98 protein-coding genes and 1 other RNA gene (1 of these 99 only partly in view) are annotated in these 115,343 nt (G+C 50.0%); 91 read left to right on the top strand and 8 right to left on the bottom strand.

What is annotated here, in order from left to right; translation table 11 throughout:
* From ACFVU8_RS12400 to ACFVU8_RS12375, 6 genes are all read left to right on the top strand, one after another.
* On the top strand, positions 1-315 hold the final stretch of the coding sequence (locus ACFVU8_RS12400; protein WP_387427608.1) for a Gfo/Idh/MocA family protein. 678 nt of this gene lie to the left of the window's left edge; 315 of the gene's 993 nt are visible here — the last part of the coding sequence; its start codon lies beyond the left edge, outside the window; its stop codon occupies positions 313-315.
* A gap of 38 nt (positions 316-353) precedes the next feature.
* Positions 354-761 carry a DoxX family protein gene (locus tag ACFVU8_RS12395; protein ID WP_387427606.1) on the top strand — a complete coding sequence of 136 codons (408 nt, stop codon included), beginning with the start codon at positions 354-356 and terminating at the stop codon, positions 759-761.
* Positions 762-1,019: 258 nt separating this feature from the next.
* Positions 1,020-2,171 (top strand): serine hydrolase domain-containing protein, encoded by a 1,152-nt coding sequence (locus tag ACFVU8_RS12390; protein ID WP_387427604.1) that lies wholly within the window; start codon positions 1,020-1,022, stop codon positions 2,169-2,171.
* A gap of 409 nt (positions 2,172-2,580) precedes the next feature.
* Positions 2,581-3,129: an RNA polymerase sigma factor gene (locus ACFVU8_RS12385; protein WP_387427603.1), complete on the top strand. Its 549-nt coding sequence runs from the start codon at positions 2,581-2,583 to the stop codon at positions 3,127-3,129.
* Entirely contained in the window at positions 3,126-4,187 is a 1,062-nt protein-coding gene (locus tag ACFVU8_RS12380; protein WP_387427601.1) for a hypothetical protein, read from the top strand. The genes ACFVU8_RS12385 and ACFVU8_RS12380 overlap by 4 nt, the downstream gene beginning before the upstream one ends.
* Positions 4,188-4,268: 81 nt before the next feature.
* Positions 4,269-5,282 carry a LacI family DNA-binding transcriptional regulator gene (locus ACFVU8_RS12375; RefSeq protein ID WP_387427599.1) on the top strand — a complete coding sequence of 338 codons (1,014 nt, stop codon included), beginning with the start codon at positions 4,269-4,271 and terminating at the stop codon, positions 5,280-5,282.
* 99 nt (positions 5,283-5,381) lie between these two features.
* Here ACFVU8_RS12375 and ACFVU8_RS12370 read toward each other — a convergent pair whose 3' ends face one another.
* Positions 5,382-6,332 (bottom strand): sugar kinase, encoded by a 951-nt coding sequence (locus ACFVU8_RS12370; RefSeq protein WP_387427597.1) that lies wholly within the window; start codon positions 6,330-6,332, stop codon positions 5,382-5,384.
* A 372-nt stretch (positions 6,333-6,704) separates the two neighbouring features.
* Here ACFVU8_RS12370 and ACFVU8_RS12365 point away from each other — a divergent pair, with 372 nt between their 5' ends.
* The 4 genes from ACFVU8_RS12365 (at position 6,705) to holA (ending at position 10,818) form a co-directional block, all read left to right on the top strand.
* A complete protein-coding gene (locus ACFVU8_RS12365; RefSeq protein ID WP_387427594.1) occupies positions 6,705-7,346 on the top strand; it encodes a bifunctional 2-keto-4-hydroxyglutarate aldolase/2-keto-3-deoxy-6-phosphogluconate aldolase in 642 nt (213 codons plus the stop codon).
* A 350-nt stretch (positions 7,347-7,696) separates the two neighbouring features.
* A complete protein-coding gene (locus tag ACFVU8_RS12360; RefSeq protein WP_379465849.1) occupies positions 7,697-8,245 on the top strand; it encodes an RNA polymerase sigma factor in 549 nt (182 codons plus the stop codon).
* Positions 8,242-9,489 (top strand): zf-HC2 domain-containing protein, encoded by a 1,248-nt coding sequence (locus ACFVU8_RS12355; protein WP_387427592.1) that lies wholly within the window; start codon positions 8,242-8,244, stop codon positions 9,487-9,489. The genes ACFVU8_RS12360 and ACFVU8_RS12355 overlap by 4 nt, the downstream gene beginning before the upstream one ends.
* A gap of 309 nt (positions 9,490-9,798) precedes the next feature.
* Positions 9,799-10,818, top strand: a complete 1,020-nt coding sequence (holA, locus tag ACFVU8_RS12350; protein WP_387427590.1) for a DNA polymerase III subunit delta — start codon at positions 9,799-9,801, stop codon at positions 10,816-10,818.
* A 163-nt stretch (positions 10,819-10,981) separates the two neighbouring features.
* Here the strand turns inward: holA and rpsT are convergent, their stop codons facing one another.
* Positions 10,982-11,254: a 30S ribosomal protein S20 gene (gene rpsT, locus ACFVU8_RS12345; RefSeq protein WP_066364350.1), complete on the bottom strand. Its 273-nt coding sequence runs from the start codon at positions 11,252-11,254 to the stop codon at positions 10,982-10,984.
* A 179-nt stretch (positions 11,255-11,433) separates the two neighbouring features.
* Between rpsT and gpr the strand changes: the two genes are divergently transcribed.
* The 23 genes from gpr to ACFVU8_RS12230 all read left to right on the top strand — a co-directional run bounded on the left by gpr (position 11,434) and on the right by ACFVU8_RS12230 (position 36,151).
* Complete coding sequence (gene gpr / locus ACFVU8_RS12340; protein ID WP_387427588.1) at positions 11,434-12,432, top strand: GPR endopeptidase; 999 nt, start codon at positions 11,434-11,436, stop codon at positions 12,430-12,432.
* A gap of 208 nt (positions 12,433-12,640) precedes the next feature.
* Complete coding sequence (locus tag ACFVU8_RS12335; RefSeq protein WP_387427586.1) at positions 12,641-14,029, top strand: stage II sporulation protein P; 1,389 nt, start codon at positions 12,641-12,643, stop codon at positions 14,027-14,029.
* Between the two features lie 28 nt (positions 14,030-14,057).
* The gene (locus tag ACFVU8_RS12330; RefSeq protein WP_387427584.1) at positions 14,058-14,549 is read left to right on the top strand and encodes a hypothetical protein; all 492 of its coding nucleotides are present in this window, start codon (positions 14,058-14,060) and stop codon (positions 14,547-14,549) included.
* 219 nt (positions 14,550-14,768) lie between these two features.
* The gene (gene lepA, locus ACFVU8_RS12325; RefSeq protein WP_175372816.1) at positions 14,769-16,583 is read left to right on the top strand and encodes a translation elongation factor 4; all 1,815 of its coding nucleotides are present in this window, start codon (positions 14,769-14,771) and stop codon (positions 16,581-16,583) included.
* 214 nt (positions 16,584-16,797) lie between these two features.
* On the top strand, positions 16,798-17,970 hold the full coding sequence (gene hemW / locus ACFVU8_RS12320) for a radical SAM family heme chaperone HemW (RefSeq protein ID WP_387427582.1): 1,173 nt from the start codon (positions 16,798-16,800) through the stop codon (positions 17,968-17,970).
* 95 nt (positions 17,971-18,065) lie between these two features.
* Complete coding sequence (locus ACFVU8_RS12315) at positions 18,066-18,554, top strand: N-acetyltransferase (protein WP_175372934.1); 489 nt, start codon at positions 18,066-18,068, stop codon at positions 18,552-18,554.
* A 222-nt stretch (positions 18,555-18,776) separates the two neighbouring features.
* Positions 18,777-19,808, top strand: coding sequence for a heat-inducible transcriptional repressor HrcA (gene hrcA / locus ACFVU8_RS12310; RefSeq protein ID WP_175372818.1), 1,032 nt, complete (start codon positions 18,777-18,779; stop codon positions 19,806-19,808).
* Between the two features lie 48 nt (positions 19,809-19,856).
* Positions 19,857-20,402 carry a nucleotide exchange factor GrpE gene (grpE, locus tag ACFVU8_RS12305; RefSeq protein ID WP_379465843.1) on the top strand — a complete coding sequence of 182 codons (546 nt, stop codon included), beginning with the start codon at positions 19,857-19,859 and terminating at the stop codon, positions 20,400-20,402.
* A gap of 155 nt (positions 20,403-20,557) precedes the next feature.
* A complete protein-coding gene (gene dnaK, locus ACFVU8_RS12300) occupies positions 20,558-22,402 on the top strand; it encodes a molecular chaperone DnaK (protein ID WP_175372820.1) in 1,845 nt (614 codons plus the stop codon).
* 162 nt (positions 22,403-22,564) lie between these two features.
* Complete coding sequence (gene dnaJ, locus ACFVU8_RS12295; RefSeq protein WP_175372821.1) at positions 22,565-23,689, top strand: molecular chaperone DnaJ; 1,125 nt, start codon at positions 22,565-22,567, stop codon at positions 23,687-23,689.
* A gap of 153 nt (positions 23,690-23,842) precedes the next feature.
* Complete coding sequence (locus ACFVU8_RS12290) at positions 23,843-24,202, top strand: hypothetical protein (protein ID WP_379465948.1); 360 nt, start codon at positions 23,843-23,845, stop codon at positions 24,200-24,202.
* Positions 24,203-24,247: 45 nt separating this feature from the next.
* Positions 24,248-24,427: a YfhD family protein gene (locus ACFVU8_RS12285; RefSeq protein ID WP_175372822.1), complete on the top strand. Its 180-nt coding sequence runs from the start codon at positions 24,248-24,250 to the stop codon at positions 24,425-24,427.
* A 103-nt stretch (positions 24,428-24,530) separates the two neighbouring features.
* The gene (locus ACFVU8_RS12280) at positions 24,531-25,220 is read left to right on the top strand and encodes a 4'-phosphopantetheinyl transferase family protein (RefSeq protein WP_387427581.1); all 690 of its coding nucleotides are present in this window, start codon (positions 24,531-24,533) and stop codon (positions 25,218-25,220) included.
* Positions 25,221-25,278: 58 nt separating this feature from the next.
* Entirely contained in the window at positions 25,279-26,061 is a 783-nt protein-coding gene (locus ACFVU8_RS12275; protein WP_387427580.1) for an N-acetyltransferase, read from the top strand.
* Positions 26,062-26,115: 54 nt separating this feature from the next.
* Positions 26,116-26,490, top strand: a complete 375-nt coding sequence (locus ACFVU8_RS12270) for a hypothetical protein (RefSeq protein WP_387427578.1) — start codon at positions 26,116-26,118, stop codon at positions 26,488-26,490.
* Positions 26,491-26,641: 151 nt separating this feature from the next.
* The gene (locus ACFVU8_RS12265) at positions 26,642-27,202 is read left to right on the top strand and encodes an RNA polymerase sigma factor (RefSeq protein WP_387427577.1); all 561 of its coding nucleotides are present in this window, start codon (positions 26,642-26,644) and stop codon (positions 27,200-27,202) included.
* Positions 27,162-28,823, top strand: coding sequence for a DUF4179 domain-containing protein (locus ACFVU8_RS12260; RefSeq protein WP_387427576.1), 1,662 nt, complete (start codon positions 27,162-27,164; stop codon positions 28,821-28,823). Before ACFVU8_RS12265 ends, ACFVU8_RS12260 begins: the two co-directional genes overlap by 41 nt.
* Before the next feature lie 157 nt (positions 28,824-28,980).
* A complete protein-coding gene (locus ACFVU8_RS12255; protein ID WP_175372828.1) occupies positions 28,981-29,559 on the top strand; it encodes a DNA-3-methyladenine glycosylase I in 579 nt (192 codons plus the stop codon).
* Between the two features lie 98 nt (positions 29,560-29,657).
* On the top strand, positions 29,658-30,710 hold the full coding sequence (gene prmA / locus ACFVU8_RS12250) for a 50S ribosomal protein L11 methyltransferase (RefSeq protein ID WP_387427575.1): 1,053 nt from the start codon (positions 29,658-29,660) through the stop codon (positions 30,708-30,710).
* A 2-nt stretch (positions 30,711-30,712) separates the two neighbouring features.
* On the top strand, positions 30,713-31,396 hold the full coding sequence (locus tag ACFVU8_RS12245; protein ID WP_175372830.1) for a site-2 protease family protein: 684 nt from the start codon (positions 30,713-30,715) through the stop codon (positions 31,394-31,396).
* 156 nt (positions 31,397-31,552) lie between these two features.
* On the top strand, positions 31,553-32,317 hold the full coding sequence (locus tag ACFVU8_RS12240) for an RsmE family RNA methyltransferase (RefSeq protein WP_379465835.1): 765 nt from the start codon (positions 31,553-31,555) through the stop codon (positions 32,315-32,317).
* Positions 32,318-32,320: 3 nt separating this feature from the next.
* Positions 32,321-33,655 carry a tRNA (N(6)-L-threonylcarbamoyladenosine(37)-C(2))-methylthiotransferase MtaB gene (mtaB, locus tag ACFVU8_RS12235; RefSeq protein ID WP_066364304.1) on the top strand — a complete coding sequence of 445 codons (1,335 nt, stop codon included), beginning with the start codon at positions 32,321-32,323 and terminating at the stop codon, positions 33,653-33,655.
* Positions 33,656-33,931: 276 nt separating this feature from the next.
* The gene (locus ACFVU8_RS12230) at positions 33,932-36,151 is read left to right on the top strand and encodes a translocation/assembly module TamB domain-containing protein (protein ID WP_387428013.1); all 2,220 of its coding nucleotides are present in this window, start codon (positions 33,932-33,934) and stop codon (positions 36,149-36,151) included.
* 184 nt (positions 36,152-36,335) lie between these two features.
* On the opposite strand, the gene ACFVU8_RS12225 is transcribed toward ACFVU8_RS12230, so the two are convergent.
* On the bottom strand, positions 36,336-37,322 hold the full coding sequence (locus ACFVU8_RS12225) for a Na/Pi cotransporter family protein (protein ID WP_387427574.1): 987 nt from the start codon (positions 37,320-37,322) through the stop codon (positions 36,336-36,338).
* A gap of 93 nt (positions 37,323-37,415) precedes the next feature.
* Here ACFVU8_RS12225 and ACFVU8_RS12220 point away from each other — a divergent pair, with 93 nt between their 5' ends.
* The 30 genes from ACFVU8_RS12220 to rnpB all read left to right on the top strand — a co-directional run bounded on the left by ACFVU8_RS12220 (position 37,416) and on the right by rnpB (position 78,005).
* Complete coding sequence (locus ACFVU8_RS12220) at positions 37,416-38,819, top strand: class I SAM-dependent rRNA methyltransferase (protein WP_387427572.1); 1,404 nt, start codon at positions 37,416-37,418, stop codon at positions 38,817-38,819.
* Between the two features lie 690 nt (positions 38,820-39,509).
* A complete protein-coding gene (locus ACFVU8_RS12215) occupies positions 39,510-40,580 on the top strand; it encodes a helix-turn-helix transcriptional regulator (RefSeq protein ID WP_387427570.1) in 1,071 nt (356 codons plus the stop codon).
* A gap of 341 nt (positions 40,581-40,921) precedes the next feature.
* Positions 40,922-44,449, top strand: coding sequence for a helicase-exonuclease AddAB subunit AddB (addB, locus tag ACFVU8_RS12210; RefSeq protein WP_387427569.1), 3,528 nt, complete (start codon positions 40,922-40,924; stop codon positions 44,447-44,449).
* A 2-nt stretch (positions 44,450-44,451) separates the two neighbouring features.
* Complete coding sequence (locus ACFVU8_RS12205; protein WP_387428011.1) at positions 44,452-48,666, top strand: UvrD-helicase domain-containing protein; 4,215 nt, start codon at positions 44,452-44,454, stop codon at positions 48,664-48,666.
* 458 nt (positions 48,667-49,124) lie between these two features.
* Entirely contained in the window at positions 49,125-50,306 is a 1,182-nt protein-coding gene (locus tag ACFVU8_RS12200; protein WP_387427567.1) for an exonuclease SbcCD subunit D, read from the top strand.
* Position 50,307: 1 nt separating this feature from the next.
* The gene (locus ACFVU8_RS12195; RefSeq protein ID WP_387427565.1) at positions 50,308-53,736 is read left to right on the top strand and encodes an AAA family ATPase; all 3,429 of its coding nucleotides are present in this window, start codon (positions 50,308-50,310) and stop codon (positions 53,734-53,736) included.
* A 333-nt stretch (positions 53,737-54,069) separates the two neighbouring features.
* On the top strand, positions 54,070-54,429 hold the full coding sequence (locus tag ACFVU8_RS12190; protein ID WP_066364278.1) for a histidine triad nucleotide-binding protein: 360 nt from the start codon (positions 54,070-54,072) through the stop codon (positions 54,427-54,429).
* 138 nt (positions 54,430-54,567) lie between these two features.
* Positions 54,568-54,741 carry a 30S ribosomal protein S21 gene (gene rpsU / locus ACFVU8_RS12185; RefSeq protein ID WP_005547957.1) on the top strand — a complete coding sequence of 58 codons (174 nt, stop codon included), beginning with the start codon at positions 54,568-54,570 and terminating at the stop codon, positions 54,739-54,741.
* Positions 54,742-54,756: 15 nt separating this feature from the next.
* Positions 54,757-55,200: a GatB/YqeY domain-containing protein gene (locus ACFVU8_RS12180; RefSeq protein ID WP_066364276.1), complete on the top strand. Its 444-nt coding sequence runs from the start codon at positions 54,757-54,759 to the stop codon at positions 55,198-55,200.
* Between the two features lie 120 nt (positions 55,201-55,320).
* Positions 55,321-56,706, top strand: a complete 1,386-nt coding sequence (locus tag ACFVU8_RS12175) for an NfeD family protein (protein WP_387427563.1) — start codon at positions 55,321-55,323, stop codon at positions 56,704-56,706.
* Positions 56,707-56,784: 78 nt separating this feature from the next.
* Positions 56,785-57,789: a flotillin-like protein FloA gene (gene floA, locus ACFVU8_RS12170; RefSeq protein ID WP_066364272.1), complete on the top strand. Its 1,005-nt coding sequence runs from the start codon at positions 56,785-56,787 to the stop codon at positions 57,787-57,789.
* Between the two features lie 16 nt (positions 57,790-57,805).
* Positions 57,806-58,393: a hypothetical protein gene (locus ACFVU8_RS12165; protein WP_387427562.1), complete on the top strand. Its 588-nt coding sequence runs from the start codon at positions 57,806-57,808 to the stop codon at positions 58,391-58,393.
* 1,252 nt (positions 58,394-59,645) lie between these two features.
* Positions 59,646-59,939 carry a sporulation protein YqfC gene (yqfC, locus tag ACFVU8_RS12160; protein WP_066364263.1) on the top strand — a complete coding sequence of 98 codons (294 nt, stop codon included), beginning with the start codon at positions 59,646-59,648 and terminating at the stop codon, positions 59,937-59,939.
* Positions 59,936-61,126: a sporulation protein YqfD gene (gene yqfD / locus ACFVU8_RS12155; protein ID WP_387427561.1), complete on the top strand. Its 1,191-nt coding sequence runs from the start codon at positions 59,936-59,938 to the stop codon at positions 61,124-61,126. Before yqfC ends, yqfD begins: the two co-directional genes overlap by 4 nt.
* Before the next feature lie 6 nt (positions 61,127-61,132).
* Positions 61,133-62,104, top strand: coding sequence for a PhoH family protein (locus tag ACFVU8_RS12150; RefSeq protein ID WP_175372843.1), 972 nt, complete (start codon positions 61,133-61,135; stop codon positions 62,102-62,104).
* Positions 62,105-62,118: 14 nt separating this feature from the next.
* Positions 62,119-64,374 carry an HD family phosphohydrolase gene (locus tag ACFVU8_RS12145; RefSeq protein ID WP_379465823.1) on the top strand — a complete coding sequence of 752 codons (2,256 nt, stop codon included), beginning with the start codon at positions 62,119-62,121 and terminating at the stop codon, positions 64,372-64,374.
* Positions 64,371-64,868, top strand: coding sequence for an rRNA maturation RNase YbeY (gene ybeY, locus ACFVU8_RS12140; protein WP_379465822.1), 498 nt, complete (start codon positions 64,371-64,373; stop codon positions 64,866-64,868). Before ACFVU8_RS12145 ends, ybeY begins: the two co-directional genes overlap by 4 nt.
* Positions 64,868-65,263 carry a diacylglycerol kinase gene (locus ACFVU8_RS12135; RefSeq protein ID WP_379465821.1) on the top strand — a complete coding sequence of 132 codons (396 nt, stop codon included), beginning with the start codon at positions 64,868-64,870 and terminating at the stop codon, positions 65,261-65,263. Before ybeY ends, ACFVU8_RS12135 begins: the two co-directional genes overlap by 1 nt.
* 382 nt (positions 65,264-65,645) lie before the next feature.
* Positions 65,646-66,542, top strand: a complete 897-nt coding sequence (era, locus tag ACFVU8_RS12130; RefSeq protein WP_379465820.1) for a GTPase Era — start codon at positions 65,646-65,648, stop codon at positions 66,540-66,542.
* A gap of 101 nt (positions 66,543-66,643) precedes the next feature.
* Positions 66,644-66,787, top strand: a complete 144-nt coding sequence (locus ACFVU8_RS12125) for a YqzL family protein (RefSeq protein WP_083205032.1) — start codon at positions 66,644-66,646, stop codon at positions 66,785-66,787.
* A gap of 36 nt (positions 66,788-66,823) precedes the next feature.
* Complete coding sequence (gene recO / locus ACFVU8_RS12120) at positions 66,824-67,579, top strand: DNA repair protein RecO (RefSeq protein WP_066364236.1); 756 nt, start codon at positions 66,824-66,826, stop codon at positions 67,577-67,579.
* Between the two features lie 459 nt (positions 67,580-68,038).
* Positions 68,039-68,926, top strand: a complete 888-nt coding sequence (glyQ, locus tag ACFVU8_RS12115) for a glycine--tRNA ligase subunit alpha (RefSeq protein WP_379465946.1) — start codon at positions 68,039-68,041, stop codon at positions 68,924-68,926.
* Positions 68,919-70,994: a glycine--tRNA ligase subunit beta gene (gene glyS, locus ACFVU8_RS12110; protein WP_387427559.1), complete on the top strand. Its 2,076-nt coding sequence runs from the start codon at positions 68,919-68,921 to the stop codon at positions 70,992-70,994. The genes glyQ and glyS overlap by 8 nt, the downstream gene beginning before the upstream one ends.
* Before the next feature lie 260 nt (positions 70,995-71,254).
* Complete coding sequence (locus ACFVU8_RS12105; RefSeq protein ID WP_066364233.1) at positions 71,255-71,734, top strand: YaiI/YqxD family protein; 480 nt, start codon at positions 71,255-71,257, stop codon at positions 71,732-71,734.
* Positions 71,735-71,773: 39 nt separating this feature from the next.
* Positions 71,774-73,594 carry a DNA primase gene (gene dnaG / locus ACFVU8_RS12100; protein WP_066364231.1) on the top strand — a complete coding sequence of 607 codons (1,821 nt, stop codon included), beginning with the start codon at positions 71,774-71,776 and terminating at the stop codon, positions 73,592-73,594.
* Positions 73,595-73,635: 41 nt separating this feature from the next.
* Entirely contained in the window at positions 73,636-74,769 is a 1,134-nt protein-coding gene (gene rpoD / locus ACFVU8_RS12095) for an RNA polymerase sigma factor RpoD (protein WP_066364230.1), read from the top strand.
* 53 nt (positions 74,770-74,822) lie between these two features.
* Positions 74,823-75,671: a hypothetical protein gene (locus ACFVU8_RS12090; RefSeq protein ID WP_387427558.1), complete on the top strand. Its 849-nt coding sequence runs from the start codon at positions 74,823-74,825 to the stop codon at positions 75,669-75,671.
* Positions 75,668-76,444, top strand: coding sequence for a tRNA (adenine(22)-N(1))-methyltransferase (locus tag ACFVU8_RS12085; protein ID WP_379465817.1), 777 nt, complete (start codon positions 75,668-75,670; stop codon positions 76,442-76,444). Before ACFVU8_RS12090 ends, ACFVU8_RS12085 begins: the two co-directional genes overlap by 4 nt.
* Entirely contained in the window at positions 76,420-77,535 is a 1,116-nt protein-coding gene (locus ACFVU8_RS12080; protein WP_379465816.1) for a Nif3-like dinuclear metal center hexameric protein, read from the top strand. The genes ACFVU8_RS12085 and ACFVU8_RS12080 overlap by 25 nt, the downstream gene beginning before the upstream one ends.
* Positions 77,536-77,595: 60 nt before the next feature.
* An RNA gene (gene rnpB / locus ACFVU8_RS12075) (RNase P RNA component class A) lies at positions 77,596-78,005 on the top strand.
* Between the two features lie 131 nt (positions 78,006-78,136).
* Here the strand turns inward: rnpB and ACFVU8_RS12070 are convergent.
* A complete protein-coding gene (locus tag ACFVU8_RS12070) occupies positions 78,137-79,354 on the bottom strand; it encodes an aminotransferase-like domain-containing protein (RefSeq protein ID WP_387427557.1) in 1,218 nt (405 codons plus the stop codon).
* A gap of 94 nt (positions 79,355-79,448) precedes the next feature.
* Here ACFVU8_RS12070 and pdxR point away from each other — a divergent pair, with 94 nt between their 5' ends.
* Entirely contained in the window at positions 79,449-80,906 is a 1,458-nt protein-coding gene (gene pdxR / locus ACFVU8_RS12065) for a MocR-like pyridoxine biosynthesis transcription factor PdxR (protein WP_387427555.1), read from the top strand.
* Positions 80,907-80,996: 90 nt separating this feature from the next.
* On the opposite strand, the gene ACFVU8_RS12060 is transcribed toward pdxR, so the two are convergent.
* Positions 80,997-82,889 (bottom strand): S8 family peptidase, encoded by a 1,893-nt coding sequence (locus tag ACFVU8_RS12060; RefSeq protein WP_387427553.1) that lies wholly within the window; start codon positions 82,887-82,889, stop codon positions 80,997-80,999.
* Positions 82,890-83,148: 259 nt separating this feature from the next.
* Here ACFVU8_RS12060 and ACFVU8_RS12055 point away from each other — a divergent pair, with 259 nt between their 5' ends.
* From ACFVU8_RS12055 to ACFVU8_RS12000, 12 genes are all read left to right on the top strand, one after another.
* Positions 83,149-83,643, top strand: coding sequence for a YpuI family protein (locus ACFVU8_RS12055; protein WP_066364215.1), 495 nt, complete (start codon positions 83,149-83,151; stop codon positions 83,641-83,643).
* A 62-nt stretch (positions 83,644-83,705) separates the two neighbouring features.
* Positions 83,706-84,038: a DUF1540 domain-containing protein gene (locus ACFVU8_RS12050; protein WP_387427551.1), complete on the top strand. Its 333-nt coding sequence runs from the start codon at positions 83,706-83,708 to the stop codon at positions 84,036-84,038.
* 11 nt (positions 84,039-84,049) lie between these two features.
* Positions 84,050-84,460 (top strand): hypothetical protein, encoded by a 411-nt coding sequence (locus ACFVU8_RS12045; protein ID WP_379465812.1) that lies wholly within the window; start codon positions 84,050-84,052, stop codon positions 84,458-84,460.
* Positions 84,461-84,714: 254 nt separating this feature from the next.
* Positions 84,715-85,422: a transglycosylase SLT domain-containing protein gene (locus ACFVU8_RS12040; RefSeq protein WP_387427550.1), complete on the top strand. Its 708-nt coding sequence runs from the start codon at positions 84,715-84,717 to the stop codon at positions 85,420-85,422.
* A 208-nt stretch (positions 85,423-85,630) separates the two neighbouring features.
* Positions 85,631-86,782: a cysteine desulfurase family protein gene (locus ACFVU8_RS12035; RefSeq protein ID WP_387427548.1), complete on the top strand. Its 1,152-nt coding sequence runs from the start codon at positions 85,631-85,633 to the stop codon at positions 86,780-86,782.
* Positions 86,783-86,785: 3 nt separating this feature from the next.
* Positions 86,786-88,069, top strand: coding sequence for a tRNA uracil 4-sulfurtransferase ThiI (thiI, locus tag ACFVU8_RS12030; RefSeq protein ID WP_387427547.1), 1,284 nt, complete (start codon positions 86,786-86,788; stop codon positions 88,067-88,069).
* Between the two features lie 98 nt (positions 88,070-88,167).
* Positions 88,168-88,827, top strand: coding sequence for a TerC family protein (locus ACFVU8_RS12025; protein ID WP_379465808.1), 660 nt, complete (start codon positions 88,168-88,170; stop codon positions 88,825-88,827).
* A gap of 206 nt (positions 88,828-89,033) precedes the next feature.
* Entirely contained in the window at positions 89,034-89,546 is a 513-nt protein-coding gene (locus ACFVU8_RS12020) for a hypothetical protein (protein ID WP_387427546.1), read from the top strand.
* Positions 89,547-89,767: 221 nt separating this feature from the next.
* On the top strand, positions 89,768-91,609 hold the full coding sequence (gene typA / locus ACFVU8_RS12015; RefSeq protein ID WP_175372862.1) for a translational GTPase TypA: 1,842 nt from the start codon (positions 89,768-89,770) through the stop codon (positions 91,607-91,609).
* 146 nt (positions 91,610-91,755) lie between these two features.
* Complete coding sequence (locus ACFVU8_RS12010; protein ID WP_066364195.1) at positions 91,756-92,052, top strand: YlaH-like family protein; 297 nt, start codon at positions 91,756-91,758, stop codon at positions 92,050-92,052.
* Positions 92,053-92,135: 83 nt separating this feature from the next.
* The gene (locus tag ACFVU8_RS12005; RefSeq protein WP_379465806.1) at positions 92,136-93,233 is read left to right on the top strand and encodes an LCP family protein; all 1,098 of its coding nucleotides are present in this window, start codon (positions 92,136-92,138) and stop codon (positions 93,231-93,233) included.
* A gap of 76 nt (positions 93,234-93,309) precedes the next feature.
* Positions 93,310-93,765 carry a PNPOx family protein gene (locus tag ACFVU8_RS12000; RefSeq protein WP_066364192.1) on the top strand — a complete coding sequence of 152 codons (456 nt, stop codon included), beginning with the start codon at positions 93,310-93,312 and terminating at the stop codon, positions 93,763-93,765.
* A gap of 35 nt (positions 93,766-93,800) precedes the next feature.
* Here the strand turns inward: ACFVU8_RS12000 and ACFVU8_RS11995 are convergent, their stop codons facing one another.
* Positions 93,801-94,370 (bottom strand): YhcN/YlaJ family sporulation lipoprotein, encoded by a 570-nt coding sequence (locus ACFVU8_RS11995; RefSeq protein WP_387427545.1) that lies wholly within the window; start codon positions 94,368-94,370, stop codon positions 93,801-93,803.
* Between the two features lie 105 nt (positions 94,371-94,475).
* Here ACFVU8_RS11995 and ACFVU8_RS11990 point away from each other — a divergent pair, with 105 nt between their 5' ends.
* Together ACFVU8_RS11990 and ACFVU8_RS11985 are read left to right on the top strand one after the other, a co-directional pair.
* On the top strand, positions 94,476-95,807 hold the full coding sequence (locus ACFVU8_RS11990) for a PhoH family protein (protein ID WP_379465804.1): 1,332 nt from the start codon (positions 94,476-94,478) through the stop codon (positions 95,805-95,807).
* Positions 95,808-96,331: 524 nt separating this feature from the next.
* The gene (locus ACFVU8_RS11985) at positions 96,332-97,555 is read left to right on the top strand and encodes an extracellular solute-binding protein (RefSeq protein ID WP_387427544.1); all 1,224 of its coding nucleotides are present in this window, start codon (positions 96,332-96,334) and stop codon (positions 97,553-97,555) included.
* On the opposite strand, the gene ACFVU8_RS11980 is transcribed toward ACFVU8_RS11985, so the two are convergent.
* Both ACFVU8_RS11980 and ACFVU8_RS11975 read right to left on the bottom strand, forming a co-directional pair.
* The gene (locus ACFVU8_RS11980) at positions 97,547-98,683 is read right to left on the bottom strand and encodes a coiled-coil domain-containing protein (RefSeq protein ID WP_387427543.1); all 1,137 of its coding nucleotides are present in this window, start codon (positions 98,681-98,683) and stop codon (positions 97,547-97,549) included. The two genes, ACFVU8_RS11985 and ACFVU8_RS11980, sit on opposite strands and share 9 nt — an antisense overlap.
* Positions 98,684-98,870: 187 nt before the next feature.
* Positions 98,871-99,107 (bottom strand): DUF2626 domain-containing protein, encoded by a 237-nt coding sequence (locus tag ACFVU8_RS11975; RefSeq protein WP_066364179.1) that lies wholly within the window; start codon positions 99,105-99,107, stop codon positions 98,871-98,873.
* A 345-nt stretch (positions 99,108-99,452) separates the two neighbouring features.
* Here ACFVU8_RS11975 and ACFVU8_RS11970 point away from each other — a divergent pair, with 345 nt between their 5' ends.
* From ACFVU8_RS11970 to ACFVU8_RS11910, 13 genes are all read left to right on the top strand, one after another.
* On the top strand, positions 99,453-100,103 hold the full coding sequence (locus tag ACFVU8_RS11970; protein ID WP_379465801.1) for an RsfA family transcriptional regulator: 651 nt from the start codon (positions 99,453-99,455) through the stop codon (positions 100,101-100,103).
* A gap of 133 nt (positions 100,104-100,236) precedes the next feature.
* On the top strand, positions 100,237-101,217 hold the full coding sequence (locus ACFVU8_RS11965; RefSeq protein ID WP_387427542.1) for a ketopantoate reductase family protein: 981 nt from the start codon (positions 100,237-100,239) through the stop codon (positions 101,215-101,217).
* A gap of 7 nt (positions 101,218-101,224) precedes the next feature.
* On the top strand, positions 101,225-101,611 hold the full coding sequence (locus ACFVU8_RS11960; RefSeq protein ID WP_175372870.1) for a DUF3397 domain-containing protein: 387 nt from the start codon (positions 101,225-101,227) through the stop codon (positions 101,609-101,611).
* Between the two features lie 150 nt (positions 101,612-101,761).
* Positions 101,762-103,471 (top strand): peptide ABC transporter substrate-binding protein, encoded by a 1,710-nt coding sequence (locus tag ACFVU8_RS11955; RefSeq protein ID WP_379465799.1) that lies wholly within the window; start codon positions 101,762-101,764, stop codon positions 103,469-103,471.
* Between the two features lie 216 nt (positions 103,472-103,687).
* Entirely contained in the window at positions 103,688-104,620 is a 933-nt protein-coding gene (locus tag ACFVU8_RS11950; protein WP_066364163.1) for an ABC transporter permease, read from the top strand.
* A 2-nt stretch (positions 104,621-104,622) separates the two neighbouring features.
* A complete protein-coding gene (locus tag ACFVU8_RS11945; RefSeq protein ID WP_387427540.1) occupies positions 104,623-105,570 on the top strand; it encodes an ABC transporter permease in 948 nt (315 codons plus the stop codon).
* Positions 105,571-106,105: 535 nt separating this feature from the next.
* Positions 106,106-107,026, top strand: coding sequence for an ABC transporter ATP-binding protein (locus ACFVU8_RS11940; RefSeq protein WP_175372873.1), 921 nt, complete (start codon positions 106,106-106,108; stop codon positions 107,024-107,026).
* A gap of 247 nt (positions 107,027-107,273) precedes the next feature.
* On the top strand, positions 107,274-108,905 hold the full coding sequence (gene bshC, locus ACFVU8_RS11935; protein WP_387427538.1) for a bacillithiol biosynthesis cysteine-adding enzyme BshC: 1,632 nt from the start codon (positions 107,274-107,276) through the stop codon (positions 108,903-108,905).
* A 274-nt stretch (positions 108,906-109,179) separates the two neighbouring features.
* A complete protein-coding gene (gene mraZ / locus ACFVU8_RS11930; RefSeq protein ID WP_066364153.1) occupies positions 109,180-109,617 on the top strand; it encodes a division/cell wall cluster transcriptional repressor MraZ in 438 nt (145 codons plus the stop codon).
* A 39-nt stretch (positions 109,618-109,656) separates the two neighbouring features.
* Positions 109,657-110,610 carry a 16S rRNA (cytosine(1402)-N(4))-methyltransferase RsmH gene (gene rsmH / locus ACFVU8_RS11925; protein ID WP_379465796.1) on the top strand — a complete coding sequence of 318 codons (954 nt, stop codon included), beginning with the start codon at positions 109,657-109,659 and terminating at the stop codon, positions 110,608-110,610.
* A 23-nt stretch (positions 110,611-110,633) separates the two neighbouring features.
* Positions 110,634-111,026, top strand: coding sequence for a hypothetical protein (locus ACFVU8_RS11920; protein WP_379465795.1), 393 nt, complete (start codon positions 110,634-110,636; stop codon positions 111,024-111,026).
* A gap of 45 nt (positions 111,027-111,071) precedes the next feature.
* Positions 111,072-113,297: a penicillin-binding transpeptidase domain-containing protein gene (locus ACFVU8_RS11915; RefSeq protein ID WP_387427536.1), complete on the top strand. Its 2,226-nt coding sequence runs from the start codon at positions 111,072-111,074 to the stop codon at positions 113,295-113,297.
* 82 nt (positions 113,298-113,379) lie between these two features.
* Entirely contained in the window at positions 113,380-115,305 is a 1,926-nt protein-coding gene (locus ACFVU8_RS11910; protein ID WP_379465793.1) for a stage V sporulation protein D, read from the top strand.
* Positions 115,306-115,343: the final 38 nt, after the last annotated feature.

The following is a 115,343-nucleotide window of genomic DNA, read 5'->3' as shown; positions in this document are numbered from 1 at the left end:
CGTGAAAGTGAAAAAATACGGGTCACTTTTGACGATGGATTTGCGTGCGCGGATGAAATTAATACGTTTACTGTTCATAAATCACTAACGTCAAATTATCCGTCATGGAGATCACTGGGAGAGTCCGATAGCGTCTATACCCCATCTGCCTCAGCGATGTCAGGGTGTTTCAGAGATCTTTATTTACGCGGCTTTGTAAGTGAAATGGCACATTTTATCGACTGCTGCAGAGATAAAAGCATCCCAGTTACAAGCGGACGTGACAATGTGAGTACAATGGATCTCTGCGATCGGATTTTGTCAGCATTACTTTAAGTATGTAAAAGGAATTTATATTGTCGAGCGGAAAGGATATGAAATGTTTGATGGATTTAGGGTTATTTATGATTCGTGCAGTTATCGGTTTATTGATGATTGGGCATGCAGGAAAAATGCTGTTTGGGCTGTTCGGTGGTGGAGGATTGTTAAAGACTGCAGACTTTTTTGAATCCATTGGCATCAGACCGGGTGTGTTCATGGCGATAAGTGCAGGCCTCTTAGAATTAATTGGCGGTCTCTTGTTTGCGGCTGGCCTTTGGATACAGGTTGGTGCTGTATTGTTGATTATACCGATGGTGGTTGCCATAGCAAAGTTCCACGGAGCAAATGGAATTTGGGGAGAAAAGAACGGATATGAGTATAATTTAGTATTGATTATAACTTTAATTGGAATTGCTTTTACTGGAGCTGGTGAAATTTCTATTGATGCTTTGTTGAAATAAATTGAATTCTTGTAGCGTTACGATGCATGCACAAGTAAGCAGGGCTGTTGGAAGTTTGAAATGCTGAAGCCTACAAGATTGCACTGCTATCAGGGTTCGCCGAAATGGCGAGCCTGTTTTTATTGGGGGATAGCCTCCGGCGAATTTTTCAGGTATGTTGTAATCATGAATGTATGAACTCAACGCACGCAGTGATTCGTTCTCTTGAATGCGATTTCACAACTTATGCACCTTAACTATCGATTGGAGGAAGGCCAAGTGAATTTCTCAAAACTGGAAGCGTATTTGAATTCATTTTATAAGGAGAAGAATGTACCTGGTCTGGGATTTGCGATGTATCACAAGCATCAGCCGGTGTTCGAGCATTATGCCGGGTTTTCTGACGTAGAGAATGGAGTGCGTTTTGGCCAGGATACGATTTTCCGGTTGTATTCTGCGACGAAGGTCATTACGTGCACGGCTCTGTTGCAGCTGTATGAGGCTGGGAAGTTCCGGCTTGACGATCCATTGTCCGCCTATATCCCGGAATACAAGCATATGACCGTACGGCATACGCTCAAGGATGGATCGGAGGAGCTTCGGCCTGCACAACAGCCTATCACCATCGAGCACTTGTTCAGTATGACGGCAGGGATTGATCAACGGGATACGAAGGATACGCTTCGTGTTATTGAAGAGTCGAATGGAGAAGGCAAAACGCTGGAAGTGATTAAGGCGCTAGCGAGCGAACCGCTCATTTTCGAACCGGGATCACGTTTCAAATATGGTGCTTGTCATGAAGTGCTCGGGGCCCTAATCGAAGTGCTGTCTGGACAAACATTTGGGACATATCTGCAGAACAATATTTTTGATCCGCTTGGGATGAAGAATACTTCTTTCCAACTGAAGGATGAGAAGCGCTTCTGCAAGCTGTATAATCACTTCAACGGGCAGAACCATACGCATGAAAGTATCGGCGAACATTTTAATCTACAGCCAGGCACTGCTTATGAGAACGGCGGAGGCGGGTTGTATTCGACCGTTCCGGACTATATTATGTTTGCCGAGGCGTTATGCAATTATGGTCTGGCCTCCAACGGAGAGCGGATTTTGAGCAAAGAGACTGTCAACGAGATGAGAACAAGACGTCTTAACCCGCTGGCACAGCAGGATTTTGCCCAATTTGGTGGTGTGTACAAAAGTGGTTATAGTTACGGCCTCGGGGTGCGCACACTGGTTGAACGGGAGGAAAATAACGCTCTAAGCCTTAACGGGGAGTTTGGGTGGGATGGCGCCCGCGGTTGTTATGTTGTTATAGATCCGGAAGCTGAGGTAGCATTGTTCTACGCACAGCAAGAGAATGGTTCTCCGTGGTTCCGTTGGCATGGCACCATTCGTAACTACGCTTATGCCAGTGTGTGGGAAGATTAAGTTCGCAAATTGGGTAGAACGGCGGGATGAGTGTCTGATCATGACTGGCCTCATTCCGCTTCATGTCATTTATGGCGGCGCTGCATCTTTTTTGATGGCTATTTTCACTAAAAGTCTATTAGGAACGGTCGGGATTGGCATATTAACGGTTATGATACTGTGGTTCCTGGTTTAGTGATCTGCATACATAGCACTTAACTATAAAATGTTATACACGCAGTACAATGGGCATTCGCGCCTGTTGTATTTTTTCTTTTTTTTAGGGGTTATGGATAACGCTGGGGAAGAAGAGTTGTAGGGCAAAGAGGAATGAACAACGTGTAGATTATTATTTTTATAGTATATTTTTATGAGAACAGGGAACTTTTTGCATCCTAAAAAGTCATATTGGGCAAGAGGTGAGATACAGATGCAGAGTAATGAGATGGGGTATATGGCCAAGGCGGGCTATGCTCCAGCTGTGACGTTGCGGGAAATGATGGAGGAATACGGTTCGGATGTATGGAACTATGCGTTCTTCCTGACCCGCAGCCGCGAACAGGTGAATGATATCAGTCAGGAGGTTTTTCTGAAGGCATACCGAAACATCGAGAAATTCCGGGGGGACTCTTCGCTCAAAACATGGCTGCTGACGATTACTAGGAACACGGCTTTCAGTTATGGCAAAAGCAACTTTTGGCGCAGATTCATCACACTGGATACGAAGCAGCATCTGCCGAACGAAGTCCGGTCTGCAGAGCAGGAAGCGCTGGGTAATGCGTATGCTAATCGAATTTGGGAGATCATCATGGCGCTTCCGAAGAAGAACAGGGAAGTGCTGGCACTCGATATCCAACATGGATTATCCATTGCTGAAATGGCGAAGCTGCTGGGAGTAGCTGAAGGAACCGTCAAGTCACGCCTGGCGCGAGCCCGGGATAAGGTGCGGATCGCTATAAAGGAGGAGGAGCAGGAATGAAGAGCAAAGCCGACAGTGACATTGTGAAGATTGAAGATACACACTGGTACAGAGATGCAGGGAAGAATCCCTTGCGGGAACAGGGCTTTACGCCGGAACTTATGCTACGAATTGAACAGGCGGCAGTACATCGTAATCCTCAAGATTTTATTAAATTCAACATAGGCAAAAGTAAAGTGCTGACCGGGCTTGCTGCTGCATTGCTGGTTCTCTTTTTATTATGGCCAAAAGATGAAATCCAGCAGGGAGACTTGAACTCGGAATCCACATTAAAGTCCCAGTCAGCCACTGCGTCACAACCGTTCCCATCTCCTGGAGCAACGAAGTATTTGCCTACCTTCAATTCAGCTGACTTTGAGTTTAATGGAAAGAATTATTTTATGACTCTTCCCCTTGATCGAGACAGGAATGCTTCCTATGCGGCTGATACCCCGGAAGGGATCCTGTGGTCACCAGCTCCACCGATGAAGAAAAATCAAAAAACAAAGCTTCTGTATCCCACAGAGCCATACACCTTATATTTGAGCTCCAAGGAACAGACGGAGTTGTCGCCCTATTCCGCTCGCAAAGTATATACCTTCCCGCTATACGCTGGGGGGGCTCAGGCCTATAACTTTTTGATAGGTATATATGGTTTTGGAGAGAAGGTATTTTTGGCGACTGGTGCACAAAATGCAAATGAACTTACAGCCTTCCCCTTAAGGATATCTATGCTCAATATGAAGCGAGTGGCGTCCGGGGGATTGGTTGAACCACAGGAATTATTAACATTAGATACTTCGTCTAACGATGAAAGTAAATCGTTTCTCGCCTTTGATCAACTGCATGAGTCCATTTTACTTGTGGATATAGCAACCGGGCAGAGTGAGAATGATAAAGACAGGGTTAGGCTTTATGACTTGAAGTCTCAAGCTATGCGTGAATTGGATACCGCTATCGAAATGGGGAAGGAGGGTTCTGTTTCCATAGCACAATATAAATTAGGTGGGGTGAAACGCTCTGCGGAAATCTTCATGAAAATTGGATGGCAATGGTATGCAGACGAAGCCCGGCAATAATCCGGCCTGTAGAAATATTCCTGAGAAAAAGCTATACTTTTCCTTAAAGTGTGTTCTTTAGAGAAGAGTGGAGCGGAAGAAATGAAGAAATTAACGATTGATGATGTGGCTCGGAAAGCGGGAGTTTCGAAAAGTACCGTCTCCCAATTTCTAAATCAGCGTTTTAAATATATGAGTGAGGCTACTAAAGACCGGATTGCTGCGGTCATTGAGGAGCTGAACTACCAGCCGAACGGGCTGGCCCGCAGTCTGAAGCAGAACCGGACGCACATGGTCGGCATAATTGTGGCTAATATCGATTATACACTGTCCATTCACTGCATTCGGGCGATCGAAAGCGAACTCCAGCAGCATGGCATACAGGTGATTATTTGCAATGCGGACGAAGATGCTGAAAAAGAAGCGAAGTATGTGGAGACACTGCTTGCACGTCAGGTGGACGGACTGATTATTTTCCCGGCAGGGCAGGACGGGTCCGCTTATGCTCATCTAGTAGATGAAGCCTTCCCGCTTGTCTTTATGGACCGGCTGGTAGAGGGGGTATCCACACAAAGCTTGCTGCTCGACAACGAAATGGCAGTGAAGCTGGCCGTTGGGGAACTCACGCGCCAGCGGCATGAACGAATTGCCCTGCTGACGTTGCCACTGGGTGAACATTCTATCACGCCCCGCAAGGAGCGGCTGGGCGGTTACAAGCGAGCAATGGAGGAAGCCGGACTGGAGCTGCGAGAGGAATACATAGTCAGCGCTGCCCGGGAAAATATCTCTGCCGAGCTGGAGCGTCTTACGGCGCTGCCCCAGCCACCAACAGCCGTGCTCGCCGCCAATGATATCGTGCTGGCTGAGATTCTGAAATATGCCAACCGGCACTCTGTCTCCATCCCGGACCAGCTTTCGGTTATCGGGATTGACGATGCTGAGTTTGCTCACATCTACAATCCCGTCATTACGACGATTTCCCAGCCCGCTTACGAGATGGGCGTACAGGCTGCCCGGATCATGTTGTCCTGCATTGAGGACAAGGGTGCCAATGTGCCGATTACTTACCGTTTTGTTCCATCCCTGGAGCAAGGGCAGTCGGTCAAGATACTATAAGTGTACGATCACAACGTGAATGAGCAAAGCCGGACGGTCCGTTGACCTTCCGGCTTTCTTTGCATCCTGCGGTCTTGTAATGCAACTATCGGAGCCGCTTTACACATTCTGCCGCATAAACTGCTCCAGCCTTTCGCGGGTCGGCAGTCCGTCCATGTCCCCCGGGGACATCACGGCCAATGCGCCAATGGCATTGCCCCGCTCCACGGCTTCAGAGACAGGCAGCTTTTCCAGTAGTCCGCTTATTACACCAACGGCGAACCCATCCCCTGCGCCCACGGTATCCACAACCTTATCCACTTTAAAACCCTTCACGTACCCTTCTTCTTGTGCCGACTTAAAATATGCGCCTTCCGGTCCTAACTTGATCACGACGAGCGGTACACTCCGTGCCAAATAGTAATCGGCAATCTCTTCCGGTGTATCCAGCCCGGTAAGAATTCGCCCTTCGTTCAGCCCTGGCAGGAACCAGTGACAGCGCGTAGCGAGATCGTTGATTGTGCTAACCATCGTATCTGTGTCAGGCCATAGTGCCGGGCGCAAATTGGGATCGAGGGAGACGGTTTTGCCTTTACTTTTCATAAAATCCATAGCGTGCACGGAGAATTCGCGGCAGCTTTGAGACAAAGCAGCTGAAATGCTGGTGGCATGCAGGTGGTCAGCAGCGGCGAAGTAGGACTCATCAAAATCAGTCAGACTGAGCCTGGACGCGGCGGAATGTTTGCGGAAATATTCTACTTTGGGATCGCCGGAGATGACCTTGGACTTGATCAGCATTCCTGTGGATTGTTCCTTAGTAACCGAAATATGGCTCGTATCTATATTTTCTTTGTTTAACGCATCAGCTATAAAAGTGCCAAAGTTATCTTGACCAAGCTTGGTGACGTACCCGGTTGGATGTTCCAGGCGGGACAGGCCGACAGCGACATTGCTTTCTGCCCCGGCAAGTCCTTTGGAGAACGAAAATACTTCGTGCAGTGGTCCGGTCTCATTGGCATAGAACATAGCCATCGGTTCACCGAAAGTGACGGCATTTAGATGTTTAGTCATATACTGCTCCTCCTCGGGGGAAGTGGTAAGTTTCTGCAATAACGATTGATAAATTGAAATTATCACATAAATCGGTTTTGTACAATAACTCATTATGTTTAGTTGATTATTTTAAAAAGGGATACATAACAAAAAAACATTTTATATCCTTTATTTATAAGGGTAATAAGGAGTTCTAATAACATCTTTCTAGTTTCCATTCGAAAAAAATCATTGACTGTTAGCGCTATTGTTATTACTATTTCATTAACGAATTCGGAAAATTATTAGTAAAATTAATAAAATAGTTTATCTAAATGATACTGATTAATTTACTTCTGTAACTGCTGCATTCAGATGCTCTGCTCGTGGAGCAAGGGAGGGAAGTTCGAGATGAAGAAGATCAAAGTGTTGCAGAATATGGCGTCCGTAGGTGTGGTGGCGGTGATTCGGGGTGATCATCCAGAGGATGCTTACAAGATGTCGGCAGCTTGTATCGACGGCGGACTGAATAATATTGAAGTGACGTTCACTACGCCTTCCGCAGATGTTGTCATCAAGAGGCTGGTTGAGGAGTACGGAGACCGTGCAGTGATTGGTGCTGGAACGGTGCTGGATCCGCTGACGGCGAGAATTGCGATTTTGGCAGGCGCGGAATTTGTGGTGAGTCCTTCTTTTGAAGAAGAGACGGCGAAAATGTGCAATCTCTACAGCATTCCTTATATGCCTGGCTGTATGACGCTGAATGAGATGAAGGAAGCGCTGAAGTTTGGTGCGGATGTGCTCAAACTGTTCCCCGGCAGTGCCTTCGGTCCGGATTATATCAAGGCAGTCAAGGGACCGATGCCTTATGTGAACATCATGCCGACGGGCGGGGTGGATCTGAATAACATGGACAAATGGATTAACGGCGGCAGTCTCGCGGTCGGTATCGGGGGCAATCTGACGGCTCCGGCAAAGGAAGGACGCTACGATCTCATCACAGAACTGGCGGCTCAATATGTGGCTAAATTCAAGGAGATCAAAGGCGCATAAGCTATTTCGTTTGATACGGATAACAAGGAAAATCTATCAATAATAAGGCTGGCGGACCGGGTGACGGTGCGGCGGCTTTTTCAATTTTGTCACTTTTGTCCAAGTGTGGGGCGTGATATGGCAACTGGTGTCATTTTTGTAATCGAATTATTGAAAAGAGTATTTGAATGACAAGCGCTTCCCCTGTATGCTTAGTAAGGATTATCAGATTGTACCGGAAGCAGCAAAGAACGCCGGGTGCAGCATGACGAAGAAAATAAAGTTTGGTATTCTAAAAATAACGATTACAAGGATGCAACATATTCGCAGTCTTGCGCGTCAGTAAGATTGCATAGAGAGGGGGAACCTTCGTGGTGGAGCAGGGACTCATCAGAGCCGCTCAAGCGGGCGATCGCGACGCTCTAATCACCCTATTGCGAGAAATAGAAGGGACTGTATACAAGACAGCCTTTTACATTTTGCATAATGAACAGGATGCGCTGGATGCGTCTCAGGAGGCTTTGATCCGGGTGTATACCAAAATTGGTTCCTACGAGGAAAAAGCCCAGTTCAAAACATGGGTACAGCGTATCGTGACCAATATATGCATTGACAAATTCAGGAGAACCAAGCCTACGGTGTCTATTGATGAGCATGAAATGGTGTTTCAGGATAAGCATAACGTAGAGCGGGAAGTGCTGTCTGGTTATTTAGCCCAGGATATACGTGAAGCGATTGACGGGCTTCCGGAGCATCACCGGACGGTCATCGTACTGCGGTATTTGCAGGATTTTTCTTACAACGAGATTGCAGACTGTCTGGACCTGCCTCTGAATACAGTGAAATCCTATCTGTTCAGAGCGAGGCAGCAGCTGCAAAATAGACTTCAGGAGTATCAGAAAGGTGGTGTATCGGGATGAGTTGCGCGGAGGTGATGGAATGGATGCACCGTTATTTGGATCATGATCTCAGTCAGGATGAGATATTAGAGATGTTCCGTCATATCGACAATTGTCCTTCTTGCGCGGAGGTCTTTGACTCACTGTCCACATTGTCCAAGTCACTCGAGCAGATGCCGGATGTGAAGCCTCCTTTCAGTCTGGTGGACTCTATTCTGCCGAAGCTGGATGAATTGGACCGTGGCCTTCATCAGCCAAGCACCATCAAGGCCGAGGATCATCCACAGGATGAACAGGTGGTTGTGCCGTTCTCACGCAAAGTCTCCCATAAGAAGCCCGCAAGGGGTCATTCCATGGCGAGACGGACAGGCATTGGAGCGGCAGCCGCTGCAGTTATATTGGGTATTGCAATTTTTTATGCGCCACCAAAAATGCCGAGTGCTGAAGTGGACCAGTTATTGAATCGAAGTGCAGATAAAGCTTTAAGTAATAATGCAGCCGTTGGCGATTCTTCCGAATCCTCATTCAAGAGTGCTGAGGTGGGGACCACTGAAGGGGACGATAAGGGAGCCAATTCCAGTGAGAGTGCCAGTACCTTTGGTGCTACGGATGTTACTGCCCAAGATGGAGGTGGTGCCGCTGATCCTTCGCAGGACGCTGCTCCGTCCGCTACGCAAAGTGCTGCACCGGAGGGTGGGGCTGCATCTGCTCCAGTCAAAACCAAGGAGCCGGTCAAAACGGAAAAACCAAGGAAAAGCAGTCGTGTTACGACACCAACCCCGAAGGCTACTGTTCCCGCAGATCAGCTTAGGGTGCAGAGGGATTTGAAGAATGACACAGAGAGTTTTGACCAAGGTTTGCAAGATTCAGTGAGTTCAGCGGGGGGAGGTGCACCGTCTCCGGGCGAGGCTGGGGACGGTGCGATGGGAATGATTCCGCCGAGTTCGGCGTTGAACGCGGCGACATCACAGACATCCTGGACTTCCCCGGACGGACTTCACAAAGTGGAATTAGCCGGGCAGCAATTGGTTATCTATAATCTTGCTGCGGCTGGAACGGGTGGTGAGCAGGTGGTGACTTCCTTGCCGCTGGATGGAACATGGGTGTCCGGAGAGTGGTCGCCAGATGGTACCCAGTTCACTTATGTGACTTCACAACAAGGAACGAACGTAACCAAGACATTCACTGTGGAGCCTGCTGGCACTCCTGTTGCGCCTTCGGCTTCACCTACTCCACAGCCGTCTGCGACGCCTACGGGAACCTAAATGTACAAATTGATTCCGGGTTGTCACTTTTTTCAGGGCACTGGAATATACTATGGCAAGAGAGAAGATGGAACCGGAATTTGCAGGTTCGCAGAACATCGGTATGACCGTCGGCTGTGAGGTTTCTAGGGCCTTGCACACCGTCGTTTATATAGATGCGCCGCTGAAACGGAGGGACTTTGGCACAGGCTGCCGGAGTTCCTCCGTTTTTGCGTTCAGTTTTCATAAAAGGATTTTTTTGTTACAATAAAGCTTCGGGAAAGTTCAAGGGAATGAACGCCAGATGAATGAAGAAAAGGAAGTGGCAAGATGGATGCCAAAGCGGCGGCCAAAGATATCAAACAGGGGGAAATTTCACCGCTGTATGTGCTGTACGGCAGCGAAAAATTCCGGATGAATGAATTTGCGGCCATGCTGGAAGATCAATTGATTGCGAAGGAGGATCGTGACTTCGCGGTCATCCCTTTTGATCTGTCCGAAACGCCGGTGCAAGCGGTGGTGGAAGAAGCGGAGACGGTGCCTTTCATGGTACCGCGCAAACTGCTTCTGGTACGGGACGCCTCGTTGTTCACTGCGGGCAAAGAGAATGCTAAGCTGGAGCACAGGGTGGATCTGTTGAATGACTATCTGCAGCATCCAGTAGACTATAGTGTGATTGTATTTATGGTTAATAGCGATAAACTTGATGAGCGCAAAAAAATCGTCAAAGCCGTGAAGTCCACCGGAACGGTGCTGGCCTTTAATCCCCTGGGAGCAGAAGAGTTGCTCCGGTGGGTAGAGAAAGGTATTAAGGATCGCGGCTGCATGGCAGCGCCAGGGACAGCTGAAGCGCTGATCGCCAATGCCGGGACCGGGCTGCAGGGCTTGACCGGGGAGATGGACAAGCTCTGCTTGTTCGCTGGTCAAGGCGGAACTGTAGACACGGCGGCCGTGGAGAGCCTTGTACACCGTGGCACAGAGCAGAACGTGTTCACGCTCGTGGAGGATATTGCGAACCTGCGGCTTGATAAGGCGCTGAATACATTATACGAGCTGCTGAAGCAACGGGAGGAGCCGATCAAGATTGCGGCGCTGATTGCCCGGCAGTTCCGGATGATTTTACAAGTGAAGGATTTATCCGCGCTCAGCTATTCGCAGGGGCAGATTGCTTCACAGCTTGGTCTGCATCCTTATGCGGTGAAAATTGCTGGTGAGCAAGCACGCAAGTTCGGCACCGACCGGCTGCGCCAGATCCTCAGCGCCCTCGCTGATCTCGATTACCAAATGAAGACGGGGGCTATCGATAAGGTGCTTGGGCTTGAAATGTTCATGTTTAAGCTAGGTGCCTGAGTCATGCGCGTCCGCCTGAACCTAAAAAAGCCTGTCCATTCCTGTTGTTACAGGGCGGACGGGCTTTTTTGGTGTTGAGGAAGAAAGAGTGTTGAAGACAAAAAAACCTAACCGTATGCAGCATAACGGTCAGGTTCTTCAATGCTCAATATGAAAGTCGTTCTTAGGCTTGAGCCTTAAGAGCGTTCAATTTCTTCGCCAAGCGGGATTTTTTGCGGGCAGCCGCATTTTTATGAACCAGACCTTTAGTAACGGCCTTGTCCAGCTTTTGAGAAGCAGCTTGGAAAGCAGTTTGAGCATTTTCAACTTCCGTGCCAGTCAGAGCTACATCAGCAGCTTTCACGGCTGTACGAAGCGCGGACTTTTGGGAAGCGTTCAGTGCACGGCGTTTTTCGATCGTTTTTACACGTTTTACCGCGGATTTAATATTTGGCATTGCATTCACCTCCTGTAAGACATTCGAAATCATCAAATGATTCACAACTTAAAATAGTTTAGCATGCTCCATACTAAAATGCAACATAAAAAGCTTTCAAATTAAAGGATGACCTTTGCATAAACGTTGGCTTACACTCGCACACTATCGATAAACGAGCATAGGAGGCTGATATAACAATGGAACTGGATCTGCAACTGTATTCGGTGCGCACGGATTTGGCGCTTGAAGCGAGGGAAATGGCCCAAGGGCCGACAAAATCGCCGATTCCTGGTGTGAACGAGGAAGTCGAAGAATCGGACGGCATAAAAATCACCAGACTTGGTGTAGCGACTCCTGCCGGATCGCAGGCGATCGGACGTGCTATCGGCAATTATGTGACACTGGAAGTTCCGGGTCTGCGCGGCGGAGATACAGGTCTGCAGCAAAAGGTGGCCGAAGCCTTTGCCCGTGAATTTGAGGGTTTTATGACTCGGATCGGCATCGGTAAAGATTCCTCTGCTCTCATTGTCGGCTTGGGGAACTGGAATGTGACACCAGACTCGCTGGGTCCACTGGTGGTCGAGAATGCACTTGTCACACGCCAGTTCTACGAATTGGTCCCGGATCAGGTGTCTCCAGGTTACCGGAAGGTCAGTGCGATTGCCCCGGGTGTTCTGGGATTGACGGGGATTGAATCCAGTGAAGTGGTTCAGGGTATTGTGGATCGCACTAAGCCAGATGTTATTATCGCGATTGACGCGCTGGCCTCCCGCTCTCTGGAGCGGATTAATACCACCATTCAGATTGCTGATATTGGGATCCATCCCGGCTCCGGGATTGGCAATAAGCGGCGTGGTCTTACCCGGGAAGTGCTGGGTGTTCCGTGTATCGCCATCGGTGTTCCCACCGTCTGCTATGCCTCAACGATAGTCAACAACGTGCTGGAGATGATGAAAAGTCATTTTGGTCATGGTGCCCCTACCAAGGAAATTATGGGGATGCTCGATGATATCTCGGAGCAGGATCGGCTTACGCTGGTGAAGGAAGTGCTGGAACCGCTCGGCCATGATCTGATTGTTACACCTAAAGAAATAGATGAGTTCATTGAAGATATTGCCAATATTGTGGCTAGCGGATTGAACGCGGCGCTGCATGAGGCAGTCGATCCCGGTAACGTGGGAGCATACACTCACTAGTCCAGAGCAAGACTCGGTGATCTGCTGTGATGGCGGCCCGCCGGGTCCTGTTTTTTTATGCGCTGTATTAATGTCATTCCTATTGATTGGATCTCTATTAAATGCGGCTCTATTTGTTCGTCTTCTATTTTCGGTTCTAGCAGTACTCTTCTGCTCATAGATTTGAAGTATAAGAGATTACAGAGGGCTGGAGGAGGACATAACAATAATGAACAAAAAATGGTTTCAGCTATGGAACATCGGCCGGCTGCGGGGAAAAGTGCTGGATGTTTTGTCGCTGGGGAGAACGATGCTGCTGCTGGCCGGAGGCTCGCTTGTCTTCTTTATGCTGCTGGGCGCCGGCGGAATTGCCGGACAGAAGTTGAACTCTTCACCCATTCCTTCTATGAAAGGTCTTGCTGCCTCACTATCCAGCGGTTTCTTCATGGAAATCCTGGGGATGGAGGTGCCGCATTTGCCGCAAGGCAAGGAAGCGGAGGAGTTGTCACCTAAAAATGTAACATCATTTGTGTTTCAATTGCTGACCAGTGTGAATCCCGGCGATCCTAAAAGTCTTCTGGCCCGCGAGGTGCCGGGAATGGGCTCGGATGATCCCTTCCTACTACGAAAAGGGTCCGGCGGTGTGGCGGGCGCACCTGCGGACTATCACCCCGGAACAGATGAGCTAGCCTCAGAGGACGGCGGGCAGGAACATGATCCTCCTGCAATCAACGGGACGGAGGATCCTGGTAGCGACGAAGGCTCTGTGCCAGATGTACCGGTGGCCACCCCGTCGCCGGACACGGGCGGAGACAATGTACCAGAAGACACCTCAATCAAACGTGTCCTGATCTATCACTCGCATCCTCGGGAAGCTTTCAACCCCTTGCTGGGGGCGCAGAGCGATAATCCCAGTTCGTCGCTCCCCTCGAAGAATATCATGCTGGTAGGTTCATATATTGCCAAACGACTTGAAGAGCATGGCGTTGGGACGATTCATTCCCAGGAGGACTATGCCACCAAGGTGAAGGATTACAAATGGAACTTCTCTTATAAATATTCCCGGATCACGGTTAAGGCGGCACTGGCGGGTAATGATCAGCTGACTGATCTCATTGACATTCACCGTGACTCACAGCGGCATGGCAAAACGACGACAGTCATCGATGGTAAAAGCTATGCCCAGGTTTATTTTATTTTGGGGCATGAAAATAAAGATTGGAAGAAAAACGAGGCTTTTGCGAACAAGATTCATCAGGAACTGGAAAAGAGCTACCCTGGCCTTTCAAGAGGCATTTGGGGCAAGACCTCTAGTCAGGGGAACGGGGAATACAACCAGTCGCTTTCCCCCAACAGTGTGCTCATAGAGGTGGGCGGAATTGACAACACCGAGGAGGAGCTGAAACGGACCGCGGAAATTCTCGGGGACATTATTGCGGATGTGTACTGGAAGAATCAGAAGGCGGATAAGGTCGATGCGCCACAGACTGTAACTTCACCTGCCACAACGGCTCCAGCTGCACAGCCTGGGGGTGAACCGTCCGGCGACAGTGCCAAGGCAACAGGCGAAGCTGGTGGCCAAGCGGTAGGTAAAGCCCCAGCGAACAAGGCGTCCTAAATTTAACGTAAGGAGAGAAGGTGAGGAAATGTCGCGAGTCGGAAGAAAATTGACAATGGTTGCTATCTGGGCTGGCATTGGTATTCTGATTGGCATGCAATTCGGAGGGGGCGGGACCAAAATCTCCGATGTGCTTCCGGGCTGGGATTCCGGGACACAAGCCGTACAGAACATTCCGGCAGCAGGAGGGGCTGGGGGAGTAAGGCAGCAGCCTGCTCCCAGCGCGGGTGCTCCTCAGACCTATGTGTACGTTCCTATGGCGGTCGATCCCGCAACCGGAGCGTACACGCCGCTCCCGGTGCGTACGGAGACGGGCGCGACGGCACAGAAGCAGAATAATCAGCCGCAGCAGGAGGCGGAGGAGTACAATAGCACGACTTTGACGCCGGAGCAAATCCTGGTCCCGGAGGGGCAGAAGCCCACGGTGGATGTGCTGGCGGACAAGACGGCAGGGCTGTTGCAGGAGGCCTCGCAAAAAGGGATTCGCTGGGTCGTCTCGTTGTTTTCTTCAGCGGAGTGAGGCGCCGATCCGGCATTGGTATTTTTGCGCCGCAGGTAAGCTTCCCGTTCGATCTTCATTTATATGAATCGGCTTACGGCAGTGAATGCTCCTTACAGTAGAGGGTGTTCACTGCTATTTGCACTGTGATTTTATCCCTTGCGTCAGCCCGGGATTGCTGGGGGAAGATTGTACTGTTATAATAAATGGATTAACATAGGCTGTCTGTGGGGGTAAGGAATGACTGACGTACAGAAAAGACAACAACAAATCCGCAATTTCTCGATTATTGCACATATAGACCATGGTAAATCGACCTTGGCTGACCGCATTTTGGAATATACGGGCGCGCTGACCTCCCGTGAAATGCAGGAGCAGGTACTCGATCAGATGGATCTGGAGCGCGAGCGCGGGATTACCATCAAATTGCAGGCCGTTCGTCTGAGCTACAAAGCTGACGACGGTGAGGAATATTTGCTCAATCTGATTGACACACCGGGACACGTCGACTTCACCTATGAGGTCTCCCGCAGTCTTGCCGCCTGTGAAGGTGCGCTGCTGGTTGTGGACGCGGCACAAGGGATTGAGGCTCAGACGCTAGCCAACGTTTATCTGGCGCTGGATAATAATCTCGAGATCCTGCCTGTCATTAACAAGATCGATTTGCCGAGTGCCGACCCTGAGCGGGTCAAGCAGGAAATAGAGGATGTCATCGGCCTGGATGCCAGTGAAGCCGTACTCGCTTCCGCTAAAGCCGGGATCGGTATCAAGGAAATTCTGGAGCAGGTCGTCAAGCAGGTCCCGGCGCCAACAGGCAACTCGGCAGATCCGCTGAAGGCACTGATTTTCGACTCCCATTATGATCCGTACAAAGGCGTTATCGTCTATGTCCGCGTCATTGACGGCAGTATCCGTGCGGGCTCGAAGATCAAGATGATGGCTACCGACAAAACCTTTGAGGTTATTGAGGTGGGCGCGTTTATGCCTCGCATGACTATTGTGAAAGAACTGAATATCGGCGATGTAGGCTTTATCGTGGCTGGTATCAAGCATGTCGGAGATACCCGTGTCGGTGATACGGTAACGGATGCGAAGAATCCGACACCAGAGCCATTACCGGGTTACCGTAGAATCAACCCGATGGTTTATTGCGGTCTTTATCCGATCGAAACATCGGATTATAACGATCTGCGTGAAGCGCTGGAGAAACTTCAGCTTAACGATGCGTCACTCAGCTTTGAGCCGGAAAGCTCAAGCGCACTTGGCTTCGGCTTCCGTTGCGGCTTCTTGGGTCTGCTCCATATGGAGATCATTCAGGAGCGGATCGAGCGCGAGTTCAATCTGCCGCTGATTACGACGGCGCCAAGCGTTATCTACCGGATTATGCTGACGAGCGGGGAAATGATTCAGATTGACAACCCGTCACACTACCCGGAAATTGGCACCATCGATTACGTGGAAGAGCCGTATGTCAAAGCAGCAATCATCGTTCCTAACGATTATGTAGGTACGGTAATGGAGCTTTGTCAGAACAAGCGCGGCGAGTTCGTGAATATGGAGTACCTGGATTCGAATCGGGTTACAATCACTTACCAGATTCCGCTGTCCGAGATTGTATATGACTTCTTCGACCAGCTTAAATCGGGCACGAAGGGTTATGCATCCTTTGACTATGAGATTTCCGGCTACCGCCGTTCGAATCTGGTCAAGATGGATATCCTGCTCAACAACGAGCAAGTCGATGCCTTGTCCTTTATCGTGCACCGCGACCGCGCCTACAACCGCGGACGCATTATCTGTGAGAAGCTGCGCGGCATCATTCCGCGTCAGATGTTCGAGGTGCCGATTCAGGCGACAATCGGAACAAAGGTTGTTGCGCGTGAGACCGTTAAGGCGATGCGTAAGAACGTCCTTGCCAAATGCTACGGCGGTGATATTTCGCGGAAGCGGAAATTGCTGGAGAAGCAGAAGGAAGGTAAGAAGCGCATGAAGCAGGTCGGCAGCGTAGAGGTGCCGCAAGAAGCGTTTATGGCGGTACTCAAGATCGACGAGTAGGCTGCTGTAATCACAGCGAAGCTGCTTCATTTATAAGAAAACAATCCTGTAAGGGAAGCCGTCAGGCTTCCCTTTTCTGGAGATTCGAAGGTTTAAACCTATATGAGAAACGGGTACCCACCTCTTCATAGAGGAAGGCGGAGCCGTTTCTTCTTACTTTTTAAGATCAGGCGATCCTGCCCTGACATCATTCGATAGAATAAAGGAGACAGCTATGACAACCCAAACCCACGGCCGTCCCCCTGAGGCTGTATATATTCATATCCCTTTTTGCACGAACAAGTGCTTTTATTGTGATTTCAATTCCTATGTCCTGAAAGACCAGCCCGTAATGGACTATCTTCGTGCACTGGACCAGGAGATGGAGCAGACTGTTGCAATCACTCCGCCCGGCGTGATCCGTTCGATCTTCGTGGGCGGCGGAACGCCGACTGTGCTGAAGCCAGACGAGATGGCTTATTTCCTGGCTTCTGTACGGAGACACTTTCCGAATTGGGCCGATGATATCGAGTTCTCAATGGAAGCCAACCCTGGCACTACCGACATCGACAAGTTAGCCGTGATGAAAGAAGGCGGAGTTAATCGGGTCAGCTTCGGTGTACAGGCTTTCCAGAACGAGCTGCTCACCGGAATCGGCCGCATTCATAATGTAGACGATGTCTATCGCAGTTTGGAGAACGCGCGTGCTGTAGGTCTGAACAATCTTTCCGTAGACCTGATGTTTGGATTGCCTAACCAAACTGTTGATATGCTGGCTGAAAGTGTCCGCAAAGCACTGGAGCTGAACCTGCCACACTATTCCATCTACAGTCTCAAGGTGGAGGAGAATACACTTTTCCATACTCTCTTTAACAAGAATAAGCTTCCGCTTCCTAATGAAGAGGATGAGCTGCAAATGTACCTGCTTCTGATGTCGAAGATGGAAGAGGCCGGATACGGGCAGTATGAGATCAGTAACTTTGCTAAGCCGGGTATGGAAAGCCGTCACAATATTACCTACTGGCGTAATCAGGATTACTACGGACTTGGTGCAGGTGCACATGGTTACGTGGGGCGTAACCGGCATATCAATATCAAAGGCGTTAATCCATATGTTGAAGCTGCAAGCAAAGGCCTGCCTCGTCTGGACTCTTATCCGGTAACGTCGGAAGAAGCGATGGAAGACTTTATGATGGTGGGCCTGCGGATGCGCGAAGGAATCTCGGATGCATCATTCCAGGCGCAATTTGGGCAATCGATGGAGGACATATTTGCCGGTTCACTGCATAAAATGCTGAATGCGGGTCTGCTCGAGCGAGTGGGCGACGGCTACCGTCTCAGCAAGCAGGGCGTGCTGTTTGGTAACGATGTTTTCGGCGAATTTGTCGGCGCACTGACAGAGGTTTAATTTTAAAATAACTCTTGAATTCAAATTCACCTTGTTGTATATTTATTCATATTATCAACGAGGGGTGAATTAGAGTGCTTGCCAAACCGGAATTAATGCCGAATGTTTCTGCTAAGGCGGAGACAGGGGCTATATGCAGAAGTGCCACAGTGGAAGATGTTGAACCACTGTTTCAGATGATAGAAGAATATGCACAGAGTGGTATTATGCTGCCCCGATCCCGGCAAGCCCTGACCCGCCAGATCGACCAATTCGTCATTGCAGAGATTGATGGCAGATTCGTCGGTTGTGGCTCGCTCTGCAAGCTGGGTAATGACCTCGTGGAGATTCGTTCGCTGGGGCTGCGTCCTGAATGCAAAGGCAAAGGGATCGGTTCCCTGATCGTGGATAAGCTGACCGAGGAAGCCAGACGGCAGAAGATTCCTAAGATTATGGCACTGACCTATGCGGTCGATTTCTTCCTGAGAAATGGATTTACCATCGTTGAGAAGGAGATCTTCCCGGAAAAGGTATGGACCGATTGTGTAAATTGTAAAAAGCAGCACGCCTGCGATGAAATAGCCGTTCTTAAAATGCTGAACTGACTTGACTTTTGTCAATGTCGGTTCGGTGTTTTTTTTCAAACCATACATGATCAGTATCATAAAGAAGAATACCATGATGTAGCGAAAAAAAAGCGGATGCCCAAGATGCTGAACTGACTTGACAATGTTAATGTCAGTTTGGTATTTTTGTAATAGTGGTTAGCACTCATCTGAGTCGAGTGCTAACGAATCAGAAACCGCAGGCGGACAGGAGGGAATGCCATGTTAACCGATCGCCAGAGAATGATATTGAATGCTATTGTGGATGACTATATCTCTTCGGCTGAGCCGGTAGGCTCACGCAGTATTTCTAAGCGGGGTGATGTAGGATACAGTCCTGCTACCATCCGCAATGAAATGGCCGACCTGGAGGAACTGGGCTATCTTGAACAGCCTCATACATCGGCAGGACGAATTCCATCTCATAAGGGATACCGCTATTATGTGGATCATCTGGTACCTTGGAATTCTGCCGAAATCGCTGAGATGGGGACGATCCGTACATTTTTCGCTGAGAAGCTGAATGCAACGGAACAGGTCATCCAGCATGCGGCTATGATCCTTTCTAATATGACGAATTACACTTCCATCCTTCTGGGACCGGAGGTTTTTCATACTTCACTACGCCATTTTCAATTGTTGCCCCTGGACGACAAGACCGCTGTAGCGATCATTGTCACCAGCACGGGGCAGGTAGAGAACCGTACTGTTAATATTCCGCCGGAGATTTCAATCTCCGAGATCGAGAAGGTCGTTAATCTGCTCAACAGCAAGCTGAAGAATGTGCCGCTTTACAAGCTGAAGACCCAGCTCTACACCGAGCTTGGCCAGGAAATGCAGCGCCATATCTCTCATTATGAAGAGCTGATGAAGATGCTTGATACCGCGCTTGACAGTGAGAATGAGCAGCGGATCTATCTGAGTGGGGCCACGAATATGCTGACCCAGCCGGAATTTAAGGATGTCGACAAGGTTAAGCACATTCTGGATCTGCTGGAGGAGACGCCTACGCTGCTCAAGATGATGTCGCCCGTGCCAGGCGGACCTGGCATTCAGGTGCGGATAGGAACCGAGAACGACCATGAGGCCTTTGCGAATTGCAGTCTTATTACTGCGACTTATTCATTGGACGGCCAGGCGCTGGGCAGCATTGGTATTCTAGGTCCTACCCGAATGGAATACGCGCGGGTAATGGGCATCTTGGGCATTTTATCCCGAGATTTGACAGCGATGCTGGCACACTGGTATAAGTGAACAGAGCCATATTGATTTTCGTGATGATTTTAAGGAGGTGAAGACAACTTGAAAGAGGAACAAGTTCAAGATCCGAATGAATTGAATGAAGAGCAAGCAACTGAGGAAACTGTCTCGGAGGCCGGTACTGTATCGGCAGAAGAAGCCGGGGACGCAGCTCGTCTGCAGACGCTGGCTGATGAATTGCAGGGACGTGTACTTCGTGTACAAGCCGATTATGACAATTTCCGCCGCCGCACCCAGAAAGAAAAAGAAGAACTGGCGCAATACGCCACCTCCAAGCTCATCAACGAATTGCTTCCGGTTCTGGACAATTTCGACCGGGCCTTGGCTACCGCACCTGCCGGTCCTGAGACTGAGGCGTTCACGAAAGGCGTGAACATGATTTTCCGTCAACTGGATGTGGTATTAAAGTCGGAGGGGCTCACAGCGATGGAATCGGTGGGACAGCCTTTTAACCCTGAATATCATCAAGCTATTATGCAGGTGGAGAGCGAGGAGCACGAGGAAGGTATCGTGACGGAAGAGGTCCAAAAGGGCTATCTCCTGAAGGATAAAGTCCTTCGTCCAGCCATGGTCAAAGTCAGCATGTAGCCTGTCTATATAAGCGGGGATAGCTTTGGCCCGCGAAGTGAAGCAGCTCTGCTATTTGCAGCCAGCCTGCTTCTTGAGTCGATGGGATTTGGTACACAAAGAGAACAATTCAAACGGGGCGAATGCTCCATTACATTTTGAGGAGGCAAATTACAGTGAGTAAAGTTATCGGTATTGACCTTGGAACCACCAACTCTTGCGTAGCCGTTATGGAAGGCGGCGAGGCCGTTGTTATTCCGAATCCGGAAGGCGCACGCACAACCCCTTCGGTTGTAGGCTTCAAGAAAGACGGCGAGCGTATCGTCGGTGAAACGGCTAAACGCCAAGCGATCACCAACCCTGATCGTACAATCAGTTCCATTAAACGCCATATTGGTACGAACCATAAAGAAAGCATCGATGCCAAAGATTACTCTCCACAAGAAATCTCGGCTATGATTCTGCAAAAGCTGAAATCCGATGCAGAAGCTTATCTTGGCCAAACCGTTACACAAGCGGTTATCACTGTTCCTGCTTATTTTAATGATAGCCAACGTCAAGCAACCAAAGATGCCGGTAAAATTGCGGGTCTGGAAGTTCTGCGTATCGTGAACGAGCCAACTGCTGCAGCTTTGGCTTATGGTCTGGAGAAATCCGAAGATCAAACAATCCTTGTCTATGACCTTGGTGGTGGTACGTTCGACGTATCTATCCTTGAACTGGGCGATGGTTTCTTCGAAGTAAAAGCTACAAGCGGTGACAACAAGCTTGGTGGCGATGACTTTGACGAAGTAGTTATGAATTACCTCGTAGCTGAATTCAAAAAAGAACAAGGCATCGACCTGAGCAAAGATAAAGCGGCTGTACAACGTCTTAAAGACGCTGCTGAGAAAGCGAAGAAAGAACTGTCCGGCGTACTGACAACTACAGTATCCCTTCCGTTCATCACTGTCGTTGACGGCGTACCTCAGCACTTGGAGGTTAACTTGACTCGCGCTAAGTTCGATGAGTTGACTGCTGGTCTGGTAGAACGTACTTTGGGCCCAACACGTCAAGCATTGAGCGATGCAGGCATGACTCCTGCTGATCTTACAAGAATCGTACTCGTAGGCGGATCTACACGGATTCCTGCCGTACAAGATGCCATTAAGAAACTAACTGGCAAAGAGCCTCACAAAGGTGTTAACCCGGACGAAGTGGTAGCCCTTGGTGCAGCTGTTCAAGCGGGCGTTCTGACAGGCGACGTTAAAGACGTAGTCCTGCTCGACGTAACACCATTGTCCCTGGGTATCGAAACTGCGGGCGGCGTCTTCACGAAGATGATCGAGCGCAACACAACGATTCCTACAAGCAAATCTCAAGTGTTCTCAACCTTTGCTGACAGCCAGCCAAGCGTGGAAATTCACGTTCTGCAAGGTGAGCGTCAAATGGCGAACGGCAACAAAACACTGGGTCGCTTTACGCTTAACGAGATTCCACCGGCACCACGCGGTGTACCACAAATCGAAGTTACTTTTGACATCGATGCGAACGGTATCGTGAACGTATCGGCTACTGATAAAGGCACGAACAAGAGCCAGAAGATCACCATCACTTCTTCCAGCGGCTTGAGCGATGCTGAAGTTGAACAAATGATGAAGGATGCCGAGCTGCACGCTGAGGAAGACCGTAAGCGTAAGGAACTGGTAGAAGCGAAGAACAACGCTGACCAACTCGTGTACTCCACTGAGAAAGTAATCAAGGATCTTGGTGACAAGGCCGATGCTTCCGAAGTTGAAAAGGCTAATGAAGCTAAAGAAAAGGTAAAAGCGGCTATTCAAACCGACAACCTCGAAGAAATCAATGCAGCTACAGAAGCTTTGAACGAAATCGTTCAACAGTTGTCCGTGAAGCTGTACGAGCAAGCAGCAGCTGAACAAGGTGCTGCCGGCGGAGAAGGTGCTCCTGAAGGCGCGTCTAAGAGAGAAAATGTGGTAGATGCTGATTATGAAGTTGTTGACGACGAGAAGAAACAAGGGTAACCTTAGACGATAAGTGTCGTAAGTGGGGGAAGGTCAAAACCGGGGCATCCCGTGTTTTGGCTTTCCTTTTACATGTAACAGGGATAAGTGTATGCACCGTCTGAAACGATAGAGGAATAGTATGAATTGTCGGGCGGAATTAGAGGTACGGAGGTGAATGCAGTGGCAGATAAACGCGATTATTATGAAGTGCTGGGCCTTGGAAGAGACGCTTCAGACGATGAGGTCAAGAAAGCCTATCGTAAGCTGGCCCGCCAGTATCATCCGGACGTGAACAAAGCCAGCGATGCCGAGGCTAAATTCAAGGAAGTGAAGGAAGCCTATGACGTTCTGAGCGATGGTCAGCAGCGTGCAAGATATGACCAGTACGGCCATATCGATCCTAACCAGGGTATGGGTGGCGGCGGCTTCAGCGGTGGCGGAGACTTCGGAGGCCTGGGCGATATCTTCGATATGTTCTTCGGCGGCGGCGGACGCCGTGATCCTAATGCTCCGCAGCGCGGTAGCGATTTGCAGTATACAATGACCATTGAGTTCAAGGAAGCGGTGTTCGGCAAGGAAACGGATATTACAATTCCACGTACCGAGGACTGCGACACTTGCTTTGGTTCCGGTGCTAAGCCGGGTACGAAGCCTGAGACTTGTTCGGTCTGCCGCGGTAGCGGTCAGCAGGAGTTCGTGCAGAATACGCCACTTGGCCAAATGCGCAACCGTCGTCCATGCTCAAATTGTAGCGGGACCGGTAAAGTCATTAAAGAGAAATGTACCACTTGTGCCGGCAACGGTAAGGTGAAGAAGCAGCGCAAGATTCATGTTCGCATTCCAGCTGGTGTTGATGACGGCGCACAACTGCGTATGACCGGTGAAGGCGAAGGCGGTTTACGGGGCGGCCCTGCGGGCGACCTGTACATTGTCATTCGTGTGAAGCCGCATGATTTCTTTGAGCGCGAGAACGATGATATTCTATGCGAGGTACCGCTTACCTTTGCTCAGGCAGCACTCGGTGACGAGATTGAGATCCCGACTTTGACTGAGAAAGTGAAGCTCAAGATCCCAGCCGGGACGCAAACGGGTACTTTCTTCCGTTTGAAGGGCAAGGGCGTACCACGCTTGCGTGGTAACGGCCAGGGTGATCAGCACGTCAGAGTCATCGTGGTAACGCCAAGCAAGCTGAGCGAAGAGCAGAAAGACTTGCTGCGCCAGTTCGGAGCCCTCAATGGAGAGAATACGCATGAGCAGGAGCAATCTTTCTTTGACCGTGTGAAGCGTGCGTTCCGTGGGGAATAAAGCGTATCGTTTCTAATATAAAACAGCAGGCTGGAGGATAACCTCCGGCCTGCTGTTTTTTTGTATTGGAATAGAAGCATAAACTCAAGGGAGTTAAGACAATATAACCTTAGCCGCATGCGGGGCTTGATTACAATGGAAAGCGGGGATATGATGCCGGAACGCTCTATTTTGTCCTATTTTAAAAGCCCGGAGGAAGCTGAGGGGGTATCCAGAAAGCTACAAGCGCTGCGGGTAATTGAGCTCTCGATCGACCGCTTTAGCAAATATGGCGGGAACGGTCCGGTCCAGAGCATTAATCCGGTCACTGGGAATATTGCTGGCATGGCTTCAATGACTGCTGACCGCAGCCATACCGGCATTCTTGCGGCGGCGGATACCAGCGCCAGCGGGATGAGCCACGGGGGAGATGGCGGCCCCACGGGAAGAGATATTTTATTGACTGTAGTGGTGGATTCGGACTCGTATGACAGGGCGCTGCGTTTGATCGAAGAAGCTGGGGGCTTTATCTAAAACAATAGATAGCACGACTAAACCCGAAAGGATTGTGAGGCCACGATGGATCGAGAGAACTCCAAAATTTTCTCCAAGACAGACAAGCAGAAGATGTTGTACGAAGCTAAATTGGAGGATGTTGAATTCTCAGCCGCAGAAGCAGATCATGATGATTTGGAAGCTCAGGAGCGGTCACTGGAAGCTGATAAACGGCAGTTGCACGAGATTTTGAAGAAAAAGTAAAAGAAAATATTAGAAATTGCCCCACTTGATGGGGCTTTTTTGCGTGTTCGGGGTGTATAATCAAAGGAGTAGTGCTCAATAAACATAAAGCTGGGTGATGATATTGTCGCAAATTGTACTATTGGAAATACCCGGTAAGCTGGACAGTAATACATATGAATTCTGGCAGTCCAAAGTTTCGGTGCAACGTCGTAATGGGATCGGCAGATTTTTGCGCCTTGAGGATGCTTACCGCTCCTTGTTCGGAGAAATTCTGGTCCGGACGGTGATTCGCCAGGAACTGGGTATTCCCAATCAGGAAATTCATTTTCAGAAGAATAAGTATGGAAAGCCACATCTGGAAGGCAAAGAGAACTTTTCCTTCAATGTCTCTCATTCGGGCAAGTGGGTGTCCTTAATTTATGGAACAGGCAGGCTTGGAGTAGATATCGAAGAGATCCGGCCTATCGACTTGACGATCGCGGAACGCTTTTTCTCAGACGAGGAATATGAGGATTTAATGCTGCGTCCGGAGGAAGCGCGGACAGATTATTTTTACGAGATATGGACGTTGAAGGAGGCGTATGTAAAAGCGCTCGGTAGCGGCTTATCGCATCCCTTGACCTCATTCTCTGTACGTAAGCATCCAGATGGCTCAGCCCGGCTCTCTCCTGACGCTGGAAGCTACTATTTCAAAACCTATGATATTAACAGTGCTTATAAGTTCTCCGCCTGTTCCAGTCTGGATGATCTGCCGGATCAGTTCGTGCTTCAGGATACCCAGAAACTCCAGCAGTTCTGGTTGAATAATTGAATTCGCTTTCATATTTGAATTTGAAAATCAAGCTATTGTGGGGAGGTGGTTTTTTGAGATGAGTGATACTGCCATTATAACGTTGAATAGTAACAATATTGAGCAGCAGCATATATGCTGTGCGATCTCGGACAAGAAGTGTGCGGAGGGAGTTAGGCTGAAGAAGGAATGGCTACAAGAACGTTTCCAGGAAGGGCTGCGATTCAAAAAACTGGATGTTAGGCAGAAAGTATTTATTGAATATCTTCCGGCGGATTACGCCTGGTGTCCGGTAGAGGCACCTGGTTATTTATTTATCAATTGCCTATGGGTAGCGGGTTCCTTCAAGGGGAAGGGACACGGCGCGCAGTTGCTGGCTGAATGCCTGGAGGAAGCGCAAGGAGCTAACGGCATTGTGGCCGTAACAGGCAGGACGAAGAAGCCGTATCTGTCAGACAAATCCTATTTTCTGCATAACGGTTTTCAGGTTTGTGACCAGGCACCACCTTATTTTGAACTGGTAGTTCTGAAATTCAACGAGACTGCGCCAACACCGAAATTCAAGGCAACTGTACAGAGTCAAAAGGTGGAATTTTCGGAAGGATTACAACTGTTTTATACCGCACAGTGCCCATATACCAGCTATTATATAGGTGAGCTTGAGACAGGCGCGCAGGAACGCGGAATCCCTTTGCAGGTGCGCCGAATAATGACTACAGAAGAAGCGCAGAACGCACCCACTCCATATACCAGCTACAGTCTGTTCTATAAAGGACATTTCATTACGCATGAAATCATGACCCGGAACAAGTTTGAAAAGTCGGTGGAGGGCTGGATCGAAAAGTATGGTCTTCCCGGCTAGCGTACCGTATCCCTTGCTATCAGTGAATTTGTTGCAGAATCTGGAGGAGAGACAATGGACAACATCATATTATGGGGCGGACTCGTGCTGGTGATCGCACTACTCACCTATCTTAATCAAAAGCAGCGCTATTCCTCCAGCGTCAAGTTCGCCTACCGTGAACTGCGTGAGCTGGCGCAAAAGATTGGCGATGGTCAATCCTCTAACACTGATCTCAGCCGCTGGGAAGAGGCTTTGGCGGAGCTGGAGAAGCATCCCAATGAGTTCAACAAGCTGGAAAATGAGCTGGGGCTGCGTAGTACGTTCGCTTCTTACCTGGAGCGGCATTATCCGCATGATACCAGGCTTCCAGCTCTGCAGGAGGCCGCTGCGCACCGCAAGGACAGTGTCTGGGGAATCAGGATCGGCGATTACAATTCCAAGAAATAAGTGGTGGATGCTGTGGCATACATATCCCGGACCGATGGAGGGCAAGCAGACGGCTTGCCCTCTTTATTTTGTTTCTTTGCATATTCTGAATGAACCTTTTGGGCGGCTCAATTGTTATATAGATATCCGAGACCAGAGAGGAGGGGGAACATTGGAGAGCAATCGGGAACTATTCGAAGTCTTTAACAGGGAAGTGTACCGAACCTGCTATTACATGGTCCATAATGCGGCGGATGCGGAGGACCTGACACAAGAAGTATTCATTACAGTTTTCCGCAGCAATCGGGAACATATCGAGCATTTACGGGCCTGGATCATGAAAATAACAGTCAACCAATGCTTGAATCATTTGCGGCGACGGCGCAGCCTGAATGAGAAGGTTGCAGATCATCCCTATATATTCACAGGAAATGAAGAGAAGCCGGTAGACCGGCTGGCGGAAGAACGGGAATCCGCAGTGGAGTGGGCAGGGTACATGAGGCGTTTGCCGGACAAAATCAGGGCGGTAGTGACACTGCGTTACATGCATGATTTTAGTCTAGCCGAGATTTCAGGCTTGTTGTCGATCCCCTTGGGAACGACGAAATCCAGACTGCATAAGGGACTTCGATTAATGAAAGGCATTCTGCTAGAAGCAGGGGTGCACACTCAAGACAGGGAGGAAGAATCTTATGGACAAAATAGAGCCTACGCTAAAGCGTCAATTAAATAAGGATGAGAACGTGCCTTATCCTGATTTTGAGAACATGTGGAACAGGATGGAAGAAGCCGGTCATACCTCTGCTGTGGTGGATTCTACACCGGCCCGTGTATCTACACGACGCCACAAAAGCTGGCGCAGAATTGCTATGGCCGCTTCACTCAGCGCACTATTGGCTGCTGCTCCGGTGTATGCCGCCATTCATTATGATTGGGGCAACGTGTTGCGGGACAAAGGGGGACTTCAGGCTGTTCTGGATCAGAATATGGGTCAGCCACTGGGGCAGACAATCAGCAAAGGTGGCGTTACACTAACGCTTCGCACGGCGATTGTGGATGAGAACCGGACGGTCATTTTATACAATCTGGATGTCGGGAAACGTGCGGATACTGAGTTCTGGGATCTTAAGGGCATGAGCTTGAAGGATGAACATGGAAAGAATAGCGAAGGAGAATTTAGCTATTTGCAGTGGGATGAGAAGAATCAGAGATATAACGGTTATTTCGAGAGTGATTGGTCCCCAAAGCAGGATACGGCGAAAGTTAGGCTCACTGCGGATATTCTCCAGTTATACAGCCAGCAGGAAGTGGACTTGCAGCTGGACAGCAGTTCCGAGAAGGCACAGAGCTTCCAGATCGCCAAGGATGGCATGCAAAAAATCGAGGTCAAAGCGTTCAAGCAAGGCGCTGATAAAATACTTCTCTCCTCGGCGATTACTTTCGATCGGGTAGAAAGCAAAGCCTGGGCTTATCCGCAGATTGCTCCGATTGTCCAAGGAAAGACGCTGCACGCACTGTCTGGAAGTACCTATGGTCAGCCGAATGATAATGGCGATTATACAACCCAGCAATATTTTAAAAGCAGTGACTTGCCTGCGGGACAGACGACTTACAAACTGCAATATACCAAGGTAGAAAAAAATATAGACGGACCTTGGGCATTTGATCTGCAGTTAAGTAAAAAGCAGATGGAGAGCGGAACGATCAAGACGGAGCTGAATCTTCCACTAGAGCCTGGGGTTTCCGACCATATCATCGAAAAAATGGTGGTGACGCCTACCCAAATCCGGGTGGCCGTACGATCTAAGGTTAAAGGGTTCGCGGATATACCATATAAAAAAATGGCACTTGAAGTAAATGGACGAACGCTTGAAGGCGGGTTGTTCCGTTCGCCCAAGGATGATCCCTATCTGATGAACTACAAGTTCGAGTTGCCTTCCGATCTGGTAATCACCAAGGAGACGCCGATCACTTTTGTAGGCAAATATAAGGTTACAACCCATGAAGATGACAAGACACCGGTTCTCTTGACCGACATCTCTACTAAAAAGCAGACGTTGGACAGAGCGGTTGGTGGATATCCTGTTCAGTGGACGTACTATATGCGGGGGAATGACTTGTACGTAGAGACTGGAAGCGAGGATGCCCATTTTGGCGGGATCAACCAGACCCATATTAACCTTGGTAAAGACAGAATTCTTGGCAGACCGGTAACGGTCAACTTCGCCGGTGATGGCAACAACAAGGCGATTGATGTCTATAAGGATTTCAAACAAACAGAAGCCTCGCTATATATGTTCTACTACACGACCGACGAGCCGGATAAAGAGACCCGGGTGCAGCTGCAGCCTTAGTGTACTTGGGGAAAATAATTCAAAATATTAACCTTATTTTAATGGGGAGAACCTTGTGTTCTTCCCTTTTTTTCGTATACATTAATAGGACGTTGTCAAGGCAGGGCAAAAGAAGGTGTCTATAAGACACCACAATATTAAAGAGAGAGAGGAGGAGATGACGATTAAAAGATGTGATTGGGTCACCGCTGATCCCTTGTATATTGCTTATCACGACACGGAATGGGGACAACCCTTGTATGACGATAGGGCGCTGTTCGAACTGCTGATGCTGGAGGGGATGCAGGCAGGACTAAGCTGGTACACGGTGCTGCAAAAGCGGGAGCGCTTCAGGATCGTGTTCGACGGTTTCGATCCCGAGAAGATTAGTGCTTATGATGAGTCAAAAATTGCCGAACTGATGCAGGATGCCGGGATTATCCGCAATCGGCTGAAGATCCTGTCCGTCATCAATAATGCGCGCGTGTATCAGGAAATTATCCGGGAGGAAGGCAGCTTTTCGAATTATTTATGGAGCTTTGTTGGCGGAACGCCTGTCCTAAATCACTGGAAGAGCAGGGCGGAAGTGCCTGCCAGCACCCCGCAATCTGATGCTATGAGCAGTGCGCTGAAGAAGAAAGGCATGAAATTCGTCGGCACCACCATATGTTATGCCTTTATGCAGGCTTCCGGCATGGTGAATGACCATACCCTGGATTGTTTCTGCAGGAGCCAGGACACGAGCCTACCGTTGTAAAAGTTTAATTCAGCGTCTCTATGCGTGCAGTTTGGCGCTCAGGCAAGGAGAAATGTTATACTGGTAATGTTCGCAAATTTAAGGAGGATTCCAACAAGATGTTATGGCATGAAGTAACGATACATACAACCGAAGAAGCGCAAGAAATGATATCTAATTTTTTATATGAAGCAGGCGCGGGCGGTGTTTCCATCGAGGAATCCGGCATACTGGGCAAAGTGCGGGATACCCGTTACGGCGAACTGTATGATGAGCCGCTGAATGATATCCCCGAAGGGGAAGCAGTAATTAAAGGGTACTACGCAGAGTCTGTGGATATGGATGAAGTGATTGCGGAGCTGACTCCCCGTGTAGAGGAACTGCGGGAATATGGCATTGATCCGGGCAAAGCTCTAATCTCCTGGAAAACTGTGGATGAAGAAGAATGGGCACATGCCTGGAAGCAGTATTTCAAGCCACTGCGCGTATCGGAGCGATTGACCATCAAGCCGACTTGGGAAGAGTATACGCCGGAAAGTCCGAACGAAAAAATTATTGAGATCGACCCTGGCATGGCCTTTGGTACGGGCACACATCCCACGACAGCTTTATGCTTGCGGGCGCTGGAGAAGAATATCACTGGCGGCGAAGAAGTCATTGATGTCGGCACCGGGTCCGGCATTTTGGCGGTCGGTGCGATGCTGCTGGGCGCAGGTTCTGTGCTGGCGCTGGATCTTGATCCCGTTGCCGTGGAGAGCGCAGTGGAGAATGTGGCGCTAAATCGGCTTGAAGAGTCCATTACTGTAAAAGAAAGCGACTTGCTGTCGCTATTAGGCGGCGAAAAGGCCGCTGATACAGCGGCCGGAGACATGTGGCCATCGGCAAGACCAGAGGCCAATGTCTCTGTACAACCTGAAGTGAATCCTGCCGGGGATAGTCTTGGCGTTACACTGCCAGTGCAAATTGTGGTGGCTAACATTCTCGCAGAGATTATCGTATTGTTCACAGATGATGTTTACCGGGCGCTGAAGCCGGGCGGCATCTACATTACCTCCGGCATTTACAAGGACAAGGAAGGTCTGGTGTCACAGGCGCTGACGGCGTCCGGCTTTGAGATTATCGAAATTACCCGTGAAGAAGATTGGGTGGCATTTACAGCCGGAAAGAGGTAAAGATGGATTTTTTGCGAAATTTTATTAGTATACCGCTTGAACAGTTACCGTTTTTTTTGATCACACTATTAATCGCATTTACGGTGCATGAATTTGCACATGCTTATTTTGCCAACAAGTTCGGCGATCCCACAGCACGGCTGCTGGGCCGCATGACGCTGAACCCTGCCGTTCATTTTGATTTCCTGGGCGTTATTTTGATGCTGTTGGTCGGTTTCGGTTGGGCGCGGCCCGTTCCGGTTAATCGGGACAACTTCAAAAACCCACGTCTGATGGGGATTATTGTGTCTATTGCAGGACCAATCAGTAACTTGTTGCTGGCGATTCTCGGAACGTTGATCTACGCGGCGCTGCTGGCGACGGGTACGATCGAAGCCATTACCAATGTTCGTTTGCTTCAGGCCGTGTATTTGTTCTTCGGTATGTTCATTCAGTGGAATTTCTTCCTGTTCCTGTTCAACCTGATCCCGCTTCCGCCACTGGACGGCTACCGGATTGTCGAAGATCTGGCCCCGCGTTCGATCCGCGGGCGGCTGCAGCAGTATGAGCAGTGGGGAAGCCTGATTTTCCTGCTGATTCTATTTATTCCGGCATTGAGAGCGTACACCATTACTCCGCTGCATATTTGGGGCGATCAAATGACCCGAAGTTTTCTAAAGATGTTCCTCTGGATGTTCGGCAGCTAAAGCCGGGCAATAAGGCTGGTCACAGCATGGCAAACGTTGTATGATGGTTTTTGGCGTTAAGACGGCTTATCATGTTGCGCCGGATGGCGGGGGCCAGCCTGCAGAGGCAGGACCTATGTCCCCCGGCGCCTGAATAACGGACAGGATGTTGATACGATGCAGCGATATTTTGTGACGCCGGAGCAGTTCAGCGGCGATACCGTAACTATCGGCGGCGAGGATGCTCGCCATATCGCCAAGGTCATGCGCGGCAAGGAAGGGGACAAGCTGATTGTCAGCGATGGGTCCTCCCGTGAAGCCTTGGTTGAAATTGTTCAGATTGAAATTGGAGAAGTTACAGCGAATGTAGTGGAAGTCCTGGAAATGACGCATGAAGCGCGCGTCAAGATTACAGTAGCCCAAAGCCTTCCTAAAGGCGACAAGATGGAGACTGTGATCCAGAAATGTACTGAGATCGGTGCTGTGTCCTTTCAGCCGTTTTTGTCAGAACGCACCATTGTGCAGTATGACGAACGCAAGGAAGGCAAGCGTCTAGAACGATGGCGCAAAATCTGCAAGGAAGCCGCAGAGCAGGCCCACCGGAACATCATCCCTCCGGTAGAGCCTCCAGTATCCTGGAAGCTTTTGCTGCAATCGTTTGCGGAATATGACGCCGTGTATTTTTGCTATGAGAAGGAAGAAGGTCTGCAATTGCGCAGCGCCGCGGCTCCAAAGCTACAAGCTTTGCAGGACCAGTCTGCTATCAAAATAATGGTGGTAGTTGGACCAGAGGGCGGCTTTACAGTCGAAGAGGCCGCTAAAGCTGAGGCGGCCGGTGCCGTGCCTGTCGGTCTTGGACGACGCATCCTGCGCTGTGAGACGGCAGGGATGGTAGCTGCAGCATGCCTGTTATATGAATCCGGAGAAATGGGGGGAGCTTAAGAGATGTCATCCGTAGCGTTTTATACGTTGGGTTGCAAAGTTAATTTCTATGATACCGAAGCCATCTGGCAACTGTTCAAAAATGAAGGTTACGAGCAGGTGGATTTCGAGGGTACCGCCGATGTGTATCTGATCAATACTTGTACTGTTACCAATACTGGTGATAAGAAGAGTCGCCAGATGATCCGCCGCGCTGTACGCCGCAACCCTGAGGCCATCGTAGCTGTTACGGGCTGCTATGCACAGACGTCCCCAGGGGAGATTCTTGATATTCCGGGTGTCGATCTCGTGATCGGCAACCAGGACAGGGATCAGATCATGACGCATGTGAAGAACATTCAGGAATCGCGCCAGCCGGTGAATGCGGTTCGCAATATCATGAAGACCCGTGAGTTTGAGGAAATGGACGTACCGGCTTTTGCTGACCGGACACGGGCGTTCCTGAAGATTCAAGACGGGTGTAATAACTTCTGCACCTTCTGTATAATTCCTTGGTCGCGTGGACTGTCGCGCAGCCGTGATCCGAAGAGCATTGTGACTCAGGCACATCAGCTTGTGGAGTCCGGTTACAAGGAATTCGTGCTGACCGGCATTCATACCGGAGGCTATGGGGATGACCTTGACAACTATCGTCTGTCCGATCTGCTCTGGGAGCTGGACAAGGTAGATGGACTGGAGCGCGTGCGGATTTCCTCCATTGAAGCCAGTCAGATCGATGAGAAGCTGCTTGAAGTGCTGAACCGCTCCTCCAAAATGTGCCGTCATCTGCACATCCCGCTGCAAGCTGGACATAACCATGTGCTGAAGACGATGCGCCGGAAGTATACAACCGAAGAATATTACGCCAAAATGCAGCTGATTCGTCAGGCCATGCCGGATGTCGGCATTACAACTGACGTCATTGTTGGATTCCCGGGAGAAACCGATGAAATGTTCCGTGCCGGCTATGATTTCATGAAGGCGGTCAATTTCTCGGAAATGCACGTATTCCCGTACTCCAAACGGACAGGTACACCGGCTGCTCGCATGGACAATCAGGTGGATGAAGAGATCAAGAATGCCCGTGTGCAGGAACTGATTGACTTGTCCGAGGAAATGCAGCTGGCGTACGCGCAGAAGTTCGTTGGGCAGACGCTGAATGTGATTCCCGAGCGGTCTGCGAAGGATGCTCCGGGCCGGAGTACACAGCATGGCTTCAGCGACAATTATTTGCAGGTCTTCTTTGAAGGTGATGATTCCCTGCAAGGTGAGCTGTGCCAGGTGAAGATCACGCAAGCAGGCGTAAACGAATGCCGCGGCGAGCTGGCTTCAGTGAAACAGGCGAGCCTATCGATATAAAAATTGTAGACACAAAAGCCAAACAGCGATTCCTCAGTTTTATTCGGAGTGGCTGCTTGGCTTTTTTATGTTATTGGATTGTCTTCGGCAGTTAAATTCCGCATAAGGCGATGGCACTGCTTTTAACGGAAATTTTATAGTCATAAAGTCCTGAATTGTGAATTTAAGCCTCCATAATCTCAGAAAGAGTAAACACTTCGATGCAAAATGTCGATAGTAGTGGAAGAGTGTGGGAATGCATCCCTGGGACAACATTAAAACAGAAGGAGAGAAATGATGACTGTGAATAGAAAAATGACGAAGCTGCTCCTCATCTTTGCATTGCTGGCTACCGTGGTATTCCCGGCAAGCGTCTTTGCGGAGAAGGGAGATATCAACTCGATTGAGTTTGAAAGCTCGGCCAAGCTGGATCTGGTTGTAGGGCAGTCACCGAAACAGTTGAGAGTGTTCGCCAATGTGGAAGGGTCTACCTCCAAGAAGGATGTGACGGGCGCAGTAAGCTGGAGCTCCTCGAATACTGCTGCCGTTAAGGTTGTGAATGGTCTTGTGACCCCGCTCGACAGTGGTACAGCTACAATTACTGCGATTTATAATACTGCGTTGACTACTATTGAGGTCTCGGTTACTCATCCGTTTAAAGACCTGAAGATTGAACATAAAGAGGGCATTTACAAGCTGGGAGACAGTGAAGAGAAGCGGACAATCAAAGCAACGGTACTTGGTGGAAAGTCCATTACCGAAGCGACTGATGTTACAAAAGATGTTGAATGGTCCAGCTCTGACAGCAGTGTATTGACGATATCGGAAGGTAAAGTCAATCTTCTGAAAGAGGGCAAGTCCACCATTACAGCAAAATACAAAGGTTTGACGGCTACATATAAGGCTGAAGTAGAAGTTGCTTTTACCGAGATTGAAATTAAGCAGAACGGTAAAGTAGTCAAGGATGTTGAGACCCTGATCGGGGACAGTTCTATCAAATTGACAGCGTTCAGCAAAACGGCAGCGGTATCGGAATCAGAAGATTTGACTACCAAGGGAGACTGGAGTTCCTCCAATCCGGCTGTAGCTACGGTCAAGGATGGAGAACTCAAAGTTCTGGCTACAGGTAAAACAGTGATTACGATCACAAGCCTCGGCGTTAAGGCTACAGTAGACGTCTATGTCCGCTCGCCATATGAAGCGATTCTATTGAGTCCTTCCAAGGATCAGACGCTGTTCATGGGCGAAGTGCTGGATGTAAAGGCTGAGGTAAGAGATGCAGCTAACTCTACGCTGAATGTATCCCTGAACGCTACCTGGACATCCAGTGATCAACTGGTAGCTACAGCCAAACCCGAAGCAGACGCTGCGGACATTACGGCTAAGGGTGTGGGGGACTCTACCATCAAAGCGGAGTATAGAGGCGTTAGCAGAGATATTAAGGTAAAAGTGCTGCCAACGATTACTGCATTGTCTATCGAGAAGACAGAGCAAGAGTTGTTCAAGGGAGACACGCTGGGTCTGCCAAAAGTAGACGGAACCAAACTCGACGGCTCCAAGATTGATCTGAGCCAAGAGGTGGAATGGACTTCCGGTAATGCAGAAATCGCTCTGATTAAGGACGGTAAGATTGAAGGTAAATCTGCAGGGACTGTCACTCTGACCGGTAAAATCAAAGAGGGCGGCGTCACCGCTTCCAAAGCAGATATCCGCAACAAGAGCGTGGAATTGAAGCTTACGGTTCAGGATAAAGTGCTGGTACTGATCGGACCTGAGGACAACCTTGTGGTGGTTACCGGTGAAGAGAAGCCTATGCCTTCGGTAAGAGCGGTTATGGAGAACGGCGACGAGCGTGAGACCTCGGATAAGATCAAGTGGGAGATTTCTGGCACGAATGCCGTACTCAAGACAAGCGCAAGCGGTCAAACCATTAAAGGACTCACTAAAGGCAGTGCGAACCTGAAAGGGACGTATGCCAACAAGACTATCACAATCCCGGTAACTATTGAGCAGAAGATTACCAAGATTGTGGTTGAGCCGGCTTCACTGGATTTGAACATCAAGAATAGCAAGACGGTTAAAGTAACGGCTTATTATTCCAACGGAAAAACAGGTAACCTGTCCAGCAGCATCAAATGGGAATCCAGCAATCCTGCAGCGGCTACGGTGACTGGCTCTTCCGTAAAAGCGATCGCTGAAGGCACGACTACACTGAAAGGCTCCTATCAAGGAATTGATATCAGTCTGAAAGTCAACGTGATTCCTAAGCTGACCAAACTGACAGTGAATGAAACACGTCTCCAACTGGCCCCGGGTGCCAAGCAGACGGTAGTGGTTACAGCTCTGTATGATACTGGTAAAACAGTTGATGTGACAGGTCTTGTAGCTTGGACCAACTCGAAGCCATCGGTAGCCAAATGGTCAATTGGCAGTATTACAGGGGTGGCGAAGGGATCGACATCCTTTAAAGGTAAATTCGACGGTAAGACTGTAACGGTCTCTGTAACAGTTAAGTAATTGCAGCATTATGCTAAAAAATAGTTAGAAGACGGAAAGAACTGCAAGCCTATATCGGGCCTTTGCAGTTCTTTTTTGGTAACATGCATTTTTCTTCTTTGTATTAGATGAAAAGGCCCAATTGAAGTATAATAGTACAGCGACAGCAGAAGTGCCGGTAAAGTGTATGTCATGGTACTGCTTGTTAGGACTGGAACCGGGTCTCCAGCCTGGACCATAACTGCAGGTAGCACAGTGGCAGAACAAGTGCCGAGCAGACGATGTTGAAAATAGTCTGGGCGTGTGCAATCTGTGCGCCAGAGCCCCCGCCAATCCAGGCGGAAAGACTCTGCAGCGGGCCGATGAGCGGCAGGAACAGCAGTGCACCGCCTACGTTGAGTGCCACATTCGTCCAGGCAACGAAGGTTCCGGCAATGGAACCGCCGATGGATGCGATCACGGCTGTGACGCATGTGCCGACATTCGCGCCTAGCACAATGGCAATCCCCACCTCAGTTGGCAAGGCCCCTGAGGTGGCAACGCCGATGGCCATGCCAATGACAGCAGCGCTGCTGTGTACAAGCGCGGTCAGGCAGGCGCCGGCAACGATGCCCCACAGGGCGCTTGTGGCCGCATGATCCAGGAACCACCAATACAAGCCGTTCTCCTGCAGTGCTGGGCCAATAGACTGCATGACTTTGATGCCCCATAGGACGAGCGAGAAACCGGTGATAGCCAGGCTAATGTATTGGAGCGGCGTGGATAACCGCCGGAGTGATGACGCTGCAGGATGGTTGGACGACAGCTCGCCCATGATAACCGCAGCCCCCCACAGGCTGAGCGAGACGGCCAACAGTGGCGAAGAATAAGAGCTGATCTGCAGTCCGATCAGTTCTGTAGTCAGGGAGGTGCCGATGTTGCTGCCGAGAATAATGCCCAGTGTGCGGGCATAGGTGAGCAGCCCGGCATTCACCATACCGATCGTCAGCACGGTGACGGCGGTGCTGCTCTGCAGCAGGGCGGACAGCAGACTACTGGCTATCATGCCTTTTAACGGTGTAGCCGTTGCTTTATTCAGGCCGGCCTTCAGCAGCGGACCGGCCAGCCGGGACAAGGACTTCTCCATCAGCTTCATACCGGTTAGAAAAATGACAAGACCATATATGACAGGGAACAACAGATCACGGATCATAACAACATGCTCCTTTGACTGGGGTTGTACACCAATATATGAAAGTAGCGCAGTGGACATGTATAAAACGATAAGATCAAGGAGTTGAAGTCATTGGCATCAGTAATTTTGGAACGCAGCCGTAAAAAAAGACTAGAGCAGGGCCATCCATGGGTATACGGCAGTGAAGTGGCCTCGGTGGAAGGAGAGCCACAAGCTGGCAGCTTGGTCGATATTATGAATCATCAGGGCCGGTTTCTGGCATCAGGATACTATAACCCCGCTTCGCAGATCCGGGTTCGGGTGGTCTCCCACCAGCATCTGGAAGAGATGGACAAAGCATTCTTCGTGGAGCGGTTTACGAACTGCCTGCGGCACCGGAATCGCTTCCTTCCCGGCGCAGACGCATACCGGTTAGTCTATGGCGAAGCCGATTTTCTGCCGGGACTGATTGTGGACCGGTTCGGGGACGTTCTGGTCGTGCAACTGCTGACGCTGGGCATGGACAAGCGGCGGGCAGAGATTGTAGAGGCGCTGGTGCAGGTGATGGCACCGCGCGGAATTTATGAGCGCAGCGACGTAAGCGTTCGCGAGCTTGAAGGGCTGGAGCAGGTAACCGGGCTTCTTTACGGGGAATGTCCCCGTCATGTGACGGTTACCGAGAATGGCCTGAAGCTGATCGTAGATATCGTGGAAGGCCAGAAAACGGGCTACTTCTTCGACCAGCGCGAGAACCGGGCCTCCATTGCCCCGCTAATGACAGGCTGGGGGGAACGCAGCGGCATCACGCTGCAGGAAGTTGATGCTGAGGATGGCTCTCGTCAGGTGCTGCCGGTTAACAAAAGCGGCAAGAAAGTAACTTTCCCATACTGGGACGGGGCTACAGTATTAGAATGTTTTTCGCATACAGGAAGCTTCACCCTTCATGCCTGCAAATACGGCGCCAAGAAGGTAACCTGTCTTGACGTGTCCGCCCATGCTATTGAAAGCGCCAAGACTAACGTGGAGCTGAATGGATTCAGCGACCGGGTGGAATTCGTGGTCGACGACGCGTTCCAATACTTGCGTAATCAGGTGAAGGGGCTGGAGGAACGCTCCGAACGTGCCACCGCGGGGGCGGGGCAGGATGCTTCCGGCGCCAAGACGGCCAAGGCGGATACAGCCAAGCCGATGACCGCAGGCGGCGGACGGACCTTCGACGTGGTAATTCTGGACCCGCCTGCTTTTGCCAAGACAAGAAGCGCTGTAGCAGGAGCTTGCCGTGGATATAAGGACATTAACTTGCATGGCATGAAGCTGGTGAACGAGGGTGGATATCTGGTAACGGCAAGCTGCTCCTATCACATGCAGCCGGATCTGTTCCTGGAAACCATCGGGGAAGCAGCCAAAGATGCCGGTAAAGTGCTCAGACTGGTAGAGTGGCGTGCCGCTGGCAAGGATCACCCGCAAATTCTCGGTGTGGATGAAGGGCATTACCTGAAATTCGCGATCTTTGAGGTGCGGAGCAAGAGTAATTAATTCTCCTGTTAGGTACGTTGGAGGGGTAATCGGACCTTTGACTTGAAAATGGAAGCTGCCCCTGTAGGCAGAAAAAGAGTGTCGAGAATGTCTACGGACTTTTCGACACTCTTATTTTTATGTGTGGAGACTTCACACGGAGGAGTGTGCTAAGAGCTAGAAGGAACGAAAGGGAAGAGTTGGAACTGTAGGAGCGAATGCGCCCGCCTGAAAGCTTTTCGTAGGAAAGCTGGCATCGAAAGCATAAGCTTTAGACAGATTTCAACAGCAATATAGTTTGAACTTAAAAATCTAACGTCCTGGGTGGGTGAAATCCTTCGTATACGAGGGCGTAACTTGGTGTATCTTGTGTAACCCGCGTTCGAGCTTAAGAGGAACTTTTATAACAGGAAAATATACCGTTAAAAAGTTCCTTTCACCGTATTTGTCATAAATAAAGGGAATTTCTCCCGTTAAAAAGCTCGTTTATCCCTCAATTAGCTAGTAATGAGGTGATTAACAGGAGTTTTTCCAGTTGTTTGTAGAAAAGGAGCCGTTTTAATGAAAATAACAGGAGTCATTCCCGTTATTCCAATCATCGTAGTGAAGACCGGGGCTTAAGTGAGAATCTTAAGTTCGTTTTATATAATTGATAATAGTTCTCATTTACGTATATAATGAACCCAAAGCAAGAGGAAGTGGGGCTAAGGGATGGAACATTATGCGAATATATACGGACATGAAAGAATAGATGCTAAAAAGACACTTGCCTGCGAAGGGTTCAGTCATACTTACCGCCTTGATGGAGGTCATTTCGAGATTAAGCCCCCGGAAGAGATTGGAGTTGGGGCCTGCCGCAGCCTGCTCACCCGCGGTAATATTCAGATGACTAACTTCAGCCTTACTTTTAACAGAGACATACAGGCTAACGGAGAGTTCAACTCCCCGCGGACAGAGCTGGTGTTCTGTCTTGGGCACGGAATTGAATGGGGTACTTCGCTGAAGGGAGATAACTTTGGCATTGATACAGGGCAGAGTGCTCTGCTGTATGGCGGCGTACGGGCTGAGAATTGCCAGTATTTGCGGGATGCCAATTATCGTTTTCTCAGCATGGATATGAGCCCGGAGCAGTTCAAGCGGATGACGAGCGGGCTGACCGAGGATGAACGACTCCGTTTTACCGGAAACGAGGCTGTGTTTTTCAACAAAAATAGAATTACGCCTGCCATCCGGCTTGTGCTGTCACAAATTTGGGAATGCCCCTATAGTGGAGGTGTTAGGGAACTCTATTTGGAAGCGAAAATGCTGGAACTGTTCGCCGTCTACCTCAATGAATCGTTGTACGAAGCGGAGCGGATTCCGCAAACTGTCCGCCTCTCCAAAGACGATATGGCCAGCTTGCAGCAGGCAAGGGAGATTTTGCAGCGGGATTATACCGAGCCGCCGACACTGGCAGCACTGGCCCGGAGCATTTGTCTCAATGAATTCAAGCTCAAAAAAGGATTTAAGGAGATGTTCGGCTATACTGTACATGCTTATGTGATTGAACAGCGGATGCAGCAGGCTCGTCATTTGCTGGAGCAAGGCAGCCTGACCGTGACAGAAGCCGCGTACCGGGTAGGATACGGAAATGCCAGCCACTTTGCAGCCGCATTCCGCAAAAAATTCGGGGTTCGGCCCGGAGAATATGCCATTCGTTCCCGAGGTGCAGGTCCGAACAGGACGGGGTGGCTAGCTGACGATGACCAAAATGAGGATTTACCCGGATTGCTCCCTTTTTGATTCATAATAATCCCATAAGGAGTAGAGCCGTCAGGAATCCAGCGGCTTCCGCATAGAGGTTTGACCACCACCTTGGGCCCCGCACCGCGCGCCGGGAGCCGCACACGGTGTGGGTTATAATTTGTTTGTTGTTACAAGAGCTCGCCGTATCTACCAGATGCGGCGGGCTTTTGCGCGTTTTACATAGAAAGCAGGCTGCGATGTTCTGCACAGAACACTTGTAAAACATTTGAAGATCATCCAAACGTATGTTCCGAATGGAGGGGGATATGGTATAATGTTGGGACGAGTAAGTGACTGTGAGTTACACTTTTGTTTTGCCATGGGAGGAGTCTTTATTTATGTCGATAACCTTTTTAACCGGACGCTCGGGCAGCGGTAAGACAACTAAAATACGGGAGTCGATATCCTCTCAGCTAGCGCAGGAGCCGCTTGGTGCGCCAATCATTGTGCTTGTCCCAGAGCAGGGGTCCTTCGGGGCCGAACGGGGCCTGCTCACTACGGGTGGTGCCAAGGGCAGCATCCGCGCCCAGACCCTGAGCTTTTCGCGGCTGGCCTATCGGGTAAGGCAGGAAACGGGAGGCAGCGCAAGTCTTCCGATTAGTGAAGAAGGCAAGAAGATGCTTATTTATAAAATCATTAGCCGCCGCAAGGAAGAACTGAAACTGTTTGGACCCTCCTCGGACCGTCCGGGCTTTGTGGAACGGTTGAGTCAGCTGCATACCGAATTGAAGCGCTGCTGTATCGGTTCTAATGATCTGAATGAGCAATTGTCCAGTATGCGTGACTCTATCGGTAACAGCCCCATATTGGCAGGCAAGCTGGAGGATTTATATATCGTATTTAGCGATCTGGAGCAGGAGATGTCACAGCTCTATATGGACGAAGAAGACCGGTTGGTTGAACTGGCCGAGCAGATTCCTTTGTCATCCTATGTCCGTGGTGCTGAAATTTGGGTGGACGGCTTTCATGGTTTTACCCCTCAGGAATTCAAGGTGCTGCGGGAACTGATGCTGCACGCCTCCAGCATGACAATATCGCTTACGCTGGACAAGTCCTATCCATCCGGCGGGGGGCTGCATGAGCTCGACCTGTTCCATCCAGCTGCAGTAACGTATATCAAGCTCCGCGGTATGGCTGAGGAACTTGGGCTTGAGGTTTGGGACGAGCCACTGTCGCCTCCTGTGTTGCCCCGCTTCAAAGATAGCCCTGTGCTCGGCCATCTGGAGCAGGGGTATGACCGCCGCTTGGGCTGGAAAGGCCAACAGGATGCCGTACAGTCCATTACCATTGGCGCTGCTGTCTCACACAGGGCTGAAGTGGAGGGGGCCTTGCGTGAGATGCTCAGACTGGCACGGGATGAGGGTGCCAAATACGGTGAAATGGCGGTATTCATGCGAAACATCGGCGATTATGAATCGCTGGTGTCCCCGCTGTTCAACGATTACAAGATCCCTTTCTTCCTCGATCAGAAGGTGAATGAGCTGCATCACCCGCTGGTAGAATTTATTCGCTCCGCGCTGGATGTAGTGAGACGTCGCTGGCGTTATGAAGATGTGTTTCGCTGTGTGAAGACCGGACTGCTTCTTCCGGACGACGGTAGCCTGACTAACGAAGACATGGACAATCTGGAGAATTATGTGCTGGCCTGCGGTATTCAAGGGTATCGCTGGACGGACGGACGTCCTTGGAGGGGCATTCCCAGCCTTTCGCTTGAAGGCGGCAGGGCTGTAGACGAAGAATTGTTGTCCACGATGGAGAAATGTAGAGCAGCCATCGTTGGCCCCCTGGGGGATTTTGAGAAACGGGTGAAGAAAAGCCGTAGCGGAGAAGACCTCTGCCGGGCAGTCTACACTCTTCTTGAGGATGCAGGTACCGCAGGCAAGCTGGAAGAGATAAGCGCCCAGGCGCTGAAGTCGGGAAAGACAGCTAGTGCTCGTGAGCACAGTCAGATCTGGAGTGCGGTGCTTGATCTGCTGGATCAGATCGTGGAAATGATGGGCCAGGAGAAAATGGAGTTTGCGATGTTCGCGGGTGTGCTGGAGACGGGTCTGGCCGAGCTGAAAATGGGGCTGGTGCCACCAGCTCTGGATCAGGTTCTGGTAGGCAGCATGGACCGGACGCGTACTTCGGGTGTGAAGTATGCTTTTCTCCTTGGGTTCAATGAGGGTGTCGTTCCGGCACAATTCAAAGAAGACGGCATTTTGTCCGAGGGAGAACGTGGGATACTGGAGAGCGTCGGACTGGAGCTTGCTCCGGGGGCTTCCCGCAAGCTGCTTGATGAACGCTTCCTGATCTACAATGCGCTCACAACAGCGAGCCATAAGTTATGGATCAGCTATGCGACTGCTGACGAAGAAGGAAAAGCCCTTCTGCCGTCTGAAGTGATTCGTCATTTGCAGCGGATGTTCGGGGGCAAACTGGCAGAACGTCAGCTTCCGGTTAGTCCGCCTGCGGTGTCAGATGAAGTGGCCCAGGCTGTGTTACCTCTGCATATGGACTTTATCGGGGATCCGGAACAAAGCCTACGCATTCTCATGTTGCAACTAAGACAGTGGCGGCAGGGTGCCGATATCCCGTCTTTCTGGTGGGATGTCTATAACTGGTTCGCTTCTGGTACAGAAGGGGAAGCGAAGAAGCTTCGCCTGAAGCGGCTGCTGGGCTCCTTGTTCTACCGCAATGAAGGCATTCAACTGAAGCGTGGAACCAGCCTCAGACTGTACGGCGGTTCCACGCTGCGTGGTAGCGTATCCCGGATGGAGAAGTTCTCGGCTTGTGCGTTCTCTCATTTTGCCGCGTACGGCTTGCGCCTCAAGGAGCGGCAGATGTACAGGCTCCAGGCCCCGGATATCGGGCAGCTGTTCCATGCGGCGCTTAGTGAAATGGCGCAGCGGCTGCAAGAACAGGGCCGTGGCTGGGCCAGCCTGACACCGGAGGAATGCCGGCGCGAAGCCGGGGAGACGGTGGATCGCCTGTCGCCGCTGCTTCAGGGCGAGATTCTTCTCAGTACGAAGCGGTACGGTTATATTAACCGCAAGCTGAAGAGTATTGTGGGCCGGGCTTCCGTAATCCTGGGTGAACATGCCCGCCGGGGCAGCTTTGAGCCGGTCGGGCTGGAGCTTGATTTTGGACCGGGCCAAGATTTGCCTCCCCTGCGGATTACACTGCCCAACGGCTGTGTGATGGAAGTAGTCGGGCGGATTGACCGGGTGGATAAGGCGGAAGGGGAGAATGGCATCCTGCTGCGAGTAATTGACTATAAGTCCAGCCAGAAGGATCTCAAGCTCCACGAAGTTTATTTCGGTCTGTCGTTACAAATGCTGACCTATCTTGAAGTGCTGTTGACCTATTCCGAGGAATGGCTGGGCAAGCCGGCACTCCCGGCAGGCACGCTTTATTTTCATGTCCATGACCCGCTGCTCTCGTCGTCCAACGGCATGAACCGCGAGCAGGCGGAGCAGGAACTGCTGAAGCGGTTCAAAATGAAGGGGCTGCTGCTGGCTGACCGTGAAGTCGTATCCTTGATGGACACTACGCTCGATAAGGGACATTCCGCGATTGTTCCGGTGGCAGTGAAAAGCGACGGGAGCTTCTACAGCAGTGCTTCTGTAGCCACGCCGGAGCAATGGGGTCAGTTGTTGTCCTCTGTAAAAGGGACCATAGCAGAGATTGGCACCCGGATTACAGAAGGGGATGTGGCCATCCAGCCCTATCGGATTCAACAGGAGACGGCTTGCACATTCTGTTCCTTCAAACCGGTGTGCCAGTTTGATGAGACTATTGAAGGCAGCGGATATAACCATCTCGGCAAGCCCGGCAAAGATGATATTTGGGACCTGCTGTCCCGCAAAGGAGGATTGACGCCGTGAATATGAGGCCAGCTATAGACAATAAGCCCGAAGGCAGCATTTGGAGCGATGACCAATGGCGCGCCATTGCGGAGAGCGGCGATGATATCCTGGTCGCGGCTGCGGCAGGTTCCGGAAAAACGGCAGTATTGGTCGAACGGATTATTCGCAAAATCAGCCGGGAAGAGAATGGCTTCAGTGTAGACAGGCTACTGGTTGCTACGTTCACCAAAGCCGCTGCTTCGGAGATGCGGCAGCGGATTCGTGAGGCGCTGGACCGTGCTCTGGAGGAAGATAGCGGGAATGAGCATTTGCGCCGCCAGCTAGCTTTGCTCGGAAGAGCTTCTATTACGACTCTGCACTCCTTTTGTCTGGAGGTAATCCGGCGTTACTATCAATTGATTCCGATTGATCCAGGTTTCCGCATTCTGAATGAGCATGAAGCCGAGATGATGCGTCAGGAACTGTTGATGGAGCTGCTGGAAGAGAAATATGGCGAGACCGGGGAAGATGGCGGGGACAGTGTGTTCGTGGCGCTAGCCGACTGGTTCAGCGGCGAACGCACGGATGACGCAGTACACGCGCTAATCCAGCGGCTGCATGATTTTGCCCGCAGCCATCCGTGGCCGGAGCAGTGGCTGCGCGATACGGCAGCAGATTTCTCGCTGCCGGATACGGAGAGCTTGGGGCACACATTATGGGTGCAAAGCATCCTCGCAGAGGCGAAACTAGCCTTGGACGGTGCGGCTAGCCAATTGCTGCAGGGCCGGAAAATAGCTCTGCAGCCGGGAGGACCTGCTCCATATGCCGAGAATCTTACGGCAGATCTGGACATGGTGCAAGGCTTGCAGGCCGCTTTAAGTGAACGGCCCTGGGCTGAGCTGTATGAGGCGTTCCGCGGCGTAAGCTTCGGAAAGCTGAAGCCGTGCAAGAAGGATGCCACAGATCCCGGGCTTCAGGAGATGGTCAAGGAGCTGCGGGAGAGCGTCAAGAAGACCCTATCCGAACTTCAGAATGCCCTGTTTGGGCGTCCAGCGGAATCCTTTCTTGCCGAGCTGCATGAAGCGGCGCCACTGATGAAGGAACTGGCAGAGACGGTTATAGCCTTCGGTGAGCGCTATCGGTTGGAGAAAGCCGGCAAAGGGCTGGTAGATTTCAGCGATCTGGAGCATTATTGCCTGCAAATTCTCCGTCACCCAGACTCGCAGCCGGGCCACTCCATGCCCTCCGATGCGGCGATGGAATACCGCGCCCAGTTCGATGAAGTCCTGCTCGATGAGTACCAGGATACGAACAGCGTGCAGGAAGAGATTGTTCGCTTGATTGCCAGGGAAGCGCCGGGGAACCGCTTCATGGTTGGCGATATGAAGCAAAGTATCTATCGGTTCCGCTTGGCGGAGCCGGGTTTGTTCCTGGAGAAATACCGCAGCTTTAGCAGTGCGGGAGGAGCTCCTGTAGGGTTAGCGGACGGATATCCGGCAGATGGGGATCGAGCTGGAGGAGATCCTTCGATCAGTAACTCTGGGGGAATGGTCATTGACCTCGCCCGGAATTTCCGCAGCCGGATGGAGGTCGTTAATGCTGTGAATATGATTTTCCGGCAGATCATGAATGCGACAGTGGCGGAGATCAACTATGATGAGCGGGCCGAATTAGTCTATGGTGCCGGTTTTCCCGGAACGGAAGGCAAGGAGGCCGATCTGTATTTTGCTCCGGAACTGCTGCTGATTGATCGTGGTGCTTCAGGTGCCAGTCAGTCGGAAGAAGAGCCTGGCGACGGGGAAGCAGCGCCGGAGAGCGAGATCATCGAGAGTGAGACAGCGCAGCTGGAAGCACGGGCTATTGCCCGCAGAATCTCAGTGATGACCGGGATGAGCGGCGGATCGCCAATGCTCATCTACGACAAAGGCCTCAAAATGATGCGCCCGGTGTCATACGGAGATATTGTAATTCTGCTGCGATCAGCGAGAATTTGGACACCACTCATGATTGAGGAGCTTCGGATGGAGGGTATCCCTGCTTATGGTGACCAGAACAAGGGATATTTTGAAGCGACAGAAGTAGAGATTGCGCTCTCGCTATTAAAAGTAGTGGATAATCCGCGGCAGGATATACCGCTGGCGGGTGTTCTACGCTCGCCTGTAGTGGGCTTAAGTGAAGAAGAGCTGTCCGCAGTACGCCTGTGCAGTCACGGGACATTCTATGAAGCTGTGCAGGCTGCAGCAACGCTGCCGATAGCAGGTCAAGCTGAGATTGCCGCAACGGTGCTGCCGATGGCAGAGTCAGGTCAAGCTGAGATTGCCGTAACGGCGCTACCGTTGGCAGGGTCAGGTCAATCTGAGATTGCGGACGCTCTCGGCAGTCCGGTGGAGCCTATGGCTTCCGTGGAAGAACTGGACCACGTTGACGGTGTGGATAGTCAGTTGACCATTCAGGAATTAGCTGCAAGTCAATCTGTTCCTGACCTGGCTCCGGAGCTTATAGCCAAGCTCAAACATTTTCTGGATCAACTGGAGAGCTGGAGACTGGCCGCCCGTCAAGGTAGCCTCAGCGACCTGATCTGGCGCATCTATGGGGAAAGCGGGTATTTGGAGTGGGTTGGCGGTCTGCCTGGCGGTGCCCAGCGGCAAAACAACCTAAAGGCTCTGTATGATCGGGCTGTTCAGTATGAGCAGGATACTTCGGCACGCGGATTGTTCCGTTTCCTGTTGTATATTTCCCGTCTGAGGGAAAATGGTGGCGATTTAGGGATCGCGGGCGGCAGTGGCGAAGAGGGTAGCGGGGTCAGAATCATGACCATTCACAAGAGTAAAGGGCTGGAGTTTCCGGTTGTTTTCCTGGCTGGTATGAACAAGGCCTTTAACCGCCAGGATTTACATGCCCGGTTTTTGATGCACAAGGAGCTGGGATTTGGTCCGCGTTTTGTGGATCGGGAGACAAGGGTAACTTATCCGACGCTGCCTTATTTAGCGATTAACCGCCGTTCAAGGCTGGAGCTGTTGGCTGAAGAAATGCGTGTACTCTATGTGGGACTAACCCGTCCGCGGGATAAAATGATTCTGGTCGGTACGGTTCGCGACTTGCCGCGCAAAGTTGCGGGCTGGAGTGCTATGCAAGGCCGGGAGGAACTGCTGTTGGCAGACCATCTGCTGGCCCGGGGGCGCAGCTATCTCGATTGGGTTGGACCTGCGCTGATCCGCCATCCGGGCGCAGCGATCCTGCGCAAGCTGTCCGGCTCGGAAGGTACAGTATCCACAGTGCTTCATGGCGATACCTCCCACTGGAGTATTCATGTAATGGATTCCAATGGACTCAGCTCAGCTGCATTTTCTGCTAAAGATGAGGATGGTGAAGCGGGGGCAGAGCGTGAGCTGGCGCTTGCGGCATTGCAGGAAGGTCAGCCAATTCCTTCTTTGGGGACAGAGGCGGAAACCGAGATTGCTGGCAGACTTAAATGGACCTATCCACATGCTGCGGCTTCCCGCATACCCGCCAAGACATCGGTTACGGAGCTGAAAACGCTGCTGTCCATGCAAGAACAGCCATCTTATGATCTGTACGAGGACCACAACAGATCTGGCGGTGAAGCAGATGCTGTTGTTAGTTCGCCATACCGGGACAGTTTGCGCTTGCGGCGTCCCAAGTTCATGGAGCGGCGGAGCCTTACCTCTGCTGAACGGGGAACGGCCTATCATACGGTGATGCAGCATATTCCATTGGATGCAGCGGTGACTCGGGCTGTGGTGGAAGAAACATTGGCCCGGCTGCAAGAGGTGGCAATTTTGACGCCGGAACAGGTTGAAATCATCGATGTCGATCAAATTGCAGCGTTTTATGCTACCGAGCTTGGAAGCAGGTTGCTGGCATCGGAGTGGAACCGGAGGGAATTACCGTTCAGTTATATGGTCCCTGCTGATGAGGCTTATCGGGGGCTTGGTCCGCTGGATGAAGCCGTCTCTGGACTCCTGTCATCAGAAGCGGATACGCCATTGCTTGAACGTGAAGAGGTACTGATTCAGGGGGTTATCGACTGCCTGTTTCGTGAGAATGGCAGACTGATTTTGCTGGATTACAAGACGGATTCCGTTCTGGAGCATCGTGGGGGGCTGGAAACACTGAGGGAGAAGTACCGCTTCCAGCTAGAGTTGTATAGCAAGGCCCTGAATGATATTTTGGGAGAAAGCATCAGTGAAATCTGGCTGTATTTCTTCGACGGCGGGCAATCTGTGCGGCTTTGAAATCTAGCAGCAATGAGTGTTGTAAGTTATACAAGACAAATAAGAGGGGCTGTCTCCAAATCAGTATCTGCTTCGTCAATTAACGGACCCCAGAGGCTCTATTGCCTATAGCTGTCACCGTTCAGTAAGATAACGGACCTCAGGGGCCCTATGGGTAGAGAGTCTGGTAAAGTCTACTTCTTTTGGGAAAATAGGGTCACCTGGGTCCACTACATGTTCTAGCGAGCGGCTGTATGTGCACATAACGGCTATACGATCCGCCCGTTTCCATGCGTGAGCTTTTTGCCTTATGTTCTGGTTGCATTGACGAAGTTGTTATTAGTAATTATTGATTCTGGAGAGCCCAGTTTTATATTAATCAAGCCTTTCAGGTTTGATATAAAGCTGCGATTGTCATCATAGACAAAATTCGTGGTGTTATATCAGATCTGAAGAAAGGCGGGAAAAGAGGACAGAAGATGCGGATATTGCATACAGGGGACTGGCACTTGGGGCGTACGCTGGAGGGAAGAAGCCGCCAGCGGGAGCAAGAACAGTTCATGGATGAACTGGTGGAGATCGCAGATAGCCAAAATGTTGATCTTATATTGATGGCGGGAGACGTCTATGATTCTGTGAATCCTCCGGCTGCTGCTGAGCAGCTGTTCTATGATGCAGCAGCACGCCTGACGGCTGGCGGACGGCCGCTGGTAGTTATTGCGGGCAACCATGACCAGCCGGAACGTGTCTCTTCCGTCTCCCCGCTTGTGCGCAGACAAGGGATTACGCTGGTGGGCCTGCCTACCTCCGATCCGGTGACGGTTCAGGTGGCACGCACCGGGGAAATTGCCAAAATTGCTGCGCTGCCATATCCATCCGAAGCTCGGCTGGGAGAACTGCTGGCGGGAGAAAGCGGCGAAGCAGAGCTACGCCTCGCCTATAGCGCTCGAGTAGGCAGGCTCATGAATCTGCTAGGGAGGGAGTTTACCCCGGAGACCGTCAATTTGGCTATGAGCCACATCTATGTGCTGGGTGGGGTAGAAAGCGACTCTGAGCGGCCAATCCAGGTGGGCGGCGCTTATACGGTCGATCCTTCTGCTCTATATTGTGGAGCGCAGTACACAGCTCTTGGCCATCTTCACCGTGCACAACGAGTCAAGGGCGATGGAATGATCCGCTATAGCGGATCACCGCTCGCTTATAGCTTTTCCGAAGCGGGACAGACCAAATCGGTGACCTTAATTGATGTCGCTCCAGGTCAGGAGCCTGCCTGTGAAGAAATTTATTTGCGGTGCGGCCGTCCGCTGGTGAACTGGAAATCCAGCGGCGGGCTTGAGGAAGTGTACCGCTGGCTGGATGAAGACAGAGATCCTTCTGCTTTTATTGATCTGGAAATCCGGCTGAACGAAGCCCTCTCAATGAACGATATCCAGCGACTGCGTAAGGCACGGGAAGGAATCGTACATATTCGCCCCGTCTATCCACAAATGGAGCAGGAATTGGAACAGGTGTCACGTTCCCGCATGCCCGTGCAGGAATTGTTTCGTAAATTCTATCAGCGGCAGACTGGAGGAGCCGAGCCGGATGATAGCCTGATTGAGTTATTCCTGGAGCTTACGGAAGAAGAACGGCGTCAGCCGGAGGAAGGGGAGGAGAACTGACATGAAGCCGATTTCTTTAAAAGTAGCGGGACTTCAAAGTTATAGAGAGCAGCAGGAGATAGATTTTGAGAGTCTGACGGAGACGGGATTATTCGGTATTTTCGGGCCGACAGGCAGCGGAAAATCCAGTTTGCTGGATGGGATTACGTTGGCTATGTACGGAAAGGTGGAGCGCGCCGCAGGCGGAACCCAGGGGATTATGAACCATTCCGAGGATCAGCTGAGCGTGGCCTTTACCTTCGAGCTGACGTCTGCTGCAGGTTCACACCGTTACCGGGTGGAGCGGAAGTTTAAGCGTACCGGTGAGCAGACAGTCAGCAATACGATCAGTCGTTTCATCGAGGTTCTGCCTGATGGGGATCAGGTGCTGGCGGACAAGCTGGCTGATGTGACGCGTTGCGTCGAGGAGAAGATCGGTCTCAAAATGGACGACTTCACCCGGGCGGTCGTGCTTCCACAAGGGAAATTCGCCGAGTTTCTGTCTCTGCGCGGCGTAGACCGCAGGCAGATGCTCCAGCGGCTCTTTCATCTGGAGCAGTATGGGGACCAGCTCGCCCTGAAGCTCAGCCGCCGGGTCAAGGAGAACGACACGGCGCTGCGTGCGCTGGAGGCGGAACAGCAGGGGCTAGGCAGCGCTGGCGAGCAGGATCTGGAGGCTGCTGCTGAACGCTTGCAGCAGGCAGTGGCTCATGCGGCGGAATGCAGACGCCGCTTGGAAGAAGCGCTGGCCTTGTCGGAGCGCTTCACCAGAATCCGCGAGCTGCAAGGCGAACGCTCCCGGCGGGAACTGCAGCGGGAGCGCCTGCTGGCCCAGGAGGGTGATATTCTCCTCCTGGAACAGCGGCTCGGCAAGGCTGACGAAGCCGAGAAAAGACTGCCGCTGCTGCAGGCCTGGCGCAGCGCGGAGGGCGCTCTGAAGAGCCGCCAGGCCCGCGCAGGGGAACTGGCGGCCCGTGCCGCCGCCGCTGAAGCCGAGGCGGCGCGCACCGCCACGGCTGACGCAGCCGCACAGGCTGCGCTGGCCGCGGAAGAGCCGGCCCTCCGCGAGGCGGCCGGCACGTACCGCAGGGCGCTCGAGCTGGAAGCCGAGCGCGACTTGCTGCTGCGCGAGCTCGCTGCGCTGCGCGGGCGCAGCGAGGAAGCTTCCCGCAGGCTGGACGCCATGCGGGAAGGGATGGCCCGGGAGCGGGAGCTTTTGGCCAAGGGCCAAAAGCGGCAGCACGAGCTGCAGCAGAGCCTGCAGCCGCTCGAGGTCCGCTCCCAGGAGCGCCAGTCTCTGCAGGAAGCCATGCAGAGACTGCAAGGGCTGCGCTCTGCGGAATCCCAGCGGGATGCTGCAGAGCGTGAGCAGCGCGAGCGTCAGGTAGCGCTCGCGGATGCCCAGTGCCGCCTGGCCGGGGCCGAGGCCGGGCTGGGGGCATTGGAGGCGGACCGCGCGGAGCGGGTCCGCGGGGCGGTGCTGCACCTGGAAGAATTGCGGTCAGCAGAGACCGCCGCGGTGCATGTAGCGGAGACCCTGGAGCATGAGGCTAGTGCGCTGGAAGCCTCGCTGAAGGAGCAGGAGGTTCACCGCCTGTCCTTGTCACTGGCCCGCGATCTGGAGGAGGGTGTCCCTTGTCCGGTCTGCGGCAGCCAGCATCATCCGGCTCCTGCGACACTTCAAGGCAGCGGAGAGCAGGAAGGACAGGAAGCCATGTTGCAGCAGGTTCGCAGTAGATCCAAGGCTGCGCTGGAACTGCGTCTTGGCTTCCGCAGCCAGCGGGAGCAGGATATGGTCTGGCTGGAGCAGATTTATGGCGGCGAAGCGGCTCAGGCTTGGGATCATCCAGCGGCAGCAGGCCGCGAGACGATGGGCGGGTCAGGACAGCTGGATCAGTCGTTCGTAGAGTACGAAGGGGAGTCAGCAGCGCTGCTGACTTCACTGGAGGGCAGCCTGACCAGCATGAAGCAGCGGTCTGCAGAGCTGCGCCGCACGGCAGCCGAATGGCAGCGTGCCTTGCAGGAAGGCCAGCAGGCCTGTCACAAGGCGGCAGCAGCCGTCCAGTCAGAACAGGCTTGGGTTGAGGGCATAACGGCCAAAGCCAGCGAGCTGGCCCAGCAGGCCGCAAGTCTGTGGCAAAGCTGGAATGACCAGTTCCCGGATCTGGCTCCTGAGAATACGGAGACCGCATACCGTGAACGGCTCCAAAAAGACGAGCAGGCCGAGGAGATTCGTGGGCGGCTGAATATCAGTGTGAAGTTCCTGGACGACAAAGCAGCAGCTGTTCAGGAACTTCAGGAGAGTATCGCTGTGCTCGACAGGGAACTAGCCCAGTGGAACGCCCAGCTTGAAGGAAAGGAAGCCTTGCTGCGAGAGAAGGAAGCCCGGCTGGTGCAGTGGACGGAAGGGCAACCCGCGGGTCAGTTGCTGGCAACTTGCGAGCAGCGCTTGCAGGAGCTGCTGGCGGCTGTGGAAGACGGTAAGAAGATTTACCGTGCGGCTGCGGATGCAGCGCAGCAGGAAGGCAAAGAGGCGGCTATAGCCCGGCAGGCGGCGGAATCCGCTCATGAGCATTATGTCACTGCGGCCAAAGCCTGGGAGGATAGTCTGGCGTCATCGCCGTTCTCGGAAGCGTCCGAAGTTGAAGGAGCAGCGCTATCGGTGGAAGAGCGGGGTGCTGCGGCAGCCCGTGTGAAGAATCACCGGGACGATGAAGTGGAAGTGAATTTACAGCTTCGTGATATTGAGGAGAAGCTCGCTGGAGCCAATCTCAGCGAAGCGGAATGGGTGGAGAGCCAGGAGACTCTGCGCCGCTGCAAGGAAGAGGATGAAATCTCGCTCCAGAACCGGGCCCGCGGGGAACGCGATCTGGAGGATTTAGGGCATCGTCACATTCGCTGGAAGGAGCTTGAGACTCAGCGGCTGGAGCATGAGGCTCTGCAGGATCGTCTGTCCAAGCTGCAGTCCTGTCTGCGCGGCAATGCTTTTGTGGAATATATTGCCGAGGAGCAGCTGATGCAAGTCTGTCAGGCGGCGTCCCAGCGCCTTCGTTATCTGAGCAAACAGCGTTACGCGCTTGAGGTGGACTCCGGCGGCGGGTTCGTCATCCGCGACGATGGCAACGGTGGAGTGAAGCGTCCGGTATCCACACTGTCCGGCGGCGAGACCTTTTTGACCTCACTGTCGTTGGCATTGGCTCTGTCAGCCCAAATTCAGCTGCGCGGCCAGTATCCACTGCAATTCTTTTTCCTGGATGAAGGCTTCGGTACACTCGACCCTGATCTGCTGGATACTGTGATAACTTCGCTGGAAAGGCTGCATAATGACCAGTTGTCCGTTGGAATTATAAGCCACGTTCCTGAACTGCGGGCGCGCCTGCCGCGCAAGCTGGTTGTTGTTCCTGCCGAACAAGGCGGAGGAGGCTCCCGTATTATTTTGGAAAAAATGTGAGGTTTGGTATACAGTGTGATAACAGTCACAGAGACAGCATCAACCCCCTGTTATAATACAGCTAAGCCGACATCATTTTTGAAACACCTCGGCGGACGTATGACCGGGAGCAGGACTCCTTTTCATACGCCCGCCGCCGATCAGCTTTATAAGCTGTGAAGGGTGTTTCTTTTTTTTTGCCCTTTTGAGTGATATATTGGGCTGTAACAGATACAGTAATGAAATTTATTTCTAGCCGACAGGTTTTACAACCAGCAGGGTCAGTCCGACTTTCGTTAACCATGAATATCCTGTATGATAATAGGACAACCAATTCGGGGAGGAAGTCGCAGTATGGAAACCATATTCAGCAAAATTATTGAGGGCAGTATTCCCTCCAACAAAGTATTCGAGAATGAGCGCATTCTGGCCTTTCATGATATCGCGCCTGCGGCCCCGGTGCATGTGCTGATTATTCCGAAGAAATTCATTGCGTCGATGAATGAGGTTACGCCAGAGGATCTGCCGCTGATTGCCGAGATTCACAGTGTCGCCCAGCAGCTTGCCATTCAGCTTGGGATTGCGGAATCCGGTTATCGGTTGATCAACAATAGCGGACCCGATGGTGGACAGACTGTGCCGCATTTGCATTACCACTTGCTCGGAGGGGCCAAATTAGGCGCTCTGACGGGAATTTCGGATTCCCATAAGTAAGACGGAAAGGTCGATGTGAAAAGCCTGTTACAAAAAAAGGCGTTACACTGTTGACACTGTATTTCAGTTTGACCTATAATGAAATTTGATGAACCGTGTTATGCTCTTGGACGGTCTGGTCGGAGGGAGGGAAAACTGGTGTCTGAAACTAAAGTTCGCAAAAACGAGACAATTGATGCTGCACTTCGTCGGTTCAAACGCTCCATCGCTAAAGATGGTGTCTTGGCTGAGGTGAAGAAACGCAAGCATTATGAAAAGCCAAGCGTAAAGCGCAAGAAGAAGTCTGAGGCTGCTCGTAAGAGAAAGTTTTAGGAGGAATACCCACGCATGAATCTTAGCGAACGATTGAACGAAGATATGAAGCAAGCGATGAAGAGTAAGGACAAGTTCGCACTCTCCACCATTCGAATGGTTCGTTCGACGATAAAGTATCTTGAAATAGATTTAAAGAGAACATTAGACGACAACGAAGTGCTTGATATCCTTAGTCGTGAAATCAAACAGCGCAAAGATGCCCTCCAAGAATTTGAGACAGCGGGTCGCGACGATCTTGCCGCGAGTACGAAGGCAGAAATCGAGATTATCATTAAGTATCTTCCCGAGCAACTTTCCGAAGAAGAAATTAAAGTAATTGTACAGCAGACCATCCAGGAAACCGGTGCTTCTTCGAAAAGTGAAATGGGTAAGCTCATGAGCGCGCTGATGCCGAAAGTCAAAGGTCGCGCCGATGGTAAGCTTGTGAACCAAGTGGTTCAGCAATTTCTGCAATAATAGAACGTCAGCACCCCTTTTTATAAGGGGTGTTTTTCTTTGTTTTGAAACGAATTCTCCAAACTTTCGTATTACTGATTATGTGCCTGTGTCCATTTTTCTAAGAAGGGAGGAGAAGAGATGAAAGGGCTTCGTAAAACAGCATATGCCTGCATTGCAGGGTTGATGTTGCTACTGGTACTCCTGCCGCTGTCTTCCCTGGCAAGTGCTGATGTTGACCCGCCCAGGCAGCCTGAGCGAGCGGCTGGAGAGTCCGTTAAAGGGTCAGTCTTCATCATTCCGGTTGATCAGGAAATCGAACGGGGGCTTCAGAGCTTTCTGGAGCGGGGTTTTGAGGAAGCAAACAACTATGGTGCAGTGCTGATTGTGCTGGATATCAACACGCCAGGCGGCCAGGTTAGCGCGGCCGAACAAATCGGCAAGTTGATCAGAGAAAGCGCTATCCCGGTGCTGGCTTTTATTAAAAGTGATGCGGCTTCTGCCGGTAGTTACATTGCACTGAACGCCGACAAGATCGTGATGAAGCCAGGCAGCATGATCGGATCAGCTTCGCTGGTGGACAAGAGTGGTACGCATGTCGAGGATCCGAAGCTGATATCCTACTGGAAATCGAAGATGATGGGGGCTGCGGCGCTTAACGGCCGAGACCCGGATATCGCTGCGGGGATGACCGATATCAATCTTGTTGTGGAGAAGCCGAAGCTTGGCGTGAGCAAGGGTAGCGGAGAAATTATTGCCCTCAGCAGCGATCAGGCGCTGAAGGCCGGTTATGCCGATTACATAGCGGATACCCCGGAAGAAGCAGTGGTCTGGATGGGATATACTACGGACGATATTTTCCGGGTGAAGCATACCGGGGCGGAGAAGATGTCGCAATTTTTAACTAATCCGGTTATCATGACGATCTTGCTGTTCGTCGGGATCGCAGGAATTGTTATTGAGTTGATCGTTCCGGGATTTGGAGCGCCCGGCATTATCGGAACATTGGCTTTTACCTTGTATTTCTTCGGAAATTACGTGGCTGGCTTCGCGGGTTCCGAGACCTGGCTGCTATTCATTCTGGGGCTGGTCATGCTGGTGTTGGAGTTATTCATGCCGAGCTTCGGTATTCTTGGACTGTTAGGTTCGGTAAGCCTTGTGGCAGGTGTGGTCAGGGCGGCTTACAGTTATACGAATGCACTGCTTAGCCTTGGTATCGCTTTTGCAGCGGCGACGGTGGTCATTATTATTGTGGCCGTTGTGTTCAAAGAGCGCGGTATCTGGAACCGGTTCATTCTGAAGGAAAGTCTGACCAAGGAGCAGGGCTATATACCCGTGCTTGAGAAGCTGAATCTGGTCGGCGGTATTGGGGTCAGTCTCACTCCGCTTCGTCCGGCAGGTACTGCTATGGTGAATGGGGAACGGATTGATGTGGTCACCGAGGGCAGTTTTATTGCTGCTGGTGCCGAAATTTCGGTAGTGACTGTGGAAGGTGCACGGATTGTGGTTAAAGAAATAGTGAAATAAGGAACACTAGTACAAGACAAGTCATTAACTTTACAACAATAAACTAAACTTATTTAATGATGGGGGTTTGAACAACGTATGGGTGAGGCTTCTTTGATTCCTATATTACTGATCGCGGTGGTCGTGATCATTGTTTTGAGTGTCTTTTTGAGTTTCTTTCCGGTCATGCTTTGGATTTCAGCCTTAGCTTCCGGAGTTAGAATCAGTATTATTACCCTGGTGGCGATGAGATTGCGCCGGGTTACACCAAGCCGGATCGTTAATCCAATGATTAAGGCAACAAAGGCTGGACTGGGTCTGAATATCAACCAGCTCGAAAGTCACTATCTGGCCGGCGGTAACGTCGACCGTGTCGTTAATGCCCTGATTGCGGCACAGCGTGCCAACATTCCGCTGGAATTCACGCGTGCTGCTGCTATTGATCTGGCAGGCCGTGATGTACTGCAAGCGGTACAAATGAGCGTTAATCCCCGGGTTATTGAGACCCCGACTGTAGCCGCAGTAGCGAAAAACGGGATCGAGGTTAAAGTTAAGGCTCGGGTTACCGTACGTGCGAACATCGATCGTCTCGTCGGTGGTGCCGGTGAAGAAACGATTATTGCCCGTGTAGGTGAAGGGATTGTAACCACTGTCGGTTCTAGTAACTCTCACAAGGACGTTCTGGAGAATCCGGATTCCATTTCCCGTACAGTCTTGTCCAAGGGTCTGGATTCCGGTACTGCGTTTGAGATTCTGTCCATCGATATCGCGGACGTTGATGTCGGTAAGAACATCGGTGCGTACCTGCAGACAGAGCAAGCTGAAGCCGACAAACGCATAGCACAAGCGAAAGCAGAAGAGCGTAGAGCGATGGCTGTAGCGCATGAACAGGAAATGAAAGCCCGCGTCGTGGAAATGAAGGCGCTTGTCGTGGAGTCTGAATCGAAGGTTCCTCTTGCCATGGCTGAAGCGCTGCGCGGCGGCCAGATCGGTGTGATGGACTATATGAACCTTAAGAACATTGAGGCGGATACGCAAATGCGCGGTTCTCTAGGCAAAATGAATGACCAGGACGAGAATAACGGTCCGAAAAACAACAAATAAGGGGATGTGATACCCCATGAGCTGGATCTACATCGTTGCTGTAATTATTTTTGCCATCGTCTCGAACGTGAACAAGGCGAATAAAACGAAGGGCAAGGGAGCGCCGCCGGGCGGTATGCCCACCTTCGGAGGTGGAGGCGGGGACGATAATCCGCTTCGCCGGGTCAAACGTGAGCTGGAGCAGCAGGGCAGGGCATTTCCGCCACCCGGTACTCCGGTTCCAAGGGAGACCCGGGAGCTTGCGCGGGAAGAGCAGGAGCTAGAAGAGAGTTTTCCGGTGGAACGGGAACAGCAATGGATTCCCGGCCCTGATGCCGAGGTTGGAAATGGATCAACCCTGGAGCAGGGAGAAGAGCTGGATAGCGTAGATATCCGTACCGAGAAAATGCGGCAGGAACTGGAGCGCATCCATGCTGTCTTTGACGATATGGCTGGTGAGTCCAGCCCAAGCGTGAAGCATTCTTCCGAGCAAGTAAGCTCCGGGACGGCCTCAAGCCCGGTTCTAGCAACCAGCCGCGAGGATCTGCGCAAAGGCCTCATATGGGCTGAGATTCTCGGCCCTCCGCGTTCTAAGCGTCCGCATGCATATCGTAAAGAAAGCTGAAGGGCCGGTTATATTATTGTCTGACCCTTGGCAGAAGCCGTTTGGTTGATCTAAGAAAGAACATAGGTAAGCTGTTCCATAAGCGGATATCCTGCTGGCGGAGACAGGCCACGATTCTCTCATAAGCTTAACGCTCAAAAGAGCAGCGCTTCCCCCTGTTATGGGTGAAGCGCTGCTCTTAGTTTTGACCAGGTGCTGCTTATTTCAGTAAATTATGAGCAGGTGAAAGCCAACGGGCCTTGATCGCCACTTTTTCTAGGCATGAAGCAAAAAGCGCCGAATTTCCCCGTCCTTCTTCAGTTGTTTCTTGCGCACGGCTTCGGCGATTTTGCATCCGCAGTATGATCAATGCTGCCAAAAGATCCTGATGCTAAGACCCCGTCCGTAATTTGAAGCTCATTTTTAGGAGTTCGTTTGTTAAAGTTCATTTGTTTAAGCTCATTTTTAGGAGCTGACGGACCGTATAGTCGTTATTTTCCACATGAAGTTGTTTCGGAACGTGTAGCGGACTCAGGGGCCGTTATTTCCTGCTTGATAGTGGAATCTGAACCGGATTTCTGCGCATAGGGTCTCTGGAGTCCGTTAACTTCTTGAATGCACGATTCCATAGACAATAAGGTCACTGGAGTCCGTTAATTCCTGAATGCTCGAATTGTTCGACAATTGGGCGTCTGGAGTCCGCTTCTTTGACGTATCAGGCATTGACTTTGATATGTACTCTCTTTCCTTCAAAGATCCTCAAAGATTATCCCGCTTAAACCATGGAGTGGTCGTACTGATTGTGGGGAAGCGGTAGCAATGGTCGTACTGATTGTGGGGAAGCGGTAGCAATGGTCGTATTGATAGTGGGGAAGCGGTAGCCGTGGTCGTACTGATTGTGGGGAAGCGGCAGCGGTGGTAGTACTGGTTGTGGGGAAGCGGTAGCGGTGGTCGTACTGATTGTGGGGAAGCGGTAGCAATGGTCATACTGATTGTGGGGAAGCGGTAGCGGCGGTCGTACTGGCGTAGGGAAGCGATAGCAGTCCCCTTTATTACCGAATTGTTACGGATAAGAAGAATAAATACAATCCGGGGACCGTAGCGCCTGAGACAACTGGCCTTACGCGGAGCGCCCTACCCAATAGAAATATCTCTTCACTGATTTGCCCGCCGAGCCGTCACGCTATGCGGGCTTTTTTCCATGTCTTCTTCTCATAAAGTGATGTGCTATCGCATATGGTGTACAGAAGGCAGGAAGGGGGAACGTCTACTTATGACCCGTATTGGCCGCAGGCTGCGGGGATGGACAAACGGGGTGCTGGATCTGCCGCAGGATCTGCTGCAGGATATGCCCCGGATCACCCTGATCGGCAATAAGGAGCTGCATATTGAGAATCATCGAGGCGTGCTGCATTTTTCCTCTGAGCAGCTGAAGCTTGCGTTAGCCAAGGGCTCGCTGGAGATCACAGGCGAGGGGCTTATGATCCGGAATATTCTTGGCCAGGAGCTGGCTATAGAGGGGATAATCGGGGAAATCAGGTACAAGGAAAGCGAGGAGAGATCATGAAGGAACCGCCTCTGTCATCACTGCGGGGGTTCGTTACTCTGCAAGTAACGGGACCGCAGGTGGAAGGATTCATTAACGCTGTTGCCGAGGCAGGCATTGTCATCTGGGACGTGAAGCCTGCCGGGAACGGCGCTTCCTTAAAGCTGCTGCTGGACGATTTCTATAACCTCCGGCCGCTCCTGAAGCGGACAGGCTGCCGGATGCATGTCACCGGACGGCATGGGTTGCCGTTTAAGATGCTCCGTCTGTGGAAACGTAAATTTTTTGCCGCGGGTGTGGTACTATTCGGTGTCTCTCTCCTGCTTCTATGTTCTATGGTCTGGAGTATCAAGGTGGAGGGGAATGACCGCATTGCCTCCGAGGATATTTTAGCGGCTGCCCGTAAAGAGGGGCTCTATACTTATCAATGGATCTGGCGTCTAAAGGACCCGGACAAGCTGACCACAGAACTGACTAATCATCTGCCGGGTGTCTCATGGATAGGCATGGAGCGGACGGGGACAAGTGTAGTCATCCAGGTGGTAGAGGCTGCCCAGCCGGAGCAAAAGCCGCTGCTTAGCAATCGTCATCTGATTAGCCGTACCGATGCGGTGGTAACTAATATATACGCTGAACAGGGTAGACCGGTTGTCGCTCGTAATTCCCGCGTGAAGAAAGGGGACATCCTTATCTCCGGTATTCTTGGTGACGAGGAGTTCTCAAAGGCCGTGGTTGCCAAGGGGGAGGTCAAGGGGCTCGTCTGGCATGAATACAATATCACGGTTCCACTTGAAACAAAGGGTAGCTCCTACACAGGAGAACGGAAAGATCGCAGCTATCTCGTACTTGGCAAGTGGGCGATCCAGCTGTGGGGCTATGGAAAATCGACTTTTGAGGCGTCCAGAACGCTGACAGAAATGGATCCGTTGACCTGGCGGTCTATCGAGCTTCCAGTGGGCTGGATGACAGAGAAGGAGATGGAGGTCCGAGAGACATCCGCCACACGTACGGCAGAGGAGGCCAAGGCGGAGGGGCTGGAGCGGGCTAAAGCTGATATTTTCGCGCGTTATGGCTCCGAAAGCGCCATCAAAAGTCAAAAAATTTTGCATGAGAAGAAAGAGAATGGTAAAGTTTATATGAAAGTGCTTTTTGAAGTAGAAGAGAGTATCGCGGAAGAACTTCCGATAGTAAACAACCAAGGAGAATGAGGCTACTTGTCAGAACAGACTGCAAGCATTCGTATATCTTTGCAAAATGCGGGAGAAGCGCAATCCCTCTTCGGCCCGCAGGATGGATTTCTGAAAATCATCGAGAGTGAAATTCCGGCAACCATTGATTCCCGCGAGGCGGAACTGACGGTGCGCGGTGCAGAACAGGAAGTAGACAAGCTGGGTCAACTGTTCAATGTGCTGTTGTCCCTGATCCGCAGCGGATACATACTCAGTGAGCGGGATGTGCAGTATGCTGTGGAGCTTGCGAAGGATTATCGCGCCGACCAGCTGCTCGACTTATTCAAAGGCGAAATTACAACAACCTTCCGCGGCAAGCCGATCCGTGTAAAGACGGTTGGACAGAAGCATTATGTGACTACGATCAAGAAACGCGATATTGTTTTTGGTATTGGACCGGCGGGTACGGGTAAAACCTATCTGGCCGTAGTACTGGCCGTTGCCGCTCTGAAGGAAGGCTCGGTTAAGCGGATTGTGCTAACCCGTCCGGCTGTGGAAGCAGGAGAAAGCCTGGGCTTCCTCCCGGGAGACCTGCAAGAGAAGGTAGATCCGTATCTCAGACCGCTCTACGACGCCCTGTACGACGTTATGGGGCCCGATCAGGTGGCGAAGGCACTGGAACGTGGATTGATCGAAATCGCCCCTCTGGCCTATATGCGGGGGCGTACGCTGGATGATTCGTTTATCATCCTTGATGAAGCACAGAACACGACACCCGAGCAGATGAAGATGTTCCTGACCCGGCTCGGCTTCGGTTCCAAAATGGTCATCACCGGGGACGTGACTCAGATTGACCTGCCTCGCGGCAAGAAATCCGGCCTGATTGAAGCAAAAGCGATTTTATCCGGTATAGAAGAGCTGGGCTTTGTCTATTTTGCGGAACAGGATGTAGTACGGCATTCATTGGTGCAGAAGATCATTGTCGCCTATGACCGGGCTGCCGAAAACCTTGAATAAAGGGGACTGTCTCCATGGATTCAAAGCAACCTACGAAATTAAGCGGATTTGTATACAGCAATAACGGATGGAAGTATAGCGCGGCGACGCGCTATGCTCTTTTCCTGTTGCTCGGAATTGTGTTCTACTTTACTCTGGCACCTGATCTGCTGCCCAAGCGGTACGATATCAAGGAAGGGACCCAGAGTGCAAAGGAAATTACAGCACCCAAGCGAATTCAGGACAACAAAGCTACACTTAAGGCACAGGAGCAAGCTGCTGAGAATGTGGAGCCACGCTATAAGATCATCCCCATGCGGGCCGATAATTCAGTTACCTCATTGCTGGACCGGATTGACCGGCTTAATCAGGATGACCTGATCTCCCAAAGCGATAAAACGGGCATATATCGCGAGGAGATTCCGAAGCGGGCCAGCGATTTTATTCTGAACTTTGTAAGCACAAGTCGTAATAACGGTACATATTCAGATCATCTGCTGGATGAAATGCAATCGGTGATCAAGGATCAGACCTATGTCATTCCGGAAGAGACTTTTATCAAAATCCCGCGGCTGACTTCCCAGGACATCATCGAGATGAAGCCTGTGGCCCGTGATATTGTCAACCGGCTGATGAACGATCAGATTACGGATGCCCAGACCGCAAGAGCCAAGGTGGCGGAACAGGTAAGTATCAGTGCACTCAGCCAGCGTACCGCTCGGGAAGTCGTGCAGGAACTGGTACGTCTCGTCATCACCAGCAACAAATTCTATGATGAGGATACCACTAAGGATGCTGAGGTTCAGGCCCGTGAAAATGCACCGAAGGTGTTCATTGAGCAGGGGGATGTACTGGTTGCCAAAGGACAATTGATCACGCCTGAGCTGTACAAGCTTCTGGACGAGAGCGGCCTTTTGAACAACAAAGTCAACTATTGGCCGCAGCTTGGCCTGTTGATGCTCGCTGCGATGTTGTCTGCAGGTCTGCTGATGTTTATTCGCTATTCCGGCGGCCCATCCAAATTCAAGTACAATAATTCCCAGTTGTTGATGCTGGTTCTGGTCTTTGCAATTACAATCGTATTGATGCGTCTCGCTGCGTTTCTCCAAACGGATATGCGCCCTTATATTGGTTTTCTGGCCCCGGTGGCCATCGGGGCGATGCTGGTGGCGATGCTGCTGGATATGACGCTAGCATACTTCTGCTCGATTCTGTTCGCTATTCTGGCCAGCATTATCCTGAATGTGCAGCAAGATACTATATTTGACTTTACGTTTGGGTTCTTTGCTCTGATCGTGTCTTATGTGGCGATCTTTGCGACTCACCGGGCAGGACAACGCTCCACCTTGCTTAAAGGTGGAATTATGGTATCATTGTTCGGCAGTGTGACGGTCTTTATGCTTACGCTGCTAAGCGGTGGGGTCTTGAAAGAAATGGATACGCTGTATGCGCTCGGGTTTGCTTTTACCGGGGGGCTTCTGACGGCTGTACTGGTCATTGGTTTGATGCCGTTCTTCGAAGCTACCTTTGGTATTCTATCGGCGCTTAAGCTGGTAGAGTTGTCGAATCCTAACCATCCGCTCCTACGAAAGCTGCTCACAGAAACGCCGGGTACCTATCATCACAGTGTAATGGTCGGCAATCTGTCGGAAGCGGCAGCGGAAGCGATTGGTGCCGATGGACTGCTCTGCCGGGTAGGCTCTTATTACCATGATATCGGCAAGACCAAACGGCCGTTTTATTTCATCGAGAATCAGAATAATATGGAGAACCCGCATGACTCTATTGAGCCAATGCTGAGTAAATCCATTATTGTGGCTCATGCCCGGGACGGGGTAGAGATGCTTAAGGAGTACAAGCTTCCGAAGCCGATCCGAGATATTGCCGAGCAGCATCATGGAACAACATTTTTGCATTATTTTTATCATAAGGCGCTGCGTCTTGCCGAAGAGAAGGGGAATGCTCCTGATTTCAACGAAGAGGATTTCCGTTATCCGGGACCCAAAGCCCAGTCGAAGGAATCGGCGGTGGTTGGCATAGCAGACAGTGTGGAAGCTGCTGTTCGTTCCTTGCGCAAACCAACCGTTGAGCAGGTGGAGACGATGATCGAGAAGATCATCAAGAGTCGTCTCGATGACCATCAGTTTGACGAGTGTGATCTCACCATTAAGGAATTAGACATCATTGCGCGCACGTTAAAAGAAACGGTGATGGGCATATTCCACTCCCGGATCGAGTATCCGGAGGAAGCGCGGAAGCCGAAAAAAGAGGAAGGGGCTGTTGGTACATGAGCCTGAGTGTGGTCTGGAATAATGAACAAGAGCAATTTGAAATCAATGACAGTCTCATTGCACTGCTGGAGAGCATCCTGCAAAAAGCAGGGGAGGCTGAAGGCATCAATAGTGGCGAAGTCGATCTGACCTTCGTAGACAATGAGCGGATCCATGAATTGAACCGGGAATACCGTGGCATTGATCGTCCGACGGATGTTCTGTCGTTTGCGATGAATGAATCTGCGGAAGACGAACCGGAAATTATATATGAACTGGAAGAAGGCGAGACGCTGGAGGATGTTCCAGAAGTGCTGGGGGATATTATCATTTCTGTCCCGCGGGCTCAGGAGCAGGCACTGGAGTACGGCCACTCTCTTGAGCGTGAGCTGGGCTTTCTGTTCGTGCACGGCTTTCTGCACCTGTTAGGTTACGATCATCAGGATGAAGCTTCTGAAGCTGAAATGATGTCCAAGCAGGAGCATGTTCTGGCCCAGGTCGGACTGACACGCTAATGGTCAAGAACACGGCAGTAGGGCGCAAAAAGTTCTGGCATTCCTTTCGCTTCGCCGCACAGGGCATCGCTGCGGCATTCAAATCGGAATTGAACATGAAAGTGCACTGCGGTCTGGCTGTGATCGTCATCATCGCTGCAGCGGTATTCCGATTGCCCCCGGGTAACTGGATGCTGCTGCTGCTGGCGATTACGCTGGTGCTAGCCGCTGAGCTGCTGAATACGGCTATAGAAGCGACGATTGATCTGGTCTCGCCGGAGATTCATCCGCTGGCCAAGAAAGCCAAAGATACCGCCGCAGGAGCCGTGCTTCTATCGGCGGTGTTTGCTGTAATCACGGGGATTTATGTGTTTTATCACCCTGTGATAGACTGGATTGCCGAACTTATGTCATAATCAGTGTACCTCAGAACGTCACGATGGTTTCATAGCATATAGATATTGCAGGCGTACCCAGGGGCGGATTTCGCGGTTTGCGATTCCGCCCTCTTTGAGTGGGTATGGATTCTTATGTTTCTTTGCCGGGAATACTAGGGTAGTAAACTTAACGGGGCACTCCTTAAGGAAACGGATGTATGGGGCATGCGAGTGGTACGCGAACTGTTGCAAGATGCCGCCAAAAGGGCAAGCCGATGGCTGGAGGATCTCGCCAAGAGACGGTGCAGCCTAAATTAACGGGAATTATTCCCGTTAATTTAATACCAGAGGGAATGCTCTTGGCTTTGTATAGCCATGTAAATTAAAAGTTAAGATTTTTCATTCAAGGAAGGAAGATTACATGAAGAAGTTTAAATCAGGCTTTGTTGCCATTATCGGAAGACCTAATGTAGGTAAATCGACGCTTATGAATCAGGTGATTGGACAGAAGATCGCCATCATGTCGGACAAGCCACAAACCACCAGAAATAAAATTCACGGGGTATATACGACAAATGAATCCCAGGTCGTGTTCCTGGACACGCCGGGAATTCACAAGAGACAGTCCAAACTGGGCGATTACATGAATCAGACGGCTATGAGCACACTCGGCGAAGTAGAAGCTGTATTGTTCCTGGTCGATGCTGCGGATGGACTGGGCGGAGGCGACCGTTTTATTGCTGAGCAATTAGGGGGACTGAAGACGCCGGTTATTCTTGTGATGAACAAGATTGACAAGATTGAGCCAGAAGCGCTGCTGCCATTGATCACGCAATATCAGAAGCTGCATGACTTTGCCGAGATCGTGCCGATCTCCGCTAAGCTGGGCAACAATGTCAACACGCTGCTGGAGCAGGTGCAAAAGTATCTGCCGGACGGACCACAGTACTATCCGGACGACCAAGTTACGGATCACCCTGAGCAGTTTGTCGTTGCTGAACTCGTACGGGAGAAGATTCTGCACTTGACCCGTGAAGAGGTACCGCATTCCATCGCGGTGGCTATTGAGGATATGCGTGTGGAATCCAACGGTGTGGTACACATCTCAGCTGTTATTTTTGTTGAGCGCGATTCGCAGAAGGGAATCATTATCGGTAAGCAAGGGGCCTTGCTGAAGGAAGTCGGCAAGCGGGCTCGTATGGATATTGAAAACCTGCTGGGTTCGAAGATTTTTCTGGAGCTTTGGGTAAAAGTGAAAAAAGACTGGCGCAATCAGGACCGTGTCCTGCGTGACTTAGGTTTTCATAAAGATCAATAATGACTTCGCCACCTTGGCAGGAATTGCAAGGATAGAACCCGGTACATCGCACATCCTAATTTCGAAGAGACATCGTGTTTCCGAAGAAAGGATGAATACGAATGCGAGATTTTTCGTGGAAGTATTTTGCAATGACTGGAGATGTCGATGCTTATCTGCTGTATAGGGAAGCTGCAGGTTCACTCCCCGAGAGCGGACCTGTAACGGCGGAGGAAGAGCAGGTCTATGATGAAGAAGCGCAATAGGGACTGGTTGCTTGCCGAATGGTTGGGGGAAGAGGCATGCTACACAGGGTGGAAGGGATCGTCATCCGCAGCATGGACTACGGCGAAGGGAACGCGATCATTACGCTTTGCACCGAGAACGCGGGCAAAGTAGGTGTGCTCGTACGCGGTGCCAAGAAGGTCAGAAGCCGCCATGCTGCGCTGATTCAGCTGTTTACAGTTGGAGAATTTGTTTTTTTCAGAAATAACGGAGGACTGGGTACGCTGAACTCGGGGGAGATTACGCAATCTCATCATCCACTGCGTGAAGATCTAATCAAAGCTGCCTACGCTTCCTATGCCTGCGAGCTGCTGGACCGTGTGCTGCATGATGAAGAGACCGGAAGCTTCTGGTTTCGCCAGTTGACAGCCTGCCTGAATGCGCTGGAAGAAGATAAGGAACCCGGTGTGATCATCAATATTTTCGAAATGAAGCTTCTACAGGCAGCAGGATATGCTCCGGAACTGGATGTATGTGTCATATGCGGCTCGCAAAAACCTGATGATCAGCTTTTAATCAGTCCCCGCCTCGGCGGGGTACTGTGCCGTAGCTGCAAGCATCAGGATCCCCCGGCGCTGGCGATTTCACCCCGGGCGCTGAAGCTGCTACGGTTGTTCGCGGCGCTGGATCTGACCCGGCTCGGCAATGTGGATGTGAAGGAAGGTACCCGTCTGGAACTGAAGAAGATCATGCGATCCTTTATGGATGTGCAGCTTGGGCTGCGGCTGAAATCGCAGAACTTTCTGGACCAGCTGGATAAATACGAGATTTGACGAATCCTGAAATTTCCGTTACTATAGTGGCAGTTTACTTTTATTAATTGTGGTCAGCCGTAATGGCTCCATTAAGGAGAACGTGCAGCGATCGGGAAAGTAATGAATAGTATTGCCGCATCAGCGAGCCGGGGGCAGTGGAAGCCTGGCAGGGCAAAGTTCATGAACATGGCACCCGGGAGTACGGAAACGGCACCAAGCGAAAAGTGGATTCGTCACCCTGTTATTGGCAGTTTTAGTACCAGTTATGGGACGGATCAAGTAGGGTGGAACCGCGGGAGAACATGTTAAGCTCTCGTCCCTATGTCTGTATATCAGGCATGGGGGCGGGAGCTTTTTGACCTGTAGCTGGCCGGGAGTCTCCCGGTGCACTGCAAGAATAGAGAAGAGCCGCCTCCAGCGCAAGGCCTAAAGAAGGCATCAGGCATGAAAAAACTTGTAAGCGAAGGAGTCGGTAGCATGAACTTTCAGCAGATGATTTTGACGCTGCAGCAGTTTTGGGCAGCACACAACTGTATTATCGTCCAGCCGTACGATACGGAAAAAGGGGCGGGTACGATGAACCCTATGACCTTTTTGCGTTCACTGGGGCCAGAGCCGTGGAAGGTAGCTTATGTAGAGCCGTCACGTCGTCCTTCCGACGGTCGTTACGGGGAGAACCCTAACCGTTTGTACCAGCATCACCAGTTCCAGGTGATTATTAAGCCATCCCCGGACAATATCCAGGAGATTTATTTGGAGAGTCTGAAGGCGCTTGGCGTAGATCCGCTTCTGCATGACATTCGTTTTGTAGAAGATAACTGGGAGAATCCTTCCCTGGGCTGCGCCGGTCTTGGCTGGGAAGTGTGGCTGGACGGGATGGAAATTACGCAGTTTACGTACTTCCAGCAAGTGGGCGGTATCGAGACCCATCCGGTAGCTGTTGAAATCACTTATGGTATGGAGCGCCTTGCCTCCTATATCCAGGAGAAGGAAAATGTATTCGATCTGGAGTGGGTGGACGGAATCAGCTACGGAGATGTATTCCACCAGCCGGAAGTGGAGCATTCCACATATACCTTTGAAGTTTCCGATGTCAAAATGTTGTTTACACTTTTCAACACGTATGAAGAAGAAGCCCGCAGAGCGATGGAGAACCATCTGGTGTTCCCGGCTTACGACTATGTGTTGAAATGCTCCCATACCTTTAACTTGCTTGATGCACGGGGAGCAATCAGTGTAACGGAGCGGACCGGATTTATTACGAGAGTGCGTAATTTGGCTCGTACGGTGGCCGCAACCTATGTGGAGGAACGCGAGAAGCTGGGCTTCCCGCTGCTGAAGAAAGAAGGTGCTGACCTTGGCTAAAGATATATTGTTCGAGATCGGTCTGGAGGAAGTTCCGGCCCGGTTCATCCGTGCTGCGATGGAGCAGCTTGAAGACAGAATGTCCAAATGGCTGGAGTCTTCGCGTATTTCTCATAGCGGTGTTACTGCCTATGCAACACCTCGTCGTTTGGCTGTTCTGGTGAAAGATGTTGCTGAGAAGCAGACTGATATCAGTGAAGAAGTCAAAGGCCCGTCACGTAAAATTGCCTTGGACGCCAGTGGTGAATGGAGCAAGGCTGCACTTGGTTTTGCCCGTAGTCAAGGCGTATCCCCAGAGCAGTTTACCTTTAAGGAACTGGCTGGTGTTGAATACATTTACGCTACCAAAAGCAGTGCCGGCGTAGAAACATCCACACTGCTGTCACAAGGTCTGTTGGACATCGTTAATGCCATGACGTTCCCGAAAAATATGCGTTGGGGCAGCTACGACTTCAAGTTCGTACGTCCGATCCGCTGGCTGGTTGCCCTGTTCGGCAAGGATATTATTGACTTGGAGATCACGGGTGTCAAAGCCGGCAATAGTAGCCGTGGACATCGTTTCCTTGGAGGCGAGACTGTAATTGCCGAGCCTGCTGCTTATGTGGAGAGCCTGCGTTCACAGCATGTGCTGGCCGATGTGAAGGAACGGGAGAGCCTGATTCTGGATCAGATTCACAAGCTGGCTGCTGAGAAGAACTGGACGATCGCCATCAAAGAAGATTTGCTTGAAGAAGTGCTCTTCCTGGTAGAGACGCCAACGGTTCTGTTCGGCACCTTCGACCCAGCATTCCTGAATATTCCGCAGGACGTACTGATTACTTCGATGCGCGAGCATCAGCGTTACTTCCCTGTGCTTGATACAGAAGGCAAGCTGTTGCCGTTCTTCGTCACTGTCCGTAACGGAAACGCAGAGTCACTGGACGTGATCGCGAAAGGGAACGAGAAAGTGCTTCGCGCCCGCTTGTCCGATGCCAAGTTTTTCTACGAAGAGGATCAGAAGCTGCAAATCAGTGACGCGCTGGCTAAGCTGGAAAATATCGTGTATCACGAAGAAATGGGCAGTATCGGCGATAAAGTCCGTCGGATTCGCAAGATCGCGGACCTGCTGGCAGCCAAGCTGAATCTGCCTGCGGCTACTGCCTCTGAAATTAGCCGTACCGCCGATATTTGCAAATTTGATCTCGTTACCCAAATGGTTTATGAGTTCCCTGAGCTGCAAGGCACCATGGGTGAAGATTATGCACGTAAAGCCGGAGAGACGGAGACAGTTGCCAAGGCTATCTTTGAACACTATCAGCCGCGTTTCGCCGGAGATCAAGTTCCATCGACAGATGCAGGTGCGGTAGTCAGCATTGCGGATAAAATGGATACTATTGTCGGCTGCTTCTCCATCGGCATCATTCCGACCGGTTCCCAGGATCCTTATGCTCTGCGCCGTCAGGCCGCAGGGATTGTGCAGATCGTGCTGGAGCGTCAGCTTCCGATCTCCTTGCAGGATATTTTTGCCGCTGCGACTGAAGTTCATGAAAGTTCACGAAATCTGAAACATTCGGGTGAGGAACTGCGTAATACACTTTACGAGTTCTTTGGTCTACGCGTTAAACGACTGCTGTCCGACAATGTTCGTTATGATGTAGTGGATGCTGTCATTGCTGCTGGTTTTGATGATGTAGTGAATGTAGTTGCGAGAAGCCGGGCATTGATGAATGCGGTCACCGGACAAGAGGATTTCAAGATTACTGTGGATTCCTTGACCCGGGTAAGCAACCTTGCCGCCAAGGCAACGGAAGTCACTATCGATCCTGCGTTGTTGGTTGAGGCAGCAGAGGCTAAGCTGTATGAGACATGGCAGGCTCTGCACACTCCTTATCGTGAAGCTCTTGCAAGCAAGCAAGCCGAAGAAGCGTTGACTATTCTTTCTGGCTTGAAGGATGCCGTCACCGGATTCTTCGATTCCGTCATGGTTATGGCAGAGGATGAGAAGGTGCGCGCTAACCGTCTGGCACTGCTGGCTGGCATTGATGCCGACTCGAAGATTTTCGCTGATTTCGGCAAGCTGGTTTGGTAGACCAAGCCCCTTCCTTAATTCCTGACGATAAAAAAGTTAAGTGTTTTATGGTATAGATTGATGGTTTAGGGTATAAATATACGGAACAGTGCCAAAGCGTCAGCTTGACAACTGTTCCGTATTTATGATTTTGCTAAAATGTCCGCTTACGTTTTATGATTCGAATTATAGATTTTCCAGAGGACAGCAAAGCCGTTTCTTTTTGATAAAGAAGGATTTCATACCAGAAGCGCGTATATATATTACACGGGAAATTGGTGATGAAGATGGAGAAGTCCCCGGGGAGAACAATCGTTGTAGACGGAGATGCTTGTCCGGTCAAAAAAGAAATTGCAGCCGTAGGCCGCTCCTTTGGAATTCCGGTGGTTATGGTTTCTTCCTATGACCATGCGTTGAAGGGCGAAGAAGGAGTAACGGTCGTGCAGGTGGACCGGGGTGATCAGAGTGCCGACCTGTATATTGCCAATCATATCTCCGCAGGTGATGTGGTGCTGACGCAGGATTATGGACTGGCCGCACTGGCGCTGGGCAAACGCTGTAATGTGCTGTCGTTTCGTGGCCAGGACTATAAGGATTCCACCATGGATTTCATGCTGGAAGGCAGGCATGCCAGGGCAGTGGAACGAAGGCGGGGGCATTATTCCAAAGGTCCAAAACCCATCACTGCCGAGGAGAAAAACTTTTTTCAACATAAACTGACAAAACTTTTAACAATTTTGCAGGAGAATGTTCAGCTGTAGCGAATTATATTTATTTGTTAAGAGATGAAGGTGGTTGAAATGGCTAGCGGACAGGGAAGTATCCCGGAAGAGGTCATCGAGAGCGTGCTGGCACGCCATGATATTGTCGATACCGTCGGTAAAGTTGTCCAGTTGACCAAGCGGGGGAAATATTTATGGGGCCTCTGCCCGTTTCATTCGGAGAAAACCCCTTCCTTCACTGTCACTCCAGAGCGTGGAGTATTTCATTGTTTTAGCTGCGGTATGGGCGGAAATGCCATCAAATTCAGGATGGAAATCGAAGGGTTATCCTTCCCCGAGGCAGTTAGAACGATGGCCGAAGAAAGTGACATTCCCCTTCCGGAAGGGAAAAGCGGGCTATTGTCTCCGCCAGACCCCGAACGGGACCGGCTGCTTCAAGCGTATGAATGGTCTGCGAAGTTTTATCATTTTCTGCTGAAGAATACGGAGCACGGCACTGCCGCCATGGAGTATTTAAGATCCCGGAATTTCAGTGATAAAATGATTGATCAGTTTCAGATCGGATATGCGCCGGACCGCTGGGATACGCTCCAGCAATTTTTGGAGAAGCGTCAATTTGATCTCGCCGAGATGGAGCGGGGCGGACTATTGTCCGTCAGAGGCGAGGGTAAAGGTTTCATCGACCGTTTTCGCGGCCGGATTATGTTTCCGATTGCGAGCCGCACAGGCAAGGTGATTGCTTTTGCCGGAAGAATTCTGGGGGATGGCCAGCCGAAGTATCTGAATTCCCCGGACACGAAGCTGTTTAACAAAAGCAGGGTTCTGTACAATCTGCATCAGTCGAAAGCATCCATTCGCAAAACGCGGCAAATCGTTCTGTTAGAAGGATATGGGGATGTCATTTCAGCCTGGGAATCAGGTGTACTGAACGGCGTTGCCACTATGGGGACCTCGCTCACCGAGAATCATGTGGCAATGATGAAAAATCTGGCTGATGAGATTGTGCTGTCGTATGATGGCGACCGGGCGGGACAAGCTGCGGCTATCAAAGCTATTCCCATGCTGGAGGAAGCGGGGTTCCGCGTGAAAGTTGCCGTGCTGCCCAGTGGACTGGACCCGGATGAATTTGTATCCCGTTATGGTGGGGATCGGTTCAGGGAACAGGTGATTGAGTCGGCGGTCTCATCCGTAAAATTTAAGCTTATATATCTGAAAAAAAACCATATACTCCTAGAGGAAGACGGTAAAATTGCTTACGTAAAAGAAGCACTTCAGATTATTGCATCCTTGCATTCCTCCACGGAACGAGAAGTTTATTTGCGGGAAATCGCCTCTGAGCTTGAGCTGTCATATGATAGTTTAAAGCAGGATTGCAATTTACTCCGGGCATCGATGCAAAAAAACATCCCCGAAGGGGATAATAACGATAAAAGGTGGAATAATGGTAGGCATAAAAAAGGGCAAGTGCAGACACCAACGCTGCTACCCGCTTACCATGTCGCGGAACGGCGCCTGTTGTCCTTCATGATTCAGGACCCGGAAGCCGCCACATATGTGGGCGAACGCCTCGGAGAAGATTTCAACATCGATGATCATGCGGCAATTGCCGCTTATCTATACGCCTATTACGCTCAAGGAAAACCACCGGGAATCAGCCGGTTTCTCTCATCTCTTCAGGATGACCGTCTGGAAAAAGCGGCAACTGCTATTTCCATGATGGATACCCCTCCAGACTGGAATACACAGGTGCTGGACGACTACATCCGTGAAGTGCGGAAATACCCCCTGCAGCGCAGGATGGAACAGAAGCGAGAAGAAATGATTCAGGCCGAAAAAACAGGTGACTTTTTGCGTGCGGCACAAATAGCAAGTGAGATTATAGCCCTAGAGAGACAATGAAATGCCTGGCAGGATGTACCTAGGGAGGAGGGAGTCGAATTATGGCGAACGATCAGCATACTGAACTCGAAGCGGAATTTACTTTGGATCAGGTTAAGGATCAACTTATTGAACATGGCAAGAAAAGATCATCACTGAATTACAAAGATATCATGGAGAAATTGTCGCCGTTTGATCAAGACCCCGAGCAAATGGAAGAGTTCTATGAGCAGCTTAGCGATTTGGGGATTGAGGTTGTGAACGAGAATGACGAGGAGGTTACGACTCTTCGGCAAAGTGAGGACAACGAAGGCAGCGATAATGACGACTTCAGCTTCGATGATGATCTGTCATTGCCTCCGGGCATCAAGATCAATGATCCTGTGCGGATGTATTTGAAAGAAATCGGCCGTGTTCCCCTGTTGTCGGCAGATGACGAAGTGGAGCTCGCTATGCGCATCAAGAACGGCGATGAAGAAGCCAAACGCCGTCTTGCAGAAGCGAACCTGCGGCTCGTAGTCAGCATCGCGAAGCGTTATGTAGGCCGTGGCATGCTGTTCCTGGATTTGATTCAGGAAGGTAACATGGGTCTGATCAAAGCGGTGGAGAAGTTCGACCATAATAAAGGATTCAAATTCAGTACGTATGCTACTTGGTGGATTCGTCAGGCGATTACCCGCGCGATTGCGGACCAGGCCAGAACGATTCGTATTCCGGTGCACATGGTTGAAACAATCAATAAGCTGATCCGTGTTTCCCGTCAACTGTTGCAAGAACTTGGACGTGAACCTTCGCCAGAAGAAATTGCAGCAGAGATGGAATTGACAGTAGAAAAGGTCAGAGAAATCATGAAGATTGCTCAAGAGCCGGTATCGCTGGAAACACCGATTGGTGAAGAGGATGATTCCCATCTGGGCGATTTCATTGAGGATCAGGAAGCGTTGGCCCCTGCGGATGCGGCGGCTTACGAATTGCTGAAGGAACAGCTGGAGGATGTGCTGGACACGCTCACCGAGCGTGAAGAGAACGTGCTTCGTCTGCGTTTCGGTCTGGATGATGGCCGGACGAGAACACTGGAGGAGGTTGGTAAGGTCTTCGGCGTAACCCGGGAACGGATTCGTCAGATCGAAGCCAAGGCGCTTAGAAAACTGCGTCATCCTAGCCGCAGTAAACGGCTGAAGGATTTCCTCGAATAGGATGTATGAACTGGACCTTCTGCTGCTCAGTGGCAGGAGGTTCTTTTCGTTTAATGGGCGGAAAGAGGGATGAGCCGGTGAATTTGGAGAAACGCGACACGATCTTGAATGAAATTCAGTATTGGAGAAAGAGCCGACTGTTACCAGAGCAATATTGCGATTTCTTGACCAACCTGTATGACGACGAAAATGCGGTCAAGGACAGTAACCCCATCTCGCTGCAAAATCTGCAGCAGGGCAGCATCAAAATATGGTTGTTTGGTTTTGGTATTATTTCCTTGTTTTTCTTGATTAGTATATATTTTAGCGTTTTTCCCTGGCCTTTGCAAATCGCAACCGCCCTGTCTGTCCTGATTGTTTGTTACGGATATGCAGCAATTTTCAGAAAGCGTAACCGAATGATCAGCCTGATGTTGACAGGAATCGGCAGTTTGCTGACCTTGGGATTCGGCTTGTGGCTCATTTCGCTGCATCATCTTGATCCAGACTTCTGGCAGCCGATTCTGATTGGAACCTGCGGTTTGCTCTGGTGTGTGCTTGGCTTTGTTCTTCGTATCGGGTTATTGCAATACTGCGGTTATGCCTTCTGGGCGCTGCTGTATGCGGGTTTCTTCGGCGGGATGCGTCCGGATGCTTCGATTCTTGAGCTGGAGCTGCTTTGGCTGCCGCTGTGTGTGCTGATGGTCTGGCTGAGCTGGCTGTTGCATTACCGGGTGAGTGGAGTTGCCGGCGTGTATTTTGCAGTGGGAGCCACGCTCTGGCTGCTGCCGGAGCTGGATGCGCTTCTGCTGCGGCATGATTATCCGCAGTGGATTGCCTTCTTGCTACTAGCGAAGATTGCTGCAGAACTGGCGTTGTTGTTTATTTTCCGAAAAAAATGGATTGCGTGGGTGGCTACATGAACAATACTAAATTATCTGAACGGCTTCAGCTGGTGCTGGAGCAGATTCCACAGGGCAGCCGGCTAGCCGATATTGGCTCCGATCATGCGCTGCTGCCTGTAGCAGCTATACAGAGCGGACGTGCCGTGTTTGCTGTGGCTGGAGAGGTCAACGAGGGACCTTTTGAAGCTGCACGCAGAGGCGTGGCGGAAGCTGGAAAAGGAAAGGTGATCTCGGTTCGCCGGGGAGATGGTCTAGAGGTGCTGGAGCCGGGCGAGGTGGATAGTATCTCCATTGCCGGTATGGGCGGATCGCTGATTGCGGCGATTCTTGACCGGGGACGCCAGCAAGGGAAGCTGGAAGGCGTGACGACCCTGTCGCTTCAACCAAATGTCGGCGAAGATAATCTTCGTCGTTGGTTGCTGGAGCATGGTTGGGTGCTTACTGCTGAGCATATTTTGGAGGAAGACGGTAAGATCTACGAGATCCTGACCGCGGTGCCAGAAGCTGCGGGGACTCACACTAATGTTGAGGTGTACAGCGATCTGAAGCTGGCGGGCGGCGAAGTCGTTTGCAGTAAAGATAGATTGATCCAGATGGGGCCTTGGCTACTGCGGTCGCCGAATGACGTATTTTTTGACAAGTGGCAGGGAGAGATTCGTAAGCTGGAAAGCATTCTTGCCTCGCTTTCTCGTTCCGAGCTGGCCTCGGCTGAGGACAAGCGGAGAGTCATTACAGGACAGATCAAGGAAATCACGGAGGTGCTGGAATGCTTGCGAAAGGACAAACTGTAATTCAGTATATGGAGCAGCTTGCCCCAAAGCATATCGCCGAGGAGTGGGATAAGGTCGGGCTTCAACTGGGCTCTTTGCAGAAGGAGATTACCGGGATTCTGGTCGCGCTGGATGTGAACGAGGAGATTGTGGAGGAAGCTATTTCCCTGGGCTGCAATCTGATCATTGCCCATCATGCGATTATTTTCCGTCCCCTGCAGGGTATTCTTACGGATACACCAGCTGGCCGATTGTATGAGAAGCTCATCAAGCACGATATTGCTGTGTATATCAGCCATACAAATCTGGACGTGGCTGAAGGCGGGATGAACGACTGGATGGCGGAAGCGCTCGGCATTGAGAACAGTGCACCGATTAAGGATATTCATTCGGAGCAATTGTCCAAGCTGGTAGTGTTCGTCCCGAAAGATCATCATCAAAAGGTGCTGGATGCCATTCTGAACGCAGGTGCGGGTTCGATTGGTAACTACAGTCATTGTAGCTTCAATATTGAGGGATATGGCACTTTTCTGCCGGGTGAAGGTACTGAGCCCTATATTGGGGAGCCGGGGAAAATGCAGCGTGCTGAGGAAGTACGGATCGAAACGATCGTGCCGCAGGGGATCCGTAACAAAGTGGTGCAAGCCATGCTGAAGGCTCATCCTTATGAAGAAGTAGCTTATGATCTGTATCAGATGGATCTGAAGGGCCGCAGCCTCGGTCTGGGCCGGGTAGGAAAGCTTAAAGAGGCCACCACACTTGGAGCGTTCGTGGAGACCGTCAAACAGGGGCTGAAGGTGGATAAGGTACGTGTGGTTGGCGAACTTGATCGTCCGATCCGTAAGGCAGCTGTTCTGGGCGGTTCCGGTGCTAAATACTATAACAGTGCGATTTTCCGCGGGGCGGACGTGCTGGTTACTGGAGACATTGATTACCACACGGCTCAGGATGCGCTGCTGGCGGGTATTACCTTGATTGATCCGGGGCATAACGCGGAGAAGATCATGAAGGAGAAAGTTGCGGAGTGGATGACCGAGAAGCTGACTGAAGGGCGTTATAAGACGGCAGTCCATGCTTCGCAGGTGAATACGGAGCCATTCCGGTTTATGTAGTTCCAAACAATTACACTTGTGCAGGACACCGTAAGTCTGTATAATATAAATGTTGTTCGGAAAGTTTGACAGACAATCGCCGGCGGCGCAAGCCGCGGGAGGAAAGTCCGGGCTCCATAAGGCAGGGTGCTGGATAACGTCCAGTCGGCGCGAGCCGAAGGATAGTGCCACAGAAATGGACCGCCGATGGCCGCCCTTGGGCGGCACAGGCAAGGATGGAACCGAGGTGTAAGAGACCCCGAGGAACACTGGTGACTTTGTTCCTGGTAAACCCCATCTGGAGCAAGACCTAATGAGACGCAGCGCATCCCTTGCGGAATGTGCAGCCTTCGCCTGAGGCGCGTCTAGGTTGGTCGCTGGAGCTGTGCAGTAATGTACGGCCTAGATAGATGATTGTCGCTTATGGTGGGAGGGTAGTTCCCGTATGAACCACGAAGAGCACAGAACCCGGCTTACGGCAAACTTTCCTAACTGCAACGTTATGTATTAATTTTTCAATCGTCTGATGAACAGCATAGATCAAACGGCGGCGTTTATCCGGTTATCCGGGTAATGCCGCCGTTTTTTGTTTTTATAAAAAGAAGTCCGGTAAACCCGCCCGCTACAAGATAGCAGTCTCATGTTCCCGCCACTGCACAATGGCTCTCATCAGGCGCTGCACGCCTTCCTGAACAAGCTGCGGCGGCGTGTGGGTGAAATTAAGGCGCATCGTATTCTTTTCTGGATGAGAGGGATAGAAGACCTCACCGGGGACAAAAGCGACACCTTGCTCCATGGCTAGCGGCAGGAGCTTTGTTGTATCGATTTCGGCTGGTAGTGTCAGCCAAAGAAACATCCCTCCCAGAGGTTCACGGAAGCTCAACCCTTCCATCCCCTGAGCAAGAAGCTCCTGGGACAACAGCTTCATCCGCGAATGATATTCACGGGAGACGCTAGCAATGTGCTGTTCTATATCGAACGTCCGCAGAAGTTGATGCAACGCCCGCTGATCGATTGCGCTGGAATGCAGATCGGCTGTCTGTTTGGCCTTGGCAACCATCCTGACAAGTTCAGGGGTAGCCGCAATCCAGCCGGTGCGCAGGGCAGGGGCGACAATTTTAGAAAAGGTGCCTGTATAGATAACGCAATGTTCTTTATTGCTGTTTCGGTCGATGGCCGCTAGTGTAGGCGGAATGCTGCCAGGCTCACTTGTGAATCTCAGTTCGCCATAAGGATTATCCTCCAGAATCAGTGTGCCGTATCGTTGGCACAGCTGTACAATTTGTTGGCGGCGTTCCGTGCTCCAAGTAGCTCCAGAGGGATTGTTAAAGGTAGGGACGGTGTACAGCAGCTTTGGCTTCAGCCTCCGTAGCTTCTCTTCCAGATCTTCGGGTAACATCCCTTCACTGTCGTGGTCCACAGTATGGATATTGGCACGGTAGAAGTTCAAAGATTGCAATGCAGCGAGATAGGTAGGTGTTTCTACGAGCACGGCATCGCCGGGGTCTAACAGAATTCTACAAATCAGGTCAATTGCTTGCTGAGAGCCTGTAGTCAACATAATCTCATCTGTATTTACCGGAATGCCCTGACGGGCAAGTCGGCCGGCAATTTGTTCACGTAGGGGAGTGAAGCCCTCGGTGATTCCGTACTGAAGTGCGGAGCCGTCGCCCGATAATACCTGGTTGTAAGCAACCCGGACTGCTTCTACCGGAAACAGCTCTTCAGCGGGCAATCCACCCGCAAGCGAGATCACATCAGAGCCTTGCGTGACTTTCAGGATTTCTCGAACGACTGACGAGCCTATATTTTGAGCTGCTGTAGAGTACTGGATATTCATAAGATTACTCCCCGCCTTCTTGGTTTGATGGTATCATAACGACATGAGAGTATAACAGTAAAGGGCCGAATATAACAGTTGGGAGATAACCAGTATGCACATAGAACTGAAGCGCGGCAGCAGCCGATCCCTCCCTCAGCAAATCTGCGAGAAATTGGGGCAGCGTATCTCTTCAGGTCTTCTGCTTCCCGGCGCACGGTTGCCCTCTGTACGCGAACTTGCCCTGTCCCTGAAGGTTAGCCAGGTGACAGTAAGCAAGGCTTATGCGGAGCTGGAGAAAAAGGGGCGTATTCTCTGTATTCAGGGGAAGGGCTGCTTTGTTGCAGATATGACGCATGAGGGAACGGGAGAAGACAGCGGTTGGCAGGGACGTTATGATGATTATTTGCCGAGAGCGCAGCTCTGGCGTAATTTCAATGAGTCTGAGGCCGACTATTCATTCCATCTGGCGTCGTTGCATCGTGCACTGCTGCCGCTGAGATCTATTGGCAGCATCATGGCCGCTCTTGTATCGGAACAGCCTGAATTAATGGCGTCTTACGGGAATTTCCAAGGTGATCTGGAGCTACGGGAGGTCATGCGGCAGCATCTGCAGAAGCGTGGCATGGCGCTGGCATCTTCGGGGCTGATGATTACAAGCGGTTCACAGCAGGGCATTGATCTTGTGGCACGTACTTTTGTGGGACCGGGAGATGTTGTCTATCTTGAAGATCCCAGCTATACAGGCGCGATTGATGTTTTTGCCGGACGCGGGGCAGAGATGATTTTTGTGCCGATGGATCGTGAAGGAATGAGAGTGGATATTCTAACTTCCTTATGTGACCAGCGCCCCCCGAAGCTGATCTATACCAACCCGACCTTTCAAAACCCGAGCGGAGTTACGATGAGCATACAAAGAAGACAGCGGCTGCTGGAGTTGGCCCGCAGCTACCGCTGTCTCATTATAGAAGATGATCCATTCAGTGATCTGTATTTCCGTGATCCACCCCCGCCTTCCATCAAGTCGATGGATAGAGATGGGCATGTCGTGTATTTGAAAAGCTTCAGTAAGGTGCTGGCTCCCGGCTGTCGAATCGCCTGTGTCGCCGCTGAAGGGGACATTCTGTCCCGGCTGATTGCTGCCAAATCCGCCAGTGATCTCGGCAGTCCGCTCCTGACCCAGCGAGCTGTACTGCCCTTCATAGCGGACAGCTATGAACGATATGCCGCAGGGCTCCGCATCGCTTTAAGAGAGCGGATGGAGAGTGCAGGCCGACTATTGAGGCAATATGCACCTTCAGGGGTTGGCTGGACGCTGCCGGAAGGCGGGCTCAACGTATGGTTAGAACTCCCGGCCACACTTCAGATTGACAAATTGCACACACTGGCAGAGCAGGAGAGTATTTCTTTTCTCCCTGGTGATGTCTGCAATGCGGGAAACGGCAACTCAAGGCATATTCGGCTTTGTTACGCGCAAATGGATAAAGCCCGCATGGAGCAGGGGCTGAAATTATTTTTAGAGCTACTGTCCAGGTACATGGCCTCTGAATTACCGGGAAAAATGATCCAGTAAAGGCTGTCCCAGGTGGATTCAGTACCGCATTGCGCCGCGATTACATTACCAGATGCAAGTACGTATTACCGCGTCATCCGCAACTTTTTATCAAGGGTTAACACCCATTCTCTGTTTCAATTGGTTAAGCTGCTGCCGAACATGCTGTGGCCAGAGCTGTAGCGGGACGGGATTGCCGGAGGCTGCCTGCAGGGTCTTGTAGATATCAACCTGACCCCAGCCGTAGTATTTATCATGACCTGGGGTGCCGAGGTCGATTGCATTTTTCATCAACAGATCCATGACCTCTTGGTTGCTTAAGTCGGGGTTCAAGGATCGAACCAATGCGGCCAGCGCGGCTACATGGGGGCTTGCCATGGATGTGCCAGACAATGCCGCATACTGGCTGTTCGGGTATGTGCTGGCAATGCTTTCCCCAGGGGCAGCAACATCCACATAATCCCCGTAATTAGAGAAAGATGCCCGCTGGTGCGACGAGTTGGTTGCGGCTACAGCCAGCACTTCCGGATAGGCGGCAGGGTATCCCGGCCGCTCCGTATTATCGTTCCCCGAGGCCGAGACAAGGACTACATCCCGGTCATAGGCATATTTGATGGCATCGTGCAGAAATTGGGAGTCGGCGTAGTTGCCGAGACTGAGGTTAATGACCTTGGCCCCGTTGTCGGCGGCCCAAATGATGCCTTCAGCGACCGAGTAGGTGGTTCCTGCCCCGGAGTTATCGAGTGCTTTTACCGGCAAAATCTTGTTGTACCAGCTAATCCCCGCTACACCCTCTCCATTGTTGACGAGAGCTCCGATAATGCCCGTAACATGTGTCCCATGACCCACATCATCATCCGGGGTAGAGCCCTTCGTTACGGCATTGTAGCCCGGTAGAAGCTTGCCCTGCAGATCGGGATGGCTGGCCTGCACGCCGGTATCTACGACTCCGACAATAACATCCTTACTGCCTTTATTTAAATTCCATCCCTGCCCTGTCTCAATCGCTGGTAAATTCCACTGGTAAGTGGAGTAGAGCAAGTCGTTGGGCGTAATGACCGCAGGATTTGTTTCAGAAACGGTGTCATTCGTTAAATATAAGTAGTGTGGCTCCGTATACTCCGGATGCCATTTGTTATCAAAATAGGATTTGAGCTGATAAAAACTCATCTTCTCCGAGCGGAAAATATAAGCATAGCCCAATTTGCGCGGTTCTTTGCCGTTGATGTCAGCGACAATTGTCTGAAGCTGCCCTTGCGTGGGATGGCCGTTCGGAAAACGGACTACGATCTCATTTTCATAAAAATGGCTGGCATTCTGATTGTCATGTCCAGTCTTGACTGTCAGTTCACCGAGGGTATCAGTATGCACGGATTCGACAAGGAACTTCCCTTCTTTGGGATAAGGAATGAGGCGAAGGTTCTTGAGCTGATGATCGGCAACTTTGCCGAGGACTTTCTGATTAATCAGCGCAATTACGCCGATACTGCCTTCCTTGTCGCGTTGGCCCATAAAATAATATTTTTCCTGGCCGACCACAAAAGTGGGGGATTCGTAGGACTTGTGATTTTTTAAGCTGGACTTGGCTAGCTTCAGGTATTTCTGCAGTGTTTTATTCTCCTGATCGCTACCTTGAGGAGGGTCGGATTTGAAGGTGGTGGTCTTATTGGTACGGAAATCTAACCATGTCAGCATGGCAAAATGCCCGTGTTCCTGCTTAAGGTGCTCTGCATACACTGAAACATCCTTAAAGGAAGCTCCATGTGCCTTGTTAAGCAAGCTTGTCAGATGATGGCTTACATCCACCCGGTTCAACCGGTCCGTTGCTGTGACATCTTGGGAAAGTGTAGTTTTCTTCAATATTTTCTCCTGCTTGGGGCCGGGGACTGAGGCTTGTCTAAGCGGCGTATTTCCCTTCTCTGCTGGCCGTAAGGCGAAGGTCAGCAGAACAACCGTAAATGTGGCGGTCAGCAGACCAGCTATTCTTAAATTTTTTCGTGACATGATTTCCGTTCCTCCATGGCTTTGTAGTCTCCATAGATTGAGAAACGGAAGCCTGTTTTATGCATTGCAGAAAAGGGATACCGCAGGCTCGTTTTTTATGATAATATCAGAAGATAGAAGACCCCAGGATTGAATTCCTGAACTTGTAAGATTACATCGGAACATCATAACTAATGAAACTTGAAATGTGAACTGTGAAAAGTGTAAATTGAACGTAAGCGACGGCAAGAGTAAGGAATAATAAGGGGGAGCAACCGCCATGTCAGCTAATGTGCAGAAATTATGTGAAACGACGAGAGAAAAGCTTAAAATCGCTATCGATAAAGTGGAGCTGTTCCTGAACCAGCACGCATTACCGCAGCTTGTTACCGAGCAGGATGAGGAAACTGTGCATTTCTATGAAGGGTTTCTGTCCGATCTGCGTCATGTGCTGGTATTCTCCGAGATGTCATATGAGAAGCTGGGAGTTGCTTTGCGCCGTGCCACATTTGATGAATCATTTGCGCAGAAAGCGCTTTATAATGTGTACCATTATGGCGTGAATAACTTCTTTTATCCCAAGAATGAAAGCTACTCCGAAGACGGTCGTTATGCCTATACAGGGCAGGATGCTATCCGTTTCCGCAAGAAGCCAGTACGTCCAGCCCGTGATATCATTCTGGACATTACCAAATTGTATGAAGAACTGCGCGATGATCTGACTTATTATGAGAATGATTATTTGACTGAGAAGCGCATGCAAAATCAGGTGTAGTCTTATCCAAAACGTTTATTTAGGATCAGTAACCCAGTACATGGGTGCTGATCCTTTTTTGCGTGAACAAGCAGGGAATCTCAGAGCCAGCATCGTTCGGGAATCAACTGGAAGCGGTGAATCGCATAGCTGATTGTCTGCCCGGACATAATGAAGCCGAGGTGATGATGATGCCAAGCGCTCAAAAGCCGTTCGTAAAGTGCAGTGTCAGCAACTGTCATTATTGGGGAGAAAGCAACATTTGCAGGGCCGAAGAAATCATCATTGAAATTGACAAGCACACAGGAAGCCATTTTAAAGAAGAATTCGCTGAAGAACTGATTCATGGCGATCATAAAGATCATGCCAATACCTCATCCGCAACCTGCTGTCTGACGTTTAAGCCGAACTCTTAGGAGGCCCACTCATGGATAACTATGATAACGAACCCGAACGGTCGGAAGAGACCTCTGATCGTAAAAAAGTCATTTTTCGTCCCCGCAGAGTCGATTATCCGCGCCGGGAACGCGAACATCGTGAGGAATATGCTGCTGAAGTCAGTCCTGTTCCAACGCAACTACGAAATGCCACGGTCAAGGACAGAACTGAAGACGATGAAGTGGAAGGAACGGACAGTGGAAGTCGTGTTATGGGCTATACAGGTCTGGCCTTCGGCATCCTCTCCTTGTTCATCTGGTCTATCGTGTTGGGGCCGGCAGCCGCAGTGATTGGTTATTTTGCCTATGCCAGAGGTCAAAAGACGACAGGTGCGTGGGCTATAGGACTGGGAATTGTTGCTGCGCTGAGCTACTTTGTAATGACACCTTTTGCACGCTAACAAGCGCTGGTGGAAAACGGAAATATCGACATCGAAACAGGCTTCTAGACCTAAATATCCGGGTCTGAAGTCTGTTTTTTGATGCCTCATATAGCAAACATTACAAATAAAATGTAAGATGAAGGCGTATTTTAAAAATGGAATGTAACAAATTCAATATAGAGAATATATAAGATGAACAAAAGAAAGTAACGACCGAGCCTTAAGTTCGATCTTAAGTTCGTCTTATATAGCTAAAAGAAAGGAATGTCAGCATGGGGATTAATCCGGTACAAGCCAACGGGGCTGGTCAATTGAAATGGGTCAATCTGAAAACAGGCGCAGTGACAGGACCTGCAGACAAGGTGAAGGATACTCCGGTTACGGGAAAATCGTCTGCCGTGTTCTCAGCGATGCTGCAGGAAGGGACTGCACAGGGGGATTCGCTGAAGAGTCTTGATACCGCTGCTGCTCTGGCCGGTATGGCCGCAGACAACCCGCTTCTCTGGCAGAATCTTGGTGCACAGTCATCGGGAAGCATTTCCGGGGAAATAACGGGAACCAAAACCACCGATTATGAGGAGCTTATTCAGACGGCAAGCGCTAAATACGGTGTACCGGTTGATCTGATCAAAGCTGTAATTGATACGGAGTCCTCTTTCAATCCTAATGTGGTATCCTCCGCTGGAGCCAAGGGTTTGATGCAGCTGATGGATGGCACGGCCAGTGGGCTCGGGGTATCCAATCCATTCGACCCGGCGCAAAGCATCGATGGGGGCGTACGGTATTTGTCGTACCAGCTTCAACGCTTCGGCGGTGAAGAAAGAATGGCGCTGGCGGCTTATAATGCCGGTCCGGGCCGGGTGACGAAACTTGGCGTCAGCAATGATCAGGAACTGATGGCCAATCTGTCTCAGCTTCCTAAAGAGACCCAGGCCTATATCTATAAAATAGAACGCGCCCGCGCACAATACGCGGTATAATAAAAAGGATCAAACGGGATTTCCTCCCTGGGCTACATGCCCCGGCAGCCTGTTTGATCCTTTTCTCTGTATCAGGAGCAGTAAAGGATTTCTGCTTGCTGATTAAAGGAAGACTTTTTGAACAAGCTCATATAGTGTAGAATCAGAAGACTGTACTTGTACCGTCTAAAATCCTCAACTTATTAGAAATAAAGGAGACTAACGATATATGCTTTACTGGGATTACGCCGCCGCTGCCCCGCCTTATGAAGAGGTGGTCCAGACGATGGAACAAATCATGAAACTTCACTATGCTAATCCTTCCTCTCTGCACAAAGCGGGCATGGAGGCGGGGAGGCTGGTCAGACGGGCGCGGGAAGTCTGTGCGGCGGCTATTGGAGTCAAGCCAGAGGAGATTCTCTTCACGTCAGGGGCTACAGAGAGCAATAACCTTGCTATTAAGGGGGCTGCTCTCCAATATGAGAGCCGGGGCCGTCACCTGGTGACTACGGAGCTGGAGCATCCGTCTGTCTATGAAAGCTGTCTGCAGCTGCAGCAGCGGGGATGGGAAATCACCTTTATTGCTCCTGATGCCAATGGTATAGTGAATCCTGCTGCTGTTGCTGCTGCTGTGCGCAAAGATACAGTGTTGGTCAGCGTCATGCATGTTAACAATGAGATCGGTACAGTTCAGCCCTTGAAGGAGATCGGGGCGCTGGTAAAATCAGCGAATCCCCGGACGTTATTCCATGTGGATGGAGTACAGGGCTTCGGGAAGCTTCCCGTAGAGCTGAATGTATGGAAGGCCGATCTGTACAGCCTATCCCCCCATAAAGTTCGCGGACCGCGCGGTGCGGGCCTGCTCTACGTTAAGGAAGGCGTTGCGCTTGCACCACTGCTGACCGGTGGCTCCCATGAAGAGGGATTGCGGGCTGGCACGGAGAATGTCCCGGCAATTGTAGCCTCCGCCAAGGCTGTGCGAATGAGCGGGGAAGGACGACAACAATTATATGATCAGCTTGTACCGCTACGTGACAGGTTGTTGCATTTTCTGCGCGGCATTCCGGAATTTGTCGTGAACAGCGGGGAGGAGGGTGCGCCTCATATTGTGCATTTTTCCTATCCCGGTATGAAGGGTGAAGTCATGGCCCGTAAGCTGGAAGAACTGGGCATGGCCGTATCCACCCGTTCCGCTTGTTCTTCCCGGCTAGCTGAGCCGAGCCGCGTGCTGTTATCAATGGGGCGCTCTGCCCAGGAAGCGCTGGGGGGCATTCGGATTAGCTTCGGTGACAAGCATAGTTTTGAGGATATTGCGGCCTTGGAAAAGGCGTTGATTAAAGCGGTACAGGATTTGAAGATTGCAGAAGGAGGCGTGAAATAAATCATGAGTGCCAACAATGAAGTTCAACCGATTCCCGGCAGCAGTATTGAATACGCCGATATGCTGCTTCTACGTTTCGGAGAGTTTACGTTAAAAGGCAAGAACCGTGCACGGTTTGAACGGACGGTATTGCGCCATGTTAAAGAAATTATCAAGCCATATCCCGGCATTGTACTCAGTAAAGAATTCGGACGCATCTATGCCGAGCTAAATGGGGAGCCTGCTGCCGAGGTTGCCGGTGCACTCAAAAATGTATTTGGTATCGCCTCCGTTAGCCCAGTGAAATGTGCTCCCTCCGAGCTGGAACAGATTGTAGCGGTAAGCCGTGAGTTATTAGTGAGATTGGCGCCTGCGCCAGGCACGACCTTCAAGGTGAATGCCCGCCGGGTATGGAAAGACTTCCCGCACGGCTCCATTGAGATGAACAAGCTGGTGGCCACTCCGCTCTTACAGGGTTATCCCGGCCTGACGGTGGATGTCAAATCGCCGCAACTGGAGCTGCGGATAGAGATCCGTCAGAATCATACTTATATTTTCTGCGAAAATATTGAGGGAGTCGGCGGTTTCCCGCTCGGTACTAATGGCAAGGCTTTGCTATTGCTGTCGGGAGGTATAGATAGCCCAGTAGCCGCCTGGTCTTCTATGCGCAGAGGGCTAGAGGTCGAATGCATTCATTTTTACAGCTATCCGTATACCAGTGAACTGGCTCGTCAAAAAGTTGTTGACCTGGCACGAGTGCTCTCCAGATATGCAGGGGTAATCAAGCTGCATCTGGTTCCGTTCACAGAGGTTCAGACTGCTTTTACTGGTATCGGACAGGACAATTTAATTATTACGCTGATGCGCAGGGCTATGCTGAGAATCGCCACTGGCATTGCCGAGCGGGAGGGAGCACTGGCTCTGGTAACGGGCGATAGTCTCGGACAGGTCGCGAGCCAGACACTACCTAGCATGAACGTTATCGGACGCGCTACGCAGCTCCCGCTGCTCCGCCCGCTCGTTATGATGGACAAGAGCGAAATTGTGGACCTGTCCAAGCAAATCGGGACCTATGACTTGTCCATTCTTCCCTATGAAGATTGCTGCACTTTGTTCGTTCCGAAGTCACCGACTACCAATCCCAACCTGCGGATTGTAGAGAAGATAGAAGCGACACTTCCCGGTTATTCGGCACTGCTGGCAGAAGCTGTGGCAGCTACCGAGACCATTGAAATTACGCCGTACGGAGATGAGAAGCCAGCAGAGGTGGTTAGTGTAGAAGCTGGACTGCAGGAGGAATGGTTCTAACAACTTTCTATTCATCCCCTCTGAAAAATGGGACAGCAAGCATAGCTTGTCACTTTCGGACATACATGTAATTACATGTAGTTCGAGGGGGTAGAAGTATGGATTCAATTGTGCTGCTAGGTGAAATACTGATGATCAATCTGGTGCTTAGCGGAGATAATGCTATGGTAATTGCACTGGCCAGCAAGGATCTTCCAGAGCATCATCGCAAAATGGCAGTGTGGTGGGGAGCAGCCGGGGCAGTGCTCCTGCGCTGCCTTCTGACCTTTGCCGCAGTTCTGCTGCTTAAAATTCCCTTTATTCAGGCGGGCGGCGGACTTTTGCTGCTGTGGATTTCCTTTAAGCTGTTGGTGGAGGAAGAGAACACGCTGAGGATATCCGGAGTATCTACGATCTGGAAATCGATCCGGACGATTCTTCTGGCTGATTTCATTATGAGCCTTGATAATGTACTGGCTATTGCAGGTTTAGCCCAAGGAGATTTGTCTCTGATTGTCATTGGTATCGCGCTCAGCATCCCGATTGTCGTTTGGGGCAGCGGAATTATAGTGAATTTGCTGCACCGTTTTCCATTGCTGGTCTTCATCGGCGCTTATATTTTAGCTTATACTGCGGGGGATATGCTGCTGCAGGACACCAAATTAGGCCCGATGGTTTCTTTGGCTCTGCCGTCGCTACATTCCTCGCTTCCGCTCTTCTTGGGTATTGTGGTGGTGGTAACTGGAGCGCTCAAGCGACGTGCTGCCAGAATCGTTTGAAGCAAGGCGCACAAGGGTGGTCTCTCAAGAGGCCATCCTTTTTTTGGTTAGAGAACGTAGTTTCATGTCCATAATGAGAAGAGATAGAAGAATGTGGTGTTTTGACCCGTTTTCAGCTAAAATGAAAGTGAATTCTGTCGTAATTCGGGGCTAAAGGGCTCGAAGAAGCAGGAAGTGATGTTGAACCATGAAGGGATGGATGAGAGATGTCTTCCAAAAATGACATGAAGCTTGGGATTTTCATTGCCGCTGCCGGCATCGTGATTTTATTCGGGAAGCTGGGAGTCTTCGGATTTTTGGGGCGGGCGCTCTGGCCCCTCGTGATTCTGCTTCCGGGCCTTTTGCTGTATGTATTGTTCTTCAATCGCCGGATGTCTGCTACCCTGCTGATTCCTGCTGGAGTTCTGACCGTGTATGGCATTCTGTTCGGACTCTGTAATATCTGGGGCTGGAGCCTGATGAGACATTTGTGGCCATTGTTACTGATTGGCATAGCGTTAGGACTATATCAATATTCGCTCTATTCTCCTTACCGGAGTAGGGGGCTCGCAGTTGGTTCCGCTGTGATTGGCTTGCTTAGTCTTGTCTTGTTAGTATTCAGCTTACTTGGAACAGGATTCCTCTATGTACTTGGTGCTGTTTTGGTCCTGGCGGGTCTCTGGTTGATTGCCGGACGTGGCAAATCGCGGGGCGGGAAGAAATGGAATGGCGGCTGGTAATCGGCATTTGCACAAACAAGCATATAAATAGGAAAAATTTAAGCGAAAACCAGTGTGTTTTTTTCATAAAAAGACTTGCTTTTCATGGTGCTTTCACTATAAAATTAATGTTATGATAAAGCGTCGGCTTTCCGCCAGGCGCTTCTTTTGTGAGATTGTCGTGACATGCTCAGAATTTGAACAGATTTAATTTGATAAATGAGAGGATTTGGATACAAATCATGCATTCAAGAAAAGACATTCGCAACATTGCGATTATTGCCCACGTTGACCATGGTAAAACAACACTGGTTGACCAGCTTCTGCAGCAGTCCGGTATTTTCAGTGCCCATGAGACCCTTCAGGAACGCGCCATGGACTCCAACGATCTGGAGCGTGAACGCGGAATTACGATCCTTGCCAAAAATACTGCAATTACCTATAAAGAGTTCTTGATCAACATTGTAGATACCCCTGGACACGCCGACTTCGGCGGTGAGGTTGAGCGGATTATGAAAATGGTTGACGGCGTAGTGCTCGTTGTTGACGCTTATGAAGGTTGTATGCCGCAAACGAAGTTCGTACTTCGTAAAGCGCTGGAACAGAATTTGAAACCGATCGTCGTTGTGAACAAAATCGACCGTCCGGCTGCCCGCCCTGCGGAAGTTATTGACGAAGTACTTGATCTGTTCATTGAGCTTGAAGCCAGTGACGAACAGTTGGAATTCCCGGTAGTATATGCTTCCGGATTGAACGGTACATCAAGCCTTGATCCAGAGAAACAGGATGACAACATGTTGGCCCTGTACGAAACAATCGTTGAGAAGATTCCTGCACCAACTGAAAGTGTCGAAGAGCCGCTGCAATTCCTGGTAACTCTGATGGACTACAACGAATATCTTGGTCGTATTGCCATTGGCCGTGTTAACCGCGGTGTGGTTAAACAAGGTCAATCCGTTACAGTTATTATGCGTGATGGTAAGAGCAAGACTGCACGTGTTGAGAAGCTGTTCGGCTTCCAAGGTCTGAAGCGTGTAGAAGCAGAAGAAGCTGGCGCTGGTGACATCGTTGCTATTGCCGGTATCAAGGACATCAACATTGGTGAGACAATCGCTGATCCTGCACATCCTGAGGCGTTGCCTGTCCTGAAGATTGACGAGCCAACCATGCAAATGACATTCCTCGTTAACAACAGTCCGTTTGCTGGTAAAGAAGGTAAATGGGTAACTTCCCGCAAGCTGCGTGAACGTCTGATGAAAGAGCTGGAGACAGATGTCAGTCTACGCGTACTTGAAACAGATAGCCCGGATGCATTCGTAGTATCTGGACGCGGTGAGCTTCACCTCGGTATCCTGATCGAGAACATGCGCCGTGAAGGTTATGAAATGCAAGTATCCAAGCCTGAGGTTATCGTTAAGGAAGTCGATGGGGTCAAAATGGAGCCGCTTGAGCGCCTGATGATCGACGTACCGGAAGATAGCATGGGTGCTGTTATGGAGAGCCTGGGCAGCCGTAAGGCTGAGATGGTAAACATGATTAACAACGGTACTGGACAGGTTCGTCTGGAATTCTTGATTCCTGCACGTGGTCTGATCGGTTACAATACACACTTCCTGACATTGACACGCGGCTATGGTGTAATGAACCATGCGTTCGACAGCTATGCACCACTGATTGGTGGTCAAGTAGGCGGACGTCACCAAGGCGTACTGGTATCCACTGAGACCGGAACTTCCACGTTCTACGGAATGATGGGTGTTGAAGACCGTGGTATCCTGTTCCTGGAGCCGGGAACCGATATTTATGAAGGTATGATCGTCGGCGAGCATACTCGCGACAATGATATCGTCGTTAATATTTGTAAGGAAAAAGCATTGACCAACGTTCGTTCTGCAACGAAGGACGATACTGTAAAAATGAAAACGCCACGGATGTTCTCTTTGGAACAGGCGCTTGAATATTTGAATGATGATGAATATTGCGAAATCACGCCGAAATCGGTGCGTCTGCGTAAGAAGATCCTTAACAAGAGCGAGCGCGAGCGTGCTGAAAAGCAACGTAAACAAGCACAAGCAAGCGTGTAAGCAAGAATCTAATAAGCCGTCGGAATTAAGATTCCGGCGGCTTATTTTTTCACAAAGGGATACATAGAAGGAATTTTGAGGTTAAAATGATAGACTGATGTTATAATGTAAGCGTAACTATATTCGGGAGGGGTGTACTAAAAGCTATGCAAACCTGGTTCGCTAATCATCCTGTTATTGCTTATATTGTTATTTTCGTCTTACTTACTTATGTTTACAATCAGGTATTCCGAGTGAACCAGAAGCTCTCCATCGGCAAGGAAATTGTTCTCTATGTGATGATGGCGCTGGGCTCCGGGATGCTTCTTATTTTTCAGCACGACAAGCTTCCAATTATCCAATGTCTGCTTGTGGCCGTCAGTTTGATGCTGCTTGTGCGGGTGCGGTATTTTGTGGAAGCAAGGCAGAAGCGGAAGGCGGCCGGCGGAGTGAAACGCTCCTAGTCCGCAACTTTTTACTGCTAAAATCGTCTATATAAACAGTATTATCCTGTAATCCAATGAACTGAAAAGGAATTTATTCTATTATGACACGCAACAATAATGAACTACCCCCGAGAAGATCTGCGGGGAATCCTAGCACTAGACCTGAAAACGGCAGGAAGCAGCCTGCCAAAGGGGCTCCTAAAAAGGGTAACAAAAAGAAAGCTAAAAAGAGAGGGTTTGGGGCCAGACTCGGCCGTGCACTTCTTGTTATTCTGATCGTCGCCATTGTTGGTGGTCTAGGTTATGGAGGCTATCTTTACTGGAAGCTGGAGCACGGGATTCTGGATACCGGTATAGACAAGCCAGTTCCGCCTGAGCAGTCTGCCACAGTTAAGCCCTTGACGATACTGCTTCTTGGAACCGACAGCCGGCCGAAGCATGAATCCTTCCTGACAGATGTCATCATGGTAGCATCGCTGAACCCGGAGACCAAATCGGCCACCGTTGTGTCACTCCCGCGTGATACCTATGTGGAGCTGGATGGATACAAAAAAACGAAAATCAATGAGTTCTATACACGTTTCAAGAGCAAGGAAAAAACCTCTGGTGGTTCGGCTGAGGAAGAAATGAAGACCATGATGGGCAAGTACTTGAATGTGAAAATAGACTATGTGACAGTTCTCGATTTCCAGGGCTTCCGGGATATCGTTGATACACTCGGCGGCGTCAAAGTGAACGTCAGTGCGGATATGTGCTATAAGGATAGCGCAGATGGAACCAATATTAATCTGAAAAAAGGTCCGGCCGAGCTGAACGGTGATAACGCGCTCGATTATGTGCGCTACCGCAAATCCAATTGCAAGCCAAAAACAAAGGGATCGGATGACTTTGACCGCAACAGACGGCAAAATGAAGTGTTGAACTCATTGATCGATCAGGTTCAATCATTCGGTGGTGTCATGAAGATTGGCAGCATGCTGGACGCCGTAAATGACAATATGAAGACGGATGTTGAAAACAGCCAGCTGAAGGATTTGATCGCTACCTATTGGAACATTTCCAAGCAGCATGTAGAGTTCAAGCCTGTAACGGGCACATGGAAAAGTCCATATGTATATATTAATGAGAAAGAGCTTGAGGCGGCGAGACAGAGTCTTCATAACCGAATCGCTGGTGTTAGCGAAGAGAATAATAACTAAAATTGAATGCAAGTTTCTCGCTATGTTATAATATACTTAATTGAATGCACTTTTGCGTCATAGGGGGCCTGTACTCATGTCCGAAGCCGTTGCTCAGCTTAATGAATCCCTGCTTTCGATGCTGCAATCTGAGACGTTTGTTCTGCTTAACACTGTCGATGCCGAAACTTCAGGTCCTACGTCCACGGCCATTTCGTGGATTTATGCAGTGAGCCCTTCCGTGTTACGGATCGCAGTGGATCATCGTTCACGGCTGGTGAACAATATGAAGGTTAACCCTATGGTAACAATTACTGTGTTCGGCGAGAGCACGGTTCATGCCATCAACGGACGTGCTGCGGTTAGGCAGGATCGTCTTGACGATGTGCCCTTTAATATTTGCTGCTTTGATGTTGAAATTGAAGCGGTGCGCAACGCGCTTTTTTATGGCGCGAAGCTGGACTCCGCTCCACGATATGTTAAAGTATACGATCAGCGTGCAGCCGAGAAGCTGGACGGACAAGTATTTGCTGCAATGCAAAAAGCCCGGTGAGGTCGTCACTGGGCTTTTTTTGTCAACTTATGACGTTATTGTTTTCTGGGCTTGGTATCTTCGGGAATTTGCGGAATAATCCGTCCGACAATGTCTGCCAGCTCTGAGGCGAATCCCGATACAGGGCGGCCTTTAGAGATATGGTTACTCAGCTCGGCAAGTCTGCTGGAAAGGTCCATGTCGGCAGTAACCAGAGCGTTAACGCTTCGCGGATCTTTGCGGATGGCTTCGGCCACGGAATATTTGATGCTTCCGACCCGCGATCTGCTAAGCGAGCCTTTGACGTCAAGACCAACAATGGCGGTTTTACCCATAACTACACAGTGTGCATTATCTACGCCGGGTACTCTTTTAGCCAGCTGCTCTAAGTGATCCTTGAGTGCAATCTCGCTTCCCGCTTTGGCCGTATGATTCACTCCGTTCGGAGATGCGGATGAAAGCGGGACGGCAGTGGTATTATTCAGTTTTCGAACCTCGTGGCCCCCTTTGTTGCCTACAGCCTGAGCCGACTGTTTATCCTGAGGAGAGGGTGATGTCTTCTTATTAGCGATACCGCAGCTTGTCAGCAGCAGCAGTACCAGCAACAGACACATTGATTTTCTCATATGTGCTTACTCCTTTCGGTCAAAGATTAGTTCTGGGATTATCTTTTCCCATGACGGAAAGAGTTATGTATGACCAATCAAACCAGGCGCTGTGGAGGGGATAACATGAAAAAAATATTTGTGCTTGATACCAACGTGCTGTTGCACGACCCCAATTCGATTTTTTCTTTCAAGGAGCATGAAGTCATCATTCCTGCAGTTGTATTGGAAGAAATCGACTCCAAGAAGCGCAATGCCGATGAAATTGGCCGTAACGCCCGCACCGTGTCCCGTCTGCTGGACGGACTCCGGGAACTGGGCCACCTGCACAGCGGAGTGGAACTGGAACATGGAGGCATGCTGAAGGTAGAACTGAATCACCGCAGCTTCGTGAAGGTTCAAGAGATGTTCGGTGAGGTATCCAACGACAACCGGATTTTGGCGGTTGCGCTCAATTATTTAATTGAAGAGAACGAGAAGCCTGATCCGCGTCCTGTTGTGCTGGTGAGTAAAGATGTATTGGTGCGGATTAAGGCGGATGTGCTTGGCATAACGCCTGAGGATTACTTGTCGGACCGTACAGGAGATCTAAATGAGCTGTACACCGGCTATCAGGCTTTGCATGTGCATCCTTCATTGATTGATGAATATTACAGCAACCGATATTTATCCATTAAACAACTGGAGCTGCCTTACCGTCTCTATCCTAATGAATTTGTAATTCTCAAGGATGAGATCGGCAGCGGGAAATCTGCATTGCTTAAGGTGAATAGTGATGCTTCCCGTCTGGAGCCGCTATATCTCGGGAATGATGCCGTCTGGGGCATCAGCGCTCGCAATGCCCAGCAGCGCATGGCACTGGAATTACTGCTGAATGACGATATACCGCTGGTAACCATTACTGGCAAGGCGGGAACAGGTAAAACATTATTGGCGCTTGCCGCCGGATTGTTCAAGGTAGAAGACGAGCATAAATACAAAAAGCTGCTGATCGCCCGCCCGGTCGTACCGATGGGTAAAGACATCGGATATTTGCCTGGCGAGAAGGATGAGAAGCTTCGTCCGTGGATGCAGCCGATTTATGATAACCTCGAGTTTCTGTTCGATACTAAGAAATCGGGGGATATTGATAAAATTCTGATGGGGCTTGGCAGTATTCAGGTTGAAGCGTTGACCTATATCCGCGGCCGCTCGATCCCTGCACAATTCATTATTATTGATGAAGCGCAGAACCTCTCCCGTCATGAGGTGAAGACCATCGTCTCCCGGGCCGGTGAAGGAAGTAAAGTAATTCTCATGGGCGACCCGGAGCAAATCGATCACCCGTATCTGGATGCAGCGAGCAATGGGCTCAGCTATATTGTAGAAAAATTCAAGCAGCAGGGCATTAGCGGCCATATAACCTTGGAAAAAGGTGAGCGTTCCCGCCTGGCTCAGCTGGCTGCGGATCTTCTGTAACAGCTCATTTGCCCTAATCGTCATTGTTGTCCTAAGTCACTATACCGCACTATTCATCCTAAAAATGGTTCTAAGCGCTCCAACTGCTCTAGCAGCATAATTCTACCTTTAATTGCGTATAGCCTCTCTAATCCGCTCTAATCCGCTCTGGAACCTATGTTTTACCGCCGGGAGTTAAATCACTCCCGGCTTTTTGCTGCCCCCGCCACCTGAAAAGGCAGTGAATCATGTTTTTGAGGTGGCAAGCCGTAGCGTAGAGAGCGGAATTATTCTGGAGAAGCGCAGCGTTCGCCTTTATCCTCGGATTTCAACCACTATAGGTGGTTATTCAATCAGGAAATCCGAGGATAACAGCCGATCGGAAGAATAATCCGCACGCGGAGCGTCCAGGCACTCCGAGAGTTCTTGCATTCCCTGTCTTTTCAAATCTATATAATAGAAAGAGAACGTTTTCACAGATACAGACAAGGGGGAATGGGTCTGGTAGAATAGGGGAAAGGAAATGCCCCGGGAGGAGAACAATCGTGCTGAGACGCAAAAACTACTGGCTGCTGTTTGCCATCCTGCTGCTGTCGCTGACAAGTCTGTCACCGAGCATGCAGGTAAATACGAACAATGGCCCGCTTGAGGTCAATAGAAGGCAGAACCCGTCTGCTTTTCCGGATTCAAGCAAGGTCGGGACAGTGGATAACTTGCAGATTACCGTAGCCCTCAGCCCTGCGGAATTTACTGAACTGAAGGCGCTGAGCAGCAGCTATTCGTTGTCCAGCGGCGTTAAAATAGACTTGAAGAATATTGAGAAGGCGGATGCTGAGGAAATCTTGCTGAAGGATTTAACTATTGGCGACAGTCCCGATATTATTATGACCGACGGGCGCAAGATACTTGATCTGGCCAAACACGGCTATCTGCTTCCTATTGATGTATATAGAAGTGTTCCAGGCAGCGCGCCGCTTACCCGGCTAATCCCGCAAATGCAGTGGAATGGGTATGACTGGGGCGTGCCGCTAGATATTGATCCTTATGTACTGGTGTATTCCCCGCAGCGGCTGACTGAACTTGGAATGCCTTCATTGCCGCGAAATGTAAATGAGTGGAATCTCATGCTGGAGAACCTTCGCAAACAGCCGGATAAATATCTGCTTGCCCTGGATACCCGAACTCCGTACGGATTTGCAGCTGTACTGGAGTCTATGGGAACCAGCATGACCTCTGTAAAGCCGGAGACGCTAAATTGGTTGCAGCAAGCGTTGGGAGATTTTTATTTGAGCAGCCAACCAGACCATAAGATCTGGGACAAAATTCAGGATGGTAGTATTGCCATTGCAGCTGTTCCGTACTCGGAATGGAAACGATACGGGAATGCTTCCTTGAAGGCTGAAGGACTGCTTGGTGCGCGCGGTACTAATGGAATTGAGAGTATTTACAGCCGGTCGTTTGCTTTGCCTGCGCAGTCCGAACACCCCGAAGAAGCAGTGAAATGGCTTGCCTTTATCACCGGAACGACTTCGCAGCTGGATTGGCTAGATGCAACAGGGGGCCTGCCCGCGCTAGATGAAATCTACCGTTCCGGGCCACCATCGAGTGTAGTACTGCCGTTCGATTCCCAGTTGCTGCTGGCTGAAGAAGCCGCCCCCGATGATGAACCGGAAGGCGGCTGGAAGAAAATGACCGAGGCGGTTGCCTTATTTCTTGAAGGCAAGCTGAATGCTACAGAGCTTCAGAAGCAGCTGCAGACATCAGAATGAGACGGCAAGCTTGACCTGAAGCAGGCCGTCCTTGCTATCAACCTCGGTTGCCCGGAGGAAAGAGATGATTTTTGCCGGATAAAAGCCTAAATCGAATTCTTTTTCCAATGCTTGACTGGTAGTGTCCGGCAGTTCAAGTCCGTTAAAGACAATTTTATCAACATGGAACAACATCGCATTGACCGGTTCATTCTGGATCGTATAGTGTCCGGTTAGAGCCAGTGACAATTTGCCGCTTTTTCCCGAAGCGGTCACAGAGCCTTCATTGAAATGAAAAGCAAAATCGGTGAACAGTTTGTTCTGCGACTGTAAAAAATCATTAAGATCCTCTTCCTTAAGACTTAGCTGATAAGTCATTCCCTGGCGGGTAAGCAGCCCTTCGCGGTTCTGGACAAAGTCTGGTAGATTCTTCATCGCGGAGGCTAATGCTTTAAAGTAGGTTTTTACTTCGTGAAGCCCGATATTCTCCCAATACAATGAGAACTCTTTCAGTAGAGCATTCATGCTTTCCGGATCACTGCTGCCTCGGATTCCTCCTTCAATCTCCTTATGTAGAGCCGTTACCCTGATCTTTTGCTCCTCGAGTGTGCTTTTGAGCGTTGCCAGCTCTTGTGAACTTCGTTTGGCAGCCTGAAGCGTCGCTTTTAAACTTTTGTATTGCTTCTCATACTGCGATAAAATATCGCGGTCCCGCCCGATGATAATTTCGTAGTAATCCCACAGAACAAGCACTCTGCTAATGCTTTTGGCGGACAGAAAAGCTTCCAATAGTCCATCCCGATCTCCCATATAATAAGAACGAATAATGGCACCGGCACGTTCCTGCTGAGCAGCAATTGCCGACTTTTGTTCGGCCGCCTGAGTTTCCAACCCCGCCACTTTGTTCTCGAGAGCTTCCTGTTCACTGCTAATCCGGGCGATTTCTTTCTCAATTTCGGCAGAGGACAAGGTCTGCTCCAGCAGTTTGCGCGTATCTTCATTATCAGTAAGAGAAGCTGGTGGAGGCGCGACAGTGCCGACAGGGTCAGCAGACAGATATGCGGAGGGAACCAGTGGCAGGAGTGCGCAGCAGAATAAAATGAGTATGGCTGCAATCATACGGCGTATAGAAGGACGGGAGAGCACCACACCACCACCTTTGCTTGTATAAAATAGTTCAGGATTGGAATAGCAATATTACTAATGATATGATTCACCCTGCTAAAATAGCATACTCCGTTTTTAAGTCCATGTCCTATAAAAAAAAGCATGCAAAAAAACGGAAGAGCCCCTTGCGATCAGGGGGCATCGTCCGTTCCGTTAGAGTAAATTACGTTTATAACGGGAGACCCATCTGGAATATCGTCCAGTAGCTAAAGCCGGTGAAGGTCACAATCATGTATCCCCAGAAGAGTAGAATGTATGTCTTCTCGGTAAATTTAAGATACCCCAGGATAACGAAGAATGCGGTTTGCAAAAAGAAGAGCAAGGCCATTTCGGTCAAATTTCCGGCAAAAGCCATCAAGCCGATCGCCAGCGTGAAAAACCCCAACACCCGAAACATGCGGTCCAAGAGCGAGTCCCCCTTCAAATATGTATCTTCATTCCATTTATTTTAATTATACCCGCTGCGGAAATGAGTGTAAACGAATTCATCGAAAAAAAAGTGCGGATTTGTGAAAAAATGTGATTTTTATGATTGACACCTTTTCTTAAGGAGGGTTCGAGAGAATTAATAAAGCATAATGCGTATGAGGTGTACGTAAAATGGAAATACAATTTAGTATCAAATAGATTCTATGAACTCTTTAAGAGGCATAGAAATGGAGTAAGCAGCTTTTATCCCTATTCACTACCCGGCGGAGCTGCCGGTTATGAAGATGGTTATTTCAAGATGTTGTTAGGAGGTTTGGCTTTTATGACAGCCGTTAGACAGGACGCTTGGAGTACAGAGGATGATCTAATCCTGGCAGAAGTAACTTTACGCCACATTCGGGAGGGTAGCACTCAGCTTGCTGCTTTTGAAGAAGTGGGGGAAAAAATCGGCAGAACTTCCGCTGCCTGCGGATTCCGCTGGAACAGCTGTGTCCGCAAGAGTTATGAAGATGCGATCAGTATTGCTAAAGGGCAACGCCAGAAACGCAGTTATTTGAAGAAACAACCAGCCGTAAGAGGCGCACAGGTAGCTGGATTGATCCTGGGAGAAACAGAAGAGGATTACGCTAGAAGTGAAGGGCTGACCGAGAACACATTGTCCATTGATGCGGTAATTCGTTTCTTGAGACAATGGAAGGGAACTTTTCAAGAGGCCGGCCGGCAGCTAAAGATGCTTGAGCGGGACCTCCGGGAAAAGGAAGAGGAATTGACAGAGCTGCGGACGGAGAATGAACGCCTGTCCAAGGAAGTCAATCTTGCTCAAACGGATTACAGGGTTGTAAATGACGATTATAAAGCATTGATTCAGATTATGGACCGCGCCAGAAGGCTGGCCTTTCTGAATGAAGAAGAAGAGGAGCTTAAGACCCGCTTCAAAATGGATGCTAATGGTAATCTGGAGCGAATTGAGTAAGGTTTCTCAGCGCTGAGAATCCCGCAATGTGCAGGTGCAATGGCCTGTCTTGCGGGATTTTTGCTTTTGCTTTTGCCGAGGGGTGCGGGATATACTAAAGGGAAACTATGGGGAAATGTGGCAGGGGGCAAGTATGAGGATTGATATTATAGGCGCTGGATCATTGGGGCTGCTGCTGGCCGGACGGCTTATTTCAGCTGGGAACGAGGTCAGACTGTGGTGTCGCGGCAGTCAACAGGTCCACGAGCTGGTGCGCAGCGGGATCAACATTAGTTATGAAGATGAAGGAACGCCAATTAGAATTAAAAGTGATCTTTTCCATGCAGGCTTGGTGACCGGATTTACCGAGACCTATTTGCGAGAACCTGGTGGCTGCATTGTAATTACTGTTAAACAAAATGTTCTGCATCATGATTTACCTGAGATGTTGCAGCCACTTCGCAATGAGCGTCCAAGTATTGTTTGTTTTCAAAATGGGATCGGACATATAGAGTTGCTGCAAAAACTGCTTCCGGAGAGCAATATTTATGCTGCTGTTACCACGGAAGGCGCTAAAAGGAAAACATTAACAGAGGTTATTCACGCCGGGAAAGGGGAAGTATGGTTAGGGAAGGTTCCTCCAGAAGCCTCCATGGGAGCTCCTTTTACGGAGCCTCAGAACGATATTGAAGTAATTCATTTACTTGAAACACTTTCAGTTGCAGGATTCTCCGCGTTTTTGTCGAATGACATGAATACCATGATTTACCGAAAGCTCTTAATCAATGCTGTTATTAATCCACTTACTGCTCTTTGGCGCATTCCGAACGGGGAACTGCTCGCCTCCGAGGAACGCATACGGGTCATGAGAGATCTGTATAATGAAGCCATTGCAGTATATGAAGCATGCGACATTCCTTATGAAACCGATTCATGGGAGGTCATCGCTCAGGTATGCCGATCCACTTCGGGTAATACCTCATCTATGCTTGCGGACGTTCTTGCCGGAAGGGCAACAGAAATCCGCTGGATTAATGGCAGTCTTGTAGAAATGGGAGAGCGTTCCGGCCTGGCGGTTCCACTGCACCGCATTATGTGCCGACTGGTAGAGGGTATGATCGCGGAGGAGAGGTGAGGTTGCCTTGGAATTTTTGCAGAATTCGTTCGTTACATTAAGTGTTATTCCGGTTGTCCCTTTTTTGCTTGTTTATTTTATCGGAACAGGTATGAAAAAAGACAGGAGGAAGACCTTTTTTCTGGCCATGGATGTTAGCACGATTTTTTTATTGCTATCGGTGTCCGCGCTTTTTAATAACATATTCAGTACCAAATTCGGCTTTTATCTTATACTACTTATTGTATTAATATCCGCTGGACTGATTGGTGGAGCGCAAAATCGTATGAAAGGGAAAGTGGATGGTAAACGGATTTTACGGGCAGTTTGGCGGCTCAGTTTTATCGTAATGAGCACTTTTTATGTTTTGTTCATGTTCGTAGGCCTTATAAAGTACATATCACAAGCCATGTAATGTTCCGCTACTTCGGTGAAGCGTCAACGTCACAAAATTTTAAAGTTTTAAAAAAAATGTGTTTTCAGAAAACATTAGTCTAGATTTTTTTGACCACTGGTTGTATAATCATAAACCATATACCACATTCTATTTAGGGGGAACTGCTAGATGAAGAAGAGTAAAAGTCTATTGCTTATGATTGCTCTAGTTCTTGTAATCGGCACAGCGCTTGCTGGTTGCGGCGGGAACAAAGCAAACAACGGCAACACAGCCAGCCCAACCAACGCGGCAGGCAACACAAACACAGGTAGCGGCGACGAAAAACTGGCTGCTGACCAAACGCTTAGACTTAATATGAGTGCAGATGTACCGACATTTGATCCTGGTCAAGCTCAGGACAGCCAATCGAATGTGGCTCTTAAGTTAATGTATGAAGGTTTAGTGCGTATTGACAAAGACGGAAAAGAAGGCCCAGGCGTAGCTGAGAAATGGGATATTTCCGCAGACGGATTGGTTTATACCTTCCACTTGCGTGACAGCCAATGGAGCAATGGTGATCCGGTAACTGCAAATGATTTCGTATTTGCATGGAAGCGGGTTCTTGACCCAGCAACTGTTCCAGCGCCACCATATGCACAACAACTTTACTATTTGAAAAATGCAGAACAGTTCAACAAAGGTGAAATTAAAGATTTCTCTCAAGTAGGTGTTAAGGCAGTTGATGAGCACACTCTTGAAGTAACTTTGAATAACCCGACTGCATACTTCTTGAACTTGATGTCCTTCTACACCTACTTCCCGGTTCACAAATCGGTAGAAGGTAATGAGAAATGGGCAACTGATCCTAAAACAATGATTACAAACGGACCGTTCACCCTTACTAGCTGGATTACAGGTCAATCCGTTGAGTATACCAAGAACGATAAGTATTGGGATAAAGACGACATTAAACTGAATAAAATCACTGCTACTATTGTTAACGAAGCTTCTACAGAAGTTCTAAGTTACAAAAACGGCGAAATTGATCGTGCAGGCGCACCAAACGGTGACATTCCACCAGACCAAATCCCTGTATTGAAAAATGAATTGCCAGATGATTTCACACTGAAAGCTATTGCAAGCATTTACTACTATGAATTCAACACAAAAGCTGAGCCATTTGACAACGCGAAAATCCGTAAGGCATTTTCCATGGCAATCAGCCGTCAAGATATCGTAGATAAGGTAACTTTGGCTTCACAAGTTCCAGCATTCGGTTACATTCCACCAGGTATTAAAGGTGCATCCGAAGGTAGCGAATATCGTAACGATTACAAAGATGATTTCTTCAAAGAGGACTACACAGAAGCTAAGAAATTGCTTGAAGAAGGTATGAAAGAAAAAGGATACACTACATTGCCACCAGTTACATTGATCTACAACACAAGCGAAGGTCACAAGAAGATTGCTCTTGCCATCGCTGATATGTGGAAAAAGAACCTTGGTGTTGACGTGAAAACTGAAAACCAAGAGTGGGGCGTATTCATCAAAAACCGTCAAAATGGCGATTACCAAGTAGCACGTGCTGGTTGGAACCCTGATTACAACGATCCAATGACATTCTTGGATATGTGGAAAACTGGTAATGGTAACAACGACATTAAGTTCGACAATGCAGAATACAACAAGTTGCTTGATGATGCTTATAAAGAAGTAGACAATACTAAACGTATGGAAAGCTTCCATAAAGCTGAAGAGATTTTGATTAAAGATGAAATGGGCGTTATGCCGATTTACTACTACACTCAAGTCTCGCTTCAAAAGCCATATCTCAAAGGCTTAGTTTCTCAGTATGACGGTACTGTGGATTACTCTAAAGCATATTTGTTGGAACACTAAAAGCTTGCACAAATATTATGCAGTAAAATAAGAGTGCATGTTATAAAGTCTAGGGATATATGTGGTAACACATCATATATATCCCGTTTTTTTGTGTAAGTGCAATGGTGTTTATTTCTTCCTCTTTATCCATAAACATGCATTGGACAAGGGGCTTAGTTTTTCCTACAATTGAAAAGGATTGTTTTAACTCGAAAAAGGAGGTGCGCAGTAGGAATGGTGCGTTATTTTTTAAATAAATTTTTCTACATGCTAGTATCTATTTTGATTCTAATTACTGCAACATTTTTTCTAATGAAAGCAATACCTGGCGATCCATTTATGTCTGAAAAGAAAGTTCCACCTGAAGTACAAGCCAGACTTTATCAGCAGTATGGTTTGGACCAACCAGTCTGGAAACAGTATTTGAAGTACATGGGGAATATTGCGCAGGGTGATTTAGGGATTTCTATGAAGCAGTTGAACCAAGATGTAAGTGGTTTGATTGGAAAAACATTTTCTGCTTCATTAAAGTTAGGTCTAGTTGCTATTGTGGTTTCGGTTGTGATCGGTGTACTTTTAGGTATGCTTGCTGCCTTGTATCATAGGCGCCTAATTGATAATTTAGCAATGGTGATAGCGGTCTTAGGTATTGCGGTACCGGGCTTTTTAGTCGCTGCTTTACTCCAGTATGTCTTCTCTTATAAATTGCATATGTTCAGAGTTATGGGTTTCACAGGACCACTGGATTATGTATTGCCTGTAGCTGCGTTAAGTTTCCAGCCAATTGCGTTTATTGCTCGCTTGACACGTTCCAGTATGCTTGAAGTTTTGCATGCAGAATATATTAAGACAGCAAAAGCTAAAGGTTTAAGCTGGGCTCAAATCATGTTCAAACATGTCATTCGTAACGGAATCATGCCTGTAGTTACCTATGTTGGACCGATGACGGCTAACATTGTAACGGGTTCAGTTGTTATTGAACAAATTTTTGGTATCGGCGGAATCGGAAAACAATTCGTACAAGCTATAGGTGTTCGGGATTATACACTTATTATGGGTATTACTATTTTCTACGGAGTATTACTTATGCTTGCACGTTTTGCAACAGATATTTTGTATGTGTTTATCGATCCTCGAGTTAAACTTGTTGGAAGGAAGGAGGGTTAGTTTTGACTGTAAATCAAACATTATCATCGCAGAGCACACAACTTAAACCGGAGGATTTTGTACAAGTTAGTACAGATAAGAAGGTTGCCGAAACAATAGAACGTGAAAGTATTTCTGCTTGGAAAGATTCCATGTATCGTTTGCGTCAAAATAAGATGGCCATGACAGCTTTAATTGCGATGATCATCATAATAATCGCAGCGATTGTTGGTCCACTTATTTCGAAATACAATTACTATTCAAATGATTTGCTGAATACTAATCAGCCTCCTTCGTCAGAGCATTGGTTTGGAACCGATGATTTAGGACGGGATATGTGGGTACGGACTTGGATGGGTGCACGTATTTCACTTATCGTTGGATTGGCAGCAGCAATGATTGACTTGTTCATCGGTGTTATATACGGTGGAATCATGGGTTATTTTGGCGGTCGTGTAGATGAGATTATGAATAAATTTTCAGAAATCCTTTATTCTATTCCGTACCTGCTTGTTACAATACTATTGCTGGTTGTTTTAGAACCTAGTTTAGGTACAATTATATTGGCGTTAACAATCACAGGCTGGATTAATATGTCTTGGATTGTTCGGGGCGAGATCATGCAACTCAAAAACCGTGAATTTGTCCTTGCTTCGCGTTCAATGGGTGCAAGCTCTGGTCGTCTATTATTCCGTCATTTGTTGCCGAATGCAGTTGGTCCGATTATCGTAACCATTACGCTTTCTGTTCCAAGTGCGATCTTTGCAGAAGCCTTTTTAAGTTTCCTCGGTTTAGGTGTTCAAGCACCAGTTTCATCACTCGGTTCTATGGTTAACGACGCTAGAACAGGCTGGATGACTTATCCTTGGCGCATGATTTTCCCTGCCGCTGCGATTAGTGTGACTATGCTTGCATTTAACATTCTAGGCGATGGTCTTCGGGATGCATTGGATCCTAAATTGAAAAAATAAGGATTTGGGGAAATCAATTTTACTAGTTTAGTGTTTTTCAGCGCAACTGTTTAAATCATGATTTCCTCTGATCTTCTCGTTAACTTAAAAGAATTCAGAAGGGTCAAAACATCGACATTGAAATCAGTTGTCAACGTTCTGGCCAAATATCAAGCATGATCAGCATTTGAGTCCATCATAAGGTATTGGAGTGCTGAACCTGGTTGATATAAATGATGCAGGTATCCGTTGTAATCAACATTCTCACAATTCTTTCGGGTATGCGATAGTTGTTGGTTACTATCGTGTTATTTTGTGTCCTGAGTGCTGATTAAAGACGAGTAGTGTTATATGCAAGATGACAGGGAAAGTTGCTGTTTTAATTAGCGACACAGTGCCTTATTCTTTTAATCACCGATCGGCTATCTGTTCACTGTAGGTTACAGTGATAAGGTGCATACATGTGAATGGTTCGATTCCGGTGTCACAGGATTCAGTATATGCATTAGATGCATTGCTGAAATCTGCATTTGATGGCCAAGGAGGTGCGGTTCTTATGAGTAAGAACTTAATTGAAGTAGAAGGTCTTAAAAAATATTTTAATGTAGGTAAAGGCAAGGTACTTAAGGCAGTCGATAACGTCAGCTTTAACATCCGTGAGGGAGAAACGCTAGGTATGGTAGGTGAGTCTGGTTGTGGTAAAACCACAGCAGGACGTACGGTTCTTCGTTTGTATGAGCCGACTGCCGGAAGCGTGAAATATAACGGAACTGACATCTATAAATTATCCTCAAGAAAAATGAAGGCTTTCCGTCGGGATATGCAGATGATCTTTCAGGATCCATATGCATCTCTGAATCCGCGGTTTACTGTTTCGGATATTATTGGCGAAGCATTGGACATCCATGGAATGGCTGGAAGTAGTAGCGAGCGCAAAAAACGCATTGAAGAATTATTAGATATGGTTGGTCTGAATCATGACCATGCCACTCGGTATGCTCATGAATTCTCCGGTGGACAACGACAACGGATCGGTATTGCTCGGGCGCTTGCCGTTAACCCGAAATTTATTGTTTGCGACGAGCCTATTTCTGCACTGGACGTGTCCATTCAGGCACAGGTTGTCAACCTTCTTAAAGAGCTTCAGGATCGCATTGGACTGACATACCTCTTCATTGCCCATGATCTCTCTATGGTTAAGCACATCAGTGACAGAGTTGCTGTAATGTATCTGGGGAAAATGGTAGAGCTTGCAGAAAGTGAAGAGCTTTATTCCAATCCGATACACCCATACACCAAGTCATTGTTATCTGCAATCCCTGAGCCGGACCCAGAGGTTGAGGCGAACAAGAAGCGGATTCATTTCCATGATGAATTGAAATCGCCGATTTATACGCAAGGCCAGAAGGACTCAGAGGAAGCTTCGCAATTGGTTGAAGTATCCAAGGGCCATTTTGTGTCCAAAGCGTTTGCTTAATATTAAATGAATTCAAAATCAACTCGATGATATCACGAGTATTTTGAAGTGCACCCCTTAGAATAGACATTGGATTAAACCTTCGGGTTTTCCAATGAAATCCTAAGGGGTGCATTTTTATGGTGATTAAAATTTAAGATAAGTGATTCTTTGACGAATCCCCCTCCTTTGGATACAATCAGATAGGGTTTATCACTCTGTAATTTAATTTATATATAGCAGAGATAGCAGACAGGAGGCTACAGCAATGAAGGTTGTAACGGAGCCGCTTGCGGGCGGATCTGCGCTTGCCAGGGACTATATGAACCGTTATGAGACGGTAGAACATTTATACGGTGGTGACTTCCGTAATGAAGGCAGCAGAGCGTTGCGGGCGGAATGGCTGGACAGCCACGAGGCATTGCGTGCTGACCGGGTGCAGGTGGCAGCTTGCCTGCGGAGTTATAATGAAGCACACAATCCACATGAGGCGGTAAAGTCTTCGCTTGCATTGTTGGAGAAGCCGGGGACACTGGTAATTTCCGGAGGCCAGCAAAGTGGGTTGTTCACGGGTCCGCTGCTTGTGATATATAAGGCAATGACAACCATAATAGCGGCAAGAGAAGCCGGGGAGCAATTAGGCAGACCTGTTGTTCCATTATTTTGGATTGCCGGGGAAGATCATGACTGGGATGAGGTCAATCATACCTATGTGTTGAATCGAAGCGGGGAAATCAGCAAGATCAAGATTGAGAAAACCGGAGATGTACGTTCATCGGTCAGCGATATTAAGGTTGAAGACGAAAGCTGGCAGCAAGCCGTAGCTCAACTGGATGAACTGCTGCAGGACAGCGAGTTCAAACCAGGAATTATGGAATTCATTCGTGAAGCCTCTTCTGCTTCCAATAACATGACAGACCTTTTCGCCAAGTTGATGGGGAATCTGTTTGGCAAATTTGGTCTGATTCTGCTTGATTCTGCTGATCCCTGTCTACGCAAATTGGAGCAGCCGTTTTTTGAAACGCTGATCCGTGAGAATGGAGAACTGGAGACGGCCTATCTAAATGCGGCTACGGTTATTCGTGATAGCGGGTACCAGCTTCAGGCCGATGTGGCGGAAGGCAGTGCCAATCTGTTCTATATTCATGAAGGCACACGCTTGCTGCTGCACAAGAAGGATGGTTTCTTTACGGACCGTAAAGGAACTGTATCTTTTTCAAAGGAAGCACTTCTGGATATACTTTATACCCACCCAGAGCGTTTCAGTAACAATGTGCTGACCCGCCCGTTGATGCAGGACTACCTCTTGCCTACCTTGGCTACAGTGCTGGGTCAGGGAGAGATTGCTTACTGGGCGATCCCGCATCAGGCTTTCAAGACGGTGGGCGGAGCTATGCCGCTGATTATTCCGCGGATGTCTTTCACTCTGGTGGAGGGCACGCTTCAAAAGCATATGGACAAATACGGAATCGGATTCCCTGATGTACATCAGGGACTGGACAGTAAGAGACAGGAATGGCTGACTGCGCAGGACGAGCTTCGTTTGGGAGACCGTTTTGAAGAAACGAAAGCAGCATTCAGTTCACTTTATGAGCCTTTGATTGAACAGCTCGGTACCATACAGGCCGGACTACTGAAGCTGGGAAGCAATAATAAGGACAAGATCCTCGATCAGATCTCATTCCTGCAGGCCAAAGCTCAGGATGCTCTTGAGAAGCAGAATGAAGCGGCGCTGCGCCAGTGGGAACGGATTGAGCTGTCCCTAATGCCGCAAGGAAAGCTTCAGGAGAGAGTCTACAACATCATGTATTACTTGAACCGCTATGGACCAGATTGGCTTGATAATCTAATGGCTGTTCCTGCTGATTACAGCGGTACCCACCGCATGATATATATGTAACTTTGCATAGGTGATACGATGCAGAAGCCGTTCTGCCGGAAGCATATTCCGGCCGGGCGGTTTCTTGCGTGTTTCTGGTAATTTATACAGGGGGTAACAGGTGTCGGACAGGACCTTGGAACCATATATATAGGGACTTAGAGGCAATTTTACAATTAGGAAACAATTACCTTGGTCTGGAAAAAGGTTTTTGATTTTTAACGGCGAATCTATTATGCTTAAGTGGTGAAAAGTGGGGTAAAGTGGGGATTTGGGGAGCGGGAGTGGGAAAGCTATGTTCATGGGTGAATACCAGCATAGTATCGACGAGAAAGGCCGAATTATTATTCCGGCCAAGTTCCGTGAAATGCTCGGAACTTCCTTCGTGGCGACCCGCGGACTTGACTCCTGCCTTTTTGTTTATCCCATGGAAGAATGGGGCATCATGGAGCAAAAGCTCAAAACCCTATCGTTGATGAAATCGGATGCCCGCGCATTCAGCCGCTTTTTTTTCTCGGGAGCGACAGAATGTGTTTGGGACAAGCAGGGCAGGGTAAACTTGCCGGGCAATTTGCGGCAGTATGCCAAGCTGGACAAGGACTGTGTTATTCTAGGCGTTTCTAACCGGGTGGAGATCTGGAACAAGGAGCTTTGGGAACAGTACTTCGAACAGTCAGAAGAATCATTCAACGAGATTGCCGAGAAATTGGTCGATTTCAACTTTGATCTATAAACCACACAAATATCGAATACTGTCCTGGAGGGATGCAGCTTGTTTCATCACATCACGGTGCTTAAAGAAGAAGCGACAGAAGGGCTGCACATCAAAAAAGACGGAATCTATGTAGATTGCACGCTCGGCGGGGCAGGTCACAGCTCACTTATCGCTTCCAAACTCAGCGGAGAAGGCCGTTTAATCTGCCTGGATCAAGATGACTGGGCCCTGAATAACGCCAAGGAAAAGCTGGCTGAATATGGGGATAAAGTTGTTCTTGTGAAGACGAATTTCCGCGATTTGGAATATGTGCTTAGAGATGTGCCTTTTGTCCCGAAGAAAGACGGAGTTCCCCAGGTTGACGGAATTCTCTTTGACCTTGGCGTCTCATCGCCCCAGTTCGACGAAGGGGAACGCGGCTTTAGCTACAATCACGATGCGCCGCTGGACATGCGGATGGACCAGTCGGGGATGTTGACTGCAGCGGATATTGTGAACACCTGGTCCGAGCAGGAAATCGCACGCGTGCTTTTCCAATACGGGGAAGAGAAATTCTCGCGACGGATTGCCGGACGCATTGTAGCGCGGAGAGCCGAGAAGCCCATCGAGAACACTGGCGAATTAGTAGAGTTGATCAAGGAAGGTATTCCTGCGGCTGCGCGCAGAACTGGCGGACATCCTGCCAAACGGAGTTTCCAGGCCCTGCGCATTGCTGTAAATGATGAATTGGGTGCCTTTGAAGAAGGGCTGCATGGGGCGGTTCGCTGCCTGGCGCCCGAAGGAAGAGTATCCGTCATCACCTTCCACTCGTTGGAGGATCGGATTTGCAAGCAGATTCTGAGCAGTTATGTCAGCAAATGCACATGCCCACCTGATTTTCCGTTATGTGTATGCGGTGCTGAAGGCTCGCTCAAGCTGATCAATCGCAAACCACGCTTGCCTTCCGAAGAAGAGCTTGAGCTTAACCCTCGTGCCCGTTCAGCGAAGCTGCGTATTGCAGAGAAATTGTAAATTACGATAAAGGAGAGTCAGAGATGGCCTATACCCGCGGCAACTTGGCAGTCCAGCCCAAAAGAAAAGAAGAAAAGAACCCACTATACCGCGAGAAGACAAAAGTAGTCACCAGGCGAATGGTGCTCCCCATGCAAGAGAAGCTGCTGTACATGCTGACTCTAAGTGTATTTGTCCTGGTAGCCGTCACCCTGATTTGGCGTTACGTTCATATTTACGATTTGAACAAGCAAGCGCAGAAGCTGGATGCTGAAATTGCCAGAGATAAGAAGCAGATCGCTACATACCAGATGGAAAAGCAGACACTGGAGCAGTTGATCCCGATAAAGGCCAAGGAGCTGGGTTTTGTCCCGCCCAATGAAGATACTACGATATTTGTTCCGAAATCAGGAACATCTACTGACGGAGATAACTAGTAAGCGATTGGCAAGATCGCAATAATAGAGTATGTGAGGTTAGGTATGATTAAAAGAATAAAACTTCGCACGCTGTTTATAGGAGGGTGTATTACCCTCTTTTTTCTTGTTTTGGTCGGAAGGGTGTTCTATATCCAGGTGTTAAACGGGGATTTCTGGCAGGAACGGGCACAAAAGCAGTGGGCGCATACTTCCACAATTAAGGCGACCCGCGGAGTGATCACCGACCGTAATGGAAGCACACTGGCCAGCGACGTCCCTGCTTACACTGTTGTTGTGAACCCTGAGGTGATAAACACGATAGGTATTGGCGATGAGGTGATCGCCGGTCTCAAGGATCTGCTGAAGAAGCCGGAGAGTGAGCTGCGGAAGCTGGTGGAGGCCAAGGATGAGAACGGTAATTTTTTAAAGAACCGTGAAATTCGTAACGAAGGCTGGAAAATCGATCAGGATCTTTATGAGAAGGTAGTGGCTTTTCGGGACAAGCTGAAAGCAGAGCATAAGATTCAGGAGACGGGGATCGGATTTGTACGGGAGCAGAAGAGATATTATCCTAAGAATACCCTTGCAGCCCATATTCTCGGGTATACAGACCGTGACGGCAAAGCCGTTATGGGTTTCGAGAAGTATTTTGACGATCAGTTGAAAGGTAAGGACGGGCAGTTACTCTATAAGAGTGACGGTAAGGGAATCAAGCTGCCCAATGCCGAGGAATCCTATCAGCCGGTAGTTAATGGAAACAATTTCAAGCTGACGATTGATAGTACCATTCAGTATTATATCGAAGAGGCGATGAAGAAGGCCGTTAACCAGTATAAGCCAAAGAGTATGACTGTCATCGCGGCAGATCCGAACACAATGGAAATTCTGGGGATGGCGAATATGCCCACCTTCAACCCTAATGCCTTTTGGGAAACTAAAGATCAAGGTGCTTTCCGGAACCATGCCATCCAATCTATTTATGAACCTGGCTCTACGTTCAAGATTGCTACACTAGCCGGGGCAGTGCAAGAGAAGCTGTTCAAGCCCGATGACACATTCATGTCTGGATCGATCCGGATCAAGGGCTACAGCAAGTCACTGCATGATATCAAAAAAGCTGGCTGGGGCCAGATCTCGTTTCTTGAAGGTGTAAAACGCTCCAGTAACGTAGCTTTCGTCAAACTAGGCTATGAAATGCTAGGACAGGATAGACTCTTAAAGTATATTGAAGATTTTGGTTTTAAAGAGAAAACAGGTATAGATTTGCCGGGGGAAGTTACGGGTAGAGTATCGCCCCAATACCCCGTTGAATTTGCCACACTGGCTTATGGTCATGGTAAGGTACAGGTAACCCCGATTGAGCAGTTAACGGCGGTTGCAGCTATTGCCAACGGCGGGAAGCTGATGGTTCCGCATGTGGTCAAGGAAGTAACCAACCCGAATACAGGACAAACGGCGGTTACTAAGCCAGAGGTTGTGCGTCAGGTGATTTCGGAGCAAAGCGCTAGGGAGACCGGGGGTTATCTGGAACAGGTGGTTGCTGACCAGACTATAGGTACTGGACGTCATGCCTATATTGAAGGCTACCGGGTAGCAGGGAAGACGGGAACGGCTATTAAGGTTGAGGGACAAGACTATGTGAAATCCAAGGTGCTTGTATCCTTTATTGGCTATGCGCCCGTGAATGATCCGAAAATTGCCGTGATCGTTATCATTGATGAGCCGAACGTCGAGGTAGGTGGCGGTACAGCGGCAGGGCCAGTGTTCAAGGAGATTGTGTCTCAGTCGCTGCAATACATGGGTGTGCCGAAGAACGTCACCAAAGATGATAAAAACAGTAAAGAACCAGTCAAAGCGGCGGCTCCAGCTCTGCGAACGGCTCCAGATCTTCAAGGGAAAACGATGAAGGAGGCCCGTGAACTTCTGCTCGCCGGTGGATATGATTTCGAGACTGTCGGCCAAGGAGCGACTGTAGTCAGTCAGTATCCTCCTGGCGGAACGAAGCTTGCTTCAGGCCAGCGGATTTATCTGCTGAGTCAGGAGGGGGATTCGTCAGTCATTCCGGATCTGAAGGGTCAGTCCTTGCGTGATGCGCTGGAAGTGCTCAGCCTTATGAAGGTTGGCATCGTTGTACAGGGTGAAGGTTATGTAACTGAGCAAGTAGAGAGTACGAAGAATGGCAAGAAGCTTATCACTCTCAAATTAACTCCGCTCAACGAGCCAGGGGGAGATCAGGCGGCGGCCGATCCACCTGCGGACGGAGAGAATGAGGCCAAAAGCAATCCATAGGCTTGTTCTAACCCCTGTTTGTCCCGAATAGTCATGAAGGTAAGAGCTCATGTCTATTACCTGGGAAACGGGGGAGAACGGAATGAAGGTATCGAAAGTTACAAGCCGCCGAAGAATGTTGTGGACGCTGCTAGGACTGGCTTTGTTGTTTGGTTCGCTAGCGGTTCGGCTGGCTTATGTACAATTGTCTAAAGGCCAGGAACTAACTGCTAAAGCTGAGGATTCTTGGCGCCGGAATATTCCCTTTACCGCCAAGCGCGGTGAAATATTGGACCGCGAAGGTGTACCGCTGGCATATAACGTCAGTTCGCCTACGATCTACGCCATTCCTGTGCAAGTAAAAGATAAAGAGACGACAGCACAGCAGTTGGCACCCTTGCTTGGCATGACCAAGGAGAAGCTTGTGCCTATGCTGTCCCAAAAGAAAGCCTCGGTGAGACTGCAGCCCGGCGGCCGTAAAATTACGATGGAGCTTGCCGCCGAAATTCGTGATTTGAAGCTGCCGGGCATCGTTGTGGCTGAGGATAGCAAGCGCTATTACCCCTACGGTGATCTTGCAGCGCATATTCTAGGCTTTACAGGGATAGACAACCAGGGCATTACCGGAGTAGAGAGCATCTATGACAAGTTGCTGCAGGGTATTGGCGGTAATATCTCTTATCTCTCCGATGCCGGAGGGCGTTTAATGCCAGGTTCCTCCGAGAAGTATTCCAAGCCTCAGGATGGACTTAATCTGGAACTGACGATTGACAAGCAGATTCAGTCGATTATGGAACGAGAGCTGGATCAGGCAATGGTGAAGTATCAGGCTCAGGGCAGCTGGGCCATTGCCATGAATCCCAAGAATGGCGAGATTTTGGCGATGGCCAGTAGGCCGGGGTATGAACCCGGGCAATACAAGGAATATGATGCTCAGACCTATAACCGGAACTTGCCGATCTGGATGACCTACGAGCCAGGGTCTACTTTCAAGATTATTACCCTTGCGGCTGCGCTGCAGGAGGGGAAGGTTGATCTGCAGAATGATCACTTCTTTGATCCTGGTTTTATCGAGGTCGGCGGGGCGAGACTCCGCTGCTGGAAGAAAGGCGGCCATGGCAGCCAGACTTTCCTGCAGGTTGTCGAGAACTCTTGCAACCCGGGCTTCGTGGCCCTGGGTCAGCGGCTGGGTAAGGATTCATTGTTCAAATACATCCGGGATTTCGGTTTTGGGAGCAAGACGGGAATTGATTTGAACGGTGAATCGAATGGTATCTTGTTCAAGCCATCGCAGGTGGGGCCTGTCGAGCTGGCAACAACGGCGTTTGGCCAAGGTGTCTCGGTTACACCGATTCAGCAGATCACAGCAGTATCGGCAGCAATCAATGGCGGCAAGTTATATAAACCGCATGTAGCCAAAGCCTGGATTAACCCGGATACAGGGGAAACCGTCTCAGAGGTGGAGCCTGAACTGGTGCGGGAGGTTATTTCTGAGGAGACCTCAAAGAAGGTTCGGGCTGCGCTGGAGAGTGTGGTTGCCAAGGGCACTGGCCGCCCGGCTTTTATTGATGGATACCGGGTAGGTGGCAAGACAGGTACCGCCCAGAAGGTCATTAACGGCCGCTACTCTCCGACAGAGCACATCGTTTCCTTTGTCGGTTTTGCGCCAGCAGATGATCCGCAAATCGTTGTTTATACGGCGGTGGATAATCCGAAAGGCATTCAGTTCGGGGGTGTTGTCGCCGCACCAATTGTACAGAATATTTTGGAAGACTCCTTGCATTACATGAAGGTGCCGGAACGGACTGATCAGCTAGCCAAGAATTATAAATACGGGGAAACGCCAATTGTGACTGTACCTGACCTCACTGGCGCCACCGTACAGGATATTTATGAAGATCTGAATATGAACTTTACACTGGCCCGCTCCGGAACGGGCAATACCGTAATCAACCAGGCCCCCAAGCCGGGAGCCAGAGTGGAACGGGGATCCACCATCCGCATTTACATGGGTGCATCACCCGAATAACCAGCAGCGGATGAAAGTGAGAGGCCCCCAGAGCGCCA

The sequence above is a fragment of the Paenibacillus sp. NPDC058177 genome, assembly GCF_042883835.1.
GTDB classification, from domain to species: Bacteria; Bacillota; Bacilli; order Paenibacillales; family Paenibacillaceae; genus Paenibacillus_AQ; species Paenibacillus_AQ agri.
Note: the sequence above shows the minus strand (reverse complement) of the source record. Positions and strands in the feature narration are given on the sequence as shown.

What these genes read in the sequence shown, in the direction of transcription:
- ACFVU8_RS12395 (WP_387427606.1), top strand. Translation starts at nt 354, where the DNA reads ATGAAATGTTTGATGGATTTAGGGTTATTTATGATTCGTGCAGTTATC.
- ACFVU8_RS12385 (WP_387427603.1), top strand. Translation starts at nt 2,581, where the DNA reads ATGCAGAGTAATGAGATGGGGTATATGGCCAAGGCGGGCTATGCTCCA.
- ACFVU8_RS12380 (WP_387427601.1), top strand. Translation starts at nt 3,126, where the DNA reads ATGAAGAGCAAAGCCGACAGTGACATTGTGAAGATTGAAGATACACAC.
- ACFVU8_RS12375 (WP_387427599.1), top strand. Translation starts at nt 4,269, where the DNA reads ATGAAGAAATTAACGATTGATGATGTGGCTCGGAAAGCGGGAGTTTCG.
- ACFVU8_RS12370 (WP_387427597.1), bottom strand. Translation starts at nt 6,332, where the DNA reads ATGACTAAACATCTAAATGCCGTCACTTTCGGTGAACCGATGGCTATG.
- ACFVU8_RS12365 (WP_387427594.1), top strand. Translation starts at nt 6,705, where the DNA reads ATGAAGAAGATCAAAGTGTTGCAGAATATGGCGTCCGTAGGTGTGGTG.
- ACFVU8_RS12355 (WP_387427592.1), top strand. Translation starts at nt 8,242, where the DNA reads ATGAGTTGCGCGGAGGTGATGGAATGGATGCACCGTTATTTGGATCAT.
- holA (WP_387427590.1), top strand. Translation starts at nt 9,799, where the DNA reads ATGGATGCCAAAGCGGCGGCCAAAGATATCAAACAGGGGGAAATTTCA.
- rpsT (WP_066364350.1), bottom strand. Translation starts at nt 11,254, where the DNA reads ATGCCAAATATTAAATCCGCGGTAAAACGTGTAAAAACGATCGAAAAA.
- gpr (WP_387427588.1), top strand. Translation starts at nt 11,434, where the DNA reads ATGGAACTGGATCTGCAACTGTATTCGGTGCGCACGGATTTGGCGCTT.
- ACFVU8_RS12335 (WP_387427586.1), top strand. Translation starts at nt 12,641, where the DNA reads ATGAACAAAAAATGGTTTCAGCTATGGAACATCGGCCGGCTGCGGGGA.
- ACFVU8_RS12330 (WP_387427584.1), top strand. Translation starts at nt 14,058, where the DNA reads ATGTCGCGAGTCGGAAGAAAATTGACAATGGTTGCTATCTGGGCTGGC.
- lepA (WP_175372816.1), top strand. Translation starts at nt 14,769, where the DNA reads ATGACTGACGTACAGAAAAGACAACAACAAATCCGCAATTTCTCGATT.
- hemW (WP_387427582.1), top strand. Translation starts at nt 16,798, where the DNA reads ATGACAACCCAAACCCACGGCCGTCCCCCTGAGGCTGTATATATTCAT.
- ACFVU8_RS12315 (WP_175372934.1), top strand. Translation starts at nt 18,066, where the DNA reads ATGCCGAATGTTTCTGCTAAGGCGGAGACAGGGGCTATATGCAGAAGT.
- hrcA (WP_175372818.1), top strand. Translation starts at nt 18,777, where the DNA reads ATGTTAACCGATCGCCAGAGAATGATATTGAATGCTATTGTGGATGAC.
- ACFVU8_RS12290 (WP_379465948.1), top strand. Translation starts at nt 23,843, where the DNA reads ATGCCGGAACGCTCTATTTTGTCCTATTTTAAAAGCCCGGAGGAAGCT.
- ACFVU8_RS12285 (WP_175372822.1), top strand. Translation starts at nt 24,248, where the DNA reads ATGGATCGAGAGAACTCCAAAATTTTCTCCAAGACAGACAAGCAGAAG.
- ACFVU8_RS12275 (WP_387427580.1), top strand. Translation starts at nt 25,279, where the DNA reads ATGAGTGATACTGCCATTATAACGTTGAATAGTAACAATATTGAGCAG.
- ACFVU8_RS12270 (WP_387427578.1), top strand. Translation starts at nt 26,116, where the DNA reads ATGGACAACATCATATTATGGGGCGGACTCGTGCTGGTGATCGCACTA.
- ACFVU8_RS12260 (WP_387427576.1), top strand. Translation starts at nt 27,162, where the DNA reads ATGGACAAAATAGAGCCTACGCTAAAGCGTCAATTAAATAAGGATGAG.
- ACFVU8_RS12255 (WP_175372828.1), top strand. Translation starts at nt 28,981, where the DNA reads ATGACGATTAAAAGATGTGATTGGGTCACCGCTGATCCCTTGTATATT.
- prmA (WP_387427575.1), top strand. Translation starts at nt 29,658, where the DNA reads ATGTTATGGCATGAAGTAACGATACATACAACCGAAGAAGCGCAAGAA.
- ACFVU8_RS12245 (WP_175372830.1), top strand. Translation starts at nt 30,713, where the DNA reads ATGGATTTTTTGCGAAATTTTATTAGTATACCGCTTGAACAGTTACCG.
- ACFVU8_RS12240 (WP_379465835.1), top strand. Translation starts at nt 31,553, where the DNA reads ATGCAGCGATATTTTGTGACGCCGGAGCAGTTCAGCGGCGATACCGTA.
- mtaB (WP_066364304.1), top strand. Translation starts at nt 32,321, where the DNA reads ATGTCATCCGTAGCGTTTTATACGTTGGGTTGCAAAGTTAATTTCTAT.
- ACFVU8_RS12230 (WP_387428013.1), top strand. Translation starts at nt 33,932, where the DNA reads ATGACTGTGAATAGAAAAATGACGAAGCTGCTCCTCATCTTTGCATTG.
- ACFVU8_RS12225 (WP_387427574.1), bottom strand. Translation starts at nt 37,322, where the DNA reads ATGATCCGTGATCTGTTGTTCCCTGTCATATATGGTCTTGTCATTTTT.
- ACFVU8_RS12215 (WP_387427570.1), top strand. Translation starts at nt 39,510, where the DNA reads ATGGAACATTATGCGAATATATACGGACATGAAAGAATAGATGCTAAA.
- addB (WP_387427569.1), top strand. Translation starts at nt 40,922, where the DNA reads ATGTCGATAACCTTTTTAACCGGACGCTCGGGCAGCGGTAAGACAACT.
- ACFVU8_RS12205 (WP_387428011.1), top strand. Translation starts at nt 44,452, where the DNA reads ATGAGGCCAGCTATAGACAATAAGCCCGAAGGCAGCATTTGGAGCGAT.
- ACFVU8_RS12200 (WP_387427567.1), top strand. Translation starts at nt 49,125, where the DNA reads ATGCGGATATTGCATACAGGGGACTGGCACTTGGGGCGTACGCTGGAG.
- ACFVU8_RS12195 (WP_387427565.1), top strand. Translation starts at nt 50,308, where the DNA reads ATGAAGCCGATTTCTTTAAAAGTAGCGGGACTTCAAAGTTATAGAGAG.
- ACFVU8_RS12190 (WP_066364278.1), top strand. Translation starts at nt 54,070, where the DNA reads ATGGAAACCATATTCAGCAAAATTATTGAGGGCAGTATTCCCTCCAAC.
- ACFVU8_RS12180 (WP_066364276.1), top strand. Translation starts at nt 54,757, where the DNA reads ATGAATCTTAGCGAACGATTGAACGAAGATATGAAGCAAGCGATGAAG.
- ACFVU8_RS12175 (WP_387427563.1), top strand. Translation starts at nt 55,321, where the DNA reads ATGAAAGGGCTTCGTAAAACAGCATATGCCTGCATTGCAGGGTTGATG.
- floA (WP_066364272.1), top strand. Translation starts at nt 56,785, where the DNA reads ATGGGTGAGGCTTCTTTGATTCCTATATTACTGATCGCGGTGGTCGTG.
- ACFVU8_RS12165 (WP_387427562.1), top strand. Translation starts at nt 57,806, where the DNA reads ATGAGCTGGATCTACATCGTTGCTGTAATTATTTTTGCCATCGTCTCG.
- yqfC (WP_066364263.1), top strand. Translation starts at nt 59,646, where the DNA reads ATGACCCGTATTGGCCGCAGGCTGCGGGGATGGACAAACGGGGTGCTG.
- yqfD (WP_387427561.1), top strand. Translation starts at nt 59,936, where the DNA reads ATGAAGGAACCGCCTCTGTCATCACTGCGGGGGTTCGTTACTCTGCAA.
- ACFVU8_RS12145 (WP_379465823.1), top strand. Translation starts at nt 62,119, where the DNA reads ATGGATTCAAAGCAACCTACGAAATTAAGCGGATTTGTATACAGCAAT.
- ybeY (WP_379465822.1), top strand. Translation starts at nt 64,371, where the DNA reads ATGAGCCTGAGTGTGGTCTGGAATAATGAACAAGAGCAATTTGAAATC.
- ACFVU8_RS12135 (WP_379465821.1), top strand. Translation starts at nt 64,868, where the DNA reads ATGGTCAAGAACACGGCAGTAGGGCGCAAAAAGTTCTGGCATTCCTTT.
- era (WP_379465820.1), top strand. Translation starts at nt 65,646, where the DNA reads ATGAAGAAGTTTAAATCAGGCTTTGTTGCCATTATCGGAAGACCTAAT.
- ACFVU8_RS12125 (WP_083205032.1), top strand. Translation starts at nt 66,644, where the DNA reads ATGCGAGATTTTTCGTGGAAGTATTTTGCAATGACTGGAGATGTCGAT.
- recO (WP_066364236.1), top strand. Translation starts at nt 66,824, where the DNA reads ATGCTACACAGGGTGGAAGGGATCGTCATCCGCAGCATGGACTACGGC.
- glyQ (WP_379465946.1), top strand. Translation starts at nt 68,039, where the DNA reads ATGAACTTTCAGCAGATGATTTTGACGCTGCAGCAGTTTTGGGCAGCA.
- ACFVU8_RS12105 (WP_066364233.1), top strand. Translation starts at nt 71,255, where the DNA reads ATGAAGATGGAGAAGTCCCCGGGGAGAACAATCGTTGTAGACGGAGAT.
- dnaG (WP_066364231.1), top strand. Translation starts at nt 71,774, where the DNA reads ATGGCTAGCGGACAGGGAAGTATCCCGGAAGAGGTCATCGAGAGCGTG.
- rpoD (WP_066364230.1), top strand. Translation starts at nt 73,636, where the DNA reads ATGGCGAACGATCAGCATACTGAACTCGAAGCGGAATTTACTTTGGAT.
- ACFVU8_RS12090 (WP_387427558.1), top strand. Translation starts at nt 74,823, where the DNA reads ATGGGCGGAAAGAGGGATGAGCCGGTGAATTTGGAGAAACGCGACACG.
- ACFVU8_RS12085 (WP_379465817.1), top strand. Translation starts at nt 75,668, where the DNA reads ATGAACAATACTAAATTATCTGAACGGCTTCAGCTGGTGCTGGAGCAG.
- ACFVU8_RS12080 (WP_379465816.1), top strand. Translation starts at nt 76,420, where the DNA reads ATGCTTGCGAAAGGACAAACTGTAATTCAGTATATGGAGCAGCTTGCC.
- ACFVU8_RS12070 (WP_387427557.1), bottom strand. Translation starts at nt 79,354, where the DNA reads ATGAATATCCAGTACTCTACAGCAGCTCAAAATATAGGCTCGTCAGTC.
- pdxR (WP_387427555.1), top strand. Translation starts at nt 79,449, where the DNA reads ATGCACATAGAACTGAAGCGCGGCAGCAGCCGATCCCTCCCTCAGCAA.
- ACFVU8_RS12060 (WP_387427553.1), bottom strand. Translation starts at nt 82,889, where the DNA reads ATGTCACGAAAAAATTTAAGAATAGCTGGTCTGCTGACCGCCACATTT.
- ACFVU8_RS12055 (WP_066364215.1), top strand. Translation starts at nt 83,149, where the DNA reads ATGTCAGCTAATGTGCAGAAATTATGTGAAACGACGAGAGAAAAGCTT.
- ACFVU8_RS12045 (WP_379465812.1), top strand. Translation starts at nt 84,050, where the DNA reads ATGGATAACTATGATAACGAACCCGAACGGTCGGAAGAGACCTCTGAT.
- ACFVU8_RS12040 (WP_387427550.1), top strand. Translation starts at nt 84,715, where the DNA reads ATGGGGATTAATCCGGTACAAGCCAACGGGGCTGGTCAATTGAAATGG.
- ACFVU8_RS12035 (WP_387427548.1), top strand. Translation starts at nt 85,631, where the DNA reads ATGCTTTACTGGGATTACGCCGCCGCTGCCCCGCCTTATGAAGAGGTG.
- thiI (WP_387427547.1), top strand. Translation starts at nt 86,786, where the DNA reads ATGAGTGCCAACAATGAAGTTCAACCGATTCCCGGCAGCAGTATTGAA.
- ACFVU8_RS12025 (WP_379465808.1), top strand. Translation starts at nt 88,168, where the DNA reads ATGGATTCAATTGTGCTGCTAGGTGAAATACTGATGATCAATCTGGTG.
- ACFVU8_RS12020 (WP_387427546.1), top strand. Translation starts at nt 89,034, where the DNA reads ATGTCTTCCAAAAATGACATGAAGCTTGGGATTTTCATTGCCGCTGCC.
- typA (WP_175372862.1), top strand. Translation starts at nt 89,768, where the DNA reads ATGCATTCAAGAAAAGACATTCGCAACATTGCGATTATTGCCCACGTT.
- ACFVU8_RS12010 (WP_066364195.1), top strand. Translation starts at nt 91,756, where the DNA reads ATGCAAACCTGGTTCGCTAATCATCCTGTTATTGCTTATATTGTTATT.
- ACFVU8_RS12005 (WP_379465806.1), top strand. Translation starts at nt 92,136, where the DNA reads ATGACACGCAACAATAATGAACTACCCCCGAGAAGATCTGCGGGGAAT.
- ACFVU8_RS12000 (WP_066364192.1), top strand. Translation starts at nt 93,310, where the DNA reads ATGTCCGAAGCCGTTGCTCAGCTTAATGAATCCCTGCTTTCGATGCTG.
- ACFVU8_RS11995 (WP_387427545.1), bottom strand. Translation starts at nt 94,370, where the DNA reads ATGAGAAAATCAATGTGTCTGTTGCTGGTACTGCTGCTGCTGACAAGC.
- ACFVU8_RS11990 (WP_379465804.1), top strand. Translation starts at nt 94,476, where the DNA reads ATGAAAAAAATATTTGTGCTTGATACCAACGTGCTGTTGCACGACCCC.
- ACFVU8_RS11970 (WP_379465801.1), top strand. Translation starts at nt 99,453, where the DNA reads ATGACAGCCGTTAGACAGGACGCTTGGAGTACAGAGGATGATCTAATC.
- ACFVU8_RS11965 (WP_387427542.1), top strand. Translation starts at nt 100,237, where the DNA reads ATGAGGATTGATATTATAGGCGCTGGATCATTGGGGCTGCTGCTGGCC.
- ACFVU8_RS11955 (WP_379465799.1), top strand. Translation starts at nt 101,762, where the DNA reads ATGAAGAAGAGTAAAAGTCTATTGCTTATGATTGCTCTAGTTCTTGTA.
- ACFVU8_RS11950 (WP_066364163.1), top strand. Translation starts at nt 103,688, where the DNA reads ATGGTGCGTTATTTTTTAAATAAATTTTTCTACATGCTAGTATCTATT.
- ACFVU8_RS11940 (WP_175372873.1), top strand. Translation starts at nt 106,106, where the DNA reads ATGAGTAAGAACTTAATTGAAGTAGAAGGTCTTAAAAAATATTTTAAT.
- bshC (WP_387427538.1), top strand. Translation starts at nt 107,274, where the DNA reads ATGAAGGTTGTAACGGAGCCGCTTGCGGGCGGATCTGCGCTTGCCAGG.
- mraZ (WP_066364153.1), top strand. Translation starts at nt 109,180, where the DNA reads ATGTTCATGGGTGAATACCAGCATAGTATCGACGAGAAAGGCCGAATT.
- ACFVU8_RS11920 (WP_379465795.1), top strand. Translation starts at nt 110,634, where the DNA reads ATGGCCTATACCCGCGGCAACTTGGCAGTCCAGCCCAAAAGAAAAGAA.
- ACFVU8_RS11915 (WP_387427536.1), top strand. Translation starts at nt 111,072, where the DNA reads ATGATTAAAAGAATAAAACTTCGCACGCTGTTTATAGGAGGGTGTATT.
- ACFVU8_RS11910 (WP_379465793.1), top strand. Translation starts at nt 113,380, where the DNA reads ATGAAGGTATCGAAAGTTACAAGCCGCCGAAGAATGTTGTGGACGCTG.